The organism is Chryseobacterium endalhagicum (assembly GCF_016745235.1).
Taxonomy (GTDB): domain Bacteria; phylum Bacteroidota; class Bacteroidia; order Flavobacteriales; family Weeksellaceae; genus Chryseobacterium; species Chryseobacterium endalhagicum.
Genome location: NZ_JAELVM010000003.1, coordinates 230,687 through 346,029 on the forward strand (window position 1 = coordinate 230,687; position 115,343 = coordinate 346,029).

Annotated in this window: 96 protein-coding genes and 1 tRNA gene (2 of these 97 running past the window's edge); 36 read left to right on the top strand and 61 right to left on the bottom strand. The window is 39.1% G+C overall.

Translation table 11 applies throughout. The features are described from left to right. The 5 genes from JET18_RS16800 to JET18_RS16820 form a co-directional block, all read left to right on the top strand. On the top strand, positions 1-31 hold the 3' end of the coding sequence (locus JET18_RS16800; protein ID WP_202092919.1) for a superoxide dismutase. It extends 596 nt beyond the left edge of the window; 31 of the gene's 627 nt are visible here — the last part of the coding sequence; its start codon lies beyond the left edge, outside the window; it ends in the stop codon at positions 29-31. A gap of 23 nt (positions 32-54) precedes the next feature. Continuing rightward, positions 55-564, top strand: coding sequence for a DUF2480 family protein (locus tag JET18_RS16805; protein ID WP_202092921.1), 510 nt, complete (start codon positions 55-57; stop codon positions 562-564). Continuing rightward, entirely contained in the window at positions 561-1,118 is a 558-nt protein-coding gene (locus JET18_RS16810) for an NADPH-dependent FMN reductase (protein ID WP_202092923.1), read from the top strand. The genes JET18_RS16805 and JET18_RS16810 overlap by 4 nt, the downstream gene beginning before the upstream one ends. 253 nt (positions 1,119-1,371) lie before the next feature. Continuing rightward, the gene (locus JET18_RS16815) at positions 1,372-1,722 is read left to right on the top strand and encodes a 4Fe-4S dicluster domain-containing protein (protein WP_202092925.1); all 351 of its coding nucleotides are present in this window, start codon (positions 1,372-1,374) and stop codon (positions 1,720-1,722) included. A 207-nt stretch (positions 1,723-1,929) separates the two neighbouring features. After that, the gene (locus JET18_RS16820; protein ID WP_202092927.1) at positions 1,930-4,062 is read left to right on the top strand and encodes a S8 family serine peptidase; all 2,133 of its coding nucleotides are present in this window, start codon (positions 1,930-1,932) and stop codon (positions 4,060-4,062) included. A gap of 324 nt (positions 4,063-4,386) precedes the next feature. Here the strand turns inward: JET18_RS16820 and JET18_RS16825 are convergent, their stop codons facing one another. The 3 genes from JET18_RS16825 to JET18_RS16835 all read right to left on the bottom strand — a co-directional run bounded on the left by JET18_RS16825 (position 4,387) and on the right by JET18_RS16835 (position 7,109). Further along, entirely contained in the window at positions 4,387-4,749 is a 363-nt protein-coding gene (locus tag JET18_RS16825; RefSeq protein ID WP_202092929.1) for a hypothetical protein, read from the bottom strand. 17 nt (positions 4,750-4,766) lie between these two features. Continuing rightward, positions 4,767-5,759 (bottom strand): MsnO8 family LLM class oxidoreductase, encoded by a 993-nt coding sequence (locus JET18_RS16830; RefSeq protein ID WP_202092931.1) that lies wholly within the window; start codon positions 5,757-5,759, stop codon positions 4,767-4,769. A 201-nt stretch (positions 5,760-5,960) separates the two neighbouring features. Then, positions 5,961-7,109, bottom strand: a complete 1,149-nt coding sequence (locus tag JET18_RS16835) for a tetratricopeptide repeat protein (protein WP_202092933.1) — start codon at positions 7,107-7,109, stop codon at positions 5,961-5,963. A 188-nt stretch (positions 7,110-7,297) separates the two neighbouring features. On the opposite strand from JET18_RS16835, the gene JET18_RS16840 reads away from it, so the two are divergent. The 3 genes from JET18_RS16840 to JET18_RS16850 all read left to right on the top strand — a co-directional run bounded on the left by JET18_RS16840 (position 7,298) and on the right by JET18_RS16850 (position 9,825). Further along, a complete protein-coding gene (locus JET18_RS16840) occupies positions 7,298-8,056 on the top strand; it encodes a helix-turn-helix domain-containing protein (protein WP_202092934.1) in 759 nt (252 codons plus the stop codon). Between the two features lie 25 nt (positions 8,057-8,081). Next, a complete protein-coding gene (locus JET18_RS16845; protein ID WP_202092935.1) occupies positions 8,082-9,242 on the top strand; it encodes an FAD-dependent oxidoreductase in 1,161 nt (386 codons plus the stop codon). A gap of 76 nt (positions 9,243-9,318) precedes the next feature. After that, positions 9,319-9,825 carry a DinB family protein gene (locus tag JET18_RS16850; protein WP_202092936.1) on the top strand — a complete coding sequence of 169 codons (507 nt, stop codon included), beginning with the start codon at positions 9,319-9,321 and terminating at the stop codon, positions 9,823-9,825. A 98-nt stretch (positions 9,826-9,923) separates the two neighbouring features. Here the strand turns inward: JET18_RS16850 and JET18_RS16855 are convergent, their stop codons facing one another. The 3 genes from JET18_RS16855 to JET18_RS16865 all read right to left on the bottom strand — a co-directional run bounded on the left by JET18_RS16855 (position 9,924) and on the right by JET18_RS16865 (position 12,690). Beyond that, positions 9,924-10,691, bottom strand: a complete 768-nt coding sequence (locus JET18_RS16855; protein WP_202092937.1) for a hypothetical protein — start codon at positions 10,689-10,691, stop codon at positions 9,924-9,926. A gap of 67 nt (positions 10,692-10,758) precedes the next feature. After that, the gene (locus JET18_RS16860) at positions 10,759-11,661 is read right to left on the bottom strand and encodes a helix-turn-helix domain-containing protein (protein WP_202092938.1); all 903 of its coding nucleotides are present in this window, start codon (positions 11,659-11,661) and stop codon (positions 10,759-10,761) included. Positions 11,662-11,685: 24 nt separating this feature from the next. Beyond that, positions 11,686-12,690: an aldo/keto reductase gene (locus JET18_RS16865; RefSeq protein WP_202092939.1), complete on the bottom strand. Its 1,005-nt coding sequence runs from the start codon at positions 12,688-12,690 to the stop codon at positions 11,686-11,688. A 262-nt stretch (positions 12,691-12,952) separates the two neighbouring features. Here JET18_RS16865 and JET18_RS16870 point away from each other — a divergent pair, with 262 nt between their 5' ends. Further along, positions 12,953-13,330 (top strand): VOC family protein, encoded by a 378-nt coding sequence (locus tag JET18_RS16870; RefSeq protein WP_202094342.1) that lies wholly within the window; start codon positions 12,953-12,955, stop codon positions 13,328-13,330. A 126-nt stretch (positions 13,331-13,456) separates the two neighbouring features. On the opposite strand, the gene JET18_RS16875 is transcribed toward JET18_RS16870, so the two are convergent. The 3 genes from JET18_RS16875 to JET18_RS16885 form a co-directional block, all read right to left on the bottom strand. Beyond that, entirely contained in the window at positions 13,457-16,513 is a 3,057-nt protein-coding gene (locus tag JET18_RS16875; RefSeq protein ID WP_202092941.1) for a zinc-dependent metalloprotease, read from the bottom strand. A gap of 1,202 nt (positions 16,514-17,715) precedes the next feature. After that, positions 17,716-19,140: a tetratricopeptide repeat protein gene (locus JET18_RS16880; RefSeq protein ID WP_202092942.1), complete on the bottom strand. Its 1,425-nt coding sequence runs from the start codon at positions 19,138-19,140 to the stop codon at positions 17,716-17,718. Positions 19,141-19,223: 83 nt separating this feature from the next. Continuing rightward, positions 19,224-20,681, bottom strand: a complete 1,458-nt coding sequence (locus JET18_RS16885; RefSeq protein WP_202092943.1) for a tetratricopeptide repeat protein — start codon at positions 20,679-20,681, stop codon at positions 19,224-19,226. Positions 20,682-21,008: 327 nt separating this feature from the next. Between JET18_RS16885 and JET18_RS16890 the strand changes: the two genes are divergently transcribed. Further along, positions 21,009-21,497, top strand: coding sequence for a GNAT family N-acetyltransferase (locus tag JET18_RS16890; protein ID WP_202092948.1), 489 nt, complete (start codon positions 21,009-21,011; stop codon positions 21,495-21,497). Between the two features lie 418 nt (positions 21,498-21,915). Here the strand turns inward: JET18_RS16890 and JET18_RS16895 are convergent, their stop codons facing one another. From JET18_RS16895 to JET18_RS16915, 5 genes are all read right to left on the bottom strand, one after another. Next, the gene (locus JET18_RS16895; RefSeq protein WP_202092950.1) at positions 21,916-25,401 is read right to left on the bottom strand and encodes a glycosyltransferase family 117 protein; all 3,486 of its coding nucleotides are present in this window, start codon (positions 25,399-25,401) and stop codon (positions 21,916-21,918) included. A 288-nt stretch (positions 25,402-25,689) separates the two neighbouring features. Next, a complete protein-coding gene (locus JET18_RS16900) occupies positions 25,690-26,478 on the bottom strand; it encodes an SDR family oxidoreductase (RefSeq protein WP_202092951.1) in 789 nt (262 codons plus the stop codon). Between the two features lie 284 nt (positions 26,479-26,762). Next, positions 26,763-27,929, bottom strand: coding sequence for a cytochrome-c peroxidase (locus JET18_RS16905; RefSeq protein ID WP_202092954.1), 1,167 nt, complete (start codon positions 27,927-27,929; stop codon positions 26,763-26,765). 369 nt (positions 27,930-28,298) lie between these two features. Then, complete coding sequence (locus tag JET18_RS16910) at positions 28,299-28,697, bottom strand: RidA family protein (RefSeq protein ID WP_202092955.1); 399 nt, start codon at positions 28,695-28,697, stop codon at positions 28,299-28,301. 98 nt (positions 28,698-28,795) lie between these two features. Then, the gene (locus JET18_RS16915) at positions 28,796-29,359 is read right to left on the bottom strand and encodes a Crp/Fnr family transcriptional regulator (RefSeq protein WP_202092957.1); all 564 of its coding nucleotides are present in this window, start codon (positions 29,357-29,359) and stop codon (positions 28,796-28,798) included. Between the two features lie 180 nt (positions 29,360-29,539). Here JET18_RS16915 and JET18_RS16920 point away from each other — a divergent pair, with 180 nt between their 5' ends. From JET18_RS16920 to JET18_RS16930, 3 genes are all read left to right on the top strand, one after another. Further along, positions 29,540-30,139 carry a Crp/Fnr family transcriptional regulator gene (locus JET18_RS16920; protein ID WP_202092959.1) on the top strand — a complete coding sequence of 200 codons (600 nt, stop codon included), beginning with the start codon at positions 29,540-29,542 and terminating at the stop codon, positions 30,137-30,139. Between the two features lie 67 nt (positions 30,140-30,206). Further along, positions 30,207-30,827 carry a hypothetical protein gene (locus tag JET18_RS16925; protein ID WP_202092961.1) on the top strand — a complete coding sequence of 207 codons (621 nt, stop codon included), beginning with the start codon at positions 30,207-30,209 and terminating at the stop codon, positions 30,825-30,827. Between the two features lie 11 nt (positions 30,828-30,838). After that, positions 30,839-31,240: a DoxX family protein gene (locus tag JET18_RS16930; RefSeq protein WP_202092963.1), complete on the top strand. Its 402-nt coding sequence runs from the start codon at positions 30,839-30,841 to the stop codon at positions 31,238-31,240. A 146-nt stretch (positions 31,241-31,386) separates the two neighbouring features. On the opposite strand, the gene mug is transcribed toward JET18_RS16930, so the two are convergent. Then, the gene (gene mug / locus JET18_RS16935) at positions 31,387-31,887 is read right to left on the bottom strand and encodes a G/U mismatch-specific DNA glycosylase (RefSeq protein WP_202092964.1); all 501 of its coding nucleotides are present in this window, start codon (positions 31,885-31,887) and stop codon (positions 31,387-31,389) included. 174 nt (positions 31,888-32,061) lie between these two features. Here mug and JET18_RS16940 point away from each other — a divergent pair, with 174 nt between their 5' ends. Then, positions 32,062-32,364: a hypothetical protein gene (locus JET18_RS16940; protein WP_202092966.1), complete on the top strand. Its 303-nt coding sequence runs from the start codon at positions 32,062-32,064 to the stop codon at positions 32,362-32,364. A gap of 65 nt (positions 32,365-32,429) precedes the next feature. Here JET18_RS16940 and JET18_RS16945 read toward each other — a convergent pair whose 3' ends face one another. From JET18_RS16945 to JET18_RS16980, 8 genes are all read right to left on the bottom strand, one after another. Further along, complete coding sequence (locus tag JET18_RS16945; RefSeq protein WP_202092973.1) at positions 32,430-32,795, bottom strand: response regulator; 366 nt, start codon at positions 32,793-32,795, stop codon at positions 32,430-32,432. A gap of 50 nt (positions 32,796-32,845) precedes the next feature. Continuing rightward, positions 32,846-33,418 (bottom strand): chemotaxis protein CheB, encoded by a 573-nt coding sequence (locus JET18_RS16950; RefSeq protein ID WP_228728582.1) that lies wholly within the window; start codon positions 33,416-33,418, stop codon positions 32,846-32,848. 10 nt (positions 33,419-33,428) lie between these two features. Next, positions 33,429-34,259: a CheR family methyltransferase gene (locus tag JET18_RS16955; protein ID WP_202092977.1), complete on the bottom strand. Its 831-nt coding sequence runs from the start codon at positions 34,257-34,259 to the stop codon at positions 33,429-33,431. Next, positions 34,260-34,625, bottom strand: coding sequence for a response regulator (locus JET18_RS16960; protein ID WP_202092979.1), 366 nt, complete (start codon positions 34,623-34,625; stop codon positions 34,260-34,262). Beyond that, positions 34,626-38,237, bottom strand: coding sequence for a response regulator (locus JET18_RS16965; RefSeq protein WP_202092987.1), 3,612 nt, complete (start codon positions 38,235-38,237; stop codon positions 34,626-34,628). 4 nt (positions 38,238-38,241) lie between these two features. Continuing rightward, complete coding sequence (locus tag JET18_RS16970; protein ID WP_202092989.1) at positions 38,242-39,717, bottom strand: ATP-binding response regulator; 1,476 nt, start codon at positions 39,715-39,717, stop codon at positions 38,242-38,244. A gap of 349 nt (positions 39,718-40,066) precedes the next feature. After that, complete coding sequence (locus JET18_RS16975) at positions 40,067-41,869, bottom strand: serine hydrolase (protein WP_202092991.1); 1,803 nt, start codon at positions 41,867-41,869, stop codon at positions 40,067-40,069. Between the two features lie 118 nt (positions 41,870-41,987). Then, a complete protein-coding gene (locus JET18_RS16980; RefSeq protein ID WP_202092993.1) occupies positions 41,988-42,950 on the bottom strand; it encodes a helix-turn-helix domain-containing protein in 963 nt (320 codons plus the stop codon). A 93-nt stretch (positions 42,951-43,043) separates the two neighbouring features. Between JET18_RS16980 and JET18_RS16985 the strand changes: the two genes are divergently transcribed. Continuing rightward, positions 43,044-44,174 (top strand): FAD-dependent oxidoreductase, encoded by a 1,131-nt coding sequence (locus JET18_RS16985; protein ID WP_202092995.1) that lies wholly within the window; start codon positions 43,044-43,046, stop codon positions 44,172-44,174. 637 nt (positions 44,175-44,811) lie between these two features. Here the strand turns inward: JET18_RS16985 and JET18_RS16990 are convergent. The 7 genes from JET18_RS16990 to JET18_RS17020 form a co-directional block, all read right to left on the bottom strand. After that, entirely contained in the window at positions 44,812-45,576 is a 765-nt protein-coding gene (locus tag JET18_RS16990; protein WP_202092996.1) for a LytR/AlgR family response regulator transcription factor, read from the bottom strand. 75 nt (positions 45,577-45,651) lie between these two features. After that, positions 45,652-46,971 carry a RagB/SusD family nutrient uptake outer membrane protein gene (locus tag JET18_RS16995; RefSeq protein WP_202092999.1) on the bottom strand — a complete coding sequence of 440 codons (1,320 nt, stop codon included), beginning with the start codon at positions 46,969-46,971 and terminating at the stop codon, positions 45,652-45,654. Positions 46,972-46,982: 11 nt separating this feature from the next. After that, the gene (locus tag JET18_RS17000; RefSeq protein ID WP_202093003.1) at positions 46,983-50,312 is read right to left on the bottom strand and encodes a SusC/RagA family TonB-linked outer membrane protein; all 3,330 of its coding nucleotides are present in this window, start codon (positions 50,310-50,312) and stop codon (positions 46,983-46,985) included. A gap of 6 nt (positions 50,313-50,318) precedes the next feature. Beyond that, positions 50,319-52,901: a zinc-dependent metalloprotease gene (locus tag JET18_RS17005; protein ID WP_202093005.1), complete on the bottom strand. Its 2,583-nt coding sequence runs from the start codon at positions 52,899-52,901 to the stop codon at positions 50,319-50,321. A gap of 112 nt (positions 52,902-53,013) precedes the next feature. Then, complete coding sequence (locus JET18_RS17010; protein WP_202093007.1) at positions 53,014-54,600, bottom strand: histidine kinase; 1,587 nt, start codon at positions 54,598-54,600, stop codon at positions 53,014-53,016. 419 nt (positions 54,601-55,019) lie between these two features. Next, positions 55,020-55,466 carry a hypothetical protein gene (locus JET18_RS17015; RefSeq protein WP_202093009.1) on the bottom strand — a complete coding sequence of 149 codons (447 nt, stop codon included), beginning with the start codon at positions 55,464-55,466 and terminating at the stop codon, positions 55,020-55,022. A gap of 202 nt (positions 55,467-55,668) precedes the next feature. Continuing rightward, complete coding sequence (locus JET18_RS17020; RefSeq protein ID WP_202093011.1) at positions 55,669-56,283, bottom strand: hypothetical protein; 615 nt, start codon at positions 56,281-56,283, stop codon at positions 55,669-55,671. Between the two features lie 624 nt (positions 56,284-56,907). Here JET18_RS17020 and JET18_RS17025 point away from each other — a divergent pair. Both JET18_RS17025 and JET18_RS17030 read left to right on the top strand, forming a co-directional pair. Then, positions 56,908-57,741 (top strand): helix-turn-helix domain-containing protein, encoded by an 834-nt coding sequence (locus JET18_RS17025; RefSeq protein ID WP_202093013.1) that lies wholly within the window; start codon positions 56,908-56,910, stop codon positions 57,739-57,741. A 74-nt stretch (positions 57,742-57,815) separates the two neighbouring features. Then, positions 57,816-59,264: a serine hydrolase gene (locus JET18_RS17030; RefSeq protein ID WP_202093015.1), complete on the top strand. Its 1,449-nt coding sequence runs from the start codon at positions 57,816-57,818 to the stop codon at positions 59,262-59,264. Between the two features lie 129 nt (positions 59,265-59,393). On the opposite strand, the gene JET18_RS17035 is transcribed toward JET18_RS17030, so the two are convergent. Both JET18_RS17035 and JET18_RS17040 read right to left on the bottom strand, forming a co-directional pair. Next, positions 59,394-59,478, bottom strand: a tRNA-Ser gene (locus tag JET18_RS17035). A 143-nt stretch (positions 59,479-59,621) separates the two neighbouring features. Continuing rightward, positions 59,622-59,834 carry a glyceraldehyde-3-phosphate dehydrogenase gene (locus JET18_RS17040; RefSeq protein WP_202093017.1) on the bottom strand — a complete coding sequence of 71 codons (213 nt, stop codon included), beginning with the start codon at positions 59,832-59,834 and terminating at the stop codon, positions 59,622-59,624. A gap of 150 nt (positions 59,835-59,984) precedes the next feature. On the opposite strand from JET18_RS17040, the gene JET18_RS17045 reads away from it, so the two are divergent. Both JET18_RS17045 and JET18_RS17050 read left to right on the top strand, forming a co-directional pair. Further along, positions 59,985-60,941, top strand: a complete 957-nt coding sequence (locus JET18_RS17045) for a GTP pyrophosphokinase (protein ID WP_202093019.1) — start codon at positions 59,985-59,987, stop codon at positions 60,939-60,941. A gap of 127 nt (positions 60,942-61,068) precedes the next feature. Further along, entirely contained in the window at positions 61,069-61,431 is a 363-nt protein-coding gene (locus tag JET18_RS17050; protein ID WP_202093021.1) for a helix-turn-helix domain-containing protein, read from the top strand. A gap of 1,026 nt (positions 61,432-62,457) precedes the next feature. Here the strand turns inward: JET18_RS17050 and trxB are convergent. Together trxB and holA are read right to left on the bottom strand one after the other, a co-directional pair. Beyond that, positions 62,458-63,399 (bottom strand): thioredoxin-disulfide reductase, encoded by a 942-nt coding sequence (gene trxB, locus JET18_RS17055; RefSeq protein WP_202093023.1) that lies wholly within the window; start codon positions 63,397-63,399, stop codon positions 62,458-62,460. A gap of 355 nt (positions 63,400-63,754) precedes the next feature. Continuing rightward, positions 63,755-64,792 carry a DNA polymerase III subunit delta gene (holA, locus tag JET18_RS17060; RefSeq protein WP_202093026.1) on the bottom strand — a complete coding sequence of 346 codons (1,038 nt, stop codon included), beginning with the start codon at positions 64,790-64,792 and terminating at the stop codon, positions 63,755-63,757. 7 nt (positions 64,793-64,799) lie between these two features. Between holA and JET18_RS17065 the strand changes: the two genes are divergently transcribed. The 3 genes from JET18_RS17065 (at position 64,800) to JET18_RS17075 (ending at position 67,596) form a co-directional block, all read left to right on the top strand. Continuing rightward, positions 64,800-65,231 carry a type I restriction enzyme HsdR N-terminal domain-containing protein gene (locus JET18_RS17065; protein WP_202093027.1) on the top strand — a complete coding sequence of 144 codons (432 nt, stop codon included), beginning with the start codon at positions 64,800-64,802 and terminating at the stop codon, positions 65,229-65,231. An 888-nt stretch (positions 65,232-66,119) separates the two neighbouring features. After that, positions 66,120-66,731 carry an HAD family hydrolase gene (locus JET18_RS17070; RefSeq protein WP_202093028.1) on the top strand — a complete coding sequence of 204 codons (612 nt, stop codon included), beginning with the start codon at positions 66,120-66,122 and terminating at the stop codon, positions 66,729-66,731. Between the two features lie 121 nt (positions 66,732-66,852). Further along, entirely contained in the window at positions 66,853-67,596 is a 744-nt protein-coding gene (locus JET18_RS17075) for a dienelactone hydrolase family protein (RefSeq protein ID WP_202093030.1), read from the top strand. A gap of 276 nt (positions 67,597-67,872) precedes the next feature. On the opposite strand, the gene JET18_RS17080 is transcribed toward JET18_RS17075, so the two are convergent. The 6 genes from JET18_RS17080 to JET18_RS17105 form a co-directional block, all read right to left on the bottom strand. Further along, positions 67,873-68,238, bottom strand: a complete 366-nt coding sequence (locus JET18_RS17080) for a cupin domain-containing protein (RefSeq protein WP_202093032.1) — start codon at positions 68,236-68,238, stop codon at positions 67,873-67,875. Next, positions 68,235-68,762 (bottom strand): GNAT family N-acetyltransferase, encoded by a 528-nt coding sequence (locus JET18_RS17085; RefSeq protein WP_202093034.1) that lies wholly within the window; start codon positions 68,760-68,762, stop codon positions 68,235-68,237. The genes JET18_RS17080 and JET18_RS17085 overlap by 4 nt, the downstream gene beginning before the upstream one ends. Before the next feature lie 3 nt (positions 68,763-68,765). Next, positions 68,766-69,371: a DUF2911 domain-containing protein gene (locus tag JET18_RS17090; protein ID WP_202093036.1), complete on the bottom strand. Its 606-nt coding sequence runs from the start codon at positions 69,369-69,371 to the stop codon at positions 68,766-68,768. 29 nt (positions 69,372-69,400) lie between these two features. Next, a complete protein-coding gene (locus tag JET18_RS17095; protein ID WP_202093038.1) occupies positions 69,401-69,913 on the bottom strand; it encodes a methylated-DNA--[protein]-cysteine S-methyltransferase in 513 nt (170 codons plus the stop codon). Positions 69,914-70,578: 665 nt separating this feature from the next. After that, a complete protein-coding gene (locus JET18_RS17100) occupies positions 70,579-71,127 on the bottom strand; it encodes a DinB family protein (RefSeq protein ID WP_202093040.1) in 549 nt (182 codons plus the stop codon). Between the two features lie 54 nt (positions 71,128-71,181). Beyond that, positions 71,182-71,700 carry a Crp/Fnr family transcriptional regulator gene (locus tag JET18_RS17105; RefSeq protein WP_202093041.1) on the bottom strand — a complete coding sequence of 173 codons (519 nt, stop codon included), beginning with the start codon at positions 71,698-71,700 and terminating at the stop codon, positions 71,182-71,184. A gap of 76 nt (positions 71,701-71,776) precedes the next feature. Here JET18_RS17105 and JET18_RS17110 point away from each other — a divergent pair, with 76 nt between their 5' ends. After that, entirely contained in the window at positions 71,777-72,631 is an 855-nt protein-coding gene (locus JET18_RS17110; RefSeq protein WP_202093042.1) for a hypothetical protein, read from the top strand. A 616-nt stretch (positions 72,632-73,247) separates the two neighbouring features. Here JET18_RS17110 and JET18_RS17115 read toward each other — a convergent pair. The 13 genes from JET18_RS17115 to JET18_RS17175 all read right to left on the bottom strand — a co-directional run bounded on the left by JET18_RS17115 (position 73,248) and on the right by JET18_RS17175 (position 89,190). After that, positions 73,248-74,303 (bottom strand): alpha/beta hydrolase, encoded by a 1,056-nt coding sequence (locus tag JET18_RS17115; RefSeq protein ID WP_202093043.1) that lies wholly within the window; start codon positions 74,301-74,303, stop codon positions 73,248-73,250. Then, on the bottom strand, positions 74,287-75,552 hold the full coding sequence (locus tag JET18_RS17120) for a PepSY-associated TM helix domain-containing protein (RefSeq protein WP_202093045.1): 1,266 nt from the start codon (positions 75,550-75,552) through the stop codon (positions 74,287-74,289). Before JET18_RS17120 ends, JET18_RS17115 begins: the two co-directional genes overlap by 17 nt. A gap of 51 nt (positions 75,553-75,603) precedes the next feature. Next, entirely contained in the window at positions 75,604-77,814 is a 2,211-nt protein-coding gene (locus JET18_RS17125) for a TonB-dependent siderophore receptor (RefSeq protein WP_202093047.1), read from the bottom strand. A 154-nt stretch (positions 77,815-77,968) separates the two neighbouring features. Continuing rightward, on the bottom strand, positions 77,969-78,793 hold the full coding sequence (locus JET18_RS17130) for an acyl-CoA thioester hydrolase/BAAT C-terminal domain-containing protein (RefSeq protein ID WP_202093049.1): 825 nt from the start codon (positions 78,791-78,793) through the stop codon (positions 77,969-77,971). 59 nt (positions 78,794-78,852) lie between these two features. Beyond that, positions 78,853-79,428, bottom strand: a complete 576-nt coding sequence (locus tag JET18_RS17135) for a Crp/Fnr family transcriptional regulator (protein ID WP_202093051.1) — start codon at positions 79,426-79,428, stop codon at positions 78,853-78,855. A 23-nt stretch (positions 79,429-79,451) separates the two neighbouring features. Continuing rightward, positions 79,452-80,495 (bottom strand): bifunctional transcriptional activator/DNA repair enzyme AdaA, encoded by a 1,044-nt coding sequence (locus JET18_RS17140; RefSeq protein WP_202093054.1) that lies wholly within the window; start codon positions 80,493-80,495, stop codon positions 79,452-79,454. Positions 80,496-80,499: 4 nt separating this feature from the next. Further along, entirely contained in the window at positions 80,500-81,270 is a 771-nt protein-coding gene (locus JET18_RS17145; protein WP_228728584.1) for an isocitrate lyase/PEP mutase family protein, read from the bottom strand. 143 nt (positions 81,271-81,413) lie between these two features. Further along, positions 81,414-82,430 carry a M48 family metalloprotease gene (locus tag JET18_RS17150; protein WP_202093056.1) on the bottom strand — a complete coding sequence of 339 codons (1,017 nt, stop codon included), beginning with the start codon at positions 82,428-82,430 and terminating at the stop codon, positions 81,414-81,416. A gap of 97 nt (positions 82,431-82,527) precedes the next feature. Then, positions 82,528-83,346: a M12 family metallopeptidase gene (locus JET18_RS17155; RefSeq protein ID WP_202093058.1), complete on the bottom strand. Its 819-nt coding sequence runs from the start codon at positions 83,344-83,346 to the stop codon at positions 82,528-82,530. A 151-nt stretch (positions 83,347-83,497) separates the two neighbouring features. Further along, a complete protein-coding gene (gene carB, locus JET18_RS17160) occupies positions 83,498-86,677 on the bottom strand; it encodes a carbamoyl-phosphate synthase large subunit (RefSeq protein ID WP_202093063.1) in 3,180 nt (1,059 codons plus the stop codon). 45 nt (positions 86,678-86,722) lie between these two features. Continuing rightward, a complete protein-coding gene (locus tag JET18_RS17165) occupies positions 86,723-87,085 on the bottom strand; it encodes a four helix bundle protein (protein ID WP_202093065.1) in 363 nt (120 codons plus the stop codon). A gap of 11 nt (positions 87,086-87,096) precedes the next feature. Next, entirely contained in the window at positions 87,097-88,179 is a 1,083-nt protein-coding gene (locus JET18_RS17170) for a carbamoyl phosphate synthase small subunit (RefSeq protein ID WP_202093067.1), read from the bottom strand. 114 nt (positions 88,180-88,293) lie between these two features. Then, positions 88,294-89,190 carry an aspartate carbamoyltransferase catalytic subunit gene (locus JET18_RS17175; RefSeq protein ID WP_228728585.1) on the bottom strand — a complete coding sequence of 299 codons (897 nt, stop codon included), beginning with the start codon at positions 89,188-89,190 and terminating at the stop codon, positions 88,294-88,296. A gap of 242 nt (positions 89,191-89,432) precedes the next feature. Here JET18_RS17175 and JET18_RS17180 point away from each other — a divergent pair, with 242 nt between their 5' ends. Next, positions 89,433-89,894, top strand: coding sequence for an Lrp/AsnC family transcriptional regulator (locus JET18_RS17180; RefSeq protein ID WP_202093069.1), 462 nt, complete (start codon positions 89,433-89,435; stop codon positions 89,892-89,894). Positions 89,895-90,268: 374 nt separating this feature from the next. Here the strand turns inward: JET18_RS17180 and argH are convergent, their stop codons facing one another. The 8 genes from argH to JET18_RS17220 all read right to left on the bottom strand — a co-directional run bounded on the left by argH (position 90,269) and on the right by JET18_RS17220 (position 99,011). After that, positions 90,269-91,573 (bottom strand): argininosuccinate lyase, encoded by a 1,305-nt coding sequence (argH, locus tag JET18_RS17185; RefSeq protein WP_202093070.1) that lies wholly within the window; start codon positions 91,571-91,573, stop codon positions 90,269-90,271. A 264-nt stretch (positions 91,574-91,837) separates the two neighbouring features. After that, positions 91,838-92,920, bottom strand: a complete 1,083-nt coding sequence (locus JET18_RS17190) for a M20 family metallo-hydrolase (RefSeq protein WP_202093071.1) — start codon at positions 92,918-92,920, stop codon at positions 91,838-91,840. Next, entirely contained in the window at positions 92,892-93,689 is a 798-nt protein-coding gene (gene argB / locus JET18_RS17195; protein WP_202093072.1) for an acetylglutamate kinase, read from the bottom strand. Before argB ends, JET18_RS17190 begins: the two co-directional genes overlap by 29 nt. Positions 93,690-93,872: 183 nt before the next feature. Next, on the bottom strand, positions 93,873-94,832 hold the full coding sequence (locus JET18_RS17200; protein ID WP_202093073.1) for an N-acetylornithine carbamoyltransferase: 960 nt from the start codon (positions 94,830-94,832) through the stop codon (positions 93,873-93,875). Between the two features lie 48 nt (positions 94,833-94,880). Beyond that, on the bottom strand, positions 94,881-96,020 hold the full coding sequence (locus JET18_RS17205; protein ID WP_202093074.1) for an aspartate aminotransferase family protein: 1,140 nt from the start codon (positions 96,018-96,020) through the stop codon (positions 94,881-94,883). Positions 96,021-96,156: 136 nt separating this feature from the next. Next, complete coding sequence (gene argC, locus JET18_RS17210) at positions 96,157-97,119, bottom strand: N-acetyl-gamma-glutamyl-phosphate reductase (RefSeq protein ID WP_202093075.1); 963 nt, start codon at positions 97,117-97,119, stop codon at positions 96,157-96,159. Positions 97,120-97,243: 124 nt separating this feature from the next. Next, entirely contained in the window at positions 97,244-98,437 is a 1,194-nt protein-coding gene (argG, locus tag JET18_RS17215; RefSeq protein WP_202093076.1) for an argininosuccinate synthase, read from the bottom strand. Next, positions 98,406-99,011 (bottom strand): GNAT family N-acetyltransferase, encoded by a 606-nt coding sequence (locus JET18_RS17220; protein ID WP_202093077.1) that lies wholly within the window; start codon positions 99,009-99,011, stop codon positions 98,406-98,408. Before JET18_RS17220 ends, argG begins: the two co-directional genes overlap by 32 nt. Before the next feature lie 160 nt (positions 99,012-99,171). Between JET18_RS17220 and JET18_RS17225 the strand changes: the two genes are divergently transcribed. The 12 genes from JET18_RS17225 to nhaA all read left to right on the top strand — a co-directional run. After that, complete coding sequence (locus tag JET18_RS17225) at positions 99,172-99,588, top strand: IS1/IS1595 family N-terminal zinc-binding domain-containing protein (RefSeq protein ID WP_202093078.1); 417 nt, start codon at positions 99,172-99,174, stop codon at positions 99,586-99,588. A gap of 342 nt (positions 99,589-99,930) precedes the next feature. Beyond that, positions 99,931-101,310, top strand: coding sequence for a porin (locus tag JET18_RS17230; RefSeq protein ID WP_202093080.1), 1,380 nt, complete (start codon positions 99,931-99,933; stop codon positions 101,308-101,310). 203 nt (positions 101,311-101,513) lie between these two features. Next, positions 101,514-103,094, top strand: coding sequence for an MFS transporter (locus JET18_RS17235; RefSeq protein ID WP_202093081.1), 1,581 nt, complete (start codon positions 101,514-101,516; stop codon positions 103,092-103,094). Between the two features lie 43 nt (positions 103,095-103,137). Continuing rightward, positions 103,138-103,365, top strand: coding sequence for a DUF6814 family protein (locus JET18_RS17240; protein ID WP_034743685.1), 228 nt, complete (start codon positions 103,138-103,140; stop codon positions 103,363-103,365). A gap of 70 nt (positions 103,366-103,435) precedes the next feature. After that, positions 103,436-103,630 carry a hypothetical protein gene (locus tag JET18_RS17245; RefSeq protein WP_034731116.1) on the top strand — a complete coding sequence of 65 codons (195 nt, stop codon included), beginning with the start codon at positions 103,436-103,438 and terminating at the stop codon, positions 103,628-103,630. Continuing rightward, positions 103,623-106,328 (top strand): ATP-binding protein, encoded by a 2,706-nt coding sequence (locus JET18_RS17250; RefSeq protein WP_202094348.1) that lies wholly within the window; start codon positions 103,623-103,625, stop codon positions 106,326-106,328. Before JET18_RS17245 ends, JET18_RS17250 begins: the two co-directional genes overlap by 8 nt. A gap of 6 nt (positions 106,329-106,334) precedes the next feature. Then, entirely contained in the window at positions 106,335-106,697 is a 363-nt protein-coding gene (locus JET18_RS17255; protein ID WP_202093082.1) for a response regulator transcription factor, read from the top strand. Positions 106,698-107,050: 353 nt separating this feature from the next. Further along, positions 107,051-108,937, top strand: a complete 1,887-nt coding sequence (locus tag JET18_RS17260; protein ID WP_202093083.1) for an AMP-binding protein — start codon at positions 107,051-107,053, stop codon at positions 108,935-108,937. A gap of 29 nt (positions 108,938-108,966) precedes the next feature. Continuing rightward, positions 108,967-110,904 (top strand): acetate--CoA ligase, encoded by a 1,938-nt coding sequence (gene acs, locus JET18_RS17265; RefSeq protein ID WP_317193281.1) that lies wholly within the window; start codon positions 108,967-108,969, stop codon positions 110,902-110,904. 683 nt (positions 110,905-111,587) lie between these two features. Then, on the top strand, positions 111,588-111,953 hold the full coding sequence (locus tag JET18_RS17270; RefSeq protein WP_202093085.1) for a hypothetical protein: 366 nt from the start codon (positions 111,588-111,590) through the stop codon (positions 111,951-111,953). 111 nt (positions 111,954-112,064) lie between these two features. Then, on the top strand, positions 112,065-114,275 hold the full coding sequence (locus tag JET18_RS17275; protein WP_202093086.1) for a RelA/SpoT family protein: 2,211 nt from the start codon (positions 112,065-112,067) through the stop codon (positions 114,273-114,275). A 2-nt stretch (positions 114,276-114,277) separates the two neighbouring features. Next, positions 114,278-115,343, top strand: partial view of a Na+/H+ antiporter NhaA gene (nhaA, locus tag JET18_RS17280; protein WP_202093087.1) — the 5' portion only. It continues 113 nt past the right edge of the window; the window shows 1,066 of its 1,179 coding nt (coding positions 1-1,066); the start codon lies at positions 114,278-114,280; its stop codon lies off the right edge, out of view.

Genomic DNA, 115,343 nt, shown 5'->3' on the forward strand with positions numbered 1-115,343 from the left:
ATATGAAGAAACCCTTTCAAAAATCAGATAAACAATATTGATTAAAAATCAATTATGGAACAGAAAATTTTCATCAATAAAGCTGAAGCTTCGGGAATTATTGCTTTTGATCTTTTACACTATAAACCGACTACAGAAATTGTAGAACTGGATATCAGAGAGCATCTTTTTATGGGAATGATTGTGAAGGAGAAAGAGTTCAAAGAATCAATTGCAGCCGTGGATTTTTCTGTATACAACGATAAAGCTGTGGGGATCGTCTGCTCTACGGATGCCATTATTCCGCCCTGGGCCTATATGATCTTAATGGAAAAACTTTTTCCTTATGCGGTGTATGCAGATTTAAACAATGCGGAAACCATTCTGCTGGATCTCTGGAAACGCCGCCTCATGTATGCAGACCTGAAATCGTATAAAAATCAGAAGGTTGTAGTCAGGGCCAGAGCAGATCATGATCCCTCACTCTACTTACTGGCAGCCGGGCTTCTGAAACCTTTGGTTAAAAGCCTGATGTACGGGGAAATCGGGATGCCGAAAGTAATTTTTAAAACTCAGAACTCATGAAAGCAATGATATTCAACGGCTCCTTAGAAAGAAGGTCAGAATCTACTTCAGGAAGGATTTCACAGTATTTTGCAGAAGAACTTAAAAAATTGGGGGTTCAGCCTGAAATTTTTACGCTGGCAGATTCCGGAATTCCTCTGTTTGATGTTACACTTACCAAAACACCCTTGGCAGTAGAGCGCATGACGCAGCTGTTTTTGGAAGCAAATATCCATTTTTGGCTTGCCCCGCTTTATCATGGCAGTATTCCGGGAGTGATGAAAAACTGCCTGGACTGGCTTGAAGTTACCGCAGGATATTACGAGCCTTATCTTACCGATAAAACCGTAGGACTTGTCTGCTGGGCAGATGGCCTGCAGGCTATGCACGGCATCAATACGATGGATGTAATTGCAAAATCTCTCCGGGCCTGGCCGCTTCCTTTCAGTGTGCCTGTGATCCGGCCTGGTTTATTTGACCCGGAAGAACCAACGAAAATATCTTCATTGTATGCAGATAAATTCAACAAACTGATCCGTATTGCGACTTCCAGAAAAATCGAAAAGATAGAATAAAACTGGTATCAAGATACAATTCCTTAAAAATTTCAAAACAAATTTAAGCCAAGGAGAGTCCCGAAGGGACGATTTAGCAAAAGATAGAATGCAATTCTATCAACCCAAATTCATAAGTAAACTGTTTAAACTGATCTGATCAGTATTTACAGCCAACTGTTTTTTTCATTTAAGTTATGTTTAGACAGGGATTTCTGAGACATACCCGTCAAAAGAAATCCCTTTTTAAATCAACGCTCAAAAAATTAATCTTATGGCTATTACAATAACGGATGACTGCATCAACTGTGGTGCCTGTGAACCGGAATGTCCCAACTCGGCAATTTACGAAGGGGCTATCGACTGGAGATGGCAGGATAAAACAAAACTTGCAGGAAAAGTAGTTTTCCCGGATGGCTCTGAGGCTGATGCAGGTGCTTATCAGCAAGCCTATTCAGACGACGTTTATTATATCGTGCCCGGGAAATGTACTGAATGTAAAGGTTTCCATGAAGAACCGCAATGTAAAACCGTCTGCCCTGTAGACTGTTGTGTAGACGATCCTGAACATCGGGAAACCGATGAAACTCTGTTCAACCGTCAACATTTTTTACATAAGGAATAATGTTTATTTAAAAAATCAGACAACTAACATAGTTACAAAATTAAAACCCTGATTAACTGACTCTTAAACATTTTAAAACTAACAAAATAAACGGACTATTTTCCAAACTGTTAACAAGTTTTTAATAGCAGTCTTTTCATATACTTAATAAAGTTTTTTTAATTGCACCGTCATTTACTGACATCAAAATTTTAAAACCTATTGGATATGAAAAAACAATTACTCCTAATCAGTATGCTGATGGCTTTTTTAGCTGCTGCACAAGATAATGATGCGCTAAAAAGGGAATTTGAAAGGCAGAATAAAGAAAATAACGAACAGTTTGATTCTTATGTAACCAAGCATTACGGATCCCAGGCAAGAACACCTCAGATACAAAAAGAAATTGAAGAAAAAAGAAGACGCCTCGCCGGTTTTCTTCCGGGAGGAAAACCTTATTTTCTTAAAGCTCATGACGGCGATCAAATTAAAAATTCCAATTCGGATTTTATCCAGGGTGGAACTATAAGTGGTTTAACAGGTTCCTTTAATGGAGAAAACATTAAATTTACCATTTTCGATGGAGGATTTTCGGAAAATGCGGGCAGAGTGTTCGCAGAGCATGAATTCTTCAATAATCTTCCCAACAGAATTACCAATAAAGAGGCATCTACCATGAAGTATGGAGGGCATGCCACTTCGGTTGCCGGATTCATCGGGGCCAAACCCCATACTCAGACCATTGGTAACAGGACCATCAACTTTCAGGGAATTGCCAAAAATTCACTCATTGACTCCTATGCCTTCTTAACCACCACTTTACCCGGCAATACTTCTGCAAGCACTGTTTTTCAAAAAATATTAACCGCACAGCCCAAAATATCCAATCACTCTTACGGGATAGATATCGGATGGACTTTCGGTCAGGTAAACGGTGTCAATGCATGGGTATGGGGAGGTGATTTTACCAGCCCAAGTACATCTTATGATCTTCAGGGCACCTACCTTACCCAGGATCAGAATTATGACCAGATTGTATATACCAACCCATCCTATATCATCGTGAAATCAGCAGGAAACAGTTATGGCTACGGACCAGCTTATCCGGGAACTTCATCATTTCCAAAATATTATGTTGATAATAATGATAATTATATTCCATTCGCATCCACCGATACGCTGCCCAATACAAGTTGTGGATCCGGATACGATTGTATTGGAATTGGCTCGTTAGCTAAAAATATTATCGTGGTAGGGGCCACCGATATTATTACATCCAATGATGGAAGATATACTGCTGCAACAGATGTAGTGCATTCCAGTTACAGCAGCGCAGGGCCAAGAGACGACGGCGGAATAAAGCCGGATATTACAGCTGTGGGAACGAACGTAGGAAGTGCTTTAAGTGCAGAAGACACAATAGGAAGCCAGGATCGGGAAATAGGCAGCGGAACTTCGTATTCAGGGCCTGTAGTAACCGGAATTATCGGGCTTTGGGCGCAAATCAACAAACAGCTTTTCGGTGATGCTGAACTTAATGCGGCTTCTGCAAAGACTTTAATGGTACATTCTGCTTTGGAAGCGGGAAATATAGGGCCGGATCCGCATTTCGGATGGGGATTTATTAATGCAAAAAAAGGAGCAGAATTATTGGTGGGAAAATCAAACAATTCTATTATTTTCAACGATGAAACATTAACCAGCGGCACTCCTAATAAAAAGAGAGTGATAGCATCGGGAAGTGAACCATTAAAAGTAACTGTTTCATGGATTGATCCGGCTTACGCTGTTCCAGCTGACCTGACCTATCAGCAGGCCCACAATAACAGAAGTTCAAGATTAATCAATGATTTGGATGTAAGAATTATTGACACCAGCAGCGGAAGCATTTATGAACCCTGGAAACTGAATGCTGTAAACCCGATGACTCCAGCCACAAAGGGAGATAATACCGTAGATAATGTAGAGCAGGTAATTATTGATGCTCCCGTTGCCGGCAGAGAATACAGAGTTGAAATCACCAATAAAGGCACCCTGGTAAACGGTACCGGAGCCAGTGCCCCGCAAAATTATTCTATTCTTGTTTCAGGATATACACAGGTTCTGGGTACCGGTGAAGCAGCCAAACTTCATGATGACATTGCCGTAGTTCCTGCCGTCACCAAGGATTTCTCCCAAATAGTTAATGCTCCAAAAGAGTCCGCATACACTGTTTATGATATTTCGGGTAAAAAGCTTCAGACCGGTATTATCAAAAGCGATCATCAGGCTGTGGACTTATCATCTTATGCAAAAGGAATTTACATCATAGAAATCAAAACGGGAAAGGCAAATATCTCTAAAAAGATTATTAAAGAATAATTCAAAATGATAAAGCTTTCTTCAAAATAAAATAATAGATTCTTATTAGCAGCAAACAGGAGGTATTCTTTTTAAATAGGCAACTATATACAAATTAACCCCTTCCTCCTGTTCTGTTTTTAGTTTTAAGTACGATTTAAGAAAGATCAAAACCAGAAATTATAAATAACAAATAATATTCATAACATACTTTTTATCAATGCAGACAGGAGGCTTTCTTTTTCTCATGTACACATTTTAGAATATCAACAAATTTATTCCTCCCTCCTGTTCTGTTTTATTATTGATATTACGTGACCATACATCACCTTGCAAATATTGAGTTTAGAATTCTTCCCAGCCTTCATTCTGTGGATCATATTTCGCAAATTCGCCGGTATCGGTAAATTCAGAAGCAGTCATTCCCACTTCAAAAATAGAACTTTCCGTGAGGCTCGCATTGAAATACAATCCGTTTTCAGTAAGCAAAGCGCTTCCGAAATCTTCATCAGGATGATTGAAATGCAATCCCGAATTATCTTCACTGATCAGTTCATATTTATATTTTAGCAGACGTTCTTTTAATCCGGAAATCTGCCGCTCCGTTAATGGAACCAGATTTTCTTCACGGTCAAAAAAGCTGTCGTCATCGGCTGCCCGTTCTTTTTCTTTAGTCTGAATGCTGAATAGCTGGATATTATAGCTCATGGAGAATGTATTGATTATTAATGGCCCAATATAATACTTTTATAGGTATCCATGCGGTCTTTTTCATGATACATATTACAAAGGATCAGCAGTTCGTCCGTATTGTAAGCATCTGCTTTTTCCTGAAGTCTGTATGAAATATTCCCGGGAGTGTCTGTAATGATATGATCCAGAATTTTAAAGAATTCATCTTCATCTTCGGAACCAGAAATTCTCTGTCGAATAGTCTCAATTGGCAGCAGTGCCTCCGGAGCCTGAATATGCCGTGCCTGGAGAAACTGATACGCCATTCCATAGGCATTTTCTTCAGCCAGCTTCAGATTTTCTGCCACAGATACCGCGACAGCAACCTGCAGTGAAGGTACAGGACTGTATTGAGTTCTGTCAAATTCATTTAAATAAGTTTCGGTACTTTCTGCAGCCAGCTCGTTGCTCATAAAGTCTGCGTAAGAGTAGCCTACACCATGTTTTGCAGCTTCTAAAGCAGATTGAACTCCGGAACCCAGCCAAAGTATTTCCGGCAGATGGGTAAGATTTGTCGGCTGAGCCATTAAACCTTCATAAATTCCTTTCTCTTCTTTAATATACTGTATAATTTCTTCAAGCTTGGTTTCCTGGCTGGCTAGAATAACAGACCGGTGATTATTCAAAGCAGATACGGCATCTTTTAATCCGCCCGGTGCTTTTCCCAGTCCTAAAATAAAACGTTCAGGATAAAGGCTGCCCAGCATTTTTGTCCATTCTGCAATCTTGTAAGCCGAATAGTTTTTCATCATAATCCCTCCTGTTCCTACTTTGATGCGCTGGGTCTTGCTTAGAACAACCGCTGCAAGAATTTCAGGGCTAGAGCTTCCATAAGCTTCTACACCATGGTGTTCGGAATAAATAACGCTTTGAAAACCTGCTTGATCAGCAAAAACGGCAAGATCTATGCTGTTCTTCAGCGCCTGTAATGAAGTTCCTCCTTTAATGGTGGGTGACTGATCCAGAATTCCTAATTTTAATTTCATACCCGCTTCTTGCTTTTATGGTAAAGCTAAATTAATGCATTAAGTGAAAATTTTATCCCTGAAAATACACTTTTAATCTTTGTATTGCGGAAATAAGTAAAACGCCTTTGTTTATCTTAGTTTAAAGAAATTAAAATCAATTCTTTGTGTTTAATAATGCAAGGCTAAACCTAAACAAAGTATTTTAAAATATTAATCATTTTATTTTTTGACTAACTCTTTAGTCGTTGTTAATGCTGCAATCCGTGCTTTTGCATATTCGATCTGATCTTTTTCTTCCGGATCCGGTTTATTTTTCAGGTACAGGTTATAGTAATTGACCGCATTTTTGGCCTGTTTTAGATTGAAATCATAAAGAAGCCCCAGACGGTAATAGAGGGTAGGACTGCTGCTGAAGGTAAGACCTCTTTTATAAGCTTCCAAAGCATTTGAAAACTGTTCTTTCTGTTCATAAATTCCTCCTAAAGCCGTATAATAAATTGATGTATGATTGGAAATCCCTTCATCAATCGTCTTTTTAGCATAGATCTCCGCTTTATCATATTCTTTCAGTTCACGGTAGCTGAGAGCCATAAAATACAATGTTCCTTCGTTTCGGACTCCAAGATCTTCCAGTGTTTTGAAAAGCGCTGCACACCTCTGATAATCTTTTAAATAAAAATAAGCCTGCCCCATTTCATTGATCACATTAGCATCCGTATTCTCTTTCAGCAATTTTTCGCCATTTTCAACAACTTCCCTGTATTTGCCCAGCTGATTAGCCACGGGAAGCTGTGCCTGCTGTAATGTAAAATTCCCCGGATCCGCAGCAATAGCTGTTTTGAGAACTTCGTAGGCCTGAGGATACTGTTTCAGCTCCCGGTAGGTCATAGAAAGATCGTAGGCTACGTCAGGATCTGTATTGTTTAAAGTATTGGCTTTTTTAAGGTATTTTAATCTTTCATCAGCATTCTCACCATAGCCTGCCAGCTGTTTCCATGCATTGAAATTAAGGGAGTCCAGACGGATAATTTCCGAAAGATAAGCCCTGGCTTTTGCTTTATTTCCTCGTCGGGAATTGATCGTCGCAAGACTGAATAATACGGGAACATTCTCTGGTTCTATGCTATTCACTTTCAGATAGCTCTTTTCAGCTTCCGGAAGTTTTCCGGACATCATATAGCAGTACGCCATCTGGGTCAGGGATTTGGTATCTTTTGTATCGCTGGGATACATACTTTGCAGATATTGTGCAGCATCAGCATAACGTTGGGATTCATAATATTCCAGAAGTTTTTCCTTATCGATGGTCTGGCTGATCAGATGCTGAATACTGAAAATAAAGAGACTTAGCAAAAGCCGGAATTTCATAATTGTGATTTGAAACTAAATTAAAAGTTATTTGGATATTTTCCAAATTTTAAACCTTAATTATTCACGAAATAAAGATATATGTGATATTTTGTTAAATTAATCAACATAATTATTCTTGTCTATTGTCTTAATTTTTTTGTAATTTAATTTTCTAAAATCAAAAAACATAACAGCCCTGCATTCTCATGAACGACGAATTCTACTGTAAATTTATCAAGCCGGACCGCTCACTGGACAGCTTTGTCGAAAACATAGGGATGTTCCATAATCCTACGGATAAACCCAAAGAAGTAGTCATCATGCCGGACGGAAGGGTGGATCTGTTTTTTATGCGTTCCGGGACGGATGATCCTTTCAGTGTATTTCTCATTGGCCTGGAAACAGAACCTGAAGAAAGGGTCATTCCGCCTGAGACCATCGCTTTTGCCGTCAGCTTCAGACCGCTTGCCGTTGAATATATTCTTCAAACATCTATTGCAGATCTCCTTAACAGCGGTAAAAACCTTCCCGTTGATTTCTGGAATCTGGAACCTGCTGATCTTGGCAGCCTGGAAGCATTTCAGCAAAAAGTATGTTCTAAAATAACCGAACTGCTGCCTGAAAAAACAGACGAAAGAAAACTGAAACTTTTCGATCTTATCTATTCGTCAAATGGTGAGATGAGCGTGAAGGAGCTTTCGGAGAAAACGGTTTGGAGCAGCCGGCAGATCAACCGCTATTTCAATGAATATCTGGGACTTTCCTTAAAAGCCTACTGCACCATTCTACGCTTCCGGGCATCTCTGGAACATATTGCAGAAGGAAAATTATTTCCAGAGCTTAATTTTACGGACCAGACCCATTTCATTAAAGAGATCAGAAAATTTTCCGGCGTTGCCCCGAAAGAATTATCAAAAAATAAAAATGACCGATTTATACTATTATCCGTGCTGAAGCAGAAATAATTTTGCATCAGTAAAATCGAATACAATGTTAATAGACCATAAATCAATTGCTATCGTAGGCGGCGGTCCGGGAGGACTGATGCTTGCCAGACTTTTGCAGCTGAAAAACGCTGATGTAAAGGTATATGAAAGAGATCTTAACAAAAATGCAAGGGTACAGGGTTCTCCGCTCGATATGCATGAAGGATCCGGAATGGACGCCCTGAGGGAAGCTGATCTTCTGACAGAATTTAAAAAGAATTACCGTCCGGGCGCAGACAAACTACTGATCGTTAATGAGCATGCAGAAATCAGATACAGCGATCATGAAACAAAACCCGATGAAGATTTCGGAAATGAGCATTTCCGACCTGAAATAGACCGTGGTCCGCTGAGGAATATGCTTCTGGAATCTCTAAGGCCTGAAACCGTGGTATGGGACAGCCATTTTATTTCGATGGAACCTCAAAATGAAGGCTGGATATTGAATTTCAAGAATGGTTCCTCCGTTTATGCTGATATCGTTATTGCTGCTGATGGTGCCAACTCCAAAATCCGTCCTTATCTTACCGATCTGAAGCCGATCTACTCCGGAATTTTAATGTTGGAAGGAAATGTGTATCATGCGGAAAAAACAGCTCCTCATATTAAAGAACTGATCAAAGACGGTAAAATCATGGCCTTTGGAAACAGTAAGAATCTTCTTCTGGGTCAAAAAGGCGGCGGCGATCTTGGGTTTTATGCAAGTTTCCGGACTGACGAAAACTGGGCAGCAGAAAGCGGTCTTGATTTTTCTGATTCAACGCAGATGATGGAATGGTTTAAAAAAGAATATGCTGAATGGAACCCAGTCTGGACCGAACTGTTTGAAAATGCAGCGGTCCCTTTTATCCCACGGCCTATTTATTCAATGCCATTGGATCAGACCTGGGAAACGAAACCTAATCTTACGCTTCTTGGTGATGCCGCTCATGTAATGCCCCCATTTGCAGGAGAAGGTGCCAATATGGCGATGCTGGATGCCCTGGAACTGAGTAAATGCCTTACCTCTGATCAATTCAGCAGTTTAGAGGAGGCCATGGCCAGCTATGAGGTCCGGATGTGGAAAAGAGCGGCTGAAGCCACAAAGGAATCTCTGGAAAACGGTGAAAGAATGCATTCTGAAACAGCATTGGAACATATGCTGGAATTCTTCAGCAGCCATTAGCATTAAACAGAAAATAGTTCAAAAGCTTTTGCCTGTCCGTTAATTTTCAATAATTTACCGTTTTAAAATCAAACGTATGGAAATTACCTCTGCAGCATCATTCATTGATTATTATGAAAAGGTACGGGCAAGAACGCTTCGTCTCCTTGAAGCAGTTCGGCCTGAACATCTTGACTTTTCCTATAAACAGGGGAAATTCACAATCGGTGATCAAATCAGGCATATTGCAGCGATAGAAAGATACATGTACGGGGAAACCATTTCGGGGAGAAAAAGTGCTTATCAGGGCTGCGGAAAGGAACTGGCAGACGGTTATGACCCTACCATGAGCTTTTTTAATGAAATGCATATCCAAACGATTGACCTGATTCGCGGACTTTCCGATGAAGACCTCAACCGTAAATGCCTGACCCCTCCGGGCCATGAAATTACGATCTGGAAGTGGCTCCGGGCGATGGTAGAACATGAAATCCATCACAGGGGTGAATTGTATATTTATCTTAATCTTCTGGATATGAAAACCCCGCAGATCTACGGTTTTTCAGCTGAGGAAGTTCAGGATATGAGCGTTACACTGAAATAAAAACAAAAAACCTTTAAACCAATTGATTGATTTAAAGGTTTTTTTATCTTAAATTAATTCTCAGATTCTGACCGTTATTTATTCGTGATGATTAATTTTTAATCGTAAGCCAAATCCAGTTCATCAAAATCTTTCACTTCTGAAAGGGTCATCAGTTTTGTAGATTTTACTTTTTTCCAGGTATCTTCAAATACTTCATCACCGCCCTCTGCTCCTTCATTCACGTTGGTTCTATCCAGCTGTTTTCCTGTTAAAAAATTAATACTGGTGGTACTGTTCACGCGTGGCCCCATATTGGAACTGCCGTCATAGCCTATCAGTTCAAAATCTGACTTTCCATATCTGAAAGTATAGGTCCAGTACCCGTATCTGCCATGAGCATAATGAACATAGAGCTTTCCTTTTTCAGCATAAACATCCAGTTCAGGCGCGTAATAAACGCCTCCGTCTTCATTTTCTGAGGTAAAGCAGCTGTAATTCTTGGAAGCGAGTTCATAGCCGTCGTTTTTCTTGAAAAGGATGATCAGACCGCGGCGGTTTCTGTCCAGTTTTCCACGATTTTCATCGGTAACGATATTAGCGGGATCTACTTTTTTGATGATGAGAATACAGTCTTCTGCCCCATCGTTGTTTAAATCTCCGAAAGATTTTTTAAATAATTTATAGCCTTCCGGGACAAATTCCGCAGGATCTTTCTTTGTTTGAACTGCAGGTGCAGCGGATTCGGAATTATTTACAGCTGCTGCTGCCGGAGCGTTTTTCTGTACAGTTTCCTGCTTTTTTTCTTCTTTTGAACATCCGCAGACCAGAATAACTGCTAAAGGAATCCATGTAAAACGAATTAGGCTTACTATGTTTTTTTTCATAGGGTGATCAGGTTGAGCCTCAAATGTAAGCATTTCGGGAAATTCACCCAACAGGTTTTTTCTTAAATCAGTTCAGTCTGAATTCTGTTCTGAATTCCAGTGGGGTCATTTGGGTTTTCTTTTTAAATAAAGTGCTGAAAGACTGGGAATGTTCAAAACCCAGACTGTAGGCAATTTCGCTGACTGACCACTGCGTTGACAAAAGTTTTTCTTTAGCTTTAACAATCAATTTTTCATGAATATGCTGTTGTGTGTTCTGTCCCGTATGGATTCTCAAAAGATCACTTAAATAATTGGCAGAAAGGTTCATAGCCTCCGCAATCATGTGAACGGTTAAAATTCCTTTTTCGGCAGATTCCTCATGATCAAAATAATCATTGAGAAACTTTTCAAACCTGGCCAGAAGCTGCTGGTTACTGTTTTTCCTGGTAATAAACTGCCGTTCATAAAAACGGTTGGAATAATTGAGAAGCAGGTCTATCTGCGACAAAATAATTTCCTGGGTATGTCTGTCTATATGCCGGCATTCCCTATCAATTTTATGAAGAATCTCAATAAGGTTATTTTCCTCATCTTCAGATAAATGCAAAGCTTCATTCACCGCATAGGAAAAGAATCCGTACCCCGAAATGGTATTGGCCAAAGGATGTTTCAAAATAAAGTCTTCATGAAAGATCAAAAGATATCCTGCTCCACATTCCATGTTGTGAAAATCCAGGTACTGCATCTGGTTGGGTGCTGTAAAACTCAGAACGCCTTTATCATAATCATAATGCTGCTGGCCGTATCTTATCTTGCCTTTTGCATCTCTTTTTAAAGCAATGCAGTAAAATCTGTTGACAAAACCTTTCCAAATCTCATCATCCAAAAATACACTTTCTGATAAATTGATCACGCTTACCTGAGGATGTTTGGGCTCAGGCAGTGACAGTAACCGGTGGAACGCAGAAACAGACTGTATGATATTCATAACTTAGTATTTATGATTGATGATTTAATCCAGGAGTCCCATACTGAACTCATCGTATGGAGCCCCCGTATCTGTTCCCAAAGGTACGATACTTTCCAGTTTTAAAAGATCTTTTTCATCGAGCTGGATGCTGGCTGCTGCTATATTCTGTTCTACATATTTTCTGCGCTTGGTTCCGGGAATCGGAATGATGCCTTTACTCATGATCCAGGCCAGGGCCAGCTGTGAAGACGTAACTCCTTTTTCTTCAGCCATGCTTTCTACAGCCTTTACAAGCTCAATATTCTTATAAAAATATGGTTCCTGAAAACGCGGGATTGCTCTCCGGAAATCATTTTCAGGCAGGTCATCAAGGGAACGGATCTGACCTGATAAAAAGCCGCGGCCTAATGGTGAATAGGCTACAAATCCTATTCCCAGCTCTTCAAGGGTTGATAAAACACCTTTTTCTTCTACAGTCCTTTCAAAGAGAGAATACTCACTTTGTACTGCAGTAACGGGGTGAACGGCATGGGCTTTCCGTACTGTTTCTGAAGATACTTCCGATAATCCTATATACCCTATTTTTCCTTCTTTTACCAGATCACTCATGGCTCCTACCGTTTCTTCAACGGGTGTATTTTTGTCAAGACGGTGCATATAATACAGATCAATATAATCTGTGTTCAGGTTTTTAAGTGACCTTTCCACCGCTTTTTTTACATAATTTCGGGTTCCGTTGATGGCCCATGTTACTTTATCGGCATCATCTATTTCCCACCCGAATTTTGTGGCGAGAATATATTGATTCCGCTTGCTCCCGATAGCTTTTGCGATGAGCTGCTCATTTTTAAAAGGTCCGTAAAGGTCTGCCGTATCCAGAAAATTCCCTCCTAATTCCAGAGAGCGGTGGATGGTTGCAATAGCTTCACTTTCATCTGCCTCACCGTACATATTGGCATCTTCAAAACCTGTCATTCCCATACATCCTAATCCTATATTGGGGATGACCAAACCCTGACTTCCTAATTTTACCTGATTTAAATTCATAATGTTGATTTTTATGAGTACAAAATTCAGGAGAAATAATGAGGCGGATGTATGCAGAATCACGAAATATGTATGTAAATCACGGATTTATATTGGGGCATCAACAGCCATTATCATCAGTCTTTAAGTATCTTCTGTAAAACCATTAATAATTTGAAATGAAAAGAATATTCCGATAAAAAGTTTTACATATATTTGAAAACAGGGGGAAATGCAGATCAGTTTTCCTTATCCTAATATTCTAACGATTAAAAAAATAGACATGAAAAAAGTAACAGGAATCGGTGGCATCCTTTTCAAATCAAAAGATCCGGGCGCTATGAACGAATGGTACAAAACCCATCTCGGCCTTGAAACAAGTCCTTACGGAACCAGCTTTGAATGGCGCGATAACGAAGATCCCTCCAAAAAAGGACTGACGCAATGGGCTCCTTTTTCTGAGACCACGAAGTATTTTGAACCTTCTGAAAAAGATTTTATGATCAATTACAGAGTGGAAAACCTGGAAGCTCTTGTAGAAGAGCTGAAAAAGGAAAATGTAACGATCGTGGACAGCATTGAAACATATGATTATGGGAAATTCATTCATATCCTCGATCTTGAAGGCAACAAAATCCAGCTTTGGGAACCTATTGATTAACTGATTATAAAAATAGAAAGAGCCCGGAAATTTCCGGGCTCTTTCATCACAAAAGGTACTATGAAATTCGCTTTTATTGTCAGGGCAGGAAGATTATCTGCCTTTCATTAATAAGCATCTCATTTTTTATTTTTTGATCAGCTTGGTGCTGTAAGTATTGGCCTCATCTGTAATTGAGATTATATATACTCCTTTTACCAGTGCTGCCACATTAATTCTCTGGCCGTCCAGCTTACCTTCCTGAACCAGTCTTCCGTCTGCACTGTAGATTTTGTACTCAGCTTTTCCTTTCAGGTTCTTCACCTCAACATAAGTGTCCGCAGGATTCGGATAGATGGATAGTTCTGATTTTGTATCTTTTACCTCGTTTACAGCCAATCCGCTTGTGATCTTTACAGGGAAATCCTTATATGATCCGTATGAATAAGTTTCTCCTCCTTCTGAATAAGACGGGCTGCCGCATGGTCCGCTGGCCGCCACGAAGGAAGTACTTGCCACTCTCATTCTTAACTGCTTATCTCCTGAATAGGCACTGGCTGGAACTGTAAATGTGATTGTTCCCGCATGTAAGGCATTGGCGTTAGGCACACCACTTTTGGAACCGATTTTTTCTGAAGCTTCAAAAACACCGTTTCTGTTATAGTCTATCCATACTTCCAGTTTGTCTGGATAGTTTGCTGATCCTATTTCGTTTCCTATATTAATGTAAGACAATGTATATTGTGTTCCTTTAGTCAGATTGATCAGTTTGCCTGCATCTTCACTGAAATCCAAATAGGTTTTGAAAATACTTTTGTAAGCAAGGTCTGAGTAAGCTAAATTAGCTACGTTTAATCTGGCCAGTCCGCTGTTAAGTGCTAGGTTTGCAAAACTATTTCCGCCGGTAGTCATTAAACAGTAATCTGTTCCTGTTTTCAATCCTTTCGTCTTGAAGGTATAATTATTTGAATACGTTCCCGGAACAGAATTGACAACAGCTGCCACCTGTACTTCATAATTTGTTTCATCCTCAAGAGTATTAAGGACTACTGAATTTGTTGTGCTGGTTGTATTTGACCAGTTTGTGGTACCCGCTTTTCTGTAATTAACAGCATATGTCGCACCCGGAACAGTATTCCATGCTACTCTGGCTGTTGTTTTGAATATTTCTGCTTCTATCGCTGCAATTCCTGTAGGTGCAGCAGAAGTAGAAGTTGGTGCTGTTCCGATGGTAACTGCCGGAGATACTGCATAGAATATATTTCCGATTGCTGAAATTCTCAGTTTTACAGATCCGGTTAAGCTTGAAGGCATTTGTACGGCATAGCTTCCCGTATTAGGAGTGGAAGCCACCAAATCCGTCCAGGTCGTTCCGTTGTCTGCCGTATAATCTATTTTTACTGCGGCCACGTTGTACGGAGCTGCTGCAGTATTGGCCACATCCCACTGGATCGTATTGGAACTGTTGTTATACAATACTGAAGAAGAAGTAAGGCCTGCAAATTTGAAAGGTCCGTCATTTCCAACAGTAACCGTTGTTTCTGCGGAAGAAAGCATAGGTCTTGCAGCATTCTCATCCCTTACTGTCACCGCATAATGTAAAGTTCGGGGAACATAGGATACTGTTTCCCAATTTGGAGTAGTATCACTTCCCGGAGCCGTTTTATTCGTTAAAACACCGTTCATTACTAAGGACAGGCTTGGGAAATATCTTCTTCCGCTTACTGTTCCGAAATAAGACCTCGTTAATGCTCCCTGTGGGTTATATCCCCATCCGCTGTCTCCGGAAATAGAGTTCAGTTCATCCACACTGTCATACTGTTCCCATGTATATTTTACAGGGTCAGCATCTGCAGCAACTGCATCTAAATAATAGGCCGTTCCTTTAGGAATGCTGTAAGCAGTAAGAGGCGTAATCACAGGAGCTGTATTGGTTGTGATATCTTCCGATGTTCCGCATGCAGGCTTACTTTCCAGGCTGTTTAATACCTGATTGATGGAAGAATAATGGAAATAAGCGTCTGTTGTTGCCTGTACATTATCGCCGGTAATTCCGGCATAGCCCATAATGGTTGTCCCTCCTCCGGGTTCTATATTCACTCCGGATCCCTCGGACTTGTGCGAAAATGTATGATTTCCTCCTAACTGGTGAGCCATTTCATGAGCTGCATAGTCTATATCGAATAAGTCTCCCAGAGGATCAGCATTCTGCGTGAAAGCAGATCCTTTTGCCAGAGTAGTTGCCGTTGCAGGGTCTACACAGGTAGAACCTATAGAACCTGCATTACCGTTTCCACCTGCGGCATGAAAAACATGTCCCATATCATAATTGGCATTACCAACAATGCTGGTTAATGTCTGCTGCAGCTGAAGGTTTAATGACGGGTCATTATCGGTTGCAGGAGGCGTATAAAAATCCGTTGCCGGATCTGTGTAAATAATAGTGGGAAGATCCTGAATCAGGAGTTTAATTCCAAAATCTTTTTCAAAAATCCCATTAACACGGTTCATTGTAGCATTCATTTGTGCTACAGTATTAGCGGTTCCACCATTAGGATCAAATCTTTTGGTGTACTCTCCTGTTACCGCAAGAGCCAGTCTGTAGGTTCTGTATTTTGTACTGGCAGGTCTGCCGGTAATGCCTACATTAGAAAGATTTTTTTTTCCGTTGGCTTCCAGTGACTTTACATCTTTGAAATTCTTTTCTTCCGTTGTACATTCAAAGCCATGATCACTTTCTGTACGCTTGGTTTTATAGAAAACCCCATAGGTCTTTTTATCTGTAGAAATAGGTTCTATAAATTCAAATACTCCATCTTTAATGATCATCGACTGAATTTCAGCAGGAGAAGTACTGAACCTTACATATTTGGAAGGATCATCTATCCCCACCCCTACATAGGCACCCAGCTGATACCTGTCTGCCATAGATTTTTCCATAACAGGATCACTATAAACGGCAAATTTTTCAATCTTCCCTTCTGCCGTTGGCAGTGAAATAATCACAGGCTTTGCTCCTTTTCCTGTTTCTACAGCATCTTTCAGCAGACTTCGAAGCGATGTGATATCTACGTGATACGAATGTTTCACTTCAACATCTTTTCTGATCTCGGATACTTTCTGTCTTGCCGGCTCCCAGCGCTGACCATAAAGAGATGTAAATCCCGCGGCCAAAACGCTCACTAATAAAATTCTTTTTTTCATAAACAGAGTATTATATAATAGTTGGTTTACTTATTCAATAATAATAGGAAACGAAGCACTGCATTTATCAATTACCAAATGAAAATTTAAACACATCTAATATGCAGATTCGTTTGAAGAACAAAACTATCATTCCTCCATTAAAAAGTATAAAAAACCACATACTACTCAGATACTTCTCAAGAGTAAAAAACTGATTGTCAACAAATTGTAAAACAGCTTCATTCAGAGCTATTTAACATAATTTTCTCCTCACAGGAATAATGTTGATGATCATTCTAAGAAGCGGGTAATATATAGGTACGTTTTCCGGAAATTTGAACCTATAAAAGACAGGAAGTCGGAAGAAGGAAGTTACTACCAGACAATTTATTAAACAGCTGCCTTTAAATTTGTTAAGCAGATTAAAAAATTACTTAAAACTGCGGTGTATTTCTGCCTTTGAACTTCAATAACTTCCCTCTTCCGACTTCAAACTTCCCGACCTATTATACAAACGAAAATACCTTATCCCAAACTCTGGTTAAAATAAATTTTATGTCATAAAAAAAGCTGCCCGACATTGCCGGGCAGCTCATCCTAATTTTTTTTACTCACGAAGATTATTTCAAACAATCATCCGTTTCAAAATTCTTAAATATAAAAATCACAGCCAAAAAATAGCATGCTACTTACCTACTACAAAAAAAATAAACTTCAATTTGTAAAAAAGTGAAAAAAATTAACAACAGCATCTTTAATTTTAAAAAAAAACAGGCAGCCTTATTCAAAAATTAATTAAACACCTACACTATTCCACTAAAAACCAACAAGATAAATACTGAAAAAATAATTTAATCTGAAAACAATAATTAACCATAAATAAGCAATTACATTAAAAAAATAACCATGTAGTACCCATGTAGTATAATATTTTTTCGTGTTTTCTATAAAAAGCCTCAAATTTGAACTACAAACAACAAGTGATGAAATTGGTTTTCAGTTATGATGGAAAAAAATATTTCGAAGCTGTCTGGATTTATCAGGCAGTTTTTTTTTGCCCTAAAATGATTGAGGATTACCGTCAGGAAGTCTGAAGCCCGAAGAGGGAAGTTTATTGAGGTCGAAAGATAGAATCTAAGATGGTTTTATTCGTTTTTCAAAACAATTTAAAAGAGCTATCTGATTATAAATTTCCAGTATCTCTTCCAGCCGTTTAATTATTACAGACTGTCAAAAAACTGATAGGTATCCGTTTCAGTTGGAATATTCAGTTTTTTCCTTAACCGGTATTTTTTCTGCTGAACAGATCTGGGCTGCACAAAAGTATAGGCAGCGATCTCTTTGGATGTAAAATGAAGCTTCAGCATAGCGCAGAAAACCAGATCAGCATTTTCAAGATCGGGATTGATTTCAAGAATTTTTTCAATGAAGTGAGGATATACATTTTTGAAAGTATCCAAAAAAGCAGGATCGTTCTTTTTTGCCAGTTCTATTACTTCTTCATGGCTGGTATCACCCATCTGGTTTTTCAGCCGTTCCGCTTCATCTTTCAGAAGCTTTTTTTTCTCCTTCAGCCTTTTGCTGATCTTCCATACATATATTCCTAATAAAAAGAGAAGCAGCGCAGAGGCAATGCACAAAAGCAGTACTTTGTTCCTGTGGTGCTGGTTATCTTCCTCTACATCTGAAATAAAGCTCTCCATATCATTATTGATCGCTTTGAGCAATGCCGTATCAGATTTGCTTTTTTCTTCGGTATAAGCCTGCAGGTAGAAAAGGGCTTTTTCCTTATCCCCCATTTTTTCATATAAAGTTCTAAGATCAGTGTAAATATATTTGGTGTACTGGGCAAATACAAACTTCGTTTTATTATTGATTTCCAGAGCTTTGGTGAAGTATTTTTCCGCTTCGGGATACTGGTTGGTAAACATATAATATTCTCCCAAAACGGTATTCGCATTCAAAGCCACACCATCCGTTCTTCCCTGCCGGTTACATTTTTCTGCTATCCGGGACAAATAGAAACGGGCAGAATCCATCTCCTTCAAACCATATAAATAAACGTCTCCTATAGCACAGTCTATCCGTCCTGTACTGTCCAGCTTTCCGGCTTTATGAAAATACTCTATAGAAGAGAGGTATTCCTTTTTCCATGAAAGGAAATCACCCTGCCTGTAATAAATTCTAAAAAGAACATCATTCTGAAACGGGGAAGCTGGTGCCCCTTTTATATAATTCATAGCCAGCCGGTTATATTCGAAGGCCTGATCCAAACGTTTAAGAATCAATTGAAATTGGCTGTAGTCGGTGCAAAATTTAGCTTTATGGACGTTGCTTTTTGAGTTCTGAAGAAGCTTATCGGCTTTATTTAAAAGGGTTTGTGCTCTCTGATAATTTTCAAGCGTTATGTTTACATTTGCTAAATTCATATAGCACAATGCTTTACCCTCATCATAATCCAGCTCTCTGGCTTTTTGGTAGTATTTTTTATTAAGCTGTACAAGGCAGTTGTAGTCACCGGAAAGGCGGAGCTTTTCATTTTGCGTAATCAGAGGAATATCAAAATCTTTCTCATATTGATTATGAAAATCTTCCCTGCATGATGTTAAAAGAAAGAGCAAAACGAAAATAAAACAGCGTATCATGTACGTTTTTATATTTAATTATAAATGTTTTCAATACCTTGTGAAGATCTCAAAATCTATTCCTAAACGCAGAATTTGCTATTTTAATTTTGTTCATCAGTAAATTTTTCTAAATTATCAAGAAATTCATAAATATCCTGGTCTCCTTCCAGATTAAGTTTTTTTCTCAGTCTGTATTTTTTCTGCTGGATAGATTTATGCTGAACAAAGGTATAATCTGCAATTTCCTTGGAGCTAAAATGCAGTTTCAGCAGTGCACAGAAAGCCAGTTCAGAATTTTCAAAATCAGGATTGATCGTCAGTAATCTGCTGATAAATTCGGGATAGAGCTCTTTAAACTTCATCAGGAATAAGGAATCATTATTCTTAGCCATTTCAATAACTTCCTGAAGCTTCTTTTTATGAACCTGATTTTTAAGGGTATCTGTTTCAGTTTTTAAGCTTTTCTTTTTTGATTCCAGATGCCGGATGCTTTTCCAGATCAATATTCCGGTCACTGTGAGGATAATTGCAGATAGTATTCCGATGATCCACAGCTCATTTTCCCGCTGCCCGGATTCTTTTTTCGATTCCAGAATAAAATCATCCGTCGTTTTATTAATCGCGGCAAAGCGTGCTTCATTCAGCCGGTTGTCTTCTTCAAGGTATTTCTGTAAGTAAAAATAGGCCTTTTCTTTATCGTTCTTCTTTTTGTAAACATCTGCCAGAGCGTTGTAGACCTCTCTTATATGAAAAGAATAGATAGATTTGGTCTTTTCACTCATTTCCAATACTTTATTCAGCATTTTCTCAGCTTCATCATATTGGTTGACCTGATTATAGTAATAGCCCAGCGTATAATACACCCACTGCTTTTCAATATCCGTTGTTTTCTGCCGGTTCATCATTTCTCCGGCCCGCAGGGCATACACTCCTGCCGAATCCAGCTTTTGGGTGTACAGGTAATATTGGGCAAGCATACAGTTGGAATACGCTGAATTTTCTAAATCACGCCCTTTCCGAAAACTTTTCAATGAAGTTCCAAACTCGCCTTTCCAGGCAAAATAAGTTCCTCTGTTCGTATAAATTCTGGGTAAAAGTTCCTTTTTAAGCTTTGAATCAGGGGCTTTTTTTAAAGAGCAGAGTGCAGAATCACTATAGATGATGGCTTTATCATACTGTTTAAGATGGGAATAATAATCAGCGTAGCTGTCATAAAATTTGGCCCTGTGGAAACCGTTTTCTGACTGTTTGAGACTTTCTCCGGCCTTGTTTAAAAGAGCCTGTGCCCTTTTATAGTTTCCTTCTGTAGAATTGACATTGCCTACGTTGAGAAAACAGAGTCCTTTGCCCTCTTTATACCCTATTTTGTCTGCTTGTTTAAAGTATTCTCCGTTAAGTTTCACCAATGCTTCAAAATCACCTGATGAATTCAGAATGTGGTTCTTCTTTAATAAAGGCACATCAAAATCTTCAGTATGTTCATAGGGAGAAGTCTGGCTGCATGAAATAATAATAAATAATATAATCATCCGTATGATACGGATTATCCAATTTTTCATAATAAGATGGTCTTCATATATAAAATTTATCAGTTATTTATGGGTATGCTGTTTTCCGTATGGTACTGGTTTTTCAATCAACCTAATAAGTCAATATTGAATATATTTATAAATTTGTTGATTTTTCGTTATAAATATACAAAAATTTAGATTTTAATTTGATAAAAAACTATAAAAACAAAAAACTAATTAGAAACATTCTTCTTAATTTTCTTAATTAAAAAAGAGAATATTTTAAGTTTTATTAAAAAAAATAATTTTATTTAATAAATATTTTCGCACATTTAAGATATATTACGAAAATTAGAAACACAATTATTACTTCAAATGAATATTAATTATCGTTTACTTTTGCCCGATGAAAGCAAAAATTACAGAAGCATCAGGCTTGAAAGTTTAGCAAAATTTCCCGAAGCATTTTGTGCCAGTTATGAGGAATCAGTAAAAATAGAAAAGTTCAGGCTGGAAACGGATATTGAAAATCAGGCTCAGGACAGGTTTGTTTTGGGAGCATTTGCCGATGCTGAACTTATCGGGATCTGCAGTTTTGTAAAAGATGAAAATAATACCGGGAATATTTACCAGATGTATGTAAAAGGAGAGTTTCAGGGGAAAAATATAGGCTTTGGACTGATTCAGGCCGTTATTGATGAAGCGAGGAAAAGATGTAATGGAATCAGCATTTTTCTTGAGGTGACGCACAACAACGAAAAAGCTTATCATCTGTATAAGAAAATAGGATTTTCAGAAGTTCCGGATGATTCCGGAGAGCAGGAAAACGGCAGCCGGAAGATGTATTTGAATACAACTGACTAGAGCATGAAAAAGCTGCAGTCTCAAAAGTGAGGCGGTCTTTTTTGTGATTTACCGAAAAAAAAAGATTATTTGTGTTGTTAAGGCTTACATCAAAGATTCTCAGTTAGAGAGATGATGACATACTCAATTTTATCGGAGATAAAATCTTTGCGCCTTATACCATGTTTTTGTTATAAAATTTGCGTCTTCGCCTTATTCCAACTATAAAAAACAAAAGTTTTCTGCTTGTTTTATGCTTTGTTGGGCAATCGCAACGGCACAAGGTTTTTAAGCATTGTGAATATGTAAGACGCAATAAAATCAAAGATTTTCAGCTAGAGAAATGTAATCCCCGAAGTTTTTGGATTCGGGGATTATTCTTGGGAAGCTTTTTAGACAGGCGCTTCAATACTTCCTTTTCATTACAGTATTTCAAATATTACTGAGTCACTTTCATCATCGCCCTCGTGATCTGATCTTCCTTCTCCTTTGAATAGGTAGAATCAAAAGGCTGCATCACATCAAATAAGTATTGATAGAAAGGGGTGATTTTCTGCACATTTTCAGATTCCTTTATTGCTTTTTCCTTACCCATATGCTGAAGCTCCTTGATGAAAACATTGAATTTTTTATCGATCGGTTCAATGGATTTTACAAGATAGCCGTACGCTTTTTCGTTCTGTCCTGATTTTTTATAAGCATCGGTAACCGCAGAAACAACCATGGAATATTCCATAGGCTTCACCCTCATCTGTCTCACCGACTGCTGCTGAAATGCGGGTGATAAACTCAGATAGTAATCATACTCTTCAAAAATCTCTTTTTTCAGGATTTCTGCAAGCTGAAGCCCTTTCTGCTCCTGCCCTGCCATGATGTATCCCGTTACCATAGCACTCAATGAACGCGGATCATTGTATTTCTGAGCCGGAATTTCTCTTGAGGCAAGATCCAGGATTTCCAGCGCTTTTCCTTTCTGTCCGCTTAATGCCAGTGCTGAAGCTGCTCTTCCAACCGCCATTCTGTAGACTATAATGTTTGACGTTGCCGCCTCGTCATAATGGATGCTGAGATCTTTAAAATTCCCCCATCTGAAATTTTTCACAGCATGGTAAAGAGAATTTGGGTCTACTTTACCCATATCACCGTCCAGAGATTGTCTCGTATGAATAGGAACCAGTCTGTAACTGAACCCTTCAAACTGCAGATATTCATCAAGATAGAAGATATTTTCGCTGTCGTAGATTCCTCCTGATGAAAAGTTGATCGGACGCTTCCAGTCGAAATTGGCAAGCATATCCAGCATCATCAGGTTGTTTTTGTAAAGGGTGTTTCCTTTGTATGTGATCATGATTTGATTGACTACATCCGGAAGGTCTGCCTGAGTGATAATTCCTGCTCTTAAAGCGTTTTCTTTATTGACAGGAAGAATGAATTTATTCACCGGAAGGATATTGTATTCCTGATATTTTTCTTCCCCGAAATACATTTTTAAAAGCTCATCCTTTTCCGAAGATTTGAATTTAAGGAAGCTGATGGCTTCTTTCAGCGTTATAGCATCCTGCGTAAGGTATTTTCTGAAAGCTCCGAACTGGGTATCCGGAACGCCCTGTTCTTTTAACATAGAAAAAACACCTTCCCAGTCTTCTTTTTTCATCATATAAATCTGGTCATTCACCCCATCCCTGTAATCTTCATGCGTAAGCTGGGTCGGAATTCCGGCCGCATTGTAAGTCTTTCTCTTTACCTGATCAATATACCATGGAGTGGCTAAAAGGGTGAAATTAACCGTTTTCACATCATCCCGGAAACGTTCTGTCTCCTGAATAGCCCAAACCGGGAACGTATCGTTATCACCATAAATAAAAATAATATCATCCTTAGGCACTGACTTAAGGAAGGAGTAGGCATAATCCCGCGCCGCCGATTTTTTACTGCGGTCGTGAGGAACATAGTTCTGAAAGCCCATCATCAACGGTATACCCAATAAAACAACTCCTAAAGCGATGTTAGCTCCGTTGGATTTTACTTTAGACTGAATGAACCACAAAATAGCTCCGGCTCCAAGCCCGATCCAGATCGCAAAGGCATAGAAGGAACCTACCATTGCATAATCTCTTTCCCTCACCTCGAAAGGTTTGATGCTGGTGTAAAAAACAATTCCAATACTTGTTAAAACAAATAATGAAAGTAAGGCATAGAACCTTCCAAAGTCCCTGTTTAACTGGAAAAAGAAACCGATTAACCCTAAAATTAAAGGTAAAAAGAAGAATTTCACGGTGCTTTCATTCTGGAATTTTGCAGGCATCTTGTCCTGATTTCCAAGCAAAGCATTATCTATAAAAGGAATTCCGGAGATCCAGTTTCCTCTTGTGTTTTCCATTTTTCCCTCAAGATCATTCTGTCTTCCCACGAAGTTCCACATCAGGTATCTTACAAAATAATACCCGTTCTGGAACGTGATGAAATAGTCCATATTCTGGGCCAGTGAAGGCTTTTGAACGTTGATCAGATTGTAAGGCTTCACCTTTAAATAATCTGCTGCTGTGATTGATTTGTCTTCATATTTCGCTCTCAGTTCATCAAAGATCTGTTTTGCCTGAGGATTATCTGCCACATCTTCATTTGAATAATTGAAGGTAAAATCCGGAGCTCCGTACATAGAAATGTAGTTCGCCATTACATCCTTGTCCTGATTGTACATTCTCGGCATCAAGCTGATCTGGGATTTGCTGAAAACATAGTTGAAACGGTCACCGGTCTTTCTGTAGGTTCCGGTTTTCTCGTCTTTTTCGTACGTCTCACCGGTTTTCTGGGTTTTGAAACTTCCGTCTTCATTCTTTTCGATTCCATTCGCATCAAGGAAAGCGGTATAGTTCTGTCCGTAAATCGTTGGCCAGTCACCGTATTGTTCTCTGTTATAATAATCCAGCATTCCAATCGCCGTATCCGGATCATTAAGGTTCATCGGAGGATTCGCATTTGCTCTGATAGGAATAACCAGCCAGCATGAAAAACCGATAATCATATACACCACCGACAAAGCAGCCGTTTGAAAAACTGTTCTTTTCGCTTTTCCGGCATATTTAATCATAAAATAAGACATTACAGCCATGAGAATAAATGCCGCAATGGTTCCGGAATGGAAAGGAAGCCCCAATCCGTTCACAAAGAATATTTCCAGTCTTCCGAACATCGTCATGATCAATGGGAAGATAATTTTGAACACAATGATCAGAATTCCCAAAGTGATGGCATTTGCCCAGATAAAGTTTTTCCAGGTAAATGTATAATTTCTCGCGTAATACACCAGACATACAGCCGGGATCGCAAGCATACACATCATGTGCGCCCCTACGGAAAGTCCCAGTATAAAGAAAATAAGGATAATCCATCTTTCACTGTCTTTCGCCAGATACTCGTTTTCCCATTTTGTGATCAGCCAGACCAATAAGGCGATGAACATCGAAGCTATGGAATACACCTCTCCTTCTACTGCAGAGAACCAAAACGTATCTGAGAAGGTAAAACACAATGCACCTACAGCCCCTGCAAAAAGAATGGAGATTTCCTGATGTTTCGTTATTTCATCGAAATCTTTATTTAAAAGTCTTCTTACAAAATGAGTAATGGTCCAGAACAGGAATAAAATAGTAAACGAACTGAAAAGTGAAGACATCGCATTGATGACAATGGCATAATTCTCTTCATTTCCCAACGCAAAAATACTGGCCGCAGCCCCCACGATCTGAAATAAAGCGGCTCCGGGAGCGTGCGTTACCTCCAATTTTACGGCAGAGGAAATGTACTCGCCGCAATCCCAGAAACTGAGATAATGTTCCATCGTGGAACCATAGGTGATCAGTGCGATGGTGAACAGTACCCATCCTAAAACGATGTTCCATTTTTTAAAAGACCAGTTCTTCATATACTATGTAATTTCAATACATAGTAAGACAACCCAGATTGGGGAATTATTACATGAAATTTTCTATTCAGACGGATTTGGCCAATTCAGCTATAAAATTGCTGCAATTATTTCGCGCAGATTTAACGAATAATGCAGATATATAAACGCAAACATCTGCCAGATCTGTGGAATCTGCGGGAGAGTATTTTAACAGTAGATTATTATTATTTTCCCACAGATTTAACAGATTACACAGATTAATAAAGCGCAAACATCTGTTCCATCTGTGGATTCTGTGGGAGATTTTTAATACGTATTATTCAGTCCCCCATCCAAAGGAATGCTGGTTCCCGTTAGGTAAGATGAATATTCTGATGCCAGGAAAGCTGCAAGGTGGCCATATTCTTCCGTTTTACCCAATCTCTTCATAGGAATTTTGTTTTCTCTGCCTTTTCTTATTTCCTCTTCAGATTTTCCTGTCTGCTGGGATTCATGCCTGATCAGGTTCTGGATGCGCTCGGTATCAAAATATCCGGTTAAAATATTATTGATCGTCACTTGGTGCTGCGCCACTTCAATAGATAAAGTCTTTGCCCAGGCGATCACGGCAGAGCGGATGGAATTTGAAAGGGCTAAATTACCGATCGGTTCTTTCACAGACAGTGAGGAAACATTGATAATCCGGCCATGCTTCTGTTTTATCATGTAAGGCAAAGCCAGCAGTGTTGTTTCGCAGACCGTTTTAAAAAGGAGATCAAATGCTTTCTGATAGTCATTCACCTCTTTTTCAAGGGCTAAGCCCGGCTCCGGACCGTTGGTGTTATTCACCAGAATATCTATGGAATTACGGCTAAAATAATCGGTAATCAATTTTTTGTATTCTTCAAAGTCCGAAAAATCTGCCACCAGATACTGATGCTTCTGATCTAGATTGATGACAGGCAGTGCAGCCAGCATATTTTTAAGTTTCTCTTCATTCCGGGCCATAATGGTAACGTTAGCTCCGCATTTTGCCAGTTCTAAGGCTATTCCTGCTCCTATTCCCTGGGTAGCTGCTCCTACCAAAGCATTTTTTGAAAAAAGTTGAATATTCATAAGCGATTATTATGAGTCATTGTTGAAGGATAAATGTAGCAAAAAAGCATTACATCTAAGACAAAAACCTTATGAATAATCCCCGGATTGCAAGTAAAATAATCTGGGTTTGGGATAAAAAAGCTAAGATTAAAAAGGATGGAAGTTACTATTAGATAATAATGCTAAACAGCTGCCTTAAATTTTGTTAAAGTAGAAAAAAAATGATAAAACCACGGTTATTTTTATCTTCGGACTGCAATAACTTTCCTCTTCGGGCATCAAACTTCCTGACCCTGTATAAATTACTGTGGTAATGCCGGAGGAAGTACTCTTTCCGGTTTGCTTGATAACGTTCGAAGAAATGCTTCCAACTGAGAAATTTCTTCATCAGTAAGATCTAAAAGCCTTACAAAACCTGATTTTTCAGAAGTCAGTGTAATGCCTTCATGAACGGTAGATCTTTTCTGTGAATGTTCGGGATTTCCTTTGCTGTAAAACTGAATCACTTCGGTAAGCGTTGTCATGGACCCGTTATGTATCCAGGGCCCTGTTCTTGAGACTTCACGCAGTCCCGGCACCCGAAACTTTCCGGCATCTTCCGCTTTTTTGGTAACCAGATAACGGCCGAGATCTTCTTCTTTGGAGCCCAATAATGAAGTTCCCACATTTTCAAACTGATTATTGGAAAAATATCCGGAACTGTGGCAGTTCATGCATTGCGCTTTGGTCCGGAAGAGATGCAGCCCCATCAGCTCATCATTGGAGTAGAGATCTGCTTTTCCGTCAATAAACTGATCAAATTTCGAGGTCCCGCTTTTTATGGTTCTTTCAAAAGCGGCAATCGCTTTGGAAATCCGGTCTTTTGAGACTTTTTTGTCCCCAAAAGCTTTTTCAAATAATACTTCATAGCCTTTGATCTTTGCAATTTTTCCGGCGGCAAGATCAATATGCCCGCTCATTTCCCTTTCATCCCGGATCGGCATTTCCGACTGGTCTTCAAGCGATGCGGCACGTCCGTCCCAGAATAAAGACTGTGCATAGGCTACGTTCAGAATGCTCATTGCATTTCTCGTCCCAAGCTGTCTGTCGTGCCCGAAGGAGAAAGTCCGGTTGTCACACCAGCCCAGCTCCGGATCATGGCAGGAAGCACATGCAATCTGATTGGATTTTGAAAGTCTCGGATCAAAGAAAAGAATTTTTCCTAATGCTGCTTTATCTTCCGAATAAGGATTATCTGCGGGAAACTGAATGTCAGGGAGATGGCCTATTTCAGCAAAATAAGGTTTTGCATCAGGGTCTAAGATCGGCTTAGGCCATTGTGAAGAATCTCCTGAGGAATATAATTTCCTCAATTCAGCCAGGAATGAGGCTTTCCCGCGGATTTCCTTCTGAACACTGTTGCTGAAACAGTTATTCAAAAGGGAAACCGTAAGAAATGCAATTAATATCCAGCTTAGGACATTTTTCATGAGTCATGGAGTTTCCGCAAAAATAGGAAAACCGGATGAGATGTTGGTACCAGACGTCAGATTTCAGACACTAGATTTTTAGGTTGAGGCTAAGGTTAAGGTTAAGGTTAAGATTGAGATTGAGGATGGAAAATGTCAATGGTGAATTTTGCTTCGCAAGTGAATGGTGAATTTTTAATTATAAGAATCAAGAGTCAAGAATCAAGATGCAAGACATTATGTCCCGGTTGACAACTGTTGAGCTAAATCATTAGGATCTAGCAACTAACAACCAGTAACCCGCAACGCTATTTTAACCAGCAACTGACAACCAGCAACCCATTCACTCTCAAACACTCAAACTCTACCACTTCTCGTCCCAAGTTCAAATTATTTCACAACCGTTGCTTCCAGCTCTACTTTTAAAGTTTCAAATAATCCGGTTACTTCCAGCATGGTTACAGCCTGCTCTATCTTGTGTTTTGCAATCCATTCCTGAAGGATCGGAAAATGAGGCCAAAGCTCTTTTGTAGAAGTGGTGTAGATGTTTAATCTGACAATTCCTTCAGGTTCATAACCGGCTGCACTGATCACCTCTTCCAGATTGGCTATGGCCTGTTCCAGCTGGGATTTCATATCTTTATCACTGGACGTTCCATCCGGATCTATGGCGGCCTGACCGGAACAGTATAATGTTCCTGATACGTTTTTCACTTCAACTGCCTGGGAATAGCTTCTTTCTTTCTGCCATTCCCATGGATTTACGGTTCTTTTTTCTAATGTACTCATTGAATTTTGTTTTTATATTTACTTTACAAAACTGCTTAATAAGTACAATAAACCGGCGTGACCTGGATCACGATTATGAAGTGAGGAGAATCACAGATCTAAAGGGACAGCCGGCTTAATGTTTCTCTGGAAACGCCGAGATAGGCGGCAAGAAGTGACTTTGAAACCCGCTGGATCAGGGAAGGATATTTTTCAACCAGCTGTTGATACCGTTCTTTGATACCCACGGTCATTGATGAAATGATACGCTGCTGCGCTGAAATAAAGCCCATATAAGCCTTTTCAAGAAAGAAATGTTCCAGTTTCGGAAATGCTTCACAGAGTTTTCTGTAATCTTCAAGCCGGAGACACAGGACCTCGGTATCCTCTATGCATTCCAGGGACATGGATGCCTTGGTCTGTTTGTAATAAGCCTGAAAATCAGTTTCCCACCAATCTTCCATGGCAAATCCTACAATATGCTCTTTTGCCGTGTCATCGGTATACACCAGCTTTAATAAACCACTGATTACAAAATAATTACATTGTACAAGCTCACCTTCCTGGATCAGGAACTGATGTTTCTTATATTTTTTATAGGTGAAAAAAGATGAAATATGTTCAAATTCATCATCATTCAACGGGACAATTTTCTCAATATGGGCTCTTAACTTCTCAAACATTCTCTAATTATGAGTTATAAAAGTACTGTTTTCTCACACATCATCCATGCATTTTATCATTTAGAATATTCTATCATATCCATTTATATTGATTAAAACTCCGCCCTACTATTAAAGATTTTATCAGTTAAAAAGAGACAGGTTTCAAGATTTATTTACCTTTGCAGACCGCATTTTACTATGGATACAGATACAATTTTTTCACAGTTAACAGCCCATTTCAAAGAAATCATTCCGTTGGAAGAAACAGATATTGAGATCATTATTCCAGCATTAGAAATTGTTCATCTGAAAAAGAAAGATTTTTTACTTCAGGAAGGACAGATTTCGAAGCATATGCGCTTCATTGCAAAGGGAAGTCTTTATGCCTATTATATTGACGAAAAAGGAAGGGAAAATACCACCCAGCTGGGCATTGAAAACTGGTGGGTCAATGATCTGTACAGTTATCTGAGCGGCCAGCCTTCCAGAATGTTCATTCAGGCGAATGAAGAAACCACCGTAATTCAGATCAGCAAAGAAAACCTGGAAATACTGTATAAGGAAGTGCCCGCTGTTTCCGATTTCTGGCGCCTGAAAATGCAGAGTGCCTACGTTACCCTGCAGGAAAGGACTTTTGAGCATTCAAGGGTTGATGCCTACACCAAATACCGGAATTTTGTCTCAACCTACCGGAATATTGAGCAGCGTTTTCCTCAGTTTATGATCGCTTCCTACCTGGGAATTACAGTGGAATACCTGAGCTATTTACGAAAAAAACACCTCACTGACGTTTCTTAAGATTTCTTAAGTTGATTCCGTTCTGACCTGAATAATTTTGCTCACAGAAAATCAAACGAGTACAATTATGAAGGCAAAATATGCAGTGGTACTGGCTCTTGCAGCGGCATCGTCCGGGCTGGACGCCCAGAAAATCGCCTATACTCCCGATATTGTTTTAGGGCACCGTTCCTATACTTATATGCACAATATCAACTATCAGCTGAACGACCGGCTGAAAATCAACAATCTTACTTTATTTGACACAGCCTACACAAAAGATAAGGACAATATTTTCTTTATCAGGAATACTTTATCGTACCGTCTTACGACAAATTTCAACGTGAATGCCGCTTTCGGAATGAAAAATCCGGGTGCTTTTTTCAGTGTGTATGCACAGTACCGCATAACGGGGACCGCTTACTCATTCTCTTACTCAATCGGGGCTACTTATCAGAAAGGATTTTCGCTTGAACAGTCTGTTTCATTCGAATATACACCTCACCTGAAAGAAAATCTTCAGGGCTATTTCAGTGTGCTGGCTATTGGAAATATAGATGACAGCGGCTATCCGAGAGGTTTGCAATTCCTGAGATTAGGGGTGAAACAGAACAGGATGATGTACGGCATCGCTTCCAATTTTGACCAGTTTAATAATGCCAAAAAGACCCTTGAAAATATCGGGGGATTCGTAAAATATAACTTTTAAATAATCATACAATGAACAAGAACAATGATTTAGGAATTTTCATCACAAGAGCAGCTATAGGTTTTCCGATGCTGGTGTACGGGATCAGTAAACTCATCCATGGTGTTGGGTTTATCGAACAGATGATGGTACAGAAAGGGCTTCCAATTTTCTTTGCCTACGGGGTATTTGTGGGCGAAATTATCGCACCCGTCATGATTATCCTGGGGTTCAGAATCAGGCTGGCAGGGATAGCTTTTGCTGCCAATTGTTTTACGGCGATTATCCTTGCGCAGACCGGTAATATATTTAAGTTGAATGAATTCGGAGGCTGGGCACTGGAGCTCCTGATGATCTATATGCTGGCAGGCTTAAGTTTCTTTTTTACCGGTGCGGGAAAATATGCTGTTTCTACGGGAAGTAAGTGGGATTAAAATTTAACTGAAACCTAAAAGCCTGCAAGGATTTCATTTGAAGGATGAAAGATGGAAGAGGCAGACCGCAACTAACCATGTCAGGATTTTAAATCCTGACATGGTTCTCTGAATGCTTAGCATGAGTGTAAAAAAATCTTTTTCAGTTATTTTTGAATCTCTGCGTAAAGTTCTTTATAAGCTTCCACCAGTGCTTCCAATGTAAATCCACGGTTTAGGCCGCTGGTATTGGGCAAAACCAAGACTCTGGAACCACAAAAATCCTCAGGCTGTCTTCCCCATTGAATTTCCTTCTTTTTTGAAAATCCCTGATAGGCAGCTTTGCCGAGAAATACAATATATTGGGGCTGAAACTCCGTTATTTTTGTTTTAAAAATTTCAAGGGAATCATCAAATTCATTTTTGGAAAGCTCATCGGCGCGGGAGGTCGCCCTGGCTACAGCAGTGGTAAGTCCATACCCAAAATCCAGAAGGGTTCTGTCATCTACAGCTTCTATCTGATAGGGTGTAAAACCAGCCTGGTGCAGGACTTTCCAGAACCGGTTGCTCCGTCCTGAAAAATGATGTCCGTCTTCAGCAGATTTCAATCCGGGATTGATCCCGCAAAAAATAACAGTAAGGTCTTTGGCGATAATATCTGTTAACATAAGTAATGAAAATTGAATTTACAGATTCAGACTGATGGCTTGAACAGACAGCAAGGTAATATTTATTTTTAAAACATACCATGCCTTCTCCGTTCTCCCTGATTATCAATTAAAAAAATGCATAAAAGAACAACTATGGCATGAATATTATTGTATATAATAAAAAAACACCAGATGGAAAATATGTTACAAAATACAGACCTGATCCGTCGATATTTCTCGGCTGGTATAGCCAGTCAGTTTTGCTTACATATAGATCTGGAAGGCGAATATACCTTTACCCAGAATATTGTATCCAAAAAACCGATCATCGCGACAACATTTACGAAGAAAATCTTATCCAATCCCCAGTTGAAACTGTTTTTATCTGCTTTGATTACTGAAATCAACCATGGAAAATGCACTGTAGATCTTATCCGTGAAAGGATAAAACATTTTAAGGAACCGGGTGTTCAGGAGGACAGAAGAATCGTTTAAATAAAAAATCCCTACTCAACTGTAAGGATTTTTTTTCATATTATTCTATTGCGACTGATCCGCTTCTAATCTTTCAAATATTTAGCTACTTTGTCTTCCAGATCATCCAGATTAAATGGTTTTGCCACAAAATCGTCCGCCTGAGCCTCTTGTGCCAGTCTTACAATATCATTATTGGCCGTCACATAAATAACCGGGATAGATTTGAATTCTTCATGACTTTTTAAAAGTTTGGTGGCCTCTACCCCTCCAATCTTTGGAATCCAGTTATCCATAAGGATCACATCGGGCTGAAACTGGGCAACTTTCTCCAGTATGTCATGAGACGTTTCTGAAATTTCGACCTGATAACCATTCTCTTCGAAAATGATGGTAATTACCTCTAAAATAGTTGTATCATCATCAAAAATCAAAATTTTCTTTGTACTCATAGTAGTTCTAATTTAAATCTTAGGGTTGTTTTTTTATTTCTTTTCTTTTTTTATAACTGATTGATATAATCTGCCAGATTCTCCGGGGTAATGATGAGATCATACGCAACTCCTTCTACGGCATGCCTGGGCATATAATCTACCTCGGCTGTGTCCGGTTCCTGGATCCAGACTTTTCCTTTGTTTTTTTTGATGCATCCCAAACCTTCCACTCCATCTGCATTGGCACCGGAAAGTAAAATTCCCACAAGGTTTTTACCGTAGACCTCCGCAGCAGAATTGAAGGTAACATCAATGGAAGGTCTTGAATAGTTCATCTTCTCTGAAAAATCCAGCGACATCATGCTTTTATTTTCGAACAGCAAATGATAATCTGCCGGAACGATGTATACTTTATTATTCTCAATTTCCGTTTTGTCATCGATCTCAATCACCTCCATTGCCACAAACTGCTGAAGCAGGGTCTGCAGAATATTGGTAGAGGATGCCTTACGGTGAACCACGAGAACAATGGGAAAATGCAGCTCTGTTTTTAATTTTTTAAGCATTTCCAGAATGACCTGCAGACTGCCCGCAGATCCTCCTATCACGACTAATTCCGTATCCGTTTTTTTTGCTTCCATGATCAAAGTATTAGTTGTGTTCCGTTTTTTTCCAGATCCGCTGGTCATCCACCTGGTGATATGCCTTATCCAGTTTGGAAAATCTCAGCGTTTCCTTTGAACCTAAAGCCAGATAACCGAGATTTTCAAGGCTGCTGTCAAAAAGTTTAAAGACCCTTTCCTGCAGATCCCGGTCAAAATAGATCAGGACATTTCTGCAGATAATCAGCTGGAAACTGTTGAAAGAACTGTCCGAAACCAAATTATGGGTAGACAATATCAGTTTTTCCTGTAAACTTTTATCAAATCTTACGCTGTCATAATTCGCCGTATAATAATCGGAAAAGTCTTTTTTACCACCAGATAAGATGTAATTCTCAGAATACAGTTTCATCTGTTGCAACGGGAAAACACCTGACCTTGCGGTTTCCAGAACAGAGGGGTTCAGGTCCGTTCCATAGATCAGTGATTTATGGTACAGATTAGCTTCTTTGAGCAATATCGCCATTGAATAGGCTTCTTCGCCCGTAGAACAGCCCGCTACCCAGATTCTGATCAGCGGATAGGTTCCCAGTTGCGGTAAAATCTTTTCCCTGAGTTTTTTAAAGAAAAGCGGATCGCGGAACATTTCCGTAACATTCACCGTGATTTCTTCTACAAAACGCTTCAGATATTCAGGATCGTTGATGATCGTATAGCGTAACTCGGCGAAGCTGGTAAACCTGTCAATGAGACAGATCCTGTTGACCCTGCGTTTAAAAGAAGCCCTGCTGTATTCTGAAAAGTCGTAACCGTACATTTCATACACATCTTTGATCAGATATTCTACTTCTTCATCTTTTACGATACTCGGCTCTAACATCTAGGAAAGTTTTTCGATAGCTATCATTAACTGATCTACGTCCACAGGCTTTGAAATATAATCCTGAGCTCCCACATCCAGACATTTCTGACGGTCTTCAGGCATGGCCTGAGCTGTAACGGCAATCACAGGAACCTCGCTTATTCCCGGTGTATTTCTGATCATTTTAATGGCCTGATAACCATCCATTTCAGGCATCATCATATCCATCAGAACGATGTCTATTTCTTTTTCCTGTAAAATTTCAATAGCTACCTGAGCCATTGTGCAGCTTTCTATCTGATAACCACGCGCCTTCAGCGTCAGTTTAAGTGCAAATATATTACGTGGATCATCGTCCACAATTAAAATTTTCTTTTTCATCATTTAACTTTCGTATAACCACACCCGCAGTAAGGATAATAACTGATCAATATCCACAGGTTTTGAAATATAATCTGAAGCACCCGCCACGATGCATTTTTCACGGTCCCCGATCATGGATTTTGCTGTAATGGCAATGATAGGAAGCCTCATGAACGCCGGCATTTTTCTGATCTCCCGGATGGTTTCATACCCGTCCATTTCAGGCATCATCATATCCATCAGGATCACGTCTATATCTTTGTGTTCATTAATCTGCTGAAGCGCGTGTTTTCCATCCATGGCTACCACAACCTCAACTTTATATTTTTCCAGAGCTTTGGTCAGAGAGAAAATATTTCTTACATCATCATCGGTGATCAGTATTTTTTTCCCGCTTAAAACTTCGGTTAAGGAGCCTAACACTTTATTCCTTGCCGTTTCAACAGAGTTGTTTTTTTCTTCCACCAAATGTAAGAATAAACCTACTTCATCTAAAATCCTTTCGTAGGAATGGGCTGTTTTTACCACGATGGAATCTGCGTACTGCCTGATCTTCAGCTCTTCGGATTTGGATAAACTATGCTCGGAAAAAATAATAATCGGCAGGTTTTCCAGTCCTTCATAGCTTTTGATGGATTCTATGATCTGGTACTCACTTCCTTTTGAAGCTCCCAAATCTAAAATAACGCAGTCTACATAGTCTGTGGTCAATGCTTTCACACTGTCTTCCACATTATTTTCTACGGATAAAGAGATATTAAAATTGCTTAAGAAATAAGCCAATGCGCTGGCATGCTTAGCATTATTTTCTACAATCAGAACCTTTTGCGGAGATTTTTGAAGGGCGTCTTCAATTTTCTTGAAAACATCTGTCATTTTATCCAGGGCCATCGGCTTATTAATGAAATCAATAGCGCCTTTCATTAAACTTTCGCGTTCCACCTGCAGTACAGACATCATATGAACCGGAATATGTCTGGTTGAGGCATTGGATTTAAGCTCATCCATCACCTGCCAGCCATCTTTTACCGGAAGCTGAACATCCAGCAGAATAGCCTGCGGATGATACTGAACCGCCGCAGACAGTGCAAAATCTCCCCTCACCACCACTACTCCTTTGTACTGGTTCATGCGGGCATATTTGAGAAGGGCTTTTGCAAAATTAATATCGTCTTCTACGATCAGGATCACTTTATCCTCTGCCGTGATGCCATCGCGGTCATCTTCTACAGCTTCCGGAATGGCAAGTATTTCCACCGGAATTGAGGTTTCAACTTCACCGTCTTCCAGGATATTCTGGATTTCTTCCACATCTTCACGGATGGTTTCCACAAGATGCTGGTCATTTTCCGGCTGAACGGCTTCAGATATGGCCGTTATTGGGATGATCAGGCTGAATTCGCTGCCTTCATTCACTTTACTTTTGAGGTTTAATTCTCCTCCCAGCAATCTCGCAATTTCACGGCTGATGGAAAGCCCCAGTCCGGTTCCTCCAAATCTTCTGCGCGTAGATCCGTCTGCCTGCTGGAAAGCTTCAAAAATAATCGCCTGCTTTTCTTCCGGAATCCCGATTCCTGTATCTTTTACACTGAAAACAATAAAATCTTTGTTTTCGGTATCTTTTCTAATATGTAAACTGATGCTTCCCTCTGAGGTAAATTTAATGGCATTGGACAAAAGGTTGCGCAATACCTGATCTACACGAAGCCTGTCGGTCTCAATAGATTTTTCAACCTCTTCCTCTACATGAATATCAAATCTGATATGTTTTTCCTGCATAATCGGATTAAACAGGCTTCTTAAATCCCGGATGATATCATTGACGACAACATCCTGGTATTCAAGGGTCATTTTTCCTGATTCTATTTTAGCGAGGTCAAGAATCTCGTCAATCAGGGTCAGAAGGCTGCTTCCGGAGCTCTGAATGACTTTTGCAGATTCTATCTGGTCTTCATTGAGGTTTTCATCAGGATTTTCCGCCATTAATCTGGAAAGTAGGAGGATTGAATTTAATGGAGTTCTGAGTTCATGGGACATATTGGCCAGGAATTCAGATTTGTATTTGGTGCTTAAAGCGAGCTCTTCCACTTTTTTCTGGATCTCGCCGTTTCGCTGGGCAATCATGTGGTTTCTTTCCTCCAGCATTCTTGAACGCTCTTCCAGTTCGGCGTTAGCCTGCATCAGCTCTTCCTGCTGTACTTTCAGTTCTTCTTCTGAAGCCTGAAGTTTTTGGGTCTGTGCTTCCAGCTCGGTATTCAGATTTTCCAGCTCGGAATGCTGTACCTGCAGTTCTTCGGACTGTGCCTGTGTTTCTTCAAGCAGCTGCTGTTCTTTTTCACGGCCTTTCGCTGCATTTAATGCAATGCCGATGTTTCTGCTGCATTCCGCAAAATAATTAATTCTGTCTTCATCAAAATCTGTCGCCGATCCCAGTTCAAGAATACCGATGCAATGACCGTCTGCATGAACCGGAACCAGGAGGATTCCGTTGATTTTTATTCTGCTGCTGGCAAAACTCACCACAAAATCTTCTTCATTGAGGTGGTTGTATACCTGTATTTTTTCATCGCTGAAAACCTGGCCTACCATTCCTTCTCCCGGCTCGAAAGTTTTTTTCATGGTATTTTCAAGGCCGTAGGATGCACTTAATTTTAATGTGCCTTCGTCATAAAGATACAAGGCGCCATTAATGCATTTTCCGTATTCTATAAGCTGGTTCAGAGACTGATCGGAAGCTTCTTTTACGGATTTATTTCCGACTAAGGATTCATTCAGTAAAGCAAGACCTTTCTGACGCCAGTCGCTTTTATTGATCTTGTCAAAAGATTTCTTCAGGGAATCCGTCATGTGATTTAATGAATCTACCAGATCTCCCAAATCATCCTGTGAATGATCTACCGCTTTCTGGCTGTAATCACCATTGGCAACGCGGTTGGCAATCTGCTGGATAGCGCTTACCCTTCTGCTGATTTCCTGGTCTTTTTCTCTCAGTTCTCTTTCCAGTTTATCTCTGCGGATCAGGTCTGCTCTTAATTTAAAGTAAAAAAAGATCGTGACAACTACCGCTGCCAGGGCTGAAATAACGATAAATAAAACGGTTGTACCGGACGAGCGGTCGAGATCTTTATTCTTAATCTCCAGCTGGCTGTCTTCATACTGAACAAAATCGCGGACAATCACCCGGCATTTGTCCATATAGCTTTTGCTCAGCAGGATCTGCTCCTGGGTCATCACTTTACCATTGCGCCTGTTCTGAACAAAAAGCTTTAAGTTTTCAATATTACTGTTAACATTTTCTTCAAGATCATGTAAACGTTCCAGTTGTTTTTTATCGGAAATATCCAGTGATTTTGCTCTTTCTATAGCCTGGGAAAATTCTTTTAAACTCCTGTTATAAGGTTCAAGAAAGTTTTCCCGTCCGGTAAGCTGATAGCCTCTGTTTCCCGTTTCTGCATCAAGCAGGGCAACAAGAACATCTTTTACGGCAGCTACCGAACGTCTGCTTTTGGAGACGCTTTCCCGGTGGTCCATCTGGTTCTGGATACTCAGATAGGATGCTACTGAACTTGCAATAAGGATCAGCAGCGATAAACCAACCCCAAACTGTAGGTTTCTTATGATGTTTTTTGGCATGAGATTAATTTAAAGGTAAGGTGAAAAAGAATGTAGAGCCTTCATCTACTTTACTGGATACGCCAATGGTTCCGTGATGCTGCTTGATAATTTCCGAACAGATAAACAGTCCGATTCCCATTCCCTGGAACTGCAGCGATGATTCTTCCACACGGTAGAACTTACGGAATACGGCATCCTGCTTGAAATCGGGAATTCCTATTCCAAAATCGGTAACGTTCACCCTTACTTCCTGCTCTTCTTCATCTACAAAAGTAGTAACGATGACCTGGTTGTTCTGAGGGGAATATTTTATAGCATTGGTCAGGAAATTGATCAGGACCTGTTCTATACGGATTTCGTCTATAGGGATAAGAATATTGGGTTTTACACCGTGTCTGTCGATCTTCACCTTGTTTTCATCATGGGTCTGTATGATGGTTTCAACGGCATTGTTGATCACGTTTTCAAGGCTGGTCGGCTTTCTGTTGATCTTCAGTTTACCATTTTCTATTTTGGAAACATCCAGCAGATCTGCAATCAGGGTGTTCAGTTTTTCGATCTGATCCTGAACTTTGGTCATAAATCCGGCTTCTGCGCTTTGCTTGTCCAGTTTCAGTTTACGGTCAAGCAGCTGAACATAGGCTTTGATACTGGTTAATGGTGTTTTCAGCTCATGGCTGGCAATACTCAGGAATTCATCCTTTTCTTTTTCAACTTTTTTCTGATCATCAATATCCGTGAAAGTTCCTACCCAGTTTTTGATGCCGTTTTCGTCATTCACAGGCGTTATGCGCAAAAGATGGTAACGGTAGTCTCCGGATTCTCTGTTTCTGATGCGGACCTCCATTTCAAGCGCTCTGTTTTTTTTCATGCAGCGATCAAACTCTTCCCTGATGTTAAGATCATCATCATGAACTTCCGGGAAATCAAGATCTGAGTCTGAATATTCAAACCACTTCTGGTTTACAAACTCTATATTTCCTTCTTCATTGAGGGTAAATGCAATTTGCGGCAGCGATTCCAGCATGAGCTGAAAATGATCGATCTGGGATTTCATGGTGACCTGAGATTCACGTCTGCCTTTCACTTCCAATTCCAGACTCTCCTGGGTCTTTTTCATGGCCAGATTCTGCTCCTGAAGGCTGTAAAAAGTCTTCACTTTCAACAGTAAAATTTCAGGATCTACGGGTTTTGTGACGTAGTCTTTTCCTCCTGAGGCATACCCTCTGGTGATAAATTTTTTCTCGGTATTTACCGCCGACAGAAATATAATGGGAACTTCTTTTGTCTTGCTGTAGTCGGCTAAGGTTTCAGCCACCTCAAACCCATCCATGCCGGGCATCTGCACATCCAGAATAATCAGTGCATAATTATTTTTTAGAGCTTTTCCTAAGGCCTCTTCTCCGGATTCTGCTGTATCTACCTGAAAATCTTTAGATTCCAGCAGTTTTTTCAGTGAATAAAGGTTGCTTTGGTTATCATCAACAATTAAGATCATAAAATGAATCAGTACTTGGTAGTTTATAAATATTTGGCAGCATCAAAAATACTTACAAAATTTCGAAAAACATTTATTTTTTAATCATTTTATGGCCACATACCACACATATATACTTATAAATCAATTTTTAAAAAAAATATTACTATACCAATCATTTTATTCAAAAAAACATCAATTTATTCAATAAATAATATTTTAAAAGGTATGCAACGACTATAAAACGTTTAAAATTCAAGAAATACCAGCCATTCTTCTGATCAACCTCTGATATCTGCTAACGGAAAGGCCAGACGCAGCTTCAGGATTAAAAGAAAACTGCCTTCAAAATTCTGAAGACAGTCTGTATTTATAATGTTTTTAAAACTTTCATCACATTTTCATTTTTAGGGTTTATTTCCAGTACTTTCTGGTAATTCTCCCGGGCTTTGTCCTTTTGACCCGCCTTCAGATAAGCTTCTCCCAAACTGTCGTAGACATTTTCACTTTTAGGGTACAATGCAGCATTCAGCCTGAAAACATCAATCGCTTTTGTGAACTCTTTCTTACGCAGCATGGTGTAGCCTACATCATTCAGATAGCTTTCGGAAAGAAGGTGGTGGGTTTGATCTTTGATTTTAGCATTTTTATAGACTTCTAGTCCCTGGTCGAAATTTCCTTCCAGAATCATTTCCAGAGGCGTTTTTTCAATGTCAGCCATCTGCGGCCCCTGCGACCGGATTTTATCATTGGGAAGAATCTGTGCAAGCTCTTTATTTCCTGTCTGCTCATTCTTCACCATTTTAAGCTTAAAATCCCACTCGCGGACTGAGTAAGTATCTTTTCCTGTTTTGATAAGTTCAATAGGCGTTTCCGTATTATTGACCGCCATGAGCTTTCCTTTTTCACGATAAATCCTGAAAAAACCATAAGTATCATTCCTGTAGCGGCCTATATTGCTGAAATCTTCCTGAGTTAAAGGTAAAATTTTCTCAGCCGGAAGGTTGAACTTGGGCCAGTGATATACTTCTGCCACGGAACGGATCAGCTCTTCTACAAATTGGGGTTGGTTCGTATTCGTTAATACGACAATTCCGTCACCGCTTGTTTTACTGGCGATAAATCTGCTGGAGAACCCTTCATTCCAGCCGCCGTGGTTAAAATACATATGTCCTCCCCTGTCTTCCAGAAAGATGCCCAGCCCCATAAACGGATCGATGAATGGTGTTGTGAATTCCTCCGCTGTTTTTTGTGAAATAATGGTGGTGCTTTTACCATTCAGGGTGTTCTGGACATCAATGACGAATTTAGCCAGATCTTCAGCAGTGGTCCATAAGCCTGCCGCTGCCTGCTCGGGATAGATATGGTATTTTCCGGAAACCTTAGTGCCTTCCTGATTGTATGCTGTAGCGGCAAACTGTGAATAGGCTTCTGACGGCGGTTGAGAAAATGTACTGTTTTTCATGTTCAGCGGCATCAGTACTTTTTCTTTCATAATGGTGGTGAAATCTTTTCCTTCCAGATCAATGAGCATCTGCTGCAGAACGCAATACCCGCCGCCTGCATACCGGAAAGGGGTTCCAGGCAGTTTATTCACGGTGACCTCAGGTGTATTGGACGGACTTTGTCCATTCAAAACCTGAACCAGTGCCGGAACAGGTTTACCCGCTTCATAACCCGGAAATCCGCTTACTGTAAAGCCGGCAGTGTGGCTGACAATATTTCTAAAAGTGACTTTTTTCTCTTTAGTGAATTCATTTTCAGGAACTTTCCAGGATTTCAGATAAGTATTTACATCGGCATCGGGATTTATTTTTCCGGCTTCAACCTCTGTTAATGCGGCATACACACTTACCGGTTTGCTCATGGATGCGGCCTGAAACAGAGTTTGGGTGTTCACCGGCGTTTTGGACTCTACATCAGCAAAACCATAAGATTTTGCCCAGATCACTTTGGAATTTTTAATCACCGCAATACTGACTCCGGGAATATTGTAGTGCTTCATTCTGGATTGTAAAGTCCACACAGGTTCGCCCTGGAAGCGGACAGCAGGCATTAATCCGGCTTCTACTTTGGAAATCTGCGCCTTCAACTGCGACTGGGTTTGTGCAGATAATGAAGTGGAAAGGGCTCCGATGATGAGCAGAGTATAAAAAGAAGTTTTGATCTTCATGTATTTTGGATATTTAGTTTTTCAAAAATACTTAAGTTTCATAATGAAATAAGCAGTTTTTTTTAACTGTTTCAAAAAATTAACAGGAAATTATTTTAACTGTATTATTCTGAAATCCTTATGAGTTCATCGCATATTGTTTTGGATTCATTCCGTTGTGCTCTTTAAAGATCTTTGAAAAATGACTGAGATTGGTAAAACCCAGCTTGTATCCTACTTCTGAAACAGAATATTTATTTTCTTTCAGCAGAAACGCGGCTTCCTTTATTCTGAATGTCTGGTAATAACTGAAGATACTGTCGCCAAAAATCTGCCTGAACAACCGTTTCAGTTTGGTAGGACTCATCCCCGAATCTGCAGCCAGTTTTCCGATAACAGGAGGAATTTCCAGATGTTCCAGAAGCTTTTCCCGTACTTTGTAAATGGTTTCGATATCTTTAACATTTAAGGCATACAAACGTTTTTCACTGCGCTTTTCAAGTTCCATCATTAATCTGCAGATGAGTTCTTCTGCTTTGATCCTCATAAAAAACAGTTGAAAAGCTTCATCAACCGATTCGTACAGAATTTCATTGACAATCTTCTGAAGGGATGGGTGCATCATCTGTTCAAAAAGATAAGGTTGTGTGTTTTCCAGCAGGCTTTTTAATATGGGTGACTGGCCGGATAATTCAAACAATCTGGTCAGATAATCTGCATCAACCTCAATATTAATGGTTCCAATGTTTGAATGGATTGCGATTACCTCATCAGTATTGAGACGGCTGGTGGCAATTAAAACAGAGGGGATTTCTGTACGGTTTTTTGTCGGTGATAAAATTTCTGACTGAGAAAAAATGTTCTGAAGTTTAAAGAATATCATTCTTTTACCACCATCCTTCTCCGGGTTTTCAAGCAGAATATCTTCATTGAGTTCGTAATTGCTGATCAGCATGCGGATATGTTCATTAAAGATAAATCCTGTACAATACCCTTTTCCCGATTGAGAAGGAATCTCCAGTCTTCTATCTTTAATCTCTGTTCCTAATAACCGCGCCAGGCTTTTCAGGACATTGGGAACCGAAGGATTATCTTTTTCCATAAAAGTCTTTTACAGCTATTTTTACGACTAATGTAATTATTTTATTTCTAAAATGACCCGGAAATTTGTACTCACATTTAACCAGACAAAATCATGTTACTCAACAATAAAAAAACAGCAATTATTGGTGCAGGCCCGGCCGGACTTACCCTGGCCAAATTATTACAGCAAAATGGTGCTGATGTGACGGTTTACGAAAGAGACAAGGATCCACAGGCAAGAATCTGGGGCGGCACTCTTGACCTGCATAAAGAATCGGGACAAAAAGCCATGAAAAAAGCAGGACTGCTGGATGAATATTATGCTTTGGCGCTACCCATGGGAATCATTATGACCGACGAAAAAGGTAAAACGATATTCACAAAACAGATCACCCCCGAAAACCAGTATGATAACCCTGAAATTAACCGAAACGTTCTGCGGAAAATGCTATTGGACAGTTTAAATGACAACACCATCATATGGGATAGAAAATGTACGGAACTTGAAATTTCAGAAGGGAAATGGCTGCTGCATTTTGAGAACGGAACCACCGCCACCGCAGACCTTGTGATCGGGGCCAATGGAGGAATGTCTAAAATAAGATCGTACGTTACAGACTCCGAAGTGGAAGTTACCGGAACCATGATTATTCAGGGAGATATACCGCAGCCTGACATACAGTGTCCTGAGTTTTATGAATTCTGTGACGGCAAAAGGCTGATGGCTGCTTATAAAGGTAATTTAATTGTCATCAATCCCTGTAATAATGGGAATATGACCTATGGTATTATTTTTAAAGAACCTGACAGCCGGAATGATGCTCATCCTTTGAAACTTCAGGAAACTGATCATATCCGGGAATTTCTTTTGAACAGGTTTTCAGACTGGGATAACCGTTTTAAGGAATTATTCTATGCTACAGTTGATTTCCATAGCCTTCCTATAAGAAAATTTCCGCTGGATCGTCCGTGGAAGACCACTCGCCCGCTTCCCATCACCCTGATTGGGGATGCCGCACATATGATGCCTCCGTTTGCAGGCCAGGGTGTGAATACAGGGCTGATGGATGCTCTGCTCTTATCTGAAAAACTAACGGAAGGCAATTATAAAACTCTGAAAAATGCTATTGAAAGCTATGAGGAGGAAATGTTCAGATATGCTTCGGAAGCACAGCTGGCTTCATCCAGAAACGAGGCAGAGATGCTTGAAGCTGATTTTTCTTTTGAGCAATTAATTAACTGATAAAATCTCTCTCGCAGATTTTTTTTACCACAGATTTTCACGGATGACACAGATCTTCTGAAAAGATTATTTTTACAACTGTGATAAAACCGACATAGGAAAATGGAGCGTTAAGAAAATAAATGCTGTGAACGTTAAGAAAATTCTACTGTCTGAAGCGCGAGACCTTTTCTGAACTGAATAATCCATATTGGACTCGCGCAAGTTTTAGAATTTTTAGTGAACAGGATTTATTTTTAGCGGAAGTTTCCAGGTCTTGAATTTTTCATTCTTTTGTTTCAAGACAAAAGAATATTTAGAGAAAAAAATTGCTTTTTGATATATCTCACGCAGATTTTACGGATAATGCAGATTTTTTTAACTACAGAGTAACTTGAAGACTAATTTCTGGAAATTGTTGGTTATCGCAAGGACGCAAAAGTTTTTATTTCTTCTGTATGTTTTAAGGCGCGAGGATTTTATCGAAGATAAAATTGAATGCTGTTGATTTATTGGTACGTTTACTGATAATTTTGTGATCGTTTATTCTTTCGCAGATTTTTTTAACCACAGATTTTCACAGATGTTTATGAATATTGATTCTGCACCTGGGTAATTCAGTAAATGTTTCTGTGTGTATTTATGAAAATTGATTTAATCAGCTTTTAATCCAGTTTAAACATTCCGTGATCTGTCTTTTGCTGATAAATACGTCTGAATTGATTTCAGGAGCCGGGGACAGTTTCAGTTCTACTTTCTGGCTGGAATGCTTGATGATCTCAACGATGGCAGTTTTATTGATGATAAATTTGCGGTTGATCTTAAAAAACAATCCGGGATTCAGTTTATGGATGATGTCTTTAATGGTATCATCATAAATATAGGTTTTGTTGTCTCTGGTGGTCAGGAACAGGTATTTTCCGGAAGCAAAGAAATAAGCGGTCTGATGTTCGTCTATTGATTTCAGTTTATTTCCCTCGCGTACCATGAAATGATTCATTTTCCCGGGATTTTCCGGCTGGCGTAAGGTGGAAATAGATTTGAGGACAGGTTCGGGATCAAAATTGGATCTTATGGAAATGAATTTCTGTAATGCTTTATGCAGATCTTCTTCTTCAAAAGGTTTCAGAAGATAATCTATGGTAAAATGCCTGAAAACCCTCATGGCATATTCATCAAAAGCGGTGATGAAAATAATCGGGGTAAAAAGTTCAACATGTTCAAAAATCTCCAGACTCATGCCGTCGCCGAGGTGAATATCCATAAAGATAAGGTCAGCAGAATGGTTTTCGAAGAAGTCTATGGCCTGTCTTTTTGAACGGAGAATCACGGTTTCTGTGACAGGGACGATGGTCTGCTTATCCAGCAGATCCCTGAGATAATTAACAGCCAGCAGTTCGTCTTCTATAATGGCGATTTTCATAACCTCACAAAAGTACGAAAAAACCGCTTAAACTATTACGTTCAAGCGGTTTCAGGGGATGTTAATATAAATGTTTTATAAATTCGGATTGTTCTTCTTGGCACTCATAGGATATTCTATGGTATATCTCGGGTCATTCTGCTGAAGAATATATTCTACACCGTTGACGATATGAATAATTTTTTTCTGATCCGCTCTTCTCAGATCAAACCATCTGTGGCCTTCAAGAGCAAACTCCCTGAATCTTTCGTCCAGAAGATAACTCATGAACTGTGAGGCATTCATTGGACTGATCTCGTTCTGAACTGAGGTATATCCTGCAGGAGTATATCTGTTGGCTAAAACTTTCAGCAATGCTTCTTTAGCTTCATCAAGCCTGTTGAGTTTTAATAATGCTTCAGATTTTATAAAGTATAATTCAGCCGTTCTGAAAGAGACTCTGAAATTATTACTGCCTCCTTTAATCACTTTATACTTATTGTTATTTTTTTCAAAATAGATTCCAAATCTTTTGTCTGTAGCGGAATTATATTTTGAAATCAGTTCCGGAGAGGCAAAAATCACATTCTGCACATTGGTATTCAATGGATTATCCAGTGCCATAATAGATTCCACGGACGTATATAGGTTGGGGGCAGTATTGCTGGTATTTAAATTACTTAATTCTCCTTTTACAGCCAATACCGCCTGTGCATTATACAGTGCTTTATTCCAGTCTCCCTGATAAAGGGCAAGTCTTGCATTAAAAGCGATCAGAGCATTTTTAGAAAATTTATAGTTAGCACCGGCAGCCTGCTGCTGTTCCACCATAAGTCCCTCTGCTTTTTCTATATCTTCATGAATCTGATTGTAAACTTCCTGTACGGTAGAAGGTTTTAATACTGCTTCCATGTCAGCTTTCAAACTGATAGGAACTCCCCTGTCCGCGGAAGCCGTAGCAGCATTATAAGGTTTTGCATATAAATTAACCAAATCAAAATAGGAATACGCACGCAATGCATAAGCTTCTGCCAGAATCTGATTCTTTTCAGGAGAATCTTTCATGGTCTTGCTTCCTTCGTTGATCGCCTGGTTCAGATAGAAGATGACCGTATAAAAATCTGCCCACTGAAATTCTTTTGTTTCAGCATCATAATTACTGTCCTTCCACATAGCCAGCTCCCGATAGTAAGGGAAATCACTGGTATTTTCGTCTATCACCATCTCATCTGTACGAAGTGCAGCAAGGGATTTATGAATAGGATATTTGGAATAAGCGGACGTCAGTATTTTTCTGTAATCTTCAACGCTAACCGGAATCACTTTTCCTTCAGGCTGAATATCCAGAAAGCGGTCACAGCCGATACTTGTAAAGCTGATGACTGCCAGAGCAATGAATGTAGTTATTTTTCTCATTTTTTCAAGTTTTAAAAAGAAACATTAAAGCCGATTGTAACTGATTTGGCAATAGGCTGTGCATAAATATTACCATAGGTTTCCGGATCAAAATATCCTTTATACCCGTTACTGAATACAAACAGGTTACGCCCTTCCACACTCAGTCTCAGACTGCTGATTCCCATAGGATTTGTAAATTCTTTAGGAAGTGTATATCCTAAACGGATACTGCTGATTCTCAGGTAACTGATCTCTTTTGCCCAAATATCAAGCAGACCATAGCTGTTATTCGGACTGTCGGTAAGCCATTTGTTCCCCATCCATCCCGGATTGCTTTCCATATCAGGACTTGTTATGGCCGGAAGTGAAAGTCCCGCCTCATAGATATCTCTTGTATAATTTCTTCCTCTGTCCAGATTCGTTCCTCTGTAAGAAGGCGATCTCATCACCGTTTGTTTAAAGTTGAAAGCTGCTGAAACAGTCAGATCAAAATTATGTACTTTAAAGGTGTTTATAATACCCCCGGTAAATTTAGGATCCCTGTCTCCAACGTAAGTAAAAAGGCCTCTCATCTCTTCCGCGGTAAGCTTTGTTCCTACCAGCTGCCCCGGAAGGAATTCTTCATACACATCATAGAGTTTAAAGAAATCTTCAATTTTCACCTTTTCATTTCCTTTCCAGAACATCGGATTGCCATTCTCATCCATTCCTGCTGTTTTCAAAGCAAATACCGCATTTACAGGAAGCCCTTCTCTTGAAGGAAGCATTGAATTCTGGCGGGGCTGCTCAGTAATGACGTTACTTTTATTATGAGCAAAGTTAATGGTGGTAGACCATTTGAAGTTTTCATTATCAATATTTCTGGTAGAAACTGCCAATTCAAAACCTTTGTTCGTTAAGCTTCCCCAGTTCATCATGGTATAATTGAATCCTGTTTCAAGGGGTGTTTCTCTCATACTGATCATATCCGTCCCTTTTCTGCTGTATACATCCGCAGTAAGGTTGATCCGGTTTTTAAACAATCCCAGATCCAGCCCCAGATTCACATTGGTTGTTTTTTCCCAGCGTAGCTTATCATTCGGAGCTGTGATTACATTAATAATTTCTTCTTTTGGTCCGGGAAGAATGTTGGCTTCTCCATATTCCCCGATGAAAAACGGAGAGGTATTACGGTCAATATTTCCCTGTAAACCATAGGAAGCTCTTAATCTCAGATTGGAAATAAGAGGTACATTCTTCATAAAGTTTTCCTTTGTTACCAGCCAGGAACCGGAAACAGCCCAGATTGGCAGGTACTTGTACTTTTTATTGACTCCAAAAAGGTTGGTTCCATCATATCTCACACTTCCGAAAAAGGTATATTTCTGATCATAGGTATAAGAAGCGGTAGCAAACATAGAAGCATAAGCGTTCTCTACCGTAGGCATTTCACGATAGGTCTCGTATTTTTTGTCTCCGGCATAATCAGAGTTGGGAAATATGATCGGGGTTCCTGTTTTGGTAAGGCTGTTAAAACCAAAAGCTCTGGTAACCGTGGTATTATCCTCTGTTTTACGGATTTCAGTTCCGGCCATCAAATCGATCTCATGCACCGAATTAATTCTTGTGCTGTACAACCCCTGTAATTTCCAGTTGTATTGAAAGAAATCATTGTTCCAGTTTTGCTTGATATCTCCGGCAGGCAGAAAATAACGGTAGGCACCATCTTTATAGTAACGGGTTCCCTCTTTCATCTTTCTGGTAAAGTAGGTTTCCTGTCCGGCGTATTTTTCCGTCTTATTGGTATCATACTGAATACCCAGCTGTGAAGTAAACCTCAGGTTTTTGGTTGCTTTGTATTCTAAATCCAATATGGCCTTTAATGACTGATTCTTCAGGGTATATTCTGTATTCTCCCTTTCTTCAAGGAAATTGAAAGGAATATAGGTATCTGCAAAACCGTCTATATCCTTATCATAGTTATAGCTTCCATCCGGATTGAAAGGATTCATATACGGATTGGCATTTCTTGAATAATTAATCGGGCTCGCTGATGCATCCGCATCTGTCATAAACGACTCTTTCTCGCTGCGTGTTCCGAAAATAGCGATTCCTGCATTTAACTTATCGCTTATTTTGTAATTGTTCTTTAAAGTAAGGTTATATCTTTCAAAACCGGTTCCGATGGTTGTTCCTTCTTCATCATAATATCCCAGTGAGAAATAATAATCTGAACGGTCGCTTCCTCCTGAAAGACTTACTCCATACTGCTTATTGATGGCGTTTCTGTACAGCAGCTTGCCCCAGTCTGTACTGTTGGCTCTTAAGCCGTCGATCTGATAGCGGGTCATTGAATTCAATGCGTCCAATCCTCCGTTTCTGTAGGCATCAAGCTGGCCGTTCTTCATTAAAATCCTCATCACCTCGCCTTTATCAGCACGGTACGTAAGATCGGCACGGCTGGCAAGCATTAATTCAAGGTCAACTTTTTCAGAGGCGTTCAACAGATTCAGCCTGCTGAAATCAGGGCGTGATGTCACAAAAGTATCTGCCGAAAAGTTCAGCCTCATCGTTCCTTTCTTCCCTCTTTTCGTGGTGATGGAGATTACCCCATTGGCAGCTCTTGCTCCGTAAATGGCTGTTGCAGCTGCATCTTTCAGGATGGTAATATCTTCAATATCATTAGGGTTCAGTCCTGCAATAGAAAAGTTCTGAAGCTGGTCTATATTATCTTTATCGCTGAAATTAGGCACATCATTTCCTTCTAACGGAAGACCGTCAACCACCCATAACGGATCCTGCGGACCGGAAAGGGAAGCTGTTCCCCTGATCCTGATTTTTGCAGGACCTCCGGGCGCTCCGGTTTCAGGCGTTACTACAACCCCGGCTACCTGCCCCATCATCATCTGGTCTACACTGGCGACACCCGCCTGGTTGATGTTGTCCATCTTTACGGTGGAAACCGCAGAAGTCTGCTTACGTTTTTCAATTTTCTGGTATCCGGTAATGATAACTTCCTGGATCTTGTTTTTATCCGAAACCTCAGGCATCAGCCTTACCGTATAATTGGTCTTGTCTTCACTGATCATGATGATCCTGGACTCATAGCCCGGATAGCTGATCAATACGGATTTAGTTTCTGCCGGGATTTCCAGCATGAACTGGCCGTTCTTATCCGTTACTGTACCTACGGATACGCTTTCAATAATCCCGTTCAGGTCCGTTTTGGTGGAAACCGACTGGGTTTCTATTTTTACAGATGCTCCAACGATAACCTGTGATGTATTTTCGTCTGCAATTTTTCCTGTAATGGTTTTCTTTTCCTGGGCCAACGCTATCTGAGCCGCCAAAAGAGGTAAAAGTATTAGAGTTTTTTTCATAGCCGATTATTTATTTAAAGCCTCTTTTATCCGGATGATCAAGTCTGCATAATGAGCCCTGGAAGCTTCATCTCCTTTATTTTTAGTTGTATACAATAGGTTCAGTACCTTCTGAAGTTCCGCCCGTTTATAGGTAGTGACTTCGGATACTCTTTTCATGGATGAATAATTGATATTCCTTAAACTTTCTTCCTCTCCGTGGAAATTGCAGATCGTTGGAATATTCAGTGTATTTTCAACCTTTAAAGCTTTTACAGCTGTTTTTTCAAATAATTTATTGACCGAAACGATGAGGGCATCCACATAGTTTTTCTGAGTCATTTTTTGAAGAATGGTCAGGCTTCCTTTTTTATTGAAAATAGCGCCACGCACCTGGTCAAACAAATTCTCCACGGTATAGAGCTCTTCTTTGGAACCGGAAACTTCATGTTTTAATTCATTTTCAAGCATTCTCAGCAAACGGTCATCCATAAACAGCGAATAGAGATTTCCGTACTGCATTCCTCTCGCTAAGGTGTACGGAGTCTGCTCGAACGGCCCCATCGGTGAATTTTTAACCGGATAGGTTTTCTCTGTGATCGGGTTGAAAAACAGCCATTCCGGAAGATTTACTGCATTTTTGATCAGATAGTCAACCGCTCTTTTCTGTGTTTCAGCGGGTACCGCTTCATAAGCTTTGCTCTTGCTGCCGAATACGGTATTGTTCAGATAAATTCCTCCCACATTGGCCATTACATGCCCGGTATACAGATCCCATTGTCCTATTGCTCCCAGATACAGCTTTCCTGCGTCTGTGTAGGTTTTACCGTCGTCATAGGTCCATTTTAAAAGATTGTCTACAACGATTTTCAGGTTCTTTATTCCGTACTCTCCTGCTTTCATGGCGTCATCACCCAAATCTTCAGACTGAGAACGCGGATCGATGGTTTCCAGATAGCTCTGCTGCTCTCCATAGAAATACATAGGATCATCCTGGTGTTTTTCTATTAAATTTCTCAACGCTTTTTTCTCCGAAATCCCGTCCGGATACCAGCGGTAACCCCACTCAATGGCATATTTGTCATAAACCCCTATCTTTGGAGTGATGGCTGTAACACCGTCTTCCGGCTGGGCAACGTAGTTATACCTTGCATAGTCCATAATGGAAGGTGCCGTTCCGCCCATCTTATCTGTAAACTCCTTTGAACGGAGAGATTCTACAGGAAAGGCAAAAGAGGCTCCCATATTATGTTTCAGCCCGAAAGTATGGCCTACCTCATGTGAGGATACAAACCTGATGGCTTCCCCCATATGTTCATCGCTGAAGACATTCCCTCTGGCCTTGGTATCAATAGGCCCGGTCTGGATTCTCATCCATTCCTGAAGAGACGTCATCACATTATGCCACCAAATGATATCCGATTCAATGATTTCGCCACTTCTCGGATCCACCACCGAAGGCCCCATCGCATTGGCCTTGGGCGAGGCAGCATATGTGATTACAGAATATCTTACATCGTCTATATCAAAGTCTTCATCTTTATCATCCGGCATTTTGGCGATCACGGCATTCTTGAAACCTGCCTTTTCAAAAGCCGCCTGCCAGTCGTACACCCCTGCAATGATCTTTTCACGCCACTGGATAGGCGTTGCCGGATCTATATAATAAACGATCGGTTTTTTGGGTTCTACCAATTCACCTCTCAGATATTTTTCTTTGTCTTCGTCTTTGGGCTCCAGTCTCCATTTGGTAATGAACTGCTCTTCATCCATTTTCTGCTGGCGGTCGCTGAACGCCCAGTGTTTTTCACTGAAAAAACCTACTCTTGAATCTGCAATCCTTGGCTGCATCGGCACTTTGGAAAGCAAAACCAGGTTTGTAGTCACGCCCAGCGTTACCGGAAGGTCTACACCTCCTTCATTTACCGATGTCGTCAGTTGGGACTTAACGACAAGGTTCTGAGGGAAGGTTTTTACTTTTTCAATATAGGAAAGGTTTGATTTTACCGATCCTCCAAGTCCTACATTCGCCAGAACATCATTGAAGCTTTTCTGGTTTCCGTCAAAAATCTTGTTTACTTTAATGGCTACAGAGGTGGAATCGTTATTCTGGGCCTCAATATCAAAAACCTCAATCACAGATTCTGAAAAGTTGTCTTTTACAGATCTTGTGATGGCATCATTTTTAGGCGATGATACCCGTGGAACCACGGTTTTCACCCATACTTTTTTGGCTACGGTATCGCGGTAAAAGGAAATCACCTTATTTTCATAGTTCATTCCTTTATTCAGTCCGGCTTCGTTCACCTGCATGGGCACCTGCGACAGTTTATTGACTACCAGGAACTGACGTCCCATCAGGCTGTCCGGGATTTCAAAATAAACATCGGTCTTCACCTGAATGGTGTTAAAAAGTCCTTTTTTGTAGGTTCCTTTTTTAACCAGATCTTCAATTTTCTTTGCTTTCTTTGAGGAAGTTTCTGTTTTATCCGTTTTTTCCTTGTCTGTTTTTATGGTGTCTTTTTTCTGCGCCAATGCTGCCGGTGAGGCTAAAGCGAGTCCTAAATACAGTGCCAGTCTGTAGTTCTTCATTAAAATAGTCCTATTCATTCCAAATTATTAGATATCTCAGTTTCAGTCTACAAAACTAGACGTAATGAGATCATGTACATATTAATAGGGAGTGAGAGGTGTATTTTTGGGAGTGAGTGGATTATATTTTTTATTCAATTAACGGTAAAAAGCATATGAAATATTCACCACTTAAAGACATATTAACAGAATCTTTATTAAAATAATCATAAACCTGATTCAAATAGTCAATTCCGAATTTCTCCCCCTGAACATCTTCTTCTTTTTTGGGCTGCCATGTATTTTTAATAACAATGCCGTTCTCTTCTATTGTAATGGTGATTTCCAAAGGATGATCTATTGTTGCTATATTGTGTTTTATAGCATTCTCCGTCACCATCTGAAGGGACAGGTATGGAATCCGTTTTTCTAAACTCTTTGGTTCTGAAATGATTACATCAAAAGTAAGCTCTTCATCAAACCTGCTTTTCAGAAGTTCCATATACTGCTGAATAAACTTAATTTCCTGTGCTACGGGAACAATATTTTCCTGCGGAGGCACGATAAGGTAACGGTAAATCTTGGAAAGATTCATCGTAAACCGCTGGGCATTTTCTTTGTTAATACCGATCAGCATATACAGCGAATTCAGTGAATTGAACAGAAAGTGCGGGTTGATATTGTTTTTAAGCTGCTGAAGCTGGTTCAGGACTTCTACCCTGTGCATTTTTTCGTTTTCAACGAGCAGGAGGTTTTTTTCGGACTGAATCTTTTCTTTTTCCTGATAAGCCAGCGCCGTAGATCTCTGAAAAAGCACGAAAACCGTTACGATAAGAAACAGAGCGGCCAGAAAGATGTACACAGTATAAGTTTTTGTTTTGCTTACACTTTCATCAATCAGGAAATTAACATGATTCACGACTGCATAGCCTTCAAAGTTTTCTGTTTTCAAAGGTTTTATAAAGCGGGTGACTTCTAGATTCAGATACTCGGAAACAGCGGTTCCTTCTGTGTATCCAACTTTTGTTTTACCGGTCAAAGTATCCTGTGGTTTGATATTCGTAAAATCAAAGATATTTTTTCCGAGATACTTCTGTTCGGGATGGGTGATGCAGATGCCTTCTCTGGTGAAAACATAGGCATAATTGTTCGGGGTCTTGTCCAGATTGATGAAGTATTCGTGAAGATCATCCAGGCTTACCGCAGAACCATAGTACAGGATAGCTTTTTGGGGCAGTGTCAGCGAGTCGTAACTTACCCAGTAGGTACTGTCTTTCCGGGTGATCAGGAAATCACTGAAATGCCCTGAACCGTTGTTTTGTATTTTGATATACTTCCCTTCTTTATCTTTCTTTGAGAAAACTTCGGATAAAGGGCTGCTGTTTTCGGACTTTCCGGAAGCGTCGTTATAATAGGAATACCAGCTGTACGGCAGCAGGTTCCGTTTTTTGTTCAGATCATTAAGGACGGAAGAATATTCTTTGTAGTTCTTCAGGCCGTCTTTCCGGATCAGCGCCCGGAGCAGGTACTGATAGTCTTCAATATTCCTGAATTCCTTTTCTATGGTTTCATATTTTCTGAAAAAGGTTTTCCGTGCAAATTCTTCGTTGTTTTTCCGGCTGTCGCTGGTAATAAGAATACTGAGCACCGCGAATGCAACCACCGCAATGAAACACACGGATGCAATGGCTATGTAAATAGATTTCTGGGATAGAATATGTTTAAAATTAATACTCATTTTTTATGAATCATTTTCTTTGTTGTTCAAGGTAATGATCCCTTTTTTAAACTTTAATTGGTACTCTTATTCATTTTAATTGCTTTGTATGGGCAATGGGTGTGGCTATGCTTTTTTTTGACGCGAAGGTCTTATTATAATTCTTATGATTTTAAGGGGAGCAAAGGGGGTGATTTCATCGCTGATTAAGTGTGGGTTATATTCATTACGTTTTATCAGTGGTTTGTCGCTTGCTGTGCTTTACTTCAGCTTCCTAAGCCGATGGGTATAAGGCAAAAAAGCAGTTCCATTAGAATTCTAATGGACCTACTTTGTTTTATTGATGTGTTACTGACTGAAAATAATTATTTGAAAATGCTGACTATTGGTTAATTAACGAATACCCCAGCCAACAATAGTTTCCAAAGCCTCAAATAGACTTATCTAACTGTTCTTTCCAGAATTTTCTCATCATATTTATCATAGAATACAGCCACTTTATCTGCATTCACAGTCCCTTCCGGCGTAATTACTTTTTCTTTCAATAGCCAGGCCATCAGTTTCTCCATATTCTTTTTTGAATTCATTCCCAGCCCACTCACTACACGGCTGAAATCCGTACATTGAACTTTGACTCTCTGCTCGAGAAAGTTGATCACATAATAATCATCTGCCTGATATTGCGGAGTTTCATTGTCAAACATTCTGAACATTAAAATTTCATTGTCATCCAATGTATAAAATGAATATTGGAACACATTGATCTTCTCTGATTTGAGTATCTTTTTACCATCCAGTAAAACATTATCATCTTTTATCTCAATTTTCTGAGCATTAAGAAAGACAGCTCCCAACAGGAGAAACATTACCATCGTTATTTTTTTCATAATGTGTAAATAGGTTATTATTTTAATCAATTTCTAAACATGCATGGCCCGCCTGTTTAGCGAATGCGAAAATACAAAAAAGAACTATTGAGCTCTGCACAGTTTTCGAAATGAAAAAAATTATATGTTGTAAAGTTTCCATCATCCGCAAAGTATATTCAAGCTCCAGGATGGCAATCTCATTGTTATTCAGCCCTTCAACTCAATTCTGCGGCTTTGTCTCCAGAATCATCCATCCTATTGAAGCACCATCATCGGTAGGCGTCATCTGTATCCAGATATTCCTATCGCTGCGGCGGATCAGATATGTGGTAGTAACAGCATATCCTATAAAACCATATCCACTTACATACTTTACCTTATTAGCCTCATCAATTCCATCAGCAATATCCGCAGGAATTTTTCCTTCGCTGATTTTCACGCCTCCCAGGGAAGCAATCGACTCGCCTAAACCTTTAAGCAATTCGGGTTCTGAAAAAACTTTGCCTTCTTCAGCTTTTACCCTGCTGAAAAATACTTTTCCTTCAGGCTGCTCGAAATGATCTCCGGACCAAAAGTAAGCTTTGTCCATATCTGATATCGGGTTTTGACTGACATTGGCATAGCCCTGTGGTAAGACTATGTAAGGAAAACTACCCAGTTCTTTATCAGAAACAGGAACATTTTCAGGATTAAATTTATTAGTTTTCGGAGCAGGATCTAAGGTTGTTTTTACAGGGTCTCCTGAAGGCACTTCAGACGCGTTTCTTTTATCTTTGTTGCACGCAGCAATCATAAAGGCCGTAGCCAAACCAGCTAAAAATATCCTTTTTTTCATATTCGTTATTTAAAGATGTTATAGTTGCTAATTTATCAATTTTATTTTAACCGGTATCTATCGAACACCCAAAATGATCGACAGACTATCTCACAACGATCTGAAAATGAAAGAAAAAGGATTACTTATTTTAGAAAAAAAGAAGGGCTTCTTGAAGAAACCCCTCTTAGCGGAGAGAGAGGGATTTTGTAACCTCCCTTTATCTCTTTATTGATAAGCGTTTCGCTGCAGCATCTTTTAAAAGCCTCTAATAGGTCACCTGCAAAAAAGCGGTAAAATCACTTCTTCTTCAATTCTATTTTCACATCAGAAGTATGGTCTATATTTTCAGCATCTAATTGATCCTGAATTTTTTCCAGAAGCTTCGAGTTTACTTTTGGAGATACAAAAATATGATGAGGAAAAATTGATCTAAATTAAGCCTGACCTCATTGTGTATTAAAAGATGAAAATTGAAAATTTATTAGTTTTAACAATACTTCTTTTTATAAATTTGTAATTATTGACCTTGATAAATACTTTGGTGTTAGTATACTAGAATGTACCATAGGTAGAACGGATTAAAATCAAGAAATATACAGTTACCCAAACAGTTCGTTGGGCTCTAACGTCCAATGACAGCCTATGAAAATAAAAGTTTATTCCCCTTCCAATCCTTTACTTAAAAAATACATAGAGTGTATTTATATACTCACACATACCTCTGAAGAAAAACCCGCCAAATATATCACCTTCCCATCTATTTTCACCATTGTTTCAAGCAGTGAAAGATCAAAATCGATCAATAAAGAAAATCAATTGACCATCGGTCAATGCGATGACAATGAGGTGGAGACCAATTTGGTATCTGATTTCAACAAGCCAGTGTATGTCCAGTACGAAGGGAAAATAAACGAAATTACGATCTATTTTAAACCGTTGGCTATTAATTCATTTTTGGAGCACGATTTAAACCATTACAACAGTTCAAACTTTTCTGAATTTTCACCTTTTAAAGATTATAGAAAAGCTATGATCGAAATTCTTTCTCTGCAAAATGATTCCGAAAAAATTGAAGCTGTTGAAAGATATTGGTTATCAAAATTAGGTGGGTTTCAGCATCATTTCCTTGAAAATGTTTTGTCTGAAATGATGTGTGAAGAAAATGACGCTTTAACCATTACAGAACTATGCAAAAAAAATGCTATTTCGCGTACAACATTGAACAAACACTTTGACCGATATATCTGCAAAACACCATCTCAATTCAAAAAGATATTAAGATTTAGAAATGCGGTTAACAAATACTCATCAAATAAGGCAAGAAATAACTTAACGGATATTGCATATGGTGTTGATTACTTTGACCAGTCTCATATGATAAGAGAATTCAAATCAGTTACAGGGCTCTCTCCCAAAGTTTTTTTTAATAAAACGACTGCGCTGGAAAAAAAACAAATTCATTGGCTGTTTTTATAGGCAGGCTTACAATTGTACAATTTTTCCTTTTCTGCTTAAAGTAGTTTTGTCGCTTAATCATAAATGAAACCCCTATGACCATCCGTCAAATCTATTTTATTACAGTTGTCTTCTTGACAGCTCTTTTGCAACCTATTGTGGTCCAATCACAAAATTTGAAAAATATTGTTGCTCCGATAAAGTCTCACTTAAAAAATCTTGAAAAAGAAAATAACTTAAGCGGGGTCGTTCTCATTGCAAAAGACGGCACACCAATCTATAGAGAAGCCTTTGGTTTTGCTAATTTGCAGGACCGTGTTAAAAATAAACCGGACACGAAGTTCAATTTAGCTTCTATCAACAAGATGTTCACCGCAATAGCTATTATGCAATTGGTGGAATCCGGAAAAATTTCGCTTCAAGATAAAGTAGGCCGGCATCTTTCAGATTATCCTAATAAAACTGTTGCGGATTCTGTGACAATCTATCAACTATTAACGCACACTTCAGGAATGAACAGTTTTTGGGAGGAATACGATAAGCTTGCAAAAGAAAAATTCAAAACAGTTTCTGATTACCTTCCATTGTTTGTTGATAAAAAGCTAGCCTTTGATCCAGGTAGTGACTTTTTGTACAGCAACTCCGGATATATGGTCTTAGGATTAATTATTGAAAAGGTGTCGGGTCAAAATTATTTTGATTACGTAAAAGAACATCTATACCAACCTGCAAAAATGATTAATACTGATGCTTACGAATTGGATAATGTGATTCCAAATTTAGCGACTGGTTATACAATGTCATTGGAAGAACCGGGACAATGGAAAAATAATATTTTCTCGAATTTAGCAAAAGGAACTCCTGCTGGCGGAGGCTATTCCACAGCTGACGATTTGTTGAATTTCGCCAATGCTTTACAAAATAATATTTTACTTAGCAAAGAGAGTCTAGCTCTTTGTACATCAGGCAAAGTAAAGTATAGAGAAGGAATGTACGGCTACGGGTTTGAAGAAAACAGAATCAACGGACACCGCATCTTTGGACATACCGGTGGACACGATGGTATTGCTTGTGAAATAATGATTTATCCGGATTTGGGCTATACTGTTGTTATTCTAACCAATGGAGAAGTCGAAAATTATTGGGAAGTGAGTAATCTGATTAAAAAACAATTAGTGGGTTCAGCACCATCAATTGACAATTTCTTTTATACTAAAGATATAATTAAGACCGTATGCAATAAAGGTTACGAAGCTGGAATTAAAGCAATAGAACAAAATTCAAAGAAATATTCATTAAGAGAAAATCTTATTGAAAGATATGGTTACAAGTTATTGTTCGAAAAAAAACCCAATCAGGCAATAGATTTATTTAAGTTAAATATTCACCTTTTCCCAAACTCAACCTATGGCTATTATTATATAAGTGAGGCATATAGGGTTTCAGGTCAAAAAAAACAAGCGATTGAATATCTAAAGTTATACCTTGAAAAAGAGCCAGAAGACAATGATGCTAAATTAAAATATAAACTGCTCATGAAATAACTACCGCTAACAAAGAATCGCAAAATGTAATCAGAGATATTTTATTAATTTTGACACTAGCACTAAAACAAAAAACGCTGTAAACATCAATGTTTACAGCGTTTTGGCTTATTTTGGTTTCCCAAATCGCGGAGAGTGAGGGATTCGAACCCCCGGACCTGTTACAGTCAACAGTTTTCAAGACTGCCGCAATCGACCACTCTGCCAACTCTCCTGAATAACGGCTATACCGTCGTTTTCAGTGGTGCAAATATAAAACGATTTTATATTTCTGCAAAACTTTTCCGGAATAAATTTTAACCAAGCTTAATAATAGACTTAAAATCAGGGGAATTATTTTTACCGGAACATGGTAATCTATTCCCTATCTACTATTGCAATGAAACTGTTTTTTAAAAGATCCGCTGGATACACGAACTGGTCGCCGTCTTCTCCCTTCACTACAATGGCACCCTGCTCATCATTCAGGCATTTATCCAGCTGGCTTTTCATTTCGTTTAGTTTTCCTTCGGGAACTTCAATGGTGTAGGTTCCGGTGATGTGGGTGATTTTTATGATTTTTGTTTCCATGTTTTTTGATTGGAAGTAAATTTATGGATTTTAATACAAATATGAAGTTTTATACTACTGGCTAAATCTTAATCCATAATAGCAGTAAGGAATACGCGATATATCATATTTTGAGAGGGCTTTTTATTATATTTGTTAAAAGCTAATTACATGGCAAAACTTGATATATCAAAACTAAAAAATGAACATGATGAACACTTTATCAATTTCGAAAAACTTAGAAATCTGATAATTAAAGAATTAGAAGCCTTGTTAATTGAGAATAATGTCAAATTAGGTTTCCCTGTTCAATCAAGGATAAAAAACATTGATTCCATAGTAGAAAAACACGAATCTCAAAGATATAGAATCAAGCAAAGTCTATTGGAGTTGCAGGATTTAATTGGTATCCGAATAGTCCTACTTTTTAGAAGAGATATTGAAGTAGTATCACAATTAATAAAGAATAATTTTAATGTTAGAAGCAATTACGATCCAGCAGATAAATTAAATTATGATCAGTTTGGATACTCTTCTAAACATTATATAGTCAATATTCCTGATAGTTGGACTAATGTTCCCACAAACAAAAATCTGAATTCTTACACGGTAGAAATTCAAATAAGAACACTATCTCAACATAATTGGGCTGAAACATCTAACGTTCTTCAATATAAGAATGAATCTAATGTTCCTCCCGAAATATTAAGATCAATTGGTAGAGTTTCGGCATTATTAGAAATAGTTGATCTAGAATTGGAAAGAACACTTCAGGATAGAGAAAGCTACATTGCAAAAACTGATTATGATAGAAATCCATCGGAGATTTTAAATGTTGATTTGCTGATGTCTGTTTTACAAAAAAATATTCCAAATCAATATCAAAAAGGGAATGAAAACTACTCTCAATTATTGGAAAATTTAAAAAGCTATTCAATAAATACAGTTTCTGAACTAGAAAAATTAATTAAAGAATATTTAGATATAGCCATAAAAAAAGACCAAGAATATTTTATGAAGCCAAATCTATCAGATTTGACCACTCCTTATTTTAATTTTGTAGGAATGGTTAGAATTATGTTGGAAAACAAAAATAGTAAGTTAGCAATATGGACTAAGGTTAAATAATAAGATTTAATAAGTATCATCAAATTTATTGTTTTTATTATTTACTCATTTCTATAAGCAAATTTTAAGTTTTATAATTTTAGGACCCCACATTTTTTCTATATTTGTAAAAACACAGCCCCACTCTATGGAAAAGCTAAGAACTCTAAGAAAACAGAAAGGCATTACCCAGCAATATCTTGCTGATATCATTGCAACCGATGTATCCAACTACAGCCGTAAAGAAAGCGGCGATGTCAGAATATTTGATGACGAGTGGGAAAAGCTGGCGAAAGCTTTGGACGTTTCTGTTGATGACATTAAAGAAGAAAAATCGGGCAATACAGTCAACTTCCATGACTCCTCTACCAATTCCGGAACTGCAATTCTTAATAATCATTACAACATCCCGGATTATATCTTAGAAAACCAGCAGGAATATATCATCCTCCTGAAACAACAGATAGAAGAACTGAAAAAGGAAAACCAGAAATTGAAATCCGGAAAATAAGGCTCTAAAACAGATCATTATAACAAAACTGCTCCACACCGGAAGCAGTTTTTTCGTTTATGCCCTTCTACACCCGTCGGGAGGCCCTTGCATAAGTCCATCTACCCCCTTACCCAAGGGGGTATCTACCCTTCCCTAAGCGGGTAAAGGCCGTTCCCAAAGCAGCTGGAGGCCGTTATGAAGAGGCTCCGGATACTTATGAAAGGGGCTGGAGCAGGTTACAAAAGGGCGAGAGAGGGTTTTTCAACTGTGTGGAGGGAGTTCTATGCCGTATAAAGCCTGAAATTTTTAAAGTTTCTATTAAAGATCTGTGGTATCTGAGGAATCTGCGGGAAATAAAATTGAAACATTAAGTTTTGGCTAAAGCCCAATGAAATTTTGATCCTGTTTAAGCGGGCTAAAGCCCGCTCCTATTGAATATATTGAGTTTTTAGTTCAATAGAGAACAGAAGATGTTATTTTCACCTTGACTGTCATTGCGAACCGGAGGTGAAGCAATCTCATTCAAAGCGTACAATATTTCAGTTGAGGAGATTACTTCGTCGCTTCTGAACTACGTTTGCAGACCTTCAGTCTGTTCGCAATGACAGGTGGGTTTTGTGGTTTTATATTTTTTATTTCCCGCAGATTCCTCAGATGCCACAGATGTTTGCGTAAATTTTCTGCCATTATTATTGAATAGGAACGGGCTTTAGCCCGTTTAAAACTTCAGCATAATGAAAAAGGCTTTAGCCAAAATCTGGAATCTGCCGGCTTATTTCTTTCACAAATTCCTCAGATCACATAGATTTTTTTATAATTTTTAAACCATTAAGAGCAGTAAAGGAGATAAGAATAGTTAAGAAAAATCTAAAGATTTTTTAAGACATACACCTTAAAGCGAAGCTCCACTTAATATTCTTAAAAACTTAAAACACCTTAATGGTTCAATTTTTTTATTTCCCGCAGATTGCTCAGATTTCACAGATTAAAGCCAATAAAAAAAGCGCACCCAAGGGTACGCTCTGTATTTTAAAACACTGAATATTAATGTAATTCAGCAAGGTATTTCTCTGCATCCATCGCTGCCATACAACCGCTTCCTGCCGCTGTAATCGCCTGTCTGTAGATATGATCCTGAACATCTCCTGCTGCAAATACACCCGGAAGATTGGTTCTTGTAGATCCTTTTTCTGTAAGGATGTATCCGTTTTCATCAAGATCTATTTGTCCTACGAAAATATCTGTATTCGGTTTGTGCCCGATCGCGATGAAGATTCCTTCTACGTCTACTGTAGAAGTTTCGTTCGTTTGGTTGTTGATCACTACCGCTCTTTCTACCAGGCTGTTTTCACCTTCAATTCCGATAAGCTCGTGGTGGAATTTCACTTCGATGTTCGGGGTATTTTCTACTCTGTGGATCATGGCTTTAGAAGCTCTGAACACATCTTTTCTTACCAGCATGGTTACTTTTTTGGTAAGTTTGGCCAGATAAGTAGCTTCTTCTGCTGCCGTATCTCCCGCTCCTACCACTACAACGTCTTTTCCTCTGTAGAAGAATCCGTCGCAGGTAGCACATGCGGAAACACCGCCTCCTGCATATTTTTTCTCGTCATCCAGACCCAGATATTTGGCTGTAGCTCCGGTAGAGATGATCACGGTTTTAGCGAAGATCTCTTTATTTCCTGCATATAATTTGTGAACACCGCCGTTTTCTTTGGAGAACTCGGCCTTGGTGATCATTTCGTAATGAACTTTAGTTTCGAATCTTTCCGCCTGCTTCTGCAGATCCATCATCATTTCAGGTCCCGTAATCCCTGCCGGATATCCTGGAAAGTTATCTACCTCTGTAGTTGTTGTTAGTTGTCCGCCCGGCTCCAAACCTGTATACAGTTCAGGTTTCAAATCTGCTCTTGCTGCATAAATTGCCGCTGTAAAACCAGAAGGTCCGGATCCAACGATCACACAATCTAAAATATTTTGCTCCATAAATTTACTTGTTCAAAGGATTTTAATTCAGTCCGCTAATTTCGTAATTTTTACTGTTTTATTAAAGTATTTTTAATGATACTTGTCAATATGAAATATGGGGATTGTCGATTGGGGTGCGGGGTGCGGGTTTCGAGGTACGCGTTTCAGGGTTCAGGGTTCGGGATGCGGGTTATCAATTCCGAGTTCGAAGTTGTTAGTTGCGGGTTGTTTGTTGCAGGTTGTGGAATTATGAATTGGAGTTTTTGGATTTTCATCTTTTAAAACAATCAAACACTCACCCCGAAACCCGAAAATCACGCATCTCAGAACTCGCATCCCGAACCCCGAAACCCGAACCCCGCATCCCGAAGCTCTACACTTTCATCTTAATCTTGTCCACATTAATAATCTTATACACCAGCTCCTTGATGAGCTCTGCTTCGCCCATATTCACGGCGCCAAGACCTTTTCCTTTCATATCGAATTCCCTTAAAATAGAGATGACTCTTGTGGCATGTTTCAGCGGATATAATCTTGCACTTTCTGCATAATCTTTAATAAAATAAGGATTTACCCCCATCTGCGAGGCGATAACCTGCTGTGGCTGTCCCGCCATCGTCTGGTATATGATCACATTGGAAAAATAGCTGTAAAGATTGGCCAGCATCATCACAAATGGATTGTTCTTCGGGTTTTTGCCCATGAAATGAGCAATTCTGAAGGCTGCATCGGCATTTTTGGTTCCCAAAGCTTTCTGAAGTTCGAAGACGTTGTATTCTTTACTTATTCCGATGTGGTTTTCTACGATCGTTCCATCCAGGATTTCTCCTTCTTTAAGGATAATTTTCAGTTTATTCAGTTCGTTTGCAATTCTTGAAAGGTCGTTTCCAAGGTATTCTGCAAGAAGATGGGAAATATTCGGGGCTGTTTTGATCTTCAGCTGGGCACATTCATCGGCAATCCATTTCGGAAGATTGGTATCTCTTACCGATTCGCTTAAGAAAAGAGCTTTTGCTTTGTCTAAGGCTTTTGTTGCTTTTTTCCGGCTGTCCAGCTTTTTATGTTTGTGGGCAAAAACCAGCACCGTAGAAGGAACCGGATTGTCTACATAGGTTTCAAGCACCCTATTTTCTTCCTCATTGAATTTCAAGTCCTGAGCCTCCTTTACAATGATCAGCTGCTTGTCTCCCATCATCGGAAACTGTCTGGCCAGGGAAAGAATCTCCTGATAAGAGGTATCTTTTCCGTACACCACCGTTTGGTTGAAAGCTTTTTCATCTTCCTCCAGAAAGTCGTGCTCAAGCACTTTTACAGCAGCATCAATAAAGTAAGGTTCTTCTCCGTGAAAAAAATAAATAGGTAAAACTTCTTTATTTTTAATATTTTTGAGGATTAAATCTAATTCTTTCATCTTATAAATGGAACTTCCAAAACTGAATTTTCAGGAAACTTTTGATTTTAAATTCAAGAAAGACAAAGATAAGTTTTTTATTTATGACTTGGTCCGCAAAACTTACCTTCTCCTCACCCCCGAAGAATGGGTAAGACAGCACTGGGTACATTATTATCTTACCGTAAAAGCCTATTCACCTTCCGCCCTGATCACAGAGAAAAAGATCCTTCTGAACGGCCTTACCAAAAGAATAGATCTGCTGGTAACCGAAAAAACAGAACCTGTGATCCTGATTGAATGCAAAGCGCCCCAGATCAAACTGACGGAGAAAACATTTGAACAAACGGCAAGGTACAACTCCATCATCGGAGCGAAAGAAATCATCCTGACGAATGGCTTGCAGCATATCCATGCGTATTATGAAAACGGGCAGTATTTATTTTATAAACCGGAGTAATTTTTAACCACAAAAGGCACAAAAGTTTTTTGAACACTTACGTTATTTTTTTAAGTTAAATACATTGTGTATAGGAAGAGCACATAAGTTTTTAAAAAATCAAAGATTTTTATGGTAACCTTTTTTTATACAGGAATATATATGCTCAATCATCTGCGTCCATCTGAGCAATCTGCGGGAGATAAAAAAATTGAACCATTAAGATGTTTTAAGTTTTTAAGAATATTAAGGTTGAGCTTCGCTTTAAAGTGTACTTCTTAAAAAATCTTTAGATCTCTCTTAACTATTCTTATCTCCTTCACTCCTCTTAATGGTTTAAAATCATAAAAAAATCTGTGATTTCTGAGGAATCTGTGGGAGAAATAATCCGGTGATTCCAGGTTTTGGCTAAAGCCTATTTCATTATGCCAAAGTTTTAAACGGGCTAAAGCCCGTTCCTATTGAATAATAATGGCAGAAAATTTACGCAAACATCTGGCCATCTGTGACATCTGAGTAATCTGCGGGAAATAAAATATAAAAACCACAAAAGGCACAAAAGCTTTTTAAACACGGAAGTTATTTTAAAAGTTAAATATATTGCGTATACAAAGCACACTTAAGTCTTTATGAAAATCTTTGATTTTCTGTTTATGTGACCTTAGTGTTTTCATGATGATAATCTTTTGGAAATAAATCATTTAAAAGTATTTATAAATAAAACTTTTGTGACTTTTGTGGTTAAATAAAACACATCTATTTTATAGTTTTATTAAATTTTCTGCTTACGTACACTTAGTATTTCCAGAATAAAAATCTTTTAAAATTTAAGTATTCCAAAGGGTTTAAATATCAAAACTTTTGCGACTTTTGTAGTTGAATACAATTTAAAAAAGTTTAAAAACATATATGGAAATTAAAAATATCATCTTTGATTTTGGCGGTGTATTAATGGATTGGGATCCGAGGTATTTTTTCAGAGATTATTTCAAAGACGATGAGAGAATGGAATATTTTCTCCAAAATATTGCCCAGTCTGAATGGAATGAGGAGCAGGACCGCGGAAGAAGTCTTGCAGAAGGCACCGAAATTCAGGTGAAAAAATTCCCGGAATGGGAAAAGGAGCTCAGAGCTTATTATGACAACTGGACCGTAATGCTGAAAAGTGATATTCCAAAAAATGTAGAGATCTTAAGACGTCTGGGAAATACAGATTATCAGTTATTCGGGCTGACCAACTGGTCTGAAGAAACATTTCCATACGCCCTTGAAAACTATGATTTTTTCCAGATATTTAATGGGAAAATTGTGGTTTCCGGAACAGAAAAAATGATCAAACCGGACCCGAAAATCTGGCACGTGCTTTTAGAAAGATACCATCTGAATGCGGCTGAATCTGTCTTCATTGATGATAATCCTAAAAATATTGAGATGGCCCGTTCTTTAGGCTTTACCACAATCAAAATCAATCCTGATACCGATCTGGAGCAGGAACTGGAAGGCTTAGGAATTCAATTCTGACAGGCCTATAATTAACCATATACTAATCATCCTCATCTAAGTTATTTTCAGTAATTTAGTTGGGGATTTTTGTTGATCCTGTTTACAAAAACCTTCGTAACAACTTACTAAATTACAAAATATGATACGCACCCTTTTATTCACAGTATGCCTGATGAGCGCAGGAACACTTTTCGGCCAGAAACTTAAATCCGTTGCCTATCAGGACGGTTCCCAGAAACTGAACGGGCTGATCACCTCCAATGCCGGAAAAAAACTTCCGGGTGTTCTGATTCTGCCTGCCTGGAAAGGAATAGATGATGAAGCTAAGACTGCTGCTGCGGAACTTGAAAAGCAAGGGTATATCGCCTTTATTGCTGATATTTACGGTGAAGGGAATATTCCTGCCGATAATGCTTCCGCCGGCAAAGCTTCCGGATATTACAAACAGAATTATGATGCTTACCAGAAACGTATTTCGCTGGCTCTGGAACAATTGAAGAAGAATGGCGCTGTTTCGGATAAAATTGCCGTGATCGGTTACTGCTTTGGCGGAACAGGAGCTCTGGAATCAGCAAGAGGAAGCCTTCCTGTGGCAGGCGTTGTCTCTATTCATGGAAGTATCGGAAAGGATCAGACCAGAAAAAACGGGCCTATTTCTACGAAAATATTGGTTGAAAACCCTGCAGATGACCAAGGCGTAACTCCGGAAGATTACAATAACTTAATTAAGGAAATGAACGAAGGAAACGCCGACTGGCAGATCATTACCTATGCGCATTCAAAACACACATTCACCGATCCCAAATCGCCGGATTATAATGAAGTGATGGCGAAAAGAGCATGGAATCATACGGTGATGTTTTTGAAGGAGATTTTGAAATAATGTGGTGATGTGATGATTGGTTGATGTGGTGATGTGATGATTGGGAATGTTTACAGATATTTGACATCGTTTAAAAAAAGATGCTTCGACTCCGCTCAGCATGACATTGCGAATACTTCGTGTATTTTGTAAACTGTCATGCTGAGCGGAGTCGAAGCATTTATATTTTGAGATTCAATAATCTGCTGTAGCTAAAGAAATTATCATTCAGGTTTTACGCTAAAACACTCAAACCCTCCAACTCTCAAACCCTCCGACTCTTGAACTTTACAACTCTTAAACACCCTCTTCTCTATTCACCAGATCCATAGAAAACGCAGGAAGACAGATGGCAATGTATTCGCAGGGGTCTGAAAACGGGTTGCTGTAGCGTACTCTGGCTCCTTTTTCAATCAGGATGCTCTGTCCTTTTTCCAGAACAACAGCTTCGCCGTCTATTTCAAACTGCTTTTTACCGGAAATAATCAGGGTAAATTCATCAAATTCCGGAGTCTGATGCGGCTCGCTCCAATTAGGAGGTGCCACCATATGGGCAATGGAGACATTTGAATTTCCTGTGGAATTTCCCCAATGCTCTTCGATGAGTTTCCCATCTGTGGTAGGCACTACAAACGGTGACTGCTGGATTTTATATTTTTTCATGAATGGTCTTCTTTTTTAATTTCATAGACGAAATTGGTTCTGGTAGGCTCTGCATAGTAAGCAACCTCCTCTTCTGCAATTTTTTGTCCGCCAATCCTTTCCAAAGCAGTCTGAGAACGGAAATTCTCTTTACCGATGTGGAAATGTACTTTGTCTACAAACTGAAAGATGTAATCCAGCATCATTTTCTTCACTTTAGGATTGATCCCCTTTCCCCATGACTTTGTTCCGTAGAAGGTATAGCCTATGAAAATACGGTTTTCATCTTCATTAAAGTTATAAAAACGGGTACTTCCCAAAACATCGCCGGAAGATTTCTCAACGATCTTAAAAGCACCTTCGCTTTCCATTGCTCCTTTAAAAAAGCTTTCAAAAACTTCTCTTTTATAACGGTCTTTGTTCGGATGCTGCTCCCATACACGAGGATCAGAAGCTACTTCATATAAAGACTCAAAATCCCCTTGCTGTAAGGGGATTAATTGGTATTCCTGCGTTTCTAAAACAGGCTGTATTGAAAATTTCATTGCTTAACTTTTGCTTTTTGCGGCGTCAGATTCTATTTTCTTGATTTCTTTCAGCTTATCTGAAATTTTGATCACTGCATCAGGTTTTGCCGGTTTCAAAGCCACTTCAGCCTGAGCCATATCCCACTTAATCACTAAGTTTCCTGAATTTTCATCGGTTGGGTTTAAAGTAATTTCAAACCATTCCTGCTTGTCGATTAATTTGTTCACCGGTACGGTAACATCTACTACATCCTGTTTCGGATCATAGGTGTAAGCACCCCACTGCTGGAAATCTTTATTAAGGATCACTTTCCATTCTTTCTCTGTAGGAACGATAAACAGGCCGTAAGTTCCAGCCGGAACCGTTTTCCCACCGAAATTTACAGACTGTCCGAATGTAATTTTTGTGGATGAGTTTGCTCCCGCTCTCCAAACCTGTCCGTAAGGAACCAGTTCTCCGAAGATTTTACGTCCTTTTACTCCCGGTCTTCCGTAATCGATGGTAATTTTAGACATCGAAAACTGCTGCTCAACCTTCTGACGCGGACTTGCTGCCGGTACAGAATAATCCTGCGCAAAACTTAAAGCCGAAGCTGATATGCATAGTGCAAATAGTAACTTTTTCACGTGTAAATTTTTGCCTAAAATTACAAAAATCAAAACAAAATAGCCTTCTCCAGTTCCAATAATTTTTGCTTTCTCCAGATTCCTCCTGCATAGCCCACCAGCTCACCATTTGAACCAATAACACGGTGGCACGGAATCAGAATAGCAATTTTATTAATGCCGTTTGCGGTTCCTACAGCGCGTATGGCTTTAGGATTTCCCAAAAATTCGGACTGCTGTTTGTAAGTTCTGGTCTCTCCCATCGGGATTTCACGAAGCAGCTGCCACACCTTTTCCTGAAACTCTGTTCCTGTGATATAAAGCGGAACATCAAATGCCTGCCTGTTTCCATCGAAATATTCGTTTAATTCTTTTTCAAGCTGTATGAAATGTTTATGGTTTCCTTCTTCAATTTCAGCCTTCAGAGCTTTGGATAAGGAAGTAAACTGCTTTTCGAAGTTTTTCCGGTCGGTAAATTCCAGCAGGCATATTCCTTCTTCAATAGCGCAGGCAACCATTTCTCCCAGCGGAGTATGGAGTGTTTTTCGATAGATGATTTCCATAGATTTAAAATTAATAAATATTTGGAACTCTCACCTACAAGTTTAGTCATTCTCCGTAATAAACATTTTTCATCACTGTAAGTGATATGTATTTTTATTTCCCACAGATTCTTCAGAAGTCGCAGATTTTTACTATTCAATTTTAAACCATTAAGAGCAATGAAGGAGGTAAGAATAATTAAGAAAAATTTAAAGATTTTTTAAGCTGCATACCTTAAAGCGAATCTCAACCTTAATATTCTTAAAACCTTAAAGATCCTTAATGGTTTATTTTCTTTTAACCACAGATTGCTCGGATTGACACAGATGATTGAGCATATTTATTCTTGTGTAAAAAAACAGTTACCATAAAAATCTTTGATTTTTTAAAAACTTAGGTGCTCTTCCTATACGCAATATATTTAACTTAAAAAGACTAAAGCGTCCCAAAAAACTTTTGTGACTTTTGTGGTTTATATTTTTTGTTTCTCGCAGATTTTTCAGATGGCACAGATGTTTGCATAAATTTTCTGTAATTAAATTATTAAATATTCAATAGGAACGGGCTTTAGCCCGTTTAAAACTTTAGCATAATGAAAAAGGCTTTAGCCAAAATCTGAAATGTGCACGATTATTTCTCCAACAGATTTAACAGGTAGCGTAGATTTGAATCTCTATATACAAGTTTAAGAATTCTTCAAAACGCTTTCCGCCTGTTTCATATGTCTTTGGTTATGATAAATCACAAAACGGAAGGTATCCCCGAGTTTAAGTTTAATCAGCTTTGTAATGCTTATGCTTGTTTTTACTCTATTTAAGTCAACACGGGCTGCTTTTTCCAGCAAATCGGATAATTGCTGCTGCTGTCTGATGAATTCTTCCACCACATTTTTATCCAGTTTACTGTTGATTGGATTCATGCTTTTTAAAGTTTTCATGGTGTTCAGTTTTTCTTTCGGAAGCATCGAATTAGCGAAATAATTCCCCAGCATTCCAGGTTTAAAAGCCGGTGCAGGAGAAGTTTTTGAAGCAGATATTCTTCTGCCGATTTCAGGTATATAAAAGTTTCCGTAACGGTTGAGATGCTCGAGACATTCCAGAACACTCCAGCTGTCATCCGAAATTCTGGAATTGAGCTTTTCCTCTGATTCTCTCAGAAGATTCTGTGCGTATTGTTTATGTTCCTGGGTCAGTATTTTCAGTTCATCCAGTAATTGTGATGCAGACATTTTCATTGATGATTTTTATGCAAATTTCAGGATTGTTGTCTTCTAAAATCTTGACTGAACTCAAGATTTTTTTAATCTGGATAAAGTTTCGGGAGACATCCTGAGATAATTGGCGATATATTTATTCGGAACTTCCTGAAAAAGCTTCGGACTTCTTTTTAATACTCTTTCAAAACGCTCTTTTGGGGAGTTAATCAACAGGTCTTTTTCCCGTTCCATCTGCTGCAGTACGAGATCTTCCAAAATACTGTTCCAGAACTTAAGATGTTCTTCAGAAGACTGAATAAATTCATAAAATTCTTTCTTTGAAGCCGTTCTGACCCTTGTTTTCTTAATCGCCTGAATATAAAGATCCGAAGGTTTCCCCGATAAAAAAGAATCCAGCGAAACAATAATATTTCCCATGTAGCCAAACCGGATGATCCTTTCCTCATCTTCATCCATCATAAAGATCCTTACGCTGCCATTTTCTACAAAGTAAATATCGGTATCAATACTCCCTGAAGTTTTCAGCAATTCATTCCGTTTGAATTCCTTTGTTTCCCAATGAAGGCCGCTTTCCAGAAGTTTTTGAATCATATGATTAAGATGTTTGCTGTTCCAAAGATAATAGGTAATTTTAAAATTCCGGATTTTAACACCTAATCACTTCAGAATGTTCAAAAAAACAAGCTTAATTTTTATGTTTTCCGCTGGTCTTTTCAGCATCAATGCACAACAAACCATTCCTTTCAGGATCACGAAACATAATAATATTATTGTCAAAACACTGGTCAATAAACAGGATTCACTGGATCTGATGTTCCAGATCGCTATGGAAGATGCTTCTATTTCTCCCGATAGAAAACGAAGGGCAGATCATCTTATTTTCGATAAAAATGAAATCAGTGAAAAAAATACGGTACAAATTGGAAAGTTCGCACTGAATAATGTCCGCTTTTTTAATAATGAGCTTACGGGCCATGAAGCTGATGGTAAGATCGGAACCGGTATGTTTGCAGGGAAAACCTTTAAAATAGATTATGACAACAACAGGTTTGAAATCTATGACAAACAGCCTGATTTAAAAGGATATCAGGGCATGATGCTATTAAACGAAAACGGTCAGTTTTTTATTAATGCAGATAATATTATCGATGGAAATCTTCAACAGGAGGCTTATTTTCTTTTACAGTCCGGATATTCCGGAGCTTTACTGTACAGCAATGATTTTGCGGAAGAAAAAAATCTGGACAAAATGCTGAAAGTCACTTCTGAAAAAACCATGAAAAATTCCAGCGGGGAAAGTATCGTCACGAAACAGGGCATTCTTCCTTTCTTCAAACTCAACAATTCTGTTTTAAAAGATGTTCCTGCCGGATTTTTTGTTGGGAAACGGAAAACTCAGGCAGTTAATTATTTTGGGGCTGATATGATGAGAAGATTCATCTGGATTTTTGATGCAGACCGGAAAACGGTGTATATCAAGCCAAGTAAGTATTTTTCGGAGGATTATTATAAAATTAAATAACAGAACGAAAAGACGAATAAGTGAACGGTTTTAAGTCTTTTTTGCTCAATGTGTGGCATAATTGTGTTGGTAAACAAATTTTGTCTTGACATTATCTGTTAGCTTTATATTCTCTCGCAGATTTTACGGATTAAACAGATTTATAGATCCCTAATATTGTATTATATAGGTTTTGGCTAAAGCCTTATTATGGATGTTTAAAGCTTAAACGGGCTAAAGCCCGTTCCTATTGAATATTAATAACAGAAAATTTACGCAAACATCTGTGCCTTCTGCGAAATCTGCGGGAAATAAAATTTGAAACCATTAAGTTTTTGTAAGGTTTTAAGAATATTAAGGTTGAGCTTTGCTTTAAGACGCATTACATAAAAATCTTTAGATTTCTCTTAACTACCGTTGACTCCTTCACTAATCCTAATGTTTTTAATTTGCCCAAATAAAAGAGAAGCTCCCTGCCATGGTGACAAGGAGCTTCCTCAAAGTAAAAATCAAATATGCCCAATCAGACATTTCGTGCAAACATTTTTAAATTTCGCCACAGATGAAACAGTTTAAAAGAATTTAATCAGACAAAAAAATCTGCATAATCGGCTAAATCTGCGGGAGATTTAATGTATTATTTTTTAGGATAAAGCTTATGTTTCAAATCATTAAAATACTTTTCCGATTCTTTAAAGTCATTGCTTTTCATAAATTTAAGAACTACATTCAGATACGTTTCGGAAGGAAGAAAATTGGTTCCTGTCTTCTCTGAAAATCTTTTATACTCTTCTTCAAGCAGCTGTGGATTCTTAGACAGTTTTTTAATATCGGTTCTGAAACCTTTAAAGATAAATTTCACGGCATCATAATTTCCGGGATAGGAAACCGTTCCATGAACTTCATTTTCATAGAAATGGTGTTTATAGTTTAATGAACCATTCTTTTCGATGATTTCTTTAAATTCTTCAATCGCCTGGGTCATATCGGAGTTCCAGTTTTTATTCTGTTCTTCGTTGTCAGCCTGAGCAACATACAGGAACTTATGAGCCGGAAAATTTTTATTCTTTTCCAGATAATCTTTAGTTCTGGATATCAACACCTTATTATCCCACCATAAACTTGGATCGTTCGCTACGTAAGCATTGAAATATTCCGGGTGGGTAAGCAGAACATTCACGGCAAAAAGTCCCCCGAAAGAATGCCCTACCAAAACAGAATAATCCTGCGTTCTGTAGTTTTTGCTGATAAAAGGTTTCAACTCTTCCTGTATAAATCTGACAAAATTCTCACTTCCGCCGCTATCCCCGAAAAGAACGACATTGGAATTCACCGGGCTTTTCTTTCCGGATTTTGTCGGGGTAAGATCTCTGGTTCTTTCCGTGTTTTTAATCCCGACAACAATGCACTCCGGCATTTCAGCGTAGGGAGGTTTAGCCAGAAAATCACTCATTCCGGCGTAATACTCGAAATTAATTTCTCCGTCCAATAGATAAATGACAGGATATTTCGCAGGGTTGATCCCCGTATCATTGTATGTTTTTGGAAGATGGATCCATATCTCTCTTTTTTCATTGAGTACAGTTGAAAATAAGGTTTGTTTCTCTCCCACTGTGATTTTTTCCTGCGCCTTAGTCAAAAGAGCGAAAAAAAGGAATAGATTCAGTAATAAAAATTTAAGCCGGCTGTTCATGATGTTCTTTTCTATGTTGATGAATGTTTTTAACTTCTGTTGTTTTCTTGGGTGATTTCTTTCTTCTTCCCCACCAGATCAGGAACCCTGTTACAGGAAGGCTGGTACAGATAATTCCAATCACAAAAGTGAATATCTTCCCAAACATACCGCCCCAATACCCGACATGGAGATCAAAATTCATGTGTTCAATCACTTCATGCATCTGAACTTCTTTAGGATACATAATTTCCTCTCCTGTATATTTATTGGTTTCCATGCTTTTGCCTTTATCCAGACTTTTCAACCCGATAAACTTAGCTGCTACCACATGATAAACCGTTGCGGAATCATTTCTCGGAAGGCTCATCCTGAACTGTTCCGCCTCAGGAAATTTGTTGAAATTTTTATTGACAAAATCCGTATAGGACAATGCTTTTTTTTCCGGATCAAATTTTGGTTCATATTTCTCAGCAATCTCATGGGCGTCCTTGGTTCCACCGAAAGCTTCCTGCGTAAGATTGGTTAGAATTTCATACGCCATGATCAATCCGGTAATGGTAATAAATACCGCCGGAAGCAGTGAGTAAAACCCAAAAACATTGTGGAAATCATAATTCTTCCTTCTCCATTTCGTTCCTGATTTTATTTTAAATGCTGTAGTTCTGGTAGTCTTGTTCCATTTCTTCGGCCACCAGAGAATCAATCCGCCAATGAGCTGCACGAAAAATATAATGGAAGCCACTCCTACTACCGTTTTCCCGAATTTTCCTGCCAGCAGCTGGGCGTGAATATGGGCTACGATGTAAAAAAACTCATAGCTTTTTGTAGAACCAATCACTTTTCCGGTATAAGGATCGAGATAATGGTAAGCAAATACCCCTCTCGGCCCGCGTTCTTTTGATTTTCCTGCTTTCGTTGCCTTCTTCTCTTTGGGAGGTTGGGTGGCTGAAGCTACCCTGAAACTCCTGCCAGCTTCTATATAGGTATCAAAATAAAATGCTTTTCTGTCCGGAACCTGCTGATGAAACCGGGCAAGCAGCTCTTCCGGAGCCATCTTTTTAGCATTCGGCGGAGCCTGAACATATTTAGCATTTCCTCCACAAAGGTCGATGATTTCATCACAGAAGACGAACATGGTCCCTGAAAGCGTCACCACCAGGACAATAATCCCAGAAACCAGCCCCAGCCAGAGATGCAGCCAGCCTGTAATTTTTTTGGTCAGGGATTTCCCCTGCCTTTTCTTTTTATCCGTTGTTTTCTTTTCCATATCTATAGAGAGCGGCAAAGGATTACCGCTCTTATTTTTGTTTAATTGAGGTTAGAATTTAAATGCAAAATTGGCCAGGATTTCTCTCGGCTTCTGAGGCTGGCCGTAGAAATTCCAGTACGTTTCATTCAGGGCATTATTCATTTTCAGACCTATTCTGTATTTTTTCTTGTCATAGAAAACAGTGGCTCCAACGGTGGTGTACGCAGGTGACAGGAAGTGGTTGGTGATATTGATATAAGTTTTATCTACAAAATTGAATCCGGCACCAAAACCTAAGCCTTCATATGAACCATCCATGATCTTGTAGCTGGTCCACAGGTTGGCCACATGCTTTGGAGTCCAGGCAATTCTTTTTCCGTTATTGACTCCTCTGTCGTCATATTTATTATCATTAAATCCATATCCGGCCACGATATTCCAGCCTCTGAAAGGATTCATAATCACATCCATTTCAAATCCCTGGTTTTTGATTTTCCCGTCCTGTATGCTTCCCGCACCTCCCGGATCAGCAACCAAACGATTTTTGATGTTCATATTGTAGTAGGTAATGGTAGAGAGTAATTTTTTACCGAAAAGATCCAGTTTAAAACCACCTTCAATCTGATTTCCCTGCTCGGGATCCCATTTGGTAAGAACGCCATCCTGATTGGCCGACGGCGCAAAATATTTGAATCCATTGACATAGTTGGCAAAGAATGAAATCTGGTCTTTCACGATCTCATACACCAAACCGAATTTTGGAGAGAACTGGGTCTGGGTATAGCCCATGACATATTTGGACTGAAAACCATTGGATTCGGATACTTCCACCCCATTGACGATGGTATTTTCGTTTTTATAATTATCCATTCTTAAACTGGCCATGATCAATAGATTATCGGTCAGGTTCAATACATCTGAAACGTAAGCACTGAATGTACTGAAACGGGTGATCTCCAGATTCGTTGGTTTTGCAAGGCTGGCCGGGTTATCAGGACTTCCCGGATTCTGATTGATTGGAATTCTTTCTAAATTTTCGACCAGACTTCTGGAAATGGGCTGCCATGGTGAAGCTTCATTTAATTTAATAATATCATAGGGAGCAAAAACAGATCCCACAGTATCGGCTGCACTTCTTTTGAACATTCCGTACTGGTTTTTCGTGCTCTGCTGATAGTAATCCAACCCTACAACCAACCTGTTTCTTAAATTCCCGATCTTAAAATCCCCGACGAAATTCTGCTGAATATTGTCTGTGGTTATTTTAAAATTGTCAAAAGGACGGATCCCGCGGCTTACGGTATTATTGTCAATATAGCTTAAGACTAAAAATATAGATCCGTTTTCATTGGCTTCTCCCCTTTGGTATGAGGTTCTGGAAGTCCATTGATCATTGAATTTATGCGTTACTTCTGCCATCGTTACGAAATTGGTTCTTTTGGAGCCGATGTCATTGCTGGTAAATGACCTTTCGTGAGCGCCTGCAAGATCTTTCATAGAGCCGATCGTCAATTTTTCAGACTGTCTTACGTAAGCATTGAGTGTTTTCTCCGGCGCATGGAATTCTGTATCTAAGGTAACTGTGGTTTTATCATTTACTTTGTATAAAATACTTCCTGAGAAGAAAAGCCCTTTGTTATATCCTGCATCCTGAAAAGAATCCTGGGAATAGGCTGCTACATTGAATCTGGCCAGCGCCGTTTTTTCTTTATTTAAAGGTGCATTGACATCTGCCGTGATCCTGTTCATGCCCCAGCTTCCCGTAGTGTATCCAATGATTCCACCGAAGGTTTCCTGAGGTTTTTTGGTGACAATATTCACGACTCCTCCATAATTGGCCAGACTTCCTCCGAATAAGGTTCCGGAAGGCCCTTTGATCACCTCCACCCTTTCTACGTTTGCAATTTCAGACTGTACCCTTGGGTTTTGAAGAAGTCCGTTTCTAAAATTCGCGGAAGCACTGAAACCTCTCAGGAAAATATCATTCCCGCTGTCATTCACACTGTTACTCACCACAACACCTGGCGCGGAAGCCATTGCGGTATTAAAATCTACAGCGTTCATCTCGCTGATAATCTCTTTCGGGACGATGTTGTATACGGTAGGATTTTCAAGGTTTTCGAGTGGAAGTCTCGCTACAGATTCAGATTTTTTGGTTCTGTAGTTGTTGGTTCCCTGAAGCGATACGGACTGGATTTCAGAAACTTTGATGGTATCGGTTTCCTGAGCACTCAGCATGGATACTGCTAATAAGGAAGCAGAAATAATTGTTCTTTTCATTGTATAAGTAAGTTAGTTCTGCAAAAATATCTTATTTTTATTAATTCTAAATAAAAATATGATACATGTCATAAAATTTACTTCTTATAAAATGCGATGAATAGACGGGTTGGAGGTTAAGGTTAAGGTTGAGGATAAGATCAGGGTAAGTAGATTAGAAGTTTTTCTGAAGAAAATCAAAGACTTTATCGAAATGCTGATAAGGTTCGGAATGTCCGCCTTCGAACTTCACATGTTCATAATGGTATTTAAAACGGTTGTCCTTTAATCTTTGAATGATCTTATCAGACATTTCTGATGAAGGGCAGATTTCGTCCTCGGTTCCGGACATCAGGAGAATTGGAGCTTTGATCTGTTCCACTTTGATAAGGGATTTCTGTTCAGATTCCTTGTCCTGAAGCATTGCTTCGAAAGCCTGTCTTATTTTTCTTTCCATCATAAAAGGAACTGCAGCTTCGTTGACCGGAACAAACGGAAGTTCTTTTCCATTAAACGTCCAACTGGAAGTGGAAAAATGATCTGTATTTCCGGGGAAACCAGCGTGGCTGGCTGACAAACCGATGATGCAGGAAATATCAGGATAATAGCTTCCCAGCAACAGGGCAAGATCTGCTCCTCTGGAACCGCCAATTATGGCAACTTTATCGGTATGAATTTTCTGTTTTGAAAGATTTATAGCATGATAGACCTCCTGAATTTCAATCTTTTCAAGCAGCTTTGGAGAATTTTTGGAACCGAAATAAGCCAGCGCCAGGAATGCATATCCTTTTTCAAGGAATTGGTCTCTTGTGTTTTTCCAGTGTTTTGATGCCCATGCGTTGCCCCCTTCTGATCCTCCAAGTCCTACGACGAGACCGCGGATCTTTTTGGAAGGTTGGTATAAAATAGCATCTGTATTCTTTGAATGAATCGTATCCTGAGCTTTAAGCACCGTGCAGGAAAAAGCAAGGAGAAAGAAAATTTTAAAGAGTAGTTTCATTGTTTTTTTTGACAAAAATATTGCAGACTTCCCGGATTATTTTTGCTCTAGATCAAAAACTACTTTTCTGCGCGCAGTCTGCTGAGCGTGGATTGTGTAATTCCAAGGTAAGAAGCTGTCATTCCCAATGGAATTCTGTGATAGATTCCTTTGTAAACCGTCAGGAAATGTTCATATTTTTCTTTAGCTGTGGTAAATCTCTGTGAGGTAATCCGTTCCATAAGATGTCCGAAAACACTTCCCATTGACAGTCTTGCATACCTTTCCATTTCGGGGAAGTTGTCAAACAGATAGCCCAGATCATTTATTTTCAGGCAGAAGGTTTCCGTTTTTTCGAGACAGTCGATGGAATAGATATCTTTGATGCGTCCAATAAAGCTTTTGGGAGAATTCACCCATTCATTTTCGCTGGAGAAATATTCGCTGATCTCGGTTCCGTCCTTCATATAATAAGTTCTCGTTAAGCCATTCAGGATAAAATAACTTTTGGTGCAGATCTTATCGGAATCGTGCAGAATTTCTCCTTTTTCAAAAGTCTGAAAGGATAACCTGTCCAGCAGTTCTTTTTTTAAAGTCTCGCTGAGCCTGATGTATTGGCTGAAATGGTTTATAATTGGATCAAATTCTGAGGACATGATGGTGTTTTGTGTAAAGATATTTAAAATAAGATGGCGCCTTCCAGTTCCAGCAGCTTTTGTTTTCTCCATATACCTCCGGCATACCCTACCAGATCGCCATCTGAACCTATCACACGATGGCACGGAATAATAATGGCAATTTTATTAATTCCATTGGCTGTTCCTACAGCACGTATGGCTTTAGGATTGCCCAAAAATTCAGACTGCTGCTTGTAGGTACGGGTTTCTCCCTGGGGTATTTCGGTTAAAAGCTGCCATACTTTCTTCTGAAAATCGGTTCCTGTAATGTAAAGAGGTACCTCAAACGTTGTTCTTTTCCCTTCAAAATATTCATTCAGTTCGTTTTCCAGCTGTTCGAAATGTTTATTTTCACCCTGAACTATTTCTGCATTCATTACTTTGGACAAATGGGCCAACTGCCGGTCTATATTTTTGCGGTCCGTAAATTCGAGCAGGCAGATTCCTTCCTCGCAGGCGCAGGCGAACATGGGGCCTAATGGCGTCTCTATTCTTTTCAGGTCAATAATCGTCCGGCGGTCTGTATTTTTAGGTGTGGTACCAATGACTTCTTTAAAACGTTCATTAAATCCGCTTAAACTTTCATAACCTGAATCCAATGCCACTTCTATGATACTTTCGCCGTTTTTTATTTTTTTGAATGCTTTATTCATTCGGGATTCTCTTTGAAAGGCATGAAAGGTCATTCCATGATTTTTCAGAAACCACCGTCTGATCGTTACCGGTTCAATATTTCTTTTCAAAAGGTCTGCGTCTTTAATTTTTAATGATTCATTCTGCTGCAGCTCATCCAGCAAATCCTGAATATATTGGGGTGTTTCATTCAGTTTTTCAAGCGGTCTGCATATTTTGCAGGGTCTGTAGCCGTTTTCTATTGCTTTTTCGGTATTGACAAAGAATTCTACATTCCCTCTTTTGGGTTTTCTGGCCGTACAGGTGGGCCGGCAGAATATACCCGTGGTTTTTACAGCCATCCAGTAAATGCCTTCAAATGAGGAATCTTTTTCCAAAGATGCCTGATACATCCTTTCTTCTGTAAGTTTCATAATTCTAAAAAATCGGTGAAAAACTTTCTGTTTCCCCAATGGCTTTTAATGCCGTTTCCAATCGGCCATAAATATAACCATTTAAGAAATTTCCTGATGAAATTCTTTTAACACCCAACCTTTTCAGGGTTTGAAAATCGGGAAGTTCAGGCATGCACATCACACTGAAAGGAAGCTTTGCCGTCTTAATAACGTTTTCAATATCCTGTACTTCGGTAATGCATGGAACGAAAATTCCATCCGCCTCTGCTCTCTCAATGATTTCCATCCGGTCGAGGGTTTCCTGTACCGGATTGTCTACACCCAAAAGAAACGGATCTATTCTGACATTGATGAAAATATCAATATTCTGCTCTTTAAGTTTCAGAATGACTGCATTTAATTTTTCATAAAAATCATGTGTGCTCAATAGTTTTCTGGTTCCATCAACAATGACACTGTCTTCAATATTGATTCCAACGACGCCTGCCTCTCCCAGTCTGGAAATGTTTAAAACAATTTCTTCCACCGATTTCCCATAACCTCCTTCCAGATCTACAGACAGAGGAATTGTAATGGATTTCAAAATTCTTTCAATAATGTAAAAGTATTCATCAAAGCTCATGTTTTCACCATCTTCATATCCCAAACTAAAGGCTACGGCAGAACTCGAGGTTGCTACTGCCTGATAGCCTAGTTTTTCATATATCTTGGCACTTTGTACATTCCAAACGTTCCCTATTAATAACGGATCATCCTGCTTATGCAGTTCTCTGAATTTATGAATTGCTGTCATTTTAATTTTTTATAAAAGTAATACAGATCCTCCTGCTATACAACCGAAAAACGGACAAGTATTTTTTAGGTCTTTATGAAAAAACCCCGCAAGAAACTCGCGGGGTTTGAAATATATTATCTGAATATTCATTTATTATCACACTATCTTTTTAATTTTTCCAAATAAAACATATATGAATCTAAACCAGATCCATATATATATGTTTTGAAACGGATTTTTCTTCCTCTAGCTAAAATAGAGAGATAATTTCTAATACAGGCGTGACACATTTCCTCGCCCGTAGGAACCTGCACTAATATCCGAGTCCCTATTTTTACGCCACTTTCTTTATTTTCATAAAAACCTGTATTGTCTTTGGTTATCTCAACTTGGATTTCTTGAATATTATTCGGCGAATTGAAATATATAGAATCATTATAATGAATTCTGGTAATAATGCCCTCCAACTCGTAATATGATTTATTTTCAATTATATTATTTAATAGATCATCATGCATTAAATGGAAATCTTCCGGTGTAAATATTGATTGTGTTCCAAAATCTACATCGTCATCTGGCGGCGGCGGCGGGACAGCAAAAGTATTATTAAGTTGAAGATTAGTACTATTCCACGCATTTGTAATCATTGCTACTCTACTTTTTTTATCAGGATGATTATTATGATCCATAGAGGTGGTTAAAAACCCAAAACTAACTGGTTTTATTGTTTCTTCTAATGATGCTCCAAGCCGGCAAAGCACTGATCCTGCAAAAAAATCCGCCTCAAGTTCTGTGTCTTTTGAATTCGGACTGTCGGTAGAAAAATGATTACTTAAATGATGTCCAATTTCATGAGCAAGTATAAACATTGAAGACCAATATTCACTTCCTCCCGCTCTATCAATTCTCCTTAATAAATCTTTCCTAAAAATAATAATTCTTTTTCCGTTAATAACAACTGCCATTGCATTACGTATATTCCCTTTATAAATTCCAAAATTTTGAGGCAGCCCAATAAAGTCTGTAATCTGTCTAACCTGTTCAATTTCCCTATTGGTAGGCAGCTCTATATCTATTTTAGAAACTTTTTTTAATGAGTCTATTTCTTTTTGTGATGAAACAAAAAAACATGCTTTTTTGAAATTTTCGACAACACCTTTGTCCTTTTTTGTTGGCATAACAAAATTTTCCTCAGCCCTCTTTGGATTACAGGACACATACAATAAAGTATAAAGCCCAATAATAGTTATACACAAAAATTTACACATATCTATTTTACTTTGGATATATACTTGCAATAAACTTTTTATCAGTTTCTGATAACTTATAAACAGAACTCAAATGGTATCCATTTTTCGTGAATTCAGCTGGTAGTGAATATTGCATTATTGAAAACGGGTCGAATTCGGTTCCATTATATTCACTTGAGCTGTACCTCTTAAAAAGATTATAATCTACTTCTTCTTTGGTCCAATTATTCGGAGGCCCCATATAATACTGATAAACAACCGGTTCATCCCAAATAATTGGATTGTTATTACTAGATTGAAACTCATGACATAATCCAATCGCATGTCCAAACTCATGCAGTACCACTCTGTCATATTCAGATTGTGGTGTATCAGCATTAAGCCAGCCGTAATTCATGGACGGTATTTTTCCCTTGGAATCTTTTCCTATATAAGACCAAGAGCCTATCTCATTAAAAGAAATGGTAATATCAGGATTAGGGCTATTTGAAAATATAAATTTAAGGCCACAATAATTTTCCCATTGTTTTGCTACATTCATTACTTTTTGTTGAACGATTGGATCTCCATCGAGAAAATTGACGTAGAGAGTTCTTTTGTCTTCAGGCCAGAATAAGTCAGAGTTACCAAAAGCCTCCTTCCCTGAATCAAGAGCATGTGATTCGCTTACTAAAGCTGTACAAACTTTTATTTTTCTCAGGGAATCATTTGACAAAGTTGCAATTTTCATTTTTGAGTCAGGCTCTGTTTTTGATTTCTGTATATCACTTGATGATTTATTACAGGACAGAAAAAAGGTCAACAGAGACACTGCAAGTAATCCGAATGTTGTAATAGTTTTCATAATAGTAGTTTTATTTATATTATTTAAAATTACTACGCATATGTTTATTAGTCAATTACCCTTTTGTAGTATATCGATGTTCAGATTATGTTAAATAAAAGCCCCCCGCAAGCTTTCTTACGAGGGGTAAATATATTATCTGGTTTCGAAATTACATCGTCTCCATTTTAAAGCTCATGCTTTCAATTACTTTTAAGATGGCTTCTACTGTGTCCATTGAGGTTAAACAAGGAACGCCGTTTTCCACACTCATTCTTCTGATCTGGAATCCGTCTCTTTCTGCCTGTTTTCCTTTGGTCATGGTATTCACTACATACTGTACTTTTCCTTTCTGGATCAGGTCGATAAGATTTACATCTTCTTCTCCGATTTTATATCCTATTTTACAAGGAATTCCTTTCTGCTCAAAGTATTTGGCTGTTCCTTCGGTAGCCCAGATTCTGAATCCTACTTCATGGAACCTTTCTGCAAGAGCCGCTGCCTCTTCTTTATGCTTGTCTGCTACTGTGAAGAGAATGGAACCATGCATCGGAACTTTTCTTCCTGCAGCGATCAATCCTTTGTAAAGGGCTTTTTCCAGTGTGGTATCTTTCCCCATTACCTCTCCTGTAGACTTCATTTCAGGTCCCAGGGAGATGTCTACTTTCGTCAGTTTTGAGAAAGAGAACACAGGAACTTTTACATACACTCCTTCTTTGCTTGGAACCAGACCGTTTTTGTATCCTAAATCTTTCAGTTTCTGTCCTAAGATAGCTTTTGTAGCCAGATTCGCCATCGGAACTTCTGTAATTTTAGACAGGAACGGAACTGTTCTTGATGAACGTGGATTCACCTCGATCACATAAACGTTTCCTTCGAAAAGAACGTATTGGATGTTCATTAAACCAATCACATTCAATCCTTTGGCCAGCCTTTGTGTATAGTCTACCAGAGTATCAATCTCTGATTGTGAAACATTCTGTGTAGGATAAACCGCGATAGAGTCTCCGGAGTGTACCCCGGCTCTTTCGATGTGCTCCATGATTCCGGGAATTACTACCGTTTCTCCGTCGCAGATGGCATCGATCTCGATTTCTTTTCCAACCATGTATTTGTCAACCAAAACAGGGTGTTTAGGGCTTGCTTCTACAGCGTTTTCCATGTAGTAAGCGAGTTCAGCTTCACCGTATACGATTTCCATGGCGCGGCCTCCCAATACGTAGCTTGGACGTACCAGAACCGGATAACCGATCTCGTTGGCAATTTTTATGGCTTCTTCTTTTGAAGTGGATGTTTTCCCCAGAGGCTGAGGAATTCCCATTTCCTGAAGTGCCTTTTCGAATTTATCTCTGTTTTCAGCTCTGTCAAGGTCTTCCAGTGAAGTTCCAAGGATCTGTACCCCGTGTGAAGCCAGTTTATCCGCAAGGTTGATCGCTGTCTGCCCTCCGAACTGAACCACCACTCCTTTTGGTTTTTCAAGCTCGATAATGTTCATTACATCTTCTTCCGTTAATGGTTCGAAGTATAATTTATCTGAGATTGAGAAGTCTGTAGAAACTGTTTCAGGGTTGTTGTTGATGATAATGGCTTCGTAGCCCATCTCTTTGATCGCCCAAACTGAGTGAACCGTTGCATAGTCGAATTCTACTCCCTGTCCGATTCTGATAGGTCCTGAACCTAAAACGATGATCTTTTCTTTATTGGAAACAACACTTTCGTTTTCCTCCTCGTAAGTTCCGTAGAAGTATGGGGTTTCGCTTTCAAACTCAGCAGCGCAGGTATCTACCATCTTGTACACCGGCATTACTCCGTTCTCTTTTCTGAAATTGAAAACTTCCCGCTGCTTCACTTCCCAAAGGTGGGCAATGTTCATATCTGCGAAGCCTAATTTCTTAGCCTGAATTAAAGTTTCCTTATCAAATTTGTTGGCTGCAATTACTTTTTCGAAATCAACTAATTTTTTCAGTTTCCAGATGAAGAATTTATCGATCTTGCTCCATTCTACAATCTGCTCCCAGTCGTATCCTTTTCTTAAAGCATCACCGATGATGAATAATCTCTCATCATCACACACTCTGATTCTTCTTTCGATTTCTTCAGCCGTTAAAGCTTCAGCCTGTTTTGTTTTTAATCCTAAATGTCTGATTCCTGTTTCAAGAGAACGGATGGCTTTCTGTAAAGATTCTTCAAAGTTTCTTCCGATGGCCATTACTTCTCCGGTCGCTTTCATCTGAGTAGACAGTCTTCTGTCCGCAGTTTCGAATTTATCGAACGGGAATCTTGGGAATTTTGTTACCACGTAGTCAAGAGCAGGCTCGAAACATGCGTAAGTTTTTCCTGTTACCGGGTTCATGATCTCGTCAAGCGTTAAACCTACCGCAATTTTAGCAGCGATTTTCGCGATCGGATATCCTGTCGCTTTACTTGCCAGTGCCGATGAACGGGAAACTCTAGGATTCACCTCAATGATATAATAGTTGAATGAATGCGGGTCTAAAGCCAGCTGTACGTTACATCCACCCTCAATTCCTAAGGCTCTGATGATCTTTAGGGAAGCATTTCTCAGCAGCTGATATTCTCTGTCAGAAAGCGTCTGAGAAGGCGCCACTACGATAGAATCTCCTGTGTGAACTCCTACCGGATCTATATTTTCCATGTTACAAACCACAATCGCATTGTCGTTTGCATCACGCATTACTTCGTATTCAATTTCTTTGAAACCTGCAATTGATTTCTCGATCAGACACTGGGTTACCGGGCTGTATTTCAATCCCAGTTCAGCAATCTCCTTCAGTTCAGCTTCCGTAGAGGCAATACCTCCTCCTGTTCCTCCCATCGTAAAGGCAGGACGAACAATCACCGGATATCCAATCTCATCAGCAAAACGAATTGCTCCTTCTACTGTGGTTACAATATCTGACTCGGGAACCGGCTCATTCAGTTCTCTCATCAGTTCACGGAAAAGGTCTCTGTCTTCCGCTCTGTTGATCGCAGAAAGCGTAGTTCCTAAAACCTCCACTTTACATTCTTCAAGAATTCCTGATTTTTCAAGTTCTACCGCCATGTTCAGACCTGTCTGACCTCCAAGTGTTGGTAAAAGCGCATCCGGACGTTCTTTTCTGATGATGTGGCTTACAAACTGAAGCGAAATCGGCTCGATATATACTTTATCCGCGATTTCCACATCCGTCATAATAGTCGCAGGGTTTGAATTGATCAAAATCACCTTGTAGCCTTCTTCTCTCAGAGACAGACAAGCCTGCGTTCCTGCGTAATCAAATTCAGCCGCCTGACCGATGATGATGGGTCCTGAACCGATTACTAAAATTGTTTTTATGTCGTTTCTTTTCATAAGTTTAAAATGTAACAATTTATCAATCTAACAGTGTAACAATGCTTACAAGCCGTTTTCTTTTGATAAACTTGTGCTTAAAATTTTATAAATAATTTTCCCAATTTCTATGATCTGTGCTTCCAGCTTATCTTCAAAAGGATAATTTTTGGAGTGTTTACACAGATATAACCAATATTTTGTTTCTTCAAGTTCTTTGGCTGCAATTTTTATTTTATTCACAAAATCTTTTTTACTGTAAGGATTCTGCGCTTCAAAAGAATTGGCACCAATACTTGTTCCTGAGCGTAATAACTGTTTAGCAATGACGAATTTCTTTTGCTGCTCCAATAATTCGCAAAACTCAATAATATCTAAAGAGAATTTTACTGTTTTTTCAATTAAAGGATTGTTTTCGAAATTGATCATTGTAATGATTGCTAAACTGTTACATTCTTAAATTGGTACATTAAATCCAGGAACTCATCAAACAAATAATTCGCATCTTCAGGGCCCGGGCTTGCTTCCGGGTGGTACTGAACGGAGAAGCATGGGTGGATCTTGTGTTTCAGACCTTCATTGGTTCTGTCGTTCAGGGCGATGTGGGTTTCAATAAGATCTGTATCTTTAAGGCTTTCCTGATCTACTGCGTAACCGTGGTTCTGGGAAGTGATGGATACTTTGTTTTTCTCCAGATCCAGTACAGGGTGGTTTCCGCCTCTGTGTCCGAATTTCAGTTTGAATGTTTTAGCGCCACAAGCCAGACCGATCAGCTGATGTCCCAGACAGATTCCGAAAATCGGAACTTTCCCTAATAATCCGCGGATCATTTCCAATGCCTGAGGGTTGTCTTCAGGGTCACCAGGACCGTTTGAAAGCATAATTCCATCCGGATCCATTAACAGAATCTCTTCTGCTGTGGTGTCGTGGGAAACTACAGTGATATCGCAGTTTCTTTGAGACAGCTCTCTGATGATTCCTAATTTGGAACCAAAATCTACCAAAACTACTTTTAAACCTCTTCCCGGATTGGCGTAAGCTGTTTTTGTAGAAACAGTTTCCACCTGATTAGTTGGGAAGTTTGTGCCTTTTAATTCTGCAACAACTTCGTTTTCATCCGTTTCAACGTTTACAATTTTTCCTTTCACAACGCCTGAATTACGAAGAATTCTGGTAAGTCTTCTGGTATCAATTCCAGAAATTCCTGAAAGGTTCTTCTTTTTAAATAATTCATCTAAAGTGATCTGAGTACGGAAATTGGAAGGCAGATCGCAAAGTTCTTTTACGATAAGCCCTTTAATAGCCGGCTCGATACTTTCATAATCATCACGGTTAATACCATAATTTCCGATAAGCGGATAGGTCATGCAAACAATCTGACCGCAGTATGACGGATCGGAGATCAACTCCTGATACCCAGTCATTCCGGTATTGAAAACTACTTCTCCGGCAGTTTCCAGTTCTGCTCCGAAACCTTCTCCATGAAACACTTCACCGGACTCCAGTATTAATTTTTTCTTCATTTTATTTATCTCTTTATTCTATTTTATTCTGTATTGTTTCTTTTGTACAATGTATAATGTCGGTTGTATAATGTATTTTATATTCATACATTTTACTTTTTACATTATACTTTTTTACAATTCTTTAAAGGTATACCCTTCTTTTTCCAGGGCTTCCTTCAGGATCGCCATTCTTGCGAAAACTCCGTTCTGCATCTGTTTGAAAATTCTTGAACGTTCACATTCCACAAGGTCTGTATCAATTTCTACTCCTCTGTTGATAGGTGCGGGGTGCATGATGATCGCTCCGTTTTTCATTGCTTTTTCTCTTTCTTTCGTCAAACCGTATTTTCTGTGGTATTCGGAAGCGGTGTAGCTCATTTTTGCATCGTGTCTTTCGTGCTGAATTCTTAAAAGCATCAATACATCCACCTCAGCGATTAACTGATCAACCGGTAAATACGTTCCATTAATTAAAGCCCCTTCATCAAACCAGTCTTCCGGTCCGGAGAAATATACTTTGGCGCCTAATCTTCTTAAAGCTTCAGCATTTGAATTGGCTACACGGCTGTGCTTTACATCTCCTACAATTCCTATCTTTAAACCTTCAAATTTTCCAAATTCCTGAAAAATCGTCATCAGATCCAGCATGCATTGGGAAGGATGGTTTCCTGTTCCGTCTCCCCCGTTGATCACCGGGATACTGATATTTTTTAATTCTTCAAAATACCGGTCTTTTTTGTCTCTGATCACCACCAGGTTTACTCCCAGACTCTGAATGGTTTTTACGGTATCATAAAGACTTTCCCCTTTGTTTACAGAGCTGTGTGAAGCATCAAATGGTACTACCTGCAGCCCCAGTTTTCTTTCTGCAATGTCAAAGCTGGTCTTTGTTCTTGTGCTGTCTTCAAAGAAAAGATTTGAGCAGAAAATTTCTCCTTCAATTTTTGCAGTTTTCCCGTTGGCAAAAGCCAGTGCTTCGGTCAGTATACTGTTGATTCTCTCGGTGCTTAGTTCTGTAATCGTAAACATAATTCTTATTTTTTGAGCATAAAAAAAGCGAAGACAGGATCTTCGCTTAATAACAATAAATATCGTAAAGGGCGCTTTCGCCCGGTAAATCTAATGATATAAATACTCTTTTATTCATTAGGTGCAAAGATATAACATTTTTACGAATCTACAAAACCAAAGTTTCAAATAAATTAAAACCCGCCAATCGTTCCTTATTCTCATTTTTAATTGATATTTTTGTTAAAACTCAAACCTACCCTATGGATTTAAAAGACAAAATGATTCTCAGCATCATTCAGGAAGACTCTACTTTATCGGTGAAAGAAATTTCAGAGAGGATAGGTCTTACGTTTACTCCTACTTATGAACGAATCAAGCAGCTGGAGAAACATGGCATTATTGAGAAATATGTGGGTCTTCTGAACCGTGAAAAACTGGGTTTGAATATTGTGGTCTACTGTAATGTCCGTCTTAAAGAACAATCCCAGAAAGTACTGGAAACCTTTGAGAAAAACATCACGAAACATGATGAAGTTCAGGAAATTATCAGTCTTTCCGGCGAATATGATTATATGCTTAAAATCATTGCAAAGGACATTAATTCTTATAATGATTTCGCGGTTAATGTGATCTCAAATATCCCCAATATTGGGCAGTACCACAGTTCTATTGTGCTTCATGAGGTGAAAAAATCAACTAAGTTTAAGATTGATCTGGAATAATCATTTTTTAAATTTAATTAAACCATTAAGATTATTTTAAGTGATTAAGCATCGTTAAGGATTCGCAAGCGAAACCTGATAAGCTTCCTGTATTTAAAATCGTAGATTTTCTTAATTAAACTTAAGAACTTCAATGATCTTAATGATTCAAAGTCAATCTACTTTAAAATTATCTTGAATAATTTCCTTGTTCAAATCAAACTAGCCATTCATATTAAAGATGCTTCGACTCCGCTCAGCATGACCCATCTAATACTAAATGTCATTTTGTAGCGATATCATGCTGAGTATAAACCAAAGGTTTACGAACGAAGTTCACGAAGCATCTGATCAAACTTTTAATCAAATTTAAAAGTCCAAGTGATTAAAGTTGATCAACCCAATAATTTATTTTTCAGCTTATTAAACTGATATTCTATTTTATCCAGACATAGATTTCCTATGCTTCCCTGATGACTATGATCGAGATTCCCCACTTCAAACTCGAATTCATTATTTTCAATCTCCTGCCCTACTTTTACATAGGCGTCACGGAATGAACTTCCTTTTTTTACTTCTTCATTAATCTTCTCTACGCTGAACAGATATTTATATTTTTCATCTTCCAGAATTCCATCCTTTACCTGAATATTCGGAAGCGTGTAGCTTAAGATTTCCAGACATTCCTTTAATGAATCGATAGCCGGGAAAAGAATTTCCTTTGTCAGCTGCACATCTCTGTGGTAGCCTGAAGGAAGATTATTGGTCAGCAGAATCAATTCATTAGGTAAGGATTGAATTCTGCTGCAACGTGCACGAACCAGTTCGAAAATATCCGGATTCTTTTTATGAGGCATAATACTGCTTCCTGTGGTAAATTCTTTCGGAAAACTGATAAAATTAAAGTTCTGGCTTAGATATAAACAGACGTCATAAGCAAACTTCCCCAGTGTTCCTGCTAAAGTCGCCATCGCCATCGACAGCATCTTCTCAGATTTCCCACGGGTCATCTGTGCGTACACAGAATTGTAATTCATAGACTTAAAACCTAAGTTGTAGGTCGTACTTTCTCTGTCAATAGGGAAAGAAGAGCCATATCCTGCCGCAGAACCCAGTGGATTTTTATTGATGATATTCTTCACCGAAAACAACAGTTCAACATCATCTAATAATGCTTCGGCATAAGCCCCAAACCATAATCCAAACGAAGATGGCATGGCAATCTGAAGGTGTGTGTAGCCCGGAAGAAGTATGTTTTTATGCTGCTCAGCCAGTTTGATGAGGATCTGAAAAAACTCATCGGTCAAAGCCGTTATTTCACGGACCTCATCCAACAGATAAAGTTTAATATCCAGTAAAACCTGATCATTACGGGATCTTGCGGTGTGGATCTTTTTTCCGGTATCTCCTAATTTTTCAATTAAAATAGCCTCAATCTGAGAATGGACATCTTCCGCTTCTTTATCGATTTCAAAGTTTCCGTTTTCTATATCTTTTAAAATATCTTCCAAAACCGAAAGCATCTGCTCTGATTCTTCCCCTGAGATAATTCCGGTTTCTGCCAGCATCCGGCAATGCGCCATGGAACCTTTAACATCATATTTTGCTAAACGTTCGTCAAAGTCAAGATCTTTCCCGACTGTAAATTTATTGACTAATATATTGGTGGCCAGGTCATCCTTCTGCCATATTTTTTTCATAATACTATTCTTTACAATATTCAAATTCGTTTCAACCTGCTCAGCAAAGCATCTTTAACTATAAAAAAACATCTCCGCACTGAAAAGTCTTCGTTTTTAATTTTCTTTTTTGCATAAATCTTTATTAAAAACTGAACTTTGATTGCCTGCTGAGCGGGGTTAAAACATTATTTTTAGAAGTTAGAGGTTAGAAATTAGATGTTAGTTTCGGGTGTACAAAATTTTCCCACTTCTAACTTCTAGTTTCTAATATCTAACTTCTTTTTACAACACTTTTTCCAGGATCCTGATATAGATCTCAATTCCTTCCTCAATCTCCTTGATATAGATGTATTCATCCGCTGTGTGGGAGCGCCTGCTGTCTCCGGGACCTATTTTCACCGAGGTACAAGGAATAATGGCCTGATCCGATGATGTAGGCGAACCGTAAGTGGTCCTTCCTATTTCCAGACCTGCCTGCACAAACGGATGGTCCATTTCTATTTTTGAGGAATTCAACCTGAAAGATCTGGCCGTAAGTGTAGATTTCATCTGCCACTGAATGATCTCAAAGGCTTCCTTATTGGAGTATTCATCAGTAACCCTTACATCCAGAGTGAATGTACAGGATTCCGGAACCACATTATGCTGAACACCGGCGTGAATTCCCGACAACGTAACTTTGATTTCTCCTAAATAATCTGAAATCTTAGGAAATCTGAAATTCAGAATACCCTGAAGATCTTCCATACATTTTACAATAGCGTTATCGTCGTTCGGGTGAGCAGCATGGGAAGGAGTTCCTTTCATTTCGCCATCTATGACCAGCAGTCCTTTTTCAGCAATCGCCAGATTCATCTGCGTGGGTTCTCCTACAATGGCGAGTTCTATATTCGGAAGCTGTGGAAACAGAGCTTCAATTCCATCAAATCCTGAAATCTCCTCCTCAGCCGTCAACGCAATAACTAAATTATATTTTAAATCTTCTTTGTCATAAAAATGTAGAAAAACCTGAGCCATAGACACCAGAGAAGCGCCTGCGTCATTACTGCCCAATCCGTACAGCTTTCCATCCTGCTCAACCGGAAGAAACGGATCCAAAGTGTATGCTTTGTTAGGTTTTACCGTATCGTGATGGGTATTGAGTAAAATTGATGGTTTAAATACATCAAAGTTTTTATTGACAGCCCAAATGTTGTTTTTAAAACGCTTTACAGGAATCTGATGTTTTACAAAAAAATTCTCAATTTCCACGGACGTGTTATATTCATCTTTGCTGAATGAAGGGATCGCAATCAGCTTTTTAAGCAATTCAACTGCATTGGCAAGCAATTCTTCCTTATGATAAACAGATTTCAGTTCCTTCATGATGATTTTCTATATGATTTTTTAATTGGGTTTCTTTGATTAAGAACACCTTATCTACATTATTTTTTACAGCACTGAGTGCATTTTCAAGTTTGGGAAGGATCCCTTTATGAAGCTTCCCTTCATCCTTTAAAGCAGAAAATTCTTCCTCCGAGATTGTTTTTATCACAGACTCCGGATTGTCTATATCTTCCAAAACCCCTTCTTTATCAAAGCAATACAACAACTCAACATCATATTTTACAGATAAAGCCTGTGCAATTACCGAGGCAATGGTATCCGCATTGGTATTGAAAAGATTTCCTTTTTTATCATGAGTAATAGCCGAGAATACAGGTATAAGTTGAAGCTTAATTAATTTTGAGATTAATTTTTTGTTGATGCTTTTCTTCTCGATATCGCCTACAAAACCAAAGTCAATTTCTGCATGTTCCCTCTTTTTAGCTTTAATCAGGTTCGCATCCGCTCCCGAAAATCCTATTGCCTTACATTTTTTCTGCTGAAGCTTTGCCACAATATTTTTATTGATACTTCCTGCATACACCATGGCCACAATATCCAGCGTTTCCTTATCCGTAATCCGTCTTCCGTTGATTAATTTCTGTTCAACGCCCAGCTTATCAGCTAAAGTGGTCGCCAGCTTTCCGCCTCCATGAACCAGGATTTTCTTTTCCTTAATTTCAGAAAACTGACCCAAAAACTGATCAAGCAGCTCCGGATCATCGATCAGGGCGCCTCCTATTTTTATGATGTATAATTTTTCTTTCATTTTGGTTGATAGGATTTCATCCTATTGTGGGTTAAATCATTCTTATTGATAGGATTTCATCCTACCCTGGGGTAAATCGTTCCTTTGGAACTCTTTATGGTTTAGGTCATTAAAAAATACGTTCTTACGATTCTTATCCTTGTCAAGGTTTAAAACCTTGACAAGGATTGAAAGGAATTCCAGTTATTTAGCATTCAATTCATCTAAAATTTCGCTGAAGACGGCTTGTGCAGAGAAAATTCTGTTTTTGGCCTGTTGGTAGATGATAGAGTTTTCACCGTCCATTACTTCATCGCTTAATTCTACATTACGGCGGACTGGTAAGCAGTGCATTACTTTTGCCTTATTGGTATTGTCCAGCTTTTCTGCAGTCAGCATCCAGTTTTCTTTTACTTCCGGCATCGCTGCGTATTCATCGAAAGACGACCAGTTTTTTACATAGACAAAATCAGCATCTTTTAACGCTTCATCCTGATCATGAATTACTTTTGTGTCTTTTGTAAATTTTTTATCCAGATCATACCCCTCGGGATTGGTGATCACAAACTCAACGTCCATTTCCTGCATCCATTCCGTGAATGAATTTCCTACTGCCTGAGCAATCGGTTTGATATGTGGAGCCCATGTTAAAACAACTTTTGGTTTACGCTCTTCTTTCCAGTTTTCTGTAATCGTAATGCAGTCCGCCAGGCTTTGCAGCGGGTGTCTTGTTGCCGATTCCAGAGAAATGACAGGTACTTTGGTGTGCTGCTCAAACTGACTCAGAATACTTTCATTGACATCGTCTTCTTTAGACTTCATTCCCGCAAAGCAACGTACAGCAATGATATCACAATATTGATTCAACACTTCTATTGCGTCTTTGATATGCTCAACAGTATCGCCGTTCATTACTGCCCCGTCTGCAAATTCCAGATTCCAGGCTTCCTGAGCTGCATTTAAAGTCAGGACATTCAATCCTAAATTCTGTGCTGCGATCTGGCTGCTTAAACGCGTTCTTAGACTTGAGTTTAAAAATACCAGACCTATGGTTTTTCCTTTTCCTTTTTCTGTTTCGGAGTGGGGATTTTCTTTAATTTGTAAAGCTTTTTTTATAATTTCCTGTAAGTTTTTTACGTCGCTTACAGAGGTGAATTTTTTCATTTGATGAATTTTTTAATTAATGGTGATAATCTTAACCCGTTTTGGGGTTTAAATCTTATCTAAAACTACTTTCAGAGCACCGACAAAAAGATCTGTTTCTTCTTTGCCAATATTAAGAGCCGGAAGGACCCTCAATACACTTTTGTCATTGGAATTTCCTGTAAAAATGTGATGATCGTATAATAGACTTTTCCTCACTTCCGAACAGTCCTGATCCAGCTCTATTCCAATCATTAACCCTTTCCTCCGGATAGATTTGATATGTGGAAAATCCTTAATTTCGTTTTCAATATAATCACCCATTTGCTGAGCATTATCCATAAGCTTTTCCTCCTTCATAACATCCAGAACAGCGATTGCTGCGGCACAAGCCAGGTGATTTCCTCCGAAAGTCGTTCCCAATAATCCATTGCTTGCCTCAAACTTTGGATGAATCAAAACACCTCCGATCGGGAAACCATTCCCCATCCCTTTCGCTGTCGTGATAATATCAGGTTTGATTTCAAATTCCTGATGAGCAAAGAAATATCCGCTCCTTCCATATCCTGACTGAACTTCATCAAGAATCAATACAGCATTATATTTCTCACACAATTCTTTGATTTTGGATAAAAATTCTTCCGTGGGAATCATAATTCCGCCCACGCCCTGAATTCCTTCAATGATAACAGACGAGATCTCACTTCCTTGTCCTTCAAAGATCTCTTCAAGCTGTTTGATGTCATTCCATTCTGATTTGATAAATCTTTCTGAAAAATTGACCGGCGCCACAATTTTAGGGTTATCTGTTACAGAAACCGCGGCAGAAGTTCTTCCATGAAATGAGCCGGAGAAATACAGCACTTTAGTTTTTCCGTTATGGAAAGAAGCCAGTTTTAATGCATTTTCATTTGCTTCAGCCCCTGAGTTGCACAGAAAAAGGTTGTAATCTTCATAGCCTGAAATTCCCCCCAGTTTCTCAGCCAGTTCAGCCTGCAATTCATTCTGAACAGAGTTTGAGTAAAAGGAAATTTTTTCCAGCTGCTCTTTCAGTTTATTCTGATAATGCGGATGATTATGGCCTATGGAAATCACTGCGTGACCGCCATAGAAATCAAGATATTTTTCACCTTTATCGTCCCAAAGGAATGAGCCCTGGGCTTTTACAGGATTTATGTTGAATAATGGATATACGTTGAATAAATTCATGTCTTGTTATAAATGATAATTGATAAATGATGAATGATAGTTCAGGGATTCGGGTTGCGAGATTCGGGATTTGAACCATCGGGTTAAAAATTCACAATTGACTTATTGACCATTCACTTTACTGGCCATTCACATTTTAAAATGCTACCGGTTTTAAGTTCAGTCCCAGGTTTTCTTCCCAGCCCATGGCTATATTCATGTTCTGTACAGCCTGTCCGGAAGCTCCTTTCAGCAGATTGTCAATCGCTGAGTGAATAACGGCTACATTTCCACTCTGTTCTATATGAATCACACAGCGATTCGTGTTGACAACCTGTTTCATGTCAATTGCACTTTCACTCACTTTTATAAAAGATTGATCTGCATAAAAATCTTTATACAACCGACTGATATCTGAAAAAATTAAATCCGTTTTTATTGTAGAACTTGTAAAAATTCCTCTTGCAAAATCTCCTCTCCATGGTACGAAATTCAAGCTTACCTCTTTTTTGTTGGCAGAAACCAATTGCTGCAAAACTTCTTCTACATGCTGGTGCGTCAGGGTTTTGTATGCTGAAATATTATCATTTCTCCATGTGAAATGAGTGGTAGACTGCAAAGACTGCCCCGCTCCTGTGGATCCCGTAATTCCGGTTGTATACACTTCACTCAGTAAGCCTCTTTCCGCCAATGGCAGCAAGGCCAATTGAATAGCCGTAGCAAAACATCCCGGATTGGCAATGCTTTTTGAACCCAGCAGATCTTTTTTATTGATCTCAGGAAGTCCATAGATAAAATTTCTGTTTCCAAAATAATTCTCCAAACGGAAATCATTGCCCAGATCAATGACTATGGTATCATCATGAACAGGATTCTGAGTTAACCAATTCCGGCTTTCCTTATGAGGCAGACACAGAAAAAGAATATCCACTTCTTCCGGTGTAGCCGTTAAAACCTGCTCACAAACGGCCGTTAAATCCGGGTACAAATCTGAAATTTTTGTCCCCGAATTGGAACGGCTATATAAAAAACTCAATGTCACATTGGGATGAAAAGCCAGCAGACGGACCAATTCGCTTCCGGTGTAGCCGTTGGCGCCTACAATTCCTACTTTTTTCATATTTTTAATGATATGATGATGTTGATAATTGATAGGATTTTATCCTATCCTTCGGTAAATTGTTTCTATTGATAGGACTGCATCCTATCCTGGGGTAAATCGTTCCGTTGGAACTCTTTATTTTTTATTTTGAATTGATCTGGTGGTAGATGTTCAGAGAGTTGCTTACAATTTTTGTATATCCTTTTACATCGTCTCCTGTCCAGGCTCTGTTGGCTTCACCGTAGCTTCCAAATTTATCCGACATCAGATCGTGGGCAGATTCAATTCCGTTTAAAACAAACCTGTACGGATAAAGGGTTACAAATACCTTTCCGGTTACTGTTTTCTGGGAATCCTGTAAGAAAGATTCAATATTTCTCATCACAGGATCAAGGAAAAGAGCTTCATGAAGCCAGTTTCCATACCAGTCGGAAAGCTGGGACTTCATCATCTGCTGATATTTTGAAAGGGTATGTTTCTCCAGTAAATGGTGCGATTTGATAATCACTGAAGCAGCGGCAGCCTCAAATCCAACTCTTCCTTTAATCCCAACAATCGTATCTCCAACGTGGATATCACGGCCTATTCCATAAGCAGAAGCCAGTTCTTCAATTTTTTGAATCGCATACACGGAATGTTCAAAGCTTTCGCCGTTTACAGCGATAATCTCTCCGTTTTTAAACTCAATTTCCAGTTCTGAAGGCTGATTTTCTTTAACCTGAGACGGAAAAGCCTCTTCAGGAAGAGAATTTCTTGATGTCAATGTTTCTTTTCCACCTACAGAAGTTCCCCAAAGTCCTTTGTTGACAGAATACTGGGCTTTATGGAATTCCATTTCATACCCATGGCTTTTCAGAAATTCAATTTCTTCCTCACGGGACAAGCTCATATCGCGGATAGGTGTGATAATTTCCACTTCCGGACACATCACCTGAAAAATCAAATCGAAACGGACCTGATCGTTACCAGCTCCCGTACTTCCATGGGCAATGGCATCAGCACCGGTCTCAATCGCGTATTTTGCAATTTCCTGCGCCTGAACTGTACGTTCTGCACTCACAGATAAAGGATAGGTATTATTTTTCAGCACATTTCCGAAAATCAGATACTTTACACATGAATTGTAGTAATCTTCCTGAGCATCTACGCACCTGTACCCTTTTACTCCAAGATTAAAGGCTTTTTTCTCCAGTTCTTTTTCTTCTTCTTTTGAAAAACCTCCGGTATTTACGGTTACTGCATACACATCATATCCAAGTGTCTCGCTAAGATATTTGGCGCAGTAAGAGGTGTCCAAACCTCCGCTAAATGCTAAGATTACTTTCTTTTTCTCCATTGTACTCATCAATTTCGGACTGCTGAATTTCAGTCCCGTTTACTTTATTATTATTTTCAGGAACGAAAAGCATGGCTGTACACAGACAGTTTTTACGTTCCTTTTTCATTAAAATTTCATAATTCACGCAGTTCTTACACCCGCTCCAAAACTCTTCATCCTGAGTAAGTTCTGAATAAATTACCGGTTTATATCCAAGATCACTATTGATCTTCATCACCGCAAGTCCTGTGGTTAATCCAAATACTTTTGCATCCGGATATTTCTCTCTGGATAACTGGAACACTTTATTCTTGATCAAAGTGGCTACGCCTCTGTTCCTGTAGTTTGGAGACACAATAAGTCCGGAATTGGCTACAAACTGACCATGCGACCAGGTCTCTATATAACAGAATCCCACCCATTCCCCGTTTTCAGTGGCTACCACAGCATTGCCTTCTGAAATCTTTTTCGTTAAATATTCGATGGAACGTTTTGCGATCCCCGTTCCTCTACGCTGTGCAGAATCATACATTTCCTGCTGTATTTCACCCACATATGTTAAATGTTCGCATGAGGAAATTTCTATTTCCATTTATTTATCTGAATTTTTTGGCAAATTTAAAGCATAATAACTTTAAAAACCAAATAAAAAAGATAAAATTTTTGTTTTAATAAAATAAACAGGTAATTTTATCTTTAACGGCAAATTTAATTTTGCTAAATTATTATATATTTGCTAAAAAGATATAGTCATGGAAAATAAGTGCCCAAAATGCAGCGGATCTGAGATTGTAAAAAGCGGTGTCATTAATGAAAAGCAGCGTTTTCTCTGCAAAGACTGCAAATATTATTTCACCGTAAAAAAAATGGGAAAACAGATCGATGATTATTACGTCACCAAAGCTCTCCAGCTCTATCTTGAAGGTTTAAGCTATCGCGAAATCGAACGGATTATCGGGGTTTCCCATGTAACGATCAGCTCCTGGATCAAGAAGTATAACATCACAAGACCACCCCACTCAGAGTTCCATCCGGTGTATAAAATTTTAAAACAGAATGAACTGACCGAGTATATTTCCAAAGAGGAAAACCTTAAAAATTCTGGGCTTATTATTACGCAGTTTGCGGATAAGTATATGCTGATTAAGTGGGAGAGGTTTAAGAAGTAGAGAAGATTTAAGAATAAAGATGCAAGACATCAGATTTCAGACATCAGACGTCAGACTGAAGACTTTGAGATTTGTGAAATGTCAATTGTGAATCTTGCTTTGCAAGTGAATGTATACCGAGCTGATAAACTCTAACTCTAAACCAACAACAAGCAACTGACAACCAGCAACACACTTACTCTCCAATCTCGAAAACACGAACCCCGCAACAAACAACAAGCAACAAGCAACCATAAAAACTAAAAACTATACCATTACCACTAATATATATTAAATTTTCGTAAACAAATTATTAATTACAATTTGGCTTTCACAAAAAACAACGCCAAAAATTGATAATTTATGAAGAAATTACTTTCATTTATTGGATTAGCCCTAATAAGCAGTTCTTTATATTCACAGGGTTCTCCTGATTACGGAGGCGGACTAAAATTAAACCTCAACCCTGAAGGAGATAAATTTGTCAGATTTATTTTATGGGACCAGTTCTGGCTCAGAAATACGGAAATGAATCCCGGAAGTATGGTCGCGAATGAAGCTACTGATAATTCCTGGAGTCTGGGAAACAGAAGATTACGCGCCTTAGCCTATGCACAGATTTCCAAAAGATACATGATTCTTCTTCATTTTGGAATCAACAATCAGACTTTCATTAACGGCGGAGCTACAGGAACCACAGGAACAGGAGGTTACGGAAACGGCAAGAAAACCCAGCTCTTTTTCCATGATGCATGGAATGAGTATGCAGTTATTTTACCTGGAGAAGCCGGAAAATTCAGTTTATCTTTAGGCGCAGGGCTTCATTATTATATGGGACTTTCCCGTATGACGATGGCTTCTACCCTGAATTTCCTTACTGTAGACTCTCCTATTTTCTCATGGCCTTTAATTGACAACTCGGATCAGTTTGCAAGACAGCTAGGGATGTTTGCTAAAGGAAAATATGGTAAGCTGGAATACCGTTTCAGTTTAAACAAGCCTTTTGCAACCGATCTGGTTCCGGTAAACGTTACTGATCCTGCCAGGGCTGCTGCTGTAGACAATAATGGAAACCCAAGCTTTTCAAAAGCCGGATATGTTGAGTACCAGTTTCTTGATGATGAGTCCAATACACTTCCTTTCAAAGTGGGTTCTTATCTGGGAACAAAGAAGGTTTTCAATGTAGGGGCAGGTTTTTATCATCAGGCAGACGGAACAAGAACTTCGGTGAATTCCAATATAGAAAAACATGATATTACACTATTGGCGGTAGATGCTTTTGCAGATATTCCATTAGGGAATGCGAAAAATAAAATGGCGGTTTCTGCATACGCCGGATATTTTAATTACAATTTCGGTCCTAATTATCTGAGAAACCTCGGAACGATGAACATTGCAGCATCGGATCCTAATTTTACAGGAAATAAAGCCATCGCAGGACCAGGAAATTTACAGCCTATGATCGGAACCGGCAACGTGATCTATGCACAGGCCGGATTACTCCTTCCCAGCCAGGCAGAGAAACCGAAGATCAGGATACAGCCTTTTGCGGCATACACTCATAAAAATTTTGAAGCGCTTGACAAATCGTCATCCCAGTTCGATATAGGAGCTAACTGGTTTCTGGACGGTCATCACGCAAAGATCACGACTCAGTATTCCACAAGACCGGTGTATACCAATCCTACGGAAAGCCCTTCTTCAAAAGGGGAATTTATTGTACAGTTCCAGATTTATCTATAAAATTTTAAACCATTAAGAAAAATGAAGACAGTAAGATAAGTTAAGCTCCATCGAAGATGGATAAAGCATTTTACTTAAAGCTTTAGCTGTAATCTTAATATTCTTAACCACTCAAAAAAAACTTAATGGTGAAAAAATAATTTCAAGCCAACAACTTCGGATGAATTTAATATCTTAATCCATTAACATCAAAATCAATCAACATGAGCGAAAATCACCACGAAAACTACGAGAATATGACCGACCGGCAGAAAAACCGCACCATCTGGAGCGTGATCACTGCCTCATCTCTCGGTACTCTGATAGAATGGTATGACTTTTATATTTTCGGAAGCTTAGCCATTGTTTTAGCGACCAAATTTTTTCCCGCAGATAATCCTACCGCAGCCTTTTTATCTACACTGGCTACTTTCGCCGCAGGATTTGTGGTAAGACCTTTCGGAGCCTTATTTTTCGGGAGACTGGGCGATATTATTGGAAGAAAATATACATTCCTTGTTACTTTGCTGATCATGGGATTCTCCACGTTCCTGATCGGATGTATTCCCGGATATGAAACCATTGGATTCATGGCGCCGGTTTTAGTTTTAATCTTAAGACTTTTACAAGGTTTGGCATTGGGAGGAGAATACGGAGGTGCTGCAACCTATGTTGCAGAATACGCACAACCTCACAGAAGAGGATATTGGACTTCATGGATTCAAACCACTGCAACCGCAGGACTTTTCATTTCACTAATCGTGATTTTAATTACTAAAAACACATTATCTGCAGCAGAATTTGATTCCTGGGGATGGAGGGTTCCGTTCTGGATTTCCATTTTAATGGTGGGTGTTTCGTATTTCATCAGAAAAAACATGAAAGAATCTCCGCTTTTTGCCAAGGCTAAAAGTGAAGGAAAAACCTCTAAAAATCCTTTGAAAGAAAGTTTCGGAAATAAATTTAATTTCAAATTCGTCTTATTAGCACTATTCGGGGCTGCAATGGGTCAGGGTGTTATCTGGTATACCGGACAATTCTACGCTATGAGTTTCCTTCAGAAAGTAATGAATATAGATTCGATGCAGGTGGATTATCTAATGGCTACTGCCCTGTTAATGGGAACCCCGTTCTTTGTTTTTTTCGGCTGGCTTTCAGATAAAATCGGACGAAAAGCAATTATGATGGCCGGTATGCTGGTTGCTATTTTAGCCTACAGACCTATTTACGACAGCATGTACAAAAGTGTCAACATAGAAGCTAAAACCGTTGCCAATAATGGCATCAAGGAGACAAGAACCGCCGCCATTCACAAAGATATTGCATCGGACAGCTTAATTACATTTCATAAAGAAACGACGTTTACAGACGGAACCTTTATTAAAAAGGACAGCATCGTACACTGGTCTGCAGCCGGCCCTGTCATGAAAGACGGAAAAGCAGAAGAACCAAAAATTACAAAATCGATTACACTGAATAACGATACAAGATGGTACCTGGTGTTTCTGGTCTTCATTCAGGTGATATTTGTAACCATGGTTTACGGTCCTATTGCTGCTTTCCTTGTGGAAATGTTCCCGGTAAGAATCCGCTACACCTCAATGTCGCTGCCATATCATATCGGAAACGGGGTATTTGGGGGACTTCTTCCGGCGGTTGCCACTTATCTGGTGACTCAGGGAAAAGATGCAGGACATCCAACGTGGTATCTGGAAGGACTTTGGTACCCGATCGGGGTTGCCACGGTCTGTTTAATCATCGGATTGTTTTATCTTAAAAATAAGAATAATAATATTCATGATTAGACACAGAATCACTTAATTTTTTACTAATTTTAAAACTACTAAAATGAACGGACTAAAAAAAATATTAGGCATACTCTGGATTGCAGTGGCACTGGTGGTGGGCTATTTCGGAACTACGGTTTTAGGAATTCCAAAGATCACTTCAGGCAAGCAGGAAGATCTGGTATTCGGGATCATCATCTTATTTGTGCTGATGCCGATTATCTCAGGCGGAATGGCCATTTTCGGATACTATTCGCTGATAGGAGAATATTCGGACGATAAGATTTAAGTTTATAAACGATTAATGATAATTGATGGGTGATAGTTACTCATCAATTATCTTTTATCAATCATCATTTATGAAAAAAAGACACGAACAAAAACTGATTATCCTGAGCATCGGACTGATGATGGCTTTCAGCATCCCTATTTCACTGCTATTCAACAGTGAAAAAGATGTTTTCGGCTACCCGATGATCCTGATCTATCTGTTCGCCGTCTGGATGATCTCTATCATTATTTCTTTTGTAATCGTAAAAAAGTATGATGAGTAGTTTCGCGTTATTTGTTGTCGTTCTGCTGTATCTGGCCCTTTTGTTCCTGGTTGCCCACCTGGCAGAAAAGAAGAGGAGCAAACGGTGGATCAACAATCCTTACATTTATGCATTGTCTCTGGCGGTCTACTGTACAGCCTGGACTTATTACGGAAGCATTGGTGTTGCGGCCACAAGCGGACTGAACTATCTTCCCATTTACATCGGGCCTATCATGATTATCCCGGCCTGGATCTATATCAACACAAGGATTGTAAGGATTTCAAGGATTAACAAAATCAGCAGTCTGGCGGATTTTATTTCTTTAAGATACGGAAACAGCAGAAGTTTCAGTGCTATGATCACGATTGTCTGTTTACTGGCTATCGTTCCTTATATCGGGCTTCAAATCAAAGCGATTTCTGAGACTTTTCATCTGGTTACCGAAACGCCCATGTCTCAAAATATACTGACGGACAATGCAACGTTCGTGGTTGTTTTAATTGCTTTATTTTCATCCTATTACGGCACAAGATACGTAGATGCTTCGGAAAAACGTCTGGGAATTATTTCAGCGATTGCTTTGGAGAGTTTTTTAAAGCTGTTCTTCATCATCATTCTGGGAATATTCGTCATTTATTTTGTTTTCGACGGATTTTCGGATATTTATGAAAAGGCGAGCAAATTTGAAGATTTTAAACAAAAAAATACATTCAACGGAATTGAAGGTGCCATGAACTGGATGGTTCTATGTATGATTTCAGCCACAGCGATCTGTATTCTGCCGAGACAGTTCCATACAGCCATTATCGAGAATCGTCAGGAGAAGCACATCAGAACAGCGATCTGGTTTTTTCCGCTGTACTTACTGATCTTCACCATATTTATCTTCCCGATTGCATGGGGCGGAAGGCTTATTTTTGACGGTCAGAATGTGAATCCGGAGTTCTACTCTATCCTGATTCCGCAGCATTTTGGCAATACTTTAATTACGGTTTTTGTATTTCTTGGCGGCCTGAGCTCATGCATTTCCATGGTTATTATTTCCGCCATTACCCTATCCATCATGCTTTCCAACAACCTCATCATTCCTTACGGTTTACTGGGGAAATTCAAGTCCGACAACGAGGTTCAGAATACTAGAAACATCACGAATATCAGGAAATTCAGCATCTTCGCCCTGATCATCATGGCTTTTGTTTTCTATAAATATTTCATCCTGAAAACGTCGCTGGATTCCGTAGGACTGATCTCTTTTGTTGTCATTGCGCAGCTGGCTCCTTCCTTTTTCGGGGCTATTTTCTGGAGAAGAGGCAGTTATAAAGGTGCTGTAGCAGGACTTCTCGCGGGACTGGCGATCTGCTATTTCGGGCTGATTATTCCGCAGTATTATTTCTCTTACAATCAGGAATTCAAAGGAGTGATCCGGGAAATGTATGATGCTTTTGCGTTTTTCAACATCCCTTTTCTGAGCAGAATATCCCAGATTTTTTTCTGGTCTATTTTTGTGAATACAACCCTGTTTGCCATTATTTCTGTGAGTGTGAAAGGAAATTACAGGGAAAGAAATTTCGCAGAACTGTATGTTGACATCGACAAATACATTCAAAACCACGAAAATGCTTTTATCTGGCGCGGAACCGCTTATATTTCTGACATTAAGAATATTCTTGAAAGATTTCTGGGCAAAAACAAAACGGAACAGGCCTTAAGAATCTTTAATTTAAAATATAATATTGATTCTAAAACCGAAACAGCGGATTCAAGGTTCATCAAGTTCTCGGAAAACCTTCTGGCGGGAAGAATCGGAACGGCATCAGCAAAAATATTGATTGAAGGCGTGACGAAGGAGGATAAAATATCTTTAAAGGAAGTTTTAAATATTCTGGAGGAATCTAAAGAAAATATTACACTCAATAAAAAATTAACGGAACAGTCTGAGGAATTACAAAAGCTTTCTGATGATCTCAGAACAGCGAATGAAAACCTGATTGTCAAAGACCGTCAGAAAGACGATTTCCTTGATTCCGTTGCCCATGAATTGAGAACCCCGATCACCGCCATCCGTTCTGCGGGAGAAATTCTGGCAGACGATGATGATATTCCAACGGATATTAAACAGGAATTTTTAAACAATATCATCACGGAATCTGACAGATTGAGCGAGATCATCAATGACATTCTTTATCTTGACAAGCTGGAACACGGGGAAATTGCTTTAAATATCGGTGAGAACAACATTTTGGAAACCTTCAAAAAAGCGTTAAATCCATTGCTCCATCTGATTCAGCAGAAAAGCATTCATTTAAGTGAAGTGAATTTGTTGAACAGAACATTATTTGACTATGATGAAGCAAGAATGATCCAATTGTTTCAGAATATCCTCGGAAATGCTTTAAAATTCACCGATGATCAGGGAACCATACAAACCAAACTGTCTGATAAGGAAGATCAACTGACCATCTCCATTTTCAATACCGGAAGACACATTCCTGAAGAAGATCTGGAAATGATTTTTGATAAGTTTTACCAATCCAAAAACCAGAATATTTTAAAACCTACAGGGAGCGGACTCGGACTGGCTATTTCCAGAAAGATCGTACAGGCGCACAGCGGGACCATACACGCGGAAAACAGCGGCCTGGGCGTCACTTTTACGATACGCATACCTTACAACATACTACAAAAGATTATAAATGAAGTTGAACAAAACCAATAACCATCTATGAGAAAGATCATTATTGCCGATGACGAACACAAAATATTAATGTCGCTGGAATACAGCTTTAAGAAAAACGGCTACGACGTTTACATTGCCAGAGACGGAACAGAAGTTCTGGACTTCCTGAAAACCATGGTTCCTGATGTAATTCTTCTGGATATCATGATGCCGAATCTGGATGGATATAGCACCCTGGAGGCCATCAAAGAAGATGAAAGACTCAAAGAGACAAAAGTCATCTTCCTGAGCGCAAAAAACAACCCGAAAGACATTGAAAAAGGATTAAAAATGGGCGCTGATGCGTATGTAACGAAGCCGTATTCCATTAAAAAGCTGATGCAGCAGATTGAGGAGATGTTTGGGTAGGAGATTTCAGATTTTAGACATCAGATTCCAAATATCAGACTCCAGACTTACAACCGGAGTGTTGAATTAAAGCTAAAAACTGTGTGGACATCCTTGGCAAGGTTTAAAACCTTGCCAAGGATAGGAAAATTCAGACTTACCACTGAAAATACCGGATAGTAGATTAAAAACAAGACTCAGTCATTGCGAGCAAAGCGAAGCAATCTCTTAATGTACTTAACTTCTAAATGAATCTTAATCTTTTTAAAACCATTAAGATTTTATTTAAGTGGTTTAGACTATTAAGTTTCAGCATTGCTTTTAAGGGATTACAGACCTTCCGCAAAAACAAAACATGAAACACAAAAATTAATATGGACGCAGATATTTTATTTAAACAAAGCATAGAAGACAAAGAAAACTTCTGGAAAGAACAGGCCGGAGAAATCCGGTGGTTTGAATTTCCCGGACAGATTCTTTCCAAAGATAAAAATGAGTATGCACAATGGTTCTCCGACGGAAAACTCAATATGTGCTATTTGTGCATCGACAGGCATATTGAAGACGGTTTTGGAGACGAGACCGCCATTATTTATGACTCTCCGGTAACCCATCAGAAAAGGGCCTATACTTTTAATCAGGCTCAGGAGGAAATTTCAAAATTTGCCGGAGGACTTGCCTCCTTAGGTTTACAAAAAGGCGACACTGCTGTGATCTATATGCCGATGATCCCGCAGACGCTTTTCGCAATGCTGGCCTGCGCAAGAATCGGAGTGATTCACAATGTGGTTTTCGGAGGTTTTGCTCCGCATGAGCTGGTGGTAAGAATCGACGACTGCAAGCCAAAAGCTTTAATCACCGCAACCGCAGGTGTGGAAATCGCAAAGAGAATTCCTTATCTGCCGCTTGTAGAAAAAGCCATTGAACTGGCACAGGATAAGGTTGATAACATCATTGTTTACAACAGAAAACTGGTAGACAATCAACATGAAATGTTTGACGGCCTGATCGATTATGAAGAACTGGTTCAAAAATCAGCGCCCGCAGACTGTGTTTCCGTAGAATCAACTCATCCGCTGTATCTGCTTTACACTTCCGGAACTACCGGAAAACCCAAAGGCATTGTACGGGATACGGGAGGATACGCGACTGCTTTAAAGTTTTCCATGAAATACATTTACGGAGTAGAACCCGGAGAAACCTATTGGGCAGCCTCGGATTTTGGATGGGCAGTCGGACACAGCTTCAGTGTTTACGGACCGCTTATCAACCGGAATACAACAATTATTTTTGAAGGAAAACCCATTATGACACCGGACGCAGGAACTTTCTGGAGAATTATTTCAGAATATAAAGTTTCTGTGATGTTTACCGCTCCTACCGCCATCAGAGCGATTAAAAAAGAAGATCCAAACGGAGAACTGGTTAAAAAATACGATCTGTCTCATTTCAAGAAACAGTTTCTGGCAGGGGAAAGATGTGATGTAGCCACTTTGGACTGGTTTGCAGAACACATCGGAGTTCCTGCTATTGATCACTGGTGGCAGACCGAGTCCGGATGGCCCATGCTGGGACTGATGACTTTTAACGAGGATTACAAAATTAAAAGAGCTTCTGCCGGAAAACCCATTCCGGGATATGACATCAAGATCTTTGATGAGAACGGATATGAACTTGACGCGCATCAGGAAGGTTATTTAATCATCAAACTTCCACTTCCCCCCGGAGCGCTTTTGGGCATCTGGAATGATAATGAACGTTTCCAGAGCAGCTATCTTTCGCAGTATAAAGGTTATTATTTCTCGGGAGACGGCGCTATTCGCGATGAAGACGGCTATATTTTCATAACCGGAAGGGTTGATGATGTTATTAACGTTGCCGGACACCGGCTTTCTACCTCGGAAATGGAGGAAATTGTATCTTCCCACCCCGATGTTGCAGAATGTGCCGTTGTAGGAATTGATGATGAGCTTAAAGGCCAGGTTCCTTTTGCTGCGGTTGTCTTAAAAAATGGCTCGGCAATTACTGAAGAAGATATTGAAAAAGATATTATCAGAATGGTCCGGGAGAAGATTGGTGCCGTAGCTTTTTTAAAGAATGCAATGGTTGTCAAACGCTTACCGAAAACCAGGTCCGGAAAAATCCTGAGAAAGCTGATCAGAACACTGCTGGATGGAAAGGATTTCCAGATTCCGTCTACGATAGATGATGAAAAAATCATTGAAGAAATTCAGGAAAAAATTGATGAATACAGGGCTTAAGCCATAAATTAAACATATATTTAATATTAATAAAATTCAAATTTCAAAAACGAAGGGATATGAGAAATTACTTAATTGAAGATCTGCCGCATTATTTTGAAGAGTATAAAAAGTCTATCAAAAATCCTAAAAAATTCTGGGACAAGATAGCCGACCAAAATTTTGTATGGTACCAAAGATGGAGCAAGGTGGTTAAGTATGACATGAATGAAGCCAAAATCACATGGTTCAAAAATGCGAAGTTAAATATTACCAAAAACTGCATCGACAGACATTTGGCCGTAAGAGGTGAAAAAACAGCAATCATCTGGGAACCCAACGACCCTAAAGAAGAAGCACAGCATATTTCCTACAACGAACTTTACAACCGGGTGAATAAAACAGCCAATGTTTTGCGCGAAATGGGAATTGAAAAAGGCGACAGGGTCTGCATCTACCTTCCGATGATTCCTGAACTGGCTGTAACAATGCTGGCCTGCGCGAAATTAGGCGCTGTACATTCCGTTATTTTTGCCGGATTTTCTGCTTCTGCCGTTGCTTCAAGGGTAAATGACTGTGGTGCTAAAATGGTCATCACATCAGACGGAAGTTACAGAGGAAACAAAGTTCTGGATCTGAAAAGTATCGTGGATGAAGCTTTGGAAAAAACACCCACCGTAGAATCTGTCCTGGTAGTGAAAAGAACGCACAACGAGATCAAGATGAAAGAAGGCAGAGACCACTGGCTGGCTGAGCTTTACGAAAAAGCATCTGCCGATTTTGTCACAGTCATTATGGATGCCGAAGATCCGCTTTTCATTCTGTACACGTCCGGTTCTACAGGAAAACCTAAAGGAATGCTTCACACTTCCGCCGGTTACATGGTGTACACTGCCTATACGTTCAAAAATGTATTTAATTATAAAGAAAATGATATTTACTGGTGTACCGCAGACATCGGATGGATCACAGGACATTCCTACATTTTGTACGGACCGCTTCTGAACGGAGCAACCACCGTTATTTTTGAAGGCGTACCTACCTATCCTGAACCGGACCGTTTCTGGGAAGTAATTGAAAAACATAAAATCACCCAGTTCTACACCGCTCCTACCGCCATCCGCTCATTAGCCAAAGAAAGCTCAGAATGGGTAGACAAACATGACCTGAGCACTTTGAAAGTGATTGGTTCTGTAGGTGAACCCATCAACGAAGAAGCATGGCACTGGTTCAATGACCATGTCGGAAAGAAAAAATGTCCGGTAGTAGATACCTGGTGGCAGACGGAAACAGGAGGAATTATGATCTCCCCGCTTCCATTTGTGACTCCAACCAAACCTACCTACGCTACGCTTCCACTCCCGGGAATCCAACCTGTGCTGATGGATGATAAACGCAATGAAATCACCGGAAATCAGGTGACAGGAAACCTCTGCATCCGTTTTCCATGGCCGGGCATCGCAAGAACGATCTGGGGCGACCATCAAAGATACAAGGAAACCTATTTCAGTGCTTTCCCTGGAAAATATTTCACTGGTGACGGTGCATTGAGGGATGAAGTGGGATATTACAGAATTACAGGCCGTGTGGATGATGTGATCATTGTTTCCGGACATAATTTAGGAACAGCTCCAATTGAAGACAGTATCAATGAGCATCCGGCGGTTGCAGAATCTGCTATCGTAGGTTACCCTCACGACATCAAAGGAAATGCTTTATACGGCTTTGTGATCTTAAAAGAAACCGGAGAAGGCCGTGACAAGGAAAACCTTAAGAAAGAGATCAACCAGCTTATTGCAGACCAGATAGGGCCAATTGCCAAGCTGGATAAGATACAGTTTGTTTCCGGACTTCCTAAGACACGTTCCGGGAAGATTATGCGTAGAATCTTAAGAAAAATTGCGGAAGGAGACTTTAGTAATTTCGGAGATATTTCTACCTTATTGAATCCTGAAATTGTGGAGGAAATTAAAAATGAAAGGATATAATTAAATTTCAAATAACATATTGTGGAACGGGCTTTAGCCCGTTTTTTTTGTAAAATAAAAAGAAATAAAAACACATTTGTGATTCCGAGAACCTCAGATCATTTACCGAACCACTAAACCCGACAAATATATTCAATAGGAATGGGCTTTAGCCCATTTTAAATATTAAACGTTAAACATTGAACCATTAAGTTGAATGAAGGGATTAAGAATAATTAAGGGAAAATTTAAAGATTTTTTAAGCAGTACATATTAAAGCAAAGCTCAATCTTAATATTCTTAAAACCTTAAACAACCTTAACGGTTCATTTTTATCTTTTCTCTTTTTTTAACCACAGATGGCTCAGATAAACACAGATGATTGAGCATATGCATTCCTGTATTAAAAAAAAACGAGTACCACAAAAATCTTTGATTTTTTAAAAACTTAAGTATTCTATTTAAATTTAACTAAAGTGTAAAAAACTTTTACCCCTTTTGTGCTTAAATTAAAATTCGATTTGATTTTGTTTAGAACTTACATTTTGAGCATTGATAAAATTAAACACACGTTCAATAGACATTCTCATATATTTTAACATTATATTATAGATAAAATATTAATTGCTAAATTTTATTAAATATTTATTAACGATATTAAAAAATATTTATTATCTTTAAGTACAATTTAAAAACTATTGCTTATGTCAAATATATTAGCTGGATTATTTGCACATCACAGCGATTACAAAAAGCTTGAAGCCGATCTGGAAAATTCAGGATTTGAAAATTCAGATTACATAGTATATCTAAAAAACGGCTCTGATACCTCTCAGTACCTCGCGAGTGTTGCGGTAAAAGATAATAACCAAACTGATGGTGCCCGGAATATTTTCAGCCAAAATTCAGTACTGAAGACCTATCTATTTGAGAATATGGGTATTGAACATGCAAACTACGATAATATCAAAAGATTTATCGATGCCAGAAACAGAGCCGAAATCCATAACAGCCCCGATGTGAAAATAAAGGCATCAAGCAGCGGCATGGATTCAGAAGTGAAATTCTGATAAAAACATAAAACCTAATAACCGGGAATCCGCAGAGCGTTCTGCGGATTTTTTATGTTTGAAAAGTTTAAAAATTTTCGTATTTTCGTTTAATTATAGGCATTAGCACAAATGAGTTACGATTTAGAACAGGAAAATAAAGAGATCCTTGCCCGCTATAAGGATCTGATTTCGAATACATACAGAACACTGGATGAGGAAAACAACAAGCTTATCCGAAAGGCATTTGATATCGCATTGGATGCCCACAAGGATCAAAGGAGAAAATCCGGAGAGCCTTACATCTACCACCCTATTGCGGTAGCCAAAATTGTAGCCACAGAGATTGGTCTGGGAGCTACTTCCATTGCCTGTGCTTTGCTGCATGACGTAGTAGAGGATTCCGACTACACTTATGAAGATCTGAAAAAGATTTTTGGAGAGAAGATCGCCAATATTGTGAACGGGCTCACAAAGATCTCCATCATGAATCATCAGAACATTTCTGTACAGTCTGAAAACTACAGAAAACTGCTGTTAACGCTGTCGGAAGATTTCAGGGTAATCCTGATCAAAATTGCCGACCGCCTTCACAATATGCGGACCCTTGAAAGCATGGCTCCGGACAAGCAGAAGAAGATCGCTTCGGAAACGGTTTATATTTATGCTCCCATGGCGCACCGTCTGGGGCTTTACAATATCAAATCTGAGCTTGAAGATCTTTCATTAAAATACAACAATCCTGAAGTTTACAATGAAATCACGGAGAAACTGGAATCTGCCAAAGAAAACCGTGAAAGATATATTGAAGAATTCAAAACGGAAGTTTCAGAAAGATTAAAAGAAGAAGGTTTAAATTTTAACATCAAAGGCCGCGCAAAAGCCATTTCCTCCATTTACAGAAAAATGCTGAAGCAGGGCGTTTCTTTTGAGGAAGTCTTTGACAATTACGCCATCAGGATTATTTACAAATCGGATGCGAAAAATGAAAAATTCCTGGCCTGGAAGATCTACTCTATTGTAACGGACGTTTATCACAGTAATCCTTCAAGAATGAGAGACTGGATCACGCAGCCCCGTTCTACCGGGTACGAAAGTCTCCATTTAACCGTTCTGGGACCGGACAGAAAATGGATTGAAGTACAGATCCGTTCGGAAAGGATGAATGAAATTGCAGAAAAAGGCGTTGCCGCCCACTATAAATACAAAGAAGGCTACAAGCAAAGCTCTGAGGACCGTAATTTTGAAAGATGGGTAACGGAGATCCGGGAAGTGCTTGAACAGCAGCAAAACCTTTCTACGTCTGAACTTTTAGATAATATTAAACTTAATTTATATTCCAAAGAAGTTTTTGTATTTACTCCAAAAGGGGAAATTAAGATCCTTCCAACCAATGCCACCGCCCTGGATTTCGCTTTTTCCGTTCACTCGGATCTGGGAATGAAATGTCTTGGAGCCAAGATCAACGGCAAGCTGGTCCCTATCTCTTATGTTCTTCAAAACGGAGATCAGATTGATATTTTATCTTCTCAGAATCAGAAACCCAAATCGGACTGGCTGGAATTTGTAGTGACTTCCAAAGCCAAATCCAAGATCAAAAGTTATCTGAATTCCCAGAAAAACCAGCTGGTAGAAGATGGCAAGGAAATCCTTCAGAGAAAACTGCGTCACGCGAAGATCAATTTTAATGACGAAGAAGTAAATAAACTTCAGAAGTTTTTCAATTTAAAAACATCACAGGAACTGTTCCTTAAATTCCAGAGTAACGAACTGGATGTCAGCAGCCTGAGAAAATATATTGAAAGCAAGAACGTATTCAACAATCTGCTTTCCAGGTTCAGAAAATCACCTTCGAAAAATACTCATTTTGAAGAGCCGAAGGAGCAGAATCTGGATATGATTATTTTCGGGAAAGATGAAGAAAAACTGAATTACAGCTACGCAAAATGCTGTACGGTGATTCCCGGTGATAAAATTTTCGGATTCATTACCATTTCAGACGGAATCAAGGTGCACAGCGACAACTGCCCGAATGCCATCAACCTGAGAGCCCAATACGACTACCGTGTCATTCCTGCCAAGTGGGTGAACGCGGAAAGCTTTAAAAACAGAGTGAAGATTGAAATTGAAGGTCTTGACAGAATGGGAATGATCAACGATATCACCACTGTGATCAGCGGAAGTATGGGAATGGATATGAAAAGTATGTCCATAGAATCCAACAACGGCGTTTTTATGGGCAGCATCAATCTTGAAGTTAAAAATAAAGGTCAGCTTGAGGAAACATTTAAAAAACTTAAAGACATTGACGGAGTTTCAAGAGTGAGACGGCTACAATCATAAACATGAATTTATCTCTATATTTTAAAAAATTTTTCAGCAGTAACCAGGCATCAGGAATTATACTTATTTTCTGCGTGCTTGTTTCATTATTAATCGCAAATTCTTCTGCAGGTGAAGGCTTCCAGAGCTTTTTAGACCAGGAAGTGGGCACTCACCTTTTCCATCTTACGTATCCTGTAAGCATCTGGATCAACGATGGACTGATGGCTGTTTTCTTCCTTCTGGTAGGGCTTGAAATTAAAAGGGAAATGGTAGAAGGCGAACTGTCGTCCTTTAAAAATGCCTCCCTTCCCATATTTGCAGCGGTAGGCGGAATGCTGGTTCCGGCGGCTATCTATACATTTTTCAATTCCGGGACAGCGTACAGCAGCGGCTGGGGAATTCCCATGGCCACGGATATTGCTTTTTCACTCGCCATCATTTCGATGCTGGGTAAAAAAATCCCCAATTCTATCAAGATATTCCTTGCCGCACTGGCTATTGTAGATGATCTGGGAGCTATTCTGGTGATTGCTGTTTTTTACACCGAACAGATTCACTGGACGTATTTACTGCTTTCATTCGGAACGGCTGCTTTACTGTTTGTTCTGAATTTTTTAAAGGTTACGCGTCTTATTTTTTATATTATTCCTGGATTATTTTTGTGGTATTTCCTTCATCATTCCGGAATTCACGCAACCATAGCAGGGGTTTTACTTGCTTTTTCGATTCCTACGAATGCTTCGAATGTGGAAATTTCGCCCCTTGAAAAACTGGAACACAAGCTTCATTTTCCGGTGAGCTTTCTGATTATGCCGATATTCGCCTTGACGAATACCAATATTGCTTTTACCAGCGAAATGGTGGCGGGAGTTACAAGTACTTTAGGGATGGGAATTATCTGCGGATTAGTATTGGGAAAACTGATCGGGATCAATCTGTTCTCTTTTATTGCGATCAAATTAAGACTCAGCTCCCTGCCTCAGAACAGCACGTGGCTGCAAATGACAGGCGTTGGGTTATTGGCGGGAATAGGATTTACCATGTCTATTTTTATCGCTCTTCTTTCCTTTAAAGATGATATTCCGA

Coding starts and splice junctions, on each gene's coding strand:
- JET18_RS17220 (WP_202093077.1), bottom strand. CDS start 99,011: ATGGAAATAGAAATTTCCTCATGCGAACATTTAACATATGTGGGTGAA.
- JET18_RS17155 (WP_202093058.1), bottom strand. CDS start 83,346: ATGAAAACTATTACAACATTCGGATTACTTGCAGTGTCTCTGTTGACC.
- JET18_RS17205 (WP_202093074.1), bottom strand. CDS start 96,020: ATGAATTTATTCAACGTATATCCATTATTCAACATAAATCCTGTAAAA.
- JET18_RS16810 (WP_202092923.1), top strand. CDS start 561: ATGAAAGCAATGATATTCAACGGCTCCTTAGAAAGAAGGTCAGAATCT.
- argB (WP_202093072.1), bottom strand. CDS start 93,689: ATGAAAGAAAAATTATACATCATAAAAATAGGAGGCGCCCTGATCGAT.
- JET18_RS16945 (WP_202092973.1), bottom strand. CDS start 32,795: ATGAGTACAAAGAAAATTTTGATTTTTGATGATGATACAACTATTTTA.
- JET18_RS16835 (WP_202092933.1), bottom strand. CDS start 7,109: ATGAAATTCCGGCTTTTGCTAAGTCTCTTTATTTTCAGTATTCAGCAT.
- JET18_RS17240 (WP_034743685.1), top strand. CDS start 103,138: ATGAACGGACTAAAAAAAATATTAGGCATACTCTGGATTGCAGTGGCA.
- JET18_RS17245 (WP_034731116.1), top strand. CDS start 103,436: ATGAAAAAAAGACACGAACAAAAACTGATTATCCTGAGCATCGGACTG.
- JET18_RS17250 (WP_202094348.1), top strand. CDS start 103,623: ATGAGTAGTTTCGCGTTATTTGTTGTCGTTCTGCTGTATCTGGCCCTT.
- JET18_RS16965 (WP_202092987.1), bottom strand. CDS start 38,237: ATGCCAAAAAACATCATAAGAAACCTACAGTTTGGGGTTGGTTTATCG.
- JET18_RS16955 (WP_202092977.1), bottom strand. CDS start 34,259: ATGTTAGAGCCGAGTATCGTAAAAGATGAAGAAGTAGAATATCTGATC.
- JET18_RS17120 (WP_202093045.1), bottom strand. CDS start 75,552: ATGGAAAAGAAAACAACGGATAAAAAGAAAAGGCAGGGGAAATCCCTG.
- JET18_RS16915 (WP_202092957.1), bottom strand. CDS start 29,359: ATGTTTGAGAAGTTAAGAGCCCATATTGAGAAAATTGTCCCGTTGAAT.
- JET18_RS16825 (WP_202092929.1), bottom strand. CDS start 4,749: ATGAGCTATAATATCCAGCTATTCAGCATTCAGACTAAAGAAAAAGAA.
- JET18_RS16860 (WP_202092938.1), bottom strand. CDS start 11,661: ATGAATATCATACAGTCTGTTTCTGCGTTCCACCGGTTACTGTCACTG.
- JET18_RS17270 (WP_202093085.1), top strand. CDS start 111,588: ATGTCAAATATATTAGCTGGATTATTTGCACATCACAGCGATTACAAA.
- carB (WP_202093063.1), bottom strand. CDS start 86,677: ATGAAAAGAAACGACATAAAAACAATTTTAGTAATCGGTTCAGGACCC.
- JET18_RS16985 (WP_202092995.1), top strand. CDS start 43,044: ATGTTACTCAACAATAAAAAAACAGCAATTATTGGTGCAGGCCCGGCC.
- JET18_RS17075 (WP_202093030.1), top strand. CDS start 66,853: ATGATACGCACCCTTTTATTCACAGTATGCCTGATGAGCGCAGGAACA.
- JET18_RS17040 (WP_202093017.1), bottom strand. CDS start 59,834: ATGGAAACAAAAATCATAAAAATCACCCACATCACCGGAACCTACACC.
- JET18_RS16830 (WP_202092931.1), bottom strand. CDS start 5,759: ATGAAATTAAAATTAGGAATTCTGGATCAGTCACCCACCATTAAAGGA.
- JET18_RS17175 (WP_228728585.1), bottom strand. CDS start 89,190: ATGTTTACGATTACAGAACTAAGCACCGAGAGAATCAACAGTATACTG.
- JET18_RS17045 (WP_202093019.1), top strand. CDS start 59,985: ATGGCAAAACTTGATATATCAAAACTAAAAAATGAACATGATGAACAC.
- JET18_RS17225 (WP_202093078.1), top strand. CDS start 99,172: ATGGAAAATAAGTGCCCAAAATGCAGCGGATCTGAGATTGTAAAAAGC.
- JET18_RS16980 (WP_202092993.1), bottom strand. CDS start 42,950: ATGGAAAAAGATAATCCTTCGGTTCCCAATGTCCTGAAAAGCCTGGCG.
- JET18_RS16990 (WP_202092996.1), bottom strand. CDS start 45,576: ATGAAAATCGCCATTATAGAAGACGAACTGCTGGCTGTTAATTATCTC.
- JET18_RS16895 (WP_202092950.1), bottom strand. CDS start 25,401: ATGAAGAACTGGTCTTTTAAAAAATGGAACATCGTTTTAGGATGGGTA.
- JET18_RS16950 (WP_228728582.1), bottom strand. CDS start 33,418: ATGGAAGCAAAAAAAACGGATACGGAATTAGTCGTGATAGGAGGATCT.
- JET18_RS16910 (WP_202092955.1), bottom strand. CDS start 28,697: ATGAGTACATTAGAAAAAAGAACCGTAAATCCATGGGAATGGCAGAAA.
- JET18_RS17095 (WP_202093038.1), bottom strand. CDS start 69,913: ATGGAAATCATCTATCGAAAAACACTCCATACTCCGCTGGGAGAAATG.
- holA (WP_202093026.1), bottom strand. CDS start 64,792: ATGAAAGAATTAGATTTAATCCTCAAAAATATTAAAAATAAAGAAGTT.
- JET18_RS17180 (WP_202093069.1), top strand. CDS start 89,433: ATGGATTTAAAAGACAAAATGATTCTCAGCATCATTCAGGAAGACTCT.
- JET18_RS17165 (WP_202093065.1), bottom strand. CDS start 87,085: ATGATCAATTTCGAAAACAATCCTTTAATTGAAAAAACAGTAAAATTC.
- JET18_RS16875 (WP_202092941.1), bottom strand. CDS start 16,513: ATGAAAAAAAGAATTTTATTAGTGAGCGTTTTGGCCGCGGGATTTACA.
- JET18_RS17025 (WP_202093013.1), top strand. CDS start 56,908: ATGAAAATAAAAGTTTATTCCCCTTCCAATCCTTTACTTAAAAAATAC.
- JET18_RS17130 (WP_202093049.1), bottom strand. CDS start 78,793: ATGAAACTACTCTTTAAAATTTTCTTTCTCCTTGCTTTTTCCTGCACG.
- JET18_RS16870 (WP_202094342.1), top strand. CDS start 12,953: ATGAAAAAAGTAACAGGAATCGGTGGCATCCTTTTCAAATCAAAAGAT.
- JET18_RS17140 (WP_202093054.1), bottom strand. CDS start 80,495: ATGAAACTTACAGAAGAAAGGATGTATCAGGCATCTTTGGAAAAAGAT.
- JET18_RS16975 (WP_202092991.1), bottom strand. CDS start 41,869: ATGAAGATCAAAACTTCTTTTTATACTCTGCTCATCATCGGAGCCCTT.
- argC (WP_202093075.1), bottom strand. CDS start 97,119: ATGAAAAAAGTAGGAATTGTAGGCGCCAACGGCTACACCGGAAGCGAA.
- JET18_RS16930 (WP_202092963.1), top strand. CDS start 30,839: ATGAACAAGAACAATGATTTAGGAATTTTCATCACAAGAGCAGCTATA.
- JET18_RS16900 (WP_202092951.1), bottom strand. CDS start 26,478: ATGAATATTCAACTTTTTTCAAAAAATGCTTTGGTAGGAGCAGCTACC.
- JET18_RS17145 (WP_228728584.1), bottom strand. CDS start 81,270: ATGACAGCAATTCATAAATTCAGAGAACTGCATAAGCAGGATGATCCG.
- argG (WP_202093076.1), bottom strand. CDS start 98,437: ATGGAGAAAAAGAAAGTAATCTTAGCATTTAGCGGAGGTTTGGACACC.
- JET18_RS16885 (WP_202092943.1), bottom strand. CDS start 20,681: ATGAAAAATTGGATAATCCGTATCATACGGATGATTATATTATTTATT.
- JET18_RS17115 (WP_202093043.1), bottom strand. CDS start 74,303: ATGAACAGCCGGCTTAAATTTTTATTACTGAATCTATTCCTTTTTTTC.
- JET18_RS16905 (WP_202092954.1), bottom strand. CDS start 27,929: ATGAAAAATGTCCTAAGCTGGATATTAATTGCATTTCTTACGGTTTCC.
- JET18_RS17190 (WP_202093071.1), bottom strand. CDS start 92,920: ATGAAGGAACTGAAATCTGTTTATCATAAGGAAGAATTGCTTGCCAAT.
- JET18_RS17005 (WP_202093005.1), bottom strand. CDS start 52,901: ATGAATAGGACTATTTTAATGAAGAACTACAGACTGGCACTGTATTTA.
- JET18_RS17125 (WP_202093047.1), bottom strand. CDS start 77,814: ATGAAAAGAACAATTATTTCTGCTTCCTTATTAGCAGTATCCATGCTG.
- JET18_RS17070 (WP_202093028.1), top strand. CDS start 66,120: ATGGAAATTAAAAATATCATCTTTGATTTTGGCGGTGTATTAATGGAT.
- JET18_RS16850 (WP_202092936.1), top strand. CDS start 9,319: ATGGAAATTACCTCTGCAGCATCATTCATTGATTATTATGAAAAGGTA.
- JET18_RS16805 (WP_202092921.1), top strand. CDS start 55: ATGGAACAGAAAATTTTCATCAATAAAGCTGAAGCTTCGGGAATTATT.
- JET18_RS16960 (WP_202092979.1), bottom strand. CDS start 34,625: ATGATGAAAAAGAAAATTTTAATTGTGGACGATGATCCACGTAATATA.
- JET18_RS16940 (WP_202092966.1), top strand. CDS start 32,062: ATGGAAAATATGTTACAAAATACAGACCTGATCCGTCGATATTTCTCG.
- JET18_RS17230 (WP_202093080.1), top strand. CDS start 99,931: ATGAAGAAATTACTTTCATTTATTGGATTAGCCCTAATAAGCAGTTCT.
- trxB (WP_202093023.1), bottom strand. CDS start 63,399: ATGGAGCAAAATATTTTAGATTGTGTGATCGTTGGATCCGGACCTTCT.
- JET18_RS17085 (WP_202093034.1), bottom strand. CDS start 68,762: ATGAAATTTTCAATACAGCCTGTTTTAGAAACGCAGGAATACCAATTA.
- JET18_RS17010 (WP_202093007.1), bottom strand. CDS start 54,600: ATGAGTATTAATTTTAAACATATTCTATCCCAGAAATCTATTTACATA.
- JET18_RS17235 (WP_202093081.1), top strand. CDS start 101,514: ATGAGCGAAAATCACCACGAAAACTACGAGAATATGACCGACCGGCAG.
- JET18_RS16855 (WP_202092937.1), bottom strand. CDS start 10,691: ATGAAAAAAAACATAGTAAGCCTAATTCGTTTTACATGGATTCCTTTA.
- JET18_RS17020 (WP_202093011.1), bottom strand. CDS start 56,283: ATGAAAAAAAGGATATTTTTAGCTGGTTTGGCTACGGCCTTTATGATT.
- JET18_RS16920 (WP_202092959.1), top strand. CDS start 29,540: ATGGATACAGATACAATTTTTTCACAGTTAACAGCCCATTTCAAAGAA.
- JET18_RS17015 (WP_202093009.1), bottom strand. CDS start 55,466: ATGAAAAAAATAACGATGGTAATGTTTCTCCTGTTGGGAGCTGTCTTT.
- argH (WP_202093070.1), bottom strand. CDS start 91,573: ATGAAAAAAATATGGCAGAAGGATGACCTGGCCACCAATATATTAGTC.
- JET18_RS17030 (WP_202093015.1), top strand. CDS start 57,816: ATGACCATCCGTCAAATCTATTTTATTACAGTTGTCTTCTTGACAGCT.
- JET18_RS17105 (WP_202093041.1), bottom strand. CDS start 71,700: ATGATTCAAAAACTTCTGGAAAGCGGCCTTCATTGGGAAACAAAGGAA.
- JET18_RS17150 (WP_202093056.1), bottom strand. CDS start 82,430: ATGCCAACAAAAAAGGACAAAGGTGTTGTCGAAAATTTCAAAAAAGCA.
- JET18_RS17050 (WP_202093021.1), top strand. CDS start 61,069: ATGGAAAAGCTAAGAACTCTAAGAAAACAGAAAGGCATTACCCAGCAA.
- JET18_RS17110 (WP_202093042.1), top strand. CDS start 71,777: ATGTTCAAAAAAACAAGCTTAATTTTTATGTTTTCCGCTGGTCTTTTC.
- JET18_RS17135 (WP_202093051.1), bottom strand. CDS start 79,428: ATGTCCTCAGAATTTGATCCAATTATAAACCATTTCAGCCAATACATC.
- JET18_RS17100 (WP_202093040.1), bottom strand. CDS start 71,127: ATGAAAATGTCTGCATCACAATTACTGGATGAACTGAAAATACTGACC.
- JET18_RS16840 (WP_202092934.1), top strand. CDS start 7,298: ATGAACGACGAATTCTACTGTAAATTTATCAAGCCGGACCGCTCACTG.
- JET18_RS17255 (WP_202093082.1), top strand. CDS start 106,335: ATGAGAAAGATCATTATTGCCGATGACGAACACAAAATATTAATGTCG.
- JET18_RS16880 (WP_202092942.1), bottom strand. CDS start 19,140: ATGATACGCTGTTTTATTTTCGTTTTGCTCTTTCTTTTAACATCATGC.
- JET18_RS17275 (WP_202093086.1), top strand. CDS start 112,065: ATGAGTTACGATTTAGAACAGGAAAATAAAGAGATCCTTGCCCGCTAT.
- JET18_RS17260 (WP_202093083.1), top strand. CDS start 107,051: ATGGACGCAGATATTTTATTTAAACAAAGCATAGAAGACAAAGAAAAC.
- JET18_RS16815 (WP_202092925.1), top strand. CDS start 1,372: ATGGCTATTACAATAACGGATGACTGCATCAACTGTGGTGCCTGTGAA.
- JET18_RS16925 (WP_202092961.1), top strand. CDS start 30,207: ATGAAGGCAAAATATGCAGTGGTACTGGCTCTTGCAGCGGCATCGTCC.
- JET18_RS17200 (WP_202093073.1), bottom strand. CDS start 94,832: ATGAAAAAATTCACCTCTGTAAGCGACGTAAAAAACTTACAGGAAATT.
- JET18_RS16995 (WP_202092999.1), bottom strand. CDS start 46,971: ATGAGAAAAATAACTACATTCATTGCTCTGGCAGTCATCAGCTTTACA.
- JET18_RS16820 (WP_202092927.1), top strand. CDS start 1,930: ATGAAAAAACAATTACTCCTAATCAGTATGCTGATGGCTTTTTTAGCT.
- mug (WP_202092964.1), bottom strand. CDS start 31,887: ATGTTAACAGATATTATCGCCAAAGACCTTACTGTTATTTTTTGCGGG.
- JET18_RS16890 (WP_202092948.1), top strand. CDS start 21,009: ATGAATATTAATTATCGTTTACTTTTGCCCGATGAAAGCAAAAATTAC.
- JET18_RS16845 (WP_202092935.1), top strand. CDS start 8,082: ATGTTAATAGACCATAAATCAATTGCTATCGTAGGCGGCGGTCCGGGA.
- JET18_RS17080 (WP_202093032.1), bottom strand. CDS start 68,238: ATGAAAAAATATAAAATCCAGCAGTCACCGTTTGTAGTGCCTACCACA.
- JET18_RS17000 (WP_202093003.1), bottom strand. CDS start 50,312: ATGAAAAAAACTCTAATACTTTTACCTCTTTTGGCGGCTCAGATAGCG.
- JET18_RS17170 (WP_202093067.1), bottom strand. CDS start 88,179: ATGAAGAAAAAATTAATACTGGAGTCCGGTGAAGTGTTTCATGGAGAA.
- JET18_RS17065 (WP_202093027.1), top strand. CDS start 64,800: ATGGAACTTCCAAAACTGAATTTTCAGGAAACTTTTGATTTTAAATTC.
- JET18_RS16865 (WP_202092939.1), bottom strand. CDS start 12,690: ATGAATTTAAATCAGGTAAAATTAGGAAGTCAGGGTTTGGTCATCCCC.
- JET18_RS16970 (WP_202092989.1), bottom strand. CDS start 39,717: ATGATCTTAATTGTTGATGATAACCAAAGCAACCTTTATTCACTGAAA.